Here is a 113,865-nt window from a genome sequence, read left to right as displayed (position 1 = left end):
CCGGCTGATGGCCAGCCAGAGCGCGAAGACGACGAAGCCGGTGGCGGTCAGCATGAAGAACCAACCGCCGTTGTGCATCAGACCGTTGAGCATGTCCGTGGAGACGTCCTCGAGCGAGTCCGTCGCCACCGCGCCCCAGACCACGAACGCCAGGGTGAGTACGGCGGTCACGCCGAACACCACCCGGTCCGTCTGCGGGGACCGGCCGGCGGGGGCGGGCGCCGCGATGTCGTGCGCCCCTCCCCCGTCGTCCGCCTTTTGCTGATCCTGCGTCACAGGTGACACCTTTCAAGGGGTCGATTACGTCGAGACTTTGTTCTCCGTTACCCCCTACCACATGTGACGCACATCTCACCCGCTCAACAGCTCATGTCGGGCCGACCTGTGACGATGTGATAGGTGGCACGCTCATCCAGGAGCAGCGGCACGAGGGCCCGTGCGGACTGCCGCAGCGGGACGTACGCGCCGTTCTTCTGGCGCTTCACCGTGACACCGTGCAGGGCCAGTTCGTCCTTGACGTCGCGGTACTGGGCGGCGTCGAGCCGGTAGCCGCAGGGCGGGTCCTGGATGATCTCGGACGGCTCGGCGGGGTCGTTGTCGGCGCCGCCGACGTAGACCGGGCCGCGGTCGCGGAAGCCCTCGACGCGGGCCGCGTCGGTGGCCCTCTCCAGCTGCCTGCGGCGCTCGTCGGTGAAGTCGAACAGACCGCCGAGTGCCGAGCGTTGGGAGGCGACGCGGCGCCGGTTGTTCAGCGCCTCGTCCTTCTTCTCGGCATCGGTGAGGGGATCGACCCGGCTCTCGATGAGCAGTCCCGCGGCGTGCTTGATGCCGGAGACGTTGCGGAGGATGCGCTCCTGGCCGTCGCCCGCCACCTGTTTGATCGGCTCGCCGGTGACGGGGTCGGTCCAGATGCCGTAGGTGCCCGTCGTGTAGCCGTCGGCCTCGGCGGCCGGGCGCACGTACGCCTTCGAGAGGGTCTGCGCCTCCTCGTGCACGGCCTCGTCGGTGTTGAGGTTGCGCGGCCAGAGGTCGAAGAGGTCCTTGTCGTAGTACTTGGGGGTCGCGCCGTACTCGTGCAGGTCGTAGATGACGTCGGGCCTGCGGTCGCGGATCACGGCGGCCATGGCGCGGCCCTCCGCGGTCTGCAGGGCGATGTGGTCGCGGTTGATGTCGACGCCGTCGGAGTTGCCGCGGGTGTCGGCGGCGCGGCCGTCCGGGTTGGCGGTGGGGACGACGAGGAGTGTGGTGCGCGAGAGGAAGCGCTTGGTCTTCTTGTCCTTCGCGTACGCCAGGTCGCGGATCGTCGACAGGCAGGCCTCGCGGCCCGAGGGCTCGTCGCCGTGCTGGCTGCAGATCAGCAACACCGTGTTCTTCGTGCGGTGTTGCCCGATGCGGACCAGTTGGAGCGGCCGGTCCTGCTTGGTCGCGCCGATGCGGGACACGGAGACCCTGTCGCTCGCCTTGTCGACGGCGGCCAGGAGGTCCTGCTCCTCGGGCTGCGAGGTCCAGCGGGCGCCGTTGGTCTCCTCGAAGCCGGTGCGGGGCGGTGTCGACGTCGCCTGCGCGGGCGCCGTCAGGAGGGGCGCGGTGAGCGCGACGGCGGCGCAGGAAAGCGCCAGGGTGCGGATGCGCGGTGTCATGAAGTGCTGCCTCCCGGGCGGGGGTTGAGCGGACGCGGAGGGGCCACGCCGTCGAGACGGGGTTCGCGGGGGGTGACGGCCTTGGAGGTGGTGAACGCGCCCTTGCCGCCGACCAGCGGCAGCTTCGCGAAGGTGCGGGCCAGGTCGATGGCGAGCGTCGGAGTGTCGGCGGGCGGCACGATGAGGTTCTTGTCGGTGCCCGCGATGATCAGCGCGAGGCGGTGGCCCTTGGGCACGACGTGGTCGCTCGCGGCGAGGTCGAGCGTGATGGTGTGGGCCTTGCCCGGGGTGAGCGGGCGGCCCTTGTGCGGGTCGGCCCAGTTGCCGAGGTCGGCCCAGCCGCGGCTGAAGATCGTGTACTCCACGTCCGCGGTCTTCGCGCGCGTCTCCTTGAAGCAGGAGCTGTCACCCTTCGTGCTCGCGCCCCAGCAGGTGCGTTCGGGAAGGGTGACGATGCCCTCGTCGTCGTCCGCGTAGTCCCGGATGGTGGCGGGGCCGAGGTCGACGAGGACCGCGGAGAGGTGGGCGGTGCGCGTCGTCGGGGTCGCGGTGACCGTCACGGTCGAGGAGCCCGACAGGCGCAGGTCACGGGCGAGGGGCTTGCTGATGAAGCCGGCCTTGTCGGGCGTCGGGGTGTCGATGCGCTCGGCCCAGTCCGTCTCGCTCAGCCGCCGGTCGTCGGTGAAGGTCTCGCTGCCCTTGCCGCGGCGCGGGCCGAGGGTGCCGACGCCGGGTGAACTGCCCTTGGACGGGCGCAGCGTGACGGTGTCCGTGCCGCGCGGCGGCCAGACGCGGTCGGTGGTCCAGCGGTCGGGGGCGCGCTCGATGTCGGCCATCGGCTCGCGGTCGATGCCGTTGTCGTAGCCGAGGAGTTCGTGGTCGAACCAGCGGTGCAGGGTGCGCACCCATGCCTCGCGGCGGAAGTCGAAGGGGTCGACGTGGCCCGCCTGGCTGAGCCAGAGCTTGCGCTCGACGCCGTTCTCGGCGAGGGCGTCCCACCACTGACCGAAGTGCTTGGTACGGACGTTGAGGTCCTGCATGCCGTGTACGGCGAAGACGCTGGCCCGCACCTTGTCGGCGTCCGGCACGTGGTCGCGCTCGCTCCACAGGGGGGTCCAGTCGCCGGTGCGGGGCGCCCCGTCGATCAGGCGCTGCTGGACGGCGCCGCAGCGGTCGCGGGCCTCGGGGCTCTGCACGCCGCGGGCCAGGCCGTCGGGTCCGCTGTTGAAGAGCGGGGCGCCCTTGGCGAAGTAGTAGTCGTACCAGGAGGAGATGGCGCCGATCGGCACGATGGTCTTGAGACCCGGTGCTCCAGTGGCGGCCACGCCCTGCGCGATGGTCCCGTCGTAGCTCTTGCCGATCATTCCGGTGTCGCCGTTGGTCCACGACGCCTTCGTACGCTCGTTCCCCGTGCGGGTGGTGTAGGCGCGGGCGCCGCCGTTCAGCCAGTCGACGACGGCCTTGGCGGACTGGACGTCGGAGCGGCCGCCGATGTCGACGCAGCCCTCGGAACGGTTCGTGCCCGTGAGGTCCACCGCGACGTAGCCGTAGCCGCGGGGCACGAAGTAGTTGTCGTAGTAGAGGGGGAAGAGAACGGGGTTGCCGTCCGCGTCGTAGGTCTTCTTCTGGCTCTCGTTGCCCCGGCCGCAGCAGGAGTAGTACGGGCTCGCGTCCATGATCACGGGTATTCGGCGGCCCGTGCGGTCGAGTTCGCGGGGCCTGACGATGTCGACGGCGACGCGGTCGGTCCTGCCGTCCGCGTCGCCGTCGATCCTGGTGTCGACCCATACGGATTCGCGTATCGCGTCCTCGTACGAGTACACGGGTCTGCTCTCGTCGGGCGTCCGTGAGGCCTGGCCCTGCGCGCTCGGGGCCTGTGCGGCTCCCGCGGCGCCCGGGGACAAGAGGGTGGCGAGCAGGGCGGCCAGGGCCGCTGCTAGCAGCGATCTCCACAGGAGGCGGGTGCGTCGCACACGTATCGGCATGGCGCGGAAGGTACACCGGTGAACTCCCGTGCGACAGAGGGCCGCACGCTGCGGTGTCAGGCGTGTGGGACATCAAGGCACATGTCGGCCGAATGGCGATCGTGTGACGTCCGGGGCCATGGACATGACGCGTGAGGGAGGGCTGAATAGGGTCGACGATCAGGACGAACAGATGATGTGCCCCTACGACTTGGAGTTTTCGTGCACCGCAGACTCATCGCCCCGGGCGCGCTCGCGGCCTCCCTCCTGCTGGCGATCCCGGCATCGGCGGCGGACTTCTCCCCCGGGGCCCCGGGCATCGGCGACCCCTACTACCCGGCGAGCGGCAACGGCGGATACGACGTCTCGCACTACGACCTGCGGCTGAAGTACCAGCCCGCCACCGACCTCATCGAGGGCACGGCGACGCTCAACGCCAAGACCACGCAGAACCTTTCGCGCTTCAACCTCGACCTCGGCCTCAAGGTCTCCGAGGTGCGGGTCAACGGCAAGAAGGCGAAGTTCGAGAAGACCGGCGAGCAGGAGCTCGAGATCACCCCCGCCGCGGGTCTGCCCAAGGGCACGCCGATCACCGTGGTCGTGCGCTACTCGGGCAAGCCGTCCGAGGTCAAGATCAACGGCTACACGGCCTGGCACCGCACGCCGGACGGCGGTGTCGCGGCGCAGGAGCCGGAGTCCGCGGCCTGGTGGTTCCCGTCCAACGACCACCCGCTGGACAAGGCGACGTACGACGTGTCGGTGTCGGTGCCCGACGGCACCCAGGCGATCTCCAACGGTGTGCTGCAGTCGCAGAGTTCGAAGCTGGGCTGGACCCGCTACAGCTGGCGCTCGAACAAGCCGCAGGCCAGCTATCTCGCCACGCTCGCGGTCGGCAAGTTCGACATCACGACCGACAAGACCGAGAGCGGCCTGCCCGTCCTCAACGCCTACAGCAAGGACCTCGGCGACAACGCGGGCTCCGCGCGGGCCAGCATCGAGCGGACCACCGAGGTCGCCGAGTGGCTGGAGACGGTCTACGGGAAGTACCCCTTCAACGCGCTCGGCGGCTACGTCCCGAACGTGAAGAGCAGCTACGCCCTGGAGACCCAGACGCGGCCCTTCTACAGCCCGGCGGCGTTCTCCAACGGCTCCAACCCGTCGCTCGTCGTCCACGAGATCGCCCACCAGTGGTACGGCGACAGCGTGTCCGTGGACGGCTGGAAGGACATCTGGGTCAACGAGGGCTTCGCCCGCTACAGCCAGTGGCTGTGGTCGGAGAAAGAGGGCGAGGGCACGGCCCAGGAGCTCGCGGACTACGTGTACGCGCAACACCCCGCGGACGACCCGTGGTGGCAGGTCAAGCCGGGCGACCCGGGCCCGGACAACCAGTTCCACGGCGCGGTCTACGACCGGGGCGCGCTCGCTCTGCAGGCCCTGCGCAACGAGATCGGCGACGATGCGTTCTTCGCGATCCTCAAGGGCTGGCCGCAGAAGAACGCGTACGGCAACGCGAAGGTGGGCGACTTCGTGAAGTACGCCGAGAAGGTCTCGGGCAAGCCGCTCGCGGAGCTGTTCGACACCTGGCTCTACCAGCCGTCGCGTCCGGAGGCCCCCGCGGTGCGGGACGCCGGCATCGCGCGGTCGGCCGCCGCCCCGGCCAAGCCGAAGTCGTGGAAGCAGATCGCCGCGACGAACAGCGTGCACGAGCACGGCCCCGAGGCCGCGGACAAGCACGGGAACAAGCACGGTCACTGACGACACGGTCACTGACGACCGGACGCACCGCGCCGTACGGGCCTACCGCCCTGCGGCGCGGTGCCGTGTCCTGGCCCGGTGAGCGATCGGCAGATAGCGCAGCCGCTCCGGCAGCAGCGGCACCACCGTGCGGACCGCCCTGCCGAAGCGGCGCAGTCTGCGCTCCTGCGCGGCCGTCCAGGGAAGGCCGATCGCCTCGCGGGCCTCGGGCGGCATCAGACCGATCGTGACGAAGCGGCGGAAGCGGGCCAGCGGGGGCAGCAGCAGCGGCCACAGGGCGCGGAACAACAGGCGCAGGGCGCGCGGGCCGCGGTCCGGGGGCGGCACCGGGCGGTCGGTGGCGGTCAGTTCCTCGGCGACGGCGGTGAGCTCGATCTCGTCGGCGAGGACCTTGCGGTAGTACGGCCAGAACTCCTCCGGCGTCTGCGGCATGTCGCGGTCGTGGATGCCGAGGATCCGCCCGACCTGGAGCCACTCCGCGTACAACTGCCGTTCCTGCGCCTCGGTGAAGGGGCGGCCCAGGTACTTCTGGGCGTGCCGGTAGACGGGGAAGCCGGTGGCGTGGACCCAGCCGTAGTGGGCGGGCATCAGCGCGTGGTAGCGGCGGCCGCGGGTGTCCGTGCCCTGGATGGTGCGGTGCAGGGCGCGCAGCCTGCGGCCCTCCGCGGCGGCCGCCTCGCCGCCGTACACCCACAGCAGGACGGAGCGGACGGAGCGCTCGCCGCGGCCCCACGGGTCGGTGCGGAACACCGAGTGGTCGTCGACGCCCGCGCCGACCGCGGGGTGCGCCACCTGGAGGGTGAGCGCGGGCGGCAGCATCAGGAGCATGCGGATGTCGCCCGCGATGCTCCAGAGGATGCCGCCGGGCGGGGGCGGGGCGGGGTCGCGTTCGTCCTCGTGGTTCATGCGACGTGCTCCTCGGTGGTGCGCGGGGACGGGACCGGACCCGGGGCGCCGAGAGGGCGCCTGACCTGCGGGTCCGTCCCCGGTTTGTGCGTGTTCCAGTATGCGACCGCGAGGGTGCCCGCGATCCGCGGGGGCGTTGACACCAGCGCCATCAGGACGCGGACCAGGCGCGTGAAGCGGCGCAGGGCGCGCTCCTGGCGCGGGGGCCGGGTGAGGCCGAGCCGCTCCCGCAGGAGCGGCGGCAGCGTGCCGACGTTGACCAGCAGCGCGTAGTGGGCGGTGACCGCGGCGAACGGCGGCCCACGTCCCGCATCTCCCGGCAGTACGCCTCGGTCTCGGCGTCCGTCATGCCCTTGCCGAAGATCCGCAGCCCGTCGTGGGCACCGCGCACGAGCGTGGCGTGCACCCAGTGGTACGCCTCCGGATTCAGCGCGTGATAGCGGCACCCCTGGGCGTCGACCCCCTTGAGGGGGCGGTGCATCGCGCGGATCCGGTCCGCCTCGGCCACGGCCGCGTCCTGCCCGCCGTAGATCACGGTGCTGAGCGAGGAGACGGTGCGCCACAGCCGCTGCCAGGGCCCGCCCACCCGAACGCCCCCTTCCGAGTCCCATCCGCCCGGCCGGGCGGCCTACCCGGTCGGGCCGTACCACCCGACGGTCGGTGCCGCGCGGCTCGCCGCCACCGACGCGGTCATCCACGGCTCGACGTATCTGCCGATGACTATCACTTCGAGGTCAAGGGCCCGGACGGCTCGACGCACGTCCTGGACGTGCGGTCGAGGCCGGCGGCGCCTGTGCGCCAACGAACGGGAGACACTTGCGCTGGTGGGCCGCACGATGGCGCGGATGACGGAGATCGACGGCGCCCCCTCGACGTACGAGGGATTCGAGAGGCTCCTCGACGACTACGAAGCAAAGATGTTCGCCTACGCCCCGGACAACCGCCGCTTGGCGTCGGCGACGTTCCGTGTGACGGCCGCCCGGTATCCGCGGCTCGTGCGCCCCTTGGTGTCCCGCTCGGTGTCCCGCGTCACCCTCGCGCTGCTGGACGAACCGCTGCTTCGCGCACTGGGGTTCCGGCCGCAGCCCCGATGGGTGCAGGCTGCTGCCGTGCGTGCAGTCAGGGGCCGTTCGGCGTTCGTGCGGCTGCTGCCCGCGCGGCCCCGCCGGTGGCCCGCACTGCCCAAGCCCCGGTCGTATCCCTTCGGCTACACCCTCGACGACCTGGGTCCGCACTGGGCGCACAGCCGTCCGGTGCGGCCGCTGCCCGACGAAGTACCCCTGGAGCGCTGACTGATGGCCACTTTCTCTGTACGTTCCCCCGCCACCGGAGACGTCCTCGGCGAGCACCCGGTGGGCGGCCCCGAGGAGGTCGCGGACGCCGTCGTGCGCGGGCGGGGTGCGGCCGCCGACTGGGCGGCGCTCGACTGGGCGGGCCGGCGGACCCGGCTGCTCGCGTGGAAGCGGTCCCTGGCCCGGCGTATGGACGAGCTCGCGGACGTCGTGTCGGCCGAGACGGGCAAGCCCGCGCACGACGCGCGGGCCGAAGTCCTGCTCGCCCTGGTCCACTTGGACTGGGCCGCCCGCAACGCGCGGAGCGTGCTGCGGGTGCGACGGGTGCCGTCCGGGCTGCTCTCCGCCCATCAGCGGTCCTTCCTCGGCTACCGCCCGCTGGGCGTCGTGGGTGTCATCGGGCCGTGGAACTACCCCGTGTACACGCCCATGGGGTCGATCGGCTACGCGCTCGCCGCCGGGAACGCCGTCGTCCACAAGCCGTCCGAACTCACCGCGGGTACGGGGGTGTTCCTGGCGTCGAGCTTCGCCGACGCCGTGCCGGACTGCGCGGGGCTGCTGCGGACGGTGACGGGGCCCGGGTCGACGGGGCGTGCGCTCGCCGAGGGCGGCGTCGACAAGCTGGCGTTCACCGGGTCGCCCGGTACCGCGCGGCAGGTCGCCGAGGTGTGCGCGCGCTCGCTCACGCCGCTGCTCGCGGAGTGCGGCGGCAAGGACGCGGTCCTCGTGGGCGCGGACGCCGATCTGGAGGAGGCGGCCGAGGCGATCGCGTGGGGCGCGATGGCGAACGCGGGGCAGACCTGCGCGGGCGTGGAGCGCGTCTACGCGGTGGAGTCCGTGCACAAGCGGCTGTGCGAGCTCGTCGTCGAGCGGACGCGGTCCCTGGCCGCCGGGCAGCACTACGGGCCCATGACACTGCCGACCCAACTCGGTGTCGTGGAGCGCCATATGAAGGAGGCTCTGTCGAGCGGAGCGCGGGCGCCGCTCGGCGGTCCGGAGTCCGTCGCGGCGCCGTTCGTGCATCCCGTGGTCCTCGTCGACGTCCCCGAGGACTCCCCCGCGATGACGGAGGAGACGTTCGGGCCTGTCGTCGCGATCAACCGGGTCCGGGACCTGGACGAGGCCGTGGAGCGGGCCAACGCCTCTCCGTACGCGCTGGGCTCGGCGGTCTTCACCGGGTCGCGCGCCGCCGGTCTCGCGGTGGCGCAGCGACTGAACTCCGGTGCGGTGTCGGTCGGTTCGGTGCTCGGCTTCGCCGCGGTGCCGTCGCTGCCGTTCGGCGGCACGGGCGAGTCGGGGTTCGGGCGGATCCACGGCGCGGAGGGGCTGCGGGCGTTCGCGGTGCCACGCTCGGTGACGGTCAAGCGCTTCGCGCCGTACGCGGATCTGACGTCGTTCGCGACCGCGCCGGACAGGGCGGCGCGGGCGGTGGAGCTGGGGCGCAGGCTGCATGCGCGCTTCTGAGGGGCCCGCGACGGGGCCGACGGCCGAGCAGCGGAACCGAGTAAACGCCGCGCGAAGTCCCGTACATGGTCAATGGTCGTCCTCGTCGAGCGCGAAGCAGCTGACCGGGTCGAGCAGGAAGGAGACCGTGATCCGCACCATCAGCTCGGCGACCGGCGTCGGATCGCTCTCCTGCCTGCCCTCCGCGCGCCGGGCGCGGCGCAGCCGGTCGGTGAGGTATCCGCGCATGGCGAGGAAGGCGGGGCCGCTCCCCAGCGTCAGGAACGGCAGCATCGTCTTCGGTTCGAGGCGCATCAGGCCGCCGATGAGCGGGTGTTCGCGGATGTGGCGGAGCACCACGACGAAGCCCTCGACGATGCGGTCCTCCATGGCCGGCAGTTGCGCGACGACGGCCTCGTCGACCTCGCCCACGAAGCGGCGGTACTCGCGCAGCAGGCAGGCGGAGACGAGCGCTTCCTTGTTGCCGATGCGGCGGTAGACCATGACGCGGGAGACGCGGGCGCGCTTGGCAACGTCGTCGACCGTGGAGCGGCGCGGGCCGAACGTCATGAACTGCTCGCGTGCGGCGTCGAGTATCCGCTCGGTCAGGGCGTCGGCCGACGGCGCCGCGTCCAGCGCGCGCTCCGTCATCGAGTCCATGCGCCCTCCCCGATGTCCCCGCTCGCTCAACCACAGCCCTCGCAATGTGCCACGGCTGCACAGACACCAACTCAACGACTCTGTAACTACGCCCAGTCCAGGAGGGTTTCATGACGGAGCGCGGGAGGCACGCATGACGAACGGACTCACTCCGGAACAGCGGGACTTCGCCGTGGCGATCCGGGATTCCGCGCGGCGCGAGTGCGGTACGCGCGAGCAGCGGGACGCCCTCACCGCGGAACATGCTGGGCCTCTCGGAACGGATCCTGGACGACACGGTCACGTATGTGCGGGGGCGTGAGCAGTTCGGGCGGCCGGTGCGGGCTCCTTCCAGGCGCTGCGGCACCGGATCGCGGATCCGGCCACCGGGAGCGTCGCGGGGCAGGAGGGGGCGCCCCGCGGCGCTCCCGGATCAGTCAGCGCGCCGTGGCGTACGCGTCCAGGACCAGGTTCACGATCGCGTCCGGTTCGCGGACCGTCGGGAAGTGGTCGCTGTGTGCGAGCCGCACCACGCGGCAGCCCGGGATGCGCTCCGCGACCGTCTCGTTCACGCGGACCACACCCGGCTGGTCGTGCTCGGCCAGGGCCAGGACGCAGGGCACGTCGAGTTCGCCGAGCCGGTCGTAGACGGGCGGGTCCGGCACGTGATGCGGGATGACGGCGAGCCACGCGGGGACCACCGCCTTGAGGTGCGCCGTCACCTCGGGGTCGTCGCCGGCGCCCAGGACGGCTGAGGTGCGCCTCATCACCGCCACGATGCCGTCCACGTCACCCGCCTCGGCGAGTCGGCCGACCTCGGCCATGACCTCCGGCGGCAGCGGGTCCTCCGCGCCGGTGACGGCAGGGGTGATCAGGGCGAGGCTCGCCACCCGTGCCGGGTCGCGGAGCGCGAGGCTGAGGGCCGTACCGCCGCCCATGCTGTACCCGATGAACACCGCGCGGGCCACGCCGAAGTGGTCGAGGACCGCGATCAGGTCCTCGACCAGCGAGAACGGGGCGGTCGGGGCGGGCGACCTGCCGTACGCCCGCGCGTCGTAGCGGATCACGCGGTGCCGCTCCGTAAGGCGGGGCAGGATGCCGTCCCAGACGCGGGAGTCGGCGACTCCCGGGTGCAGCAGGATCATGGGGAGGCCCTGGCCGCTCGCGCCGCTCGGTTCGCCCGAGTCCTGCGCCCACACTTCGCCGTCCTTGACCGAGACCATGACATCCATGCCCCGAGTCTCGGGGGGCGACGGCCCGGCCGCCAGTGGTCGCGGTGGACGAGGGCGCGAATGCGTAGGCCTAGCGACCGGAACCCGGCGGCTCGCCCCCGGGCTCGGTGAGAGCCGCGCCGGTCACGGACGCGCTCCCCCCTCGCCTCCGCGCAGGGGTCGGCTCACCGTTCGGCGGCGCGGGGATCTGTCCGCTGTCCGGCGGCGCGGGAATCGGCTCGCCCACGATGCGGCTCGCCAGCGCGGAGGCCAACTCGGATACCCGGCCGCGCAGTTCGGCCTCGGCCGCGGCGCGCTCCGCCTCCACCCTGGCCTGGCCGGTGACCACGACCTCCGCGCGCTCCCGCAGGCCGTCCGCGCGGGCCGAGGCGATCAACGCGGCCCCCTCCTCGCGCGCCTCCTGACGGATGCGGGCGGCGTCGCGCCGGGCCTCGGAGAGCAGCGCCCCCGTCACCTCGCGCATGCGCTCCGCCTCGACCCTGAGCAGGTGGGCCGATCCTCCCGTGACCTCGTCGAAGATCGCCTCCCGCGCCAGGAGTACGCGATTGACACGGGGCAGGCAGCGGACGACGAAGAGATGGACGGCGCCGAACAGGACGAGCCCGAACGTCAGGTGTTCGACTTCCGGGTTCAGCGGGCCGAGGTCCGCGGGGATGAGCTGCATGCCAGAGCCTTACCCGCTCATCCGTGCACAACACCGCACATCTGCAAGGGAGTTGAGTGACACGGCGCACGTCGCCGCCTCCGCCGCCCACCCGGAAGGCTCACCCCGCTCAGCCCTCGAAGTCGTACACCGTCACCGCGATCTCCCGCGCCACCAGGCGCTCGGTTATCAGCGGCTCGATCCGGGACCACTTGCCGCCCGCGAGCCCGCAGCCGATGCGCGGCATGTGCACGGAGGCGCCGAGTTCGACGGCCTTGTCGGCGAGGGTCGTCAGGGCGGTGTCGATCGCCTCGTACCGCACAGGGACCCCCTTGCTGCCCGTGCGCATCCCCCGCTGCCCCACCATGTTGGCGACCCACAGGCCGCGCCCGACGTCGACGAACTGGACGGCGCCCAGGCCGAAGTCGTTCTTGGCGCGCTCCCTGTGCCAGGTGCGGTACGCCTTCTCCGGCTCGGGCCAGCGGCGCGACACCGCGAGCACGAAGCCCTTCCCCCAGCCCCCGAGGTCGTTGCAGACGTGGGCGATCAGCTTGACGCCCTTGCCGAACGGCGCGGTGGCGTCACCTCGGACATACGTGATCTCCGACATGACGCCACCGTAAGGGCTGCCACTGACAACGGCCGTCGAGCGGCCGCCCCTGCTGTTGCCGCTCCGCTGTTACTGGTCCTTCGACTCCTGCGGCACCGTGAGGCCCTGGGCCTCGCGCTCCACTCGGCGGCGGACGCCGAACCAGCCGATGACCAGGGCCGCGCCCACGATCGGGATCAGGAACAGGGTCTTGCGACCGACCTCGGCGTCCTTCCACATGAGGCAGAGGACGGCCAGCAGGAACGCGATCGTCACGTACTCCGTGACACCGCTGCCGGGGAGGCGGAACTTCGGCCGGGTGATCTCGCCCCGCTTCGCGCTGCGCACGAAGGCCAGGTGACAGACCATGATCGTGATCCACGTGCCGATGATGCCGAGCGAGGCCACGTTCAGGACGATCTCGAAGGCCTGGTCCGGCACGATGCGGTTCAGGCCGACGCCGAGGACACCGATCGAGGCGGTGAGCAGGATGCCGCCGTAGGGCACCTGGCTGCGGTTCATCTTCGCGGTGAACTTCGGGGCCGAGCCCGACATCGCCATGGAGCGCAGAATGCGGCCGGTGGAGTACAGGCCGGAGTTCAGCGAGGACATGGCCGCGGTGAGGACCACGAAGTTCATCACGTCACCGGCGGCCGGGACGCCGATCTTGGACAGGACCGTCACGAACGGGCTCTGGTCGGCCGAGTACAGCGAGCCGGGCAGCAGCAGCGCGAGCAGCACCACGGAGCCGACGTAGAAGAGGCCCACGCGCCACATGATGGAGTTCACCGCGCGCGGGACGACCTTCTGCGGGTCCTTCGTCTCGCCCGCCGCGACACCGACCAGCTCGAGGGAGGCGTACGCGAAGACGACACCCTGCATGACGATCACGACCGGCATCATGCCGTTCGGCAGGAAGCCGCCGTGGTCGGTGATCATGTTCAGACCCGGCGTCTCGCCGCCCACCTTGTGCTGGCTGGCCAGCAGGTAGATGCCGATGATCATGAAGGCCGTCAGCGCGGCGACCTTGATGATCGCGAACCAGAACTCCATCTCACCGAAGTACTTCACCGAGATGAGGTTCACGGAGAGGACCACCGCGAGGGCGATCAGCGCGAGCACCCACTGGGGTATGTCGGTGAAGAAGCTCCAGTAATGGGTGTACAGGGCGATCGCCGTGATGTCGGCGATGCACGTGGTCGACCAGTTGAGGAAGTACATCCAACCGGCGAAGAACGCGCCCTTCTCGCCGAGGAACTCACGCGCGTACGAAACGAACGAACCCGACGAGGGCCGGTACAGGACCATCTCGCCGAGCGCCCTGACGACGAAGAACGCGAAGATGCCGCACACGAGGTACGCGAGGGCGAGCGCGGGGCCCGCCGAGTTGAGGCGGCCGCCCGCCCCCAGGAAGAGGCCGGTGCCGATCGCGCCACCAATCGCGATCATGTTGACGTGGCGGGCCTTGAGGTCCTTGCTGTAACCGGCGTCGCCGGCGTCCGCGGGGGCCTGGGCTGCGTCGTTGCGGGACGCATCCACGGCGGCCGTGTCTACGGCTTCCTTGCTCACGTGGTCGATCTACTCTCTGGTGCCCGGAAAAGCTCCGGGGTCCGGATGTGCTTCGGCCCGCGACACCCCTGACGCGCGCGGACCGACGGGACACCTTCCCCCACACCCAACGCCCCACGCGGTGGCGCACGTCACATAGCGGGACTTCTCACATGGTGATCAGGGGGTGTACAGGTCCTCGATGACCTGCTCATACCTCTCGCGGATCACCCGGCGGCGCAGTTTCAGGGACGGGGTCAGCTCACCGGTCTCCGGGCTCCACTCCTCGGCGAGTACGCGGTAGCGCTTGATCTGCTCGGTGCGGTTCAGGCGCGCGTTGGCGGCCTCGACGGCGCGGGCGACCTCTTCCCGCACGGCCTCGCTCGCGACCGGGTCCCCCTCGATCCCGCGCGCCGCGGCCCACGCGGGCGCCATCTCCGGGTCGAGGACGAGGAGCGCCACCAGATAGGAGCGGCCGTCCCCGTGCACGAGGGCCTGGCCGATCAGCGGATGCTCCTTGAGCGTGTTCTCGACGAGGGCGGGCGAGACGTTCTTGCCCGTCGACGTCACGATCATTTCCTTCTTGCGGTCGGTGAGCCAGAGGAACCCGTCCTCGTCGATCCGCCCGATGTCGCCGGTGGCGAACCAGCCGTCCACGTCGCAGGCGCTGTCGACCCCGCCGTCGGGCCGCAGATAGCCGTCGAAGACCGTCGCGCCCCGCACGAGGATCTCGCCGTCGTCGGCGGCTCGGATCTCCAGGCCTTCGAGGGGGCGGCCCACCGAGCCGAGGCGGAACGCGTCGGGTCCGTTCGTCGTGACGACTCCGGTGGTCTCGGTGAGGCCCCACGCATCCATGATCACCAGGCCGAAGCCCGCCCAGAAGCGCGCGACGTCCAGCGGCATCGGCGCCGATGCGGTCGCGGTCCACACCAGGCGGTCGAACCCGGCGAGCGCGAGCAGCGGGTCGAGCACCTTCTCCTTGGCCTCCTGGTACGCGGCCAGGAGCTCGGCGGAGGGCTCCTCGCCGCGCTCCCGGCAGGCCACACGCGCGCGTGCCGTCTCGTTCGCGGCCTCGACGGCGCGGCGCCGCTCCTCGGGCAGTCCGGTGAGCGCGGCCTTGACCGACGCGGCGAGCTTCTCCCACACACGCGGGACACCGAAGAACTGGAAGGGATGCAGCTCGCGCGCGGTGGCGGCCACCTGCACCGGGTCGGCGCACAGATAGACGTGCGCGGCGCGCAGCACCGGCAGGTAGATGCCGAGCATGCGCTCCGCGATGTGCGCAAAGGGCAGGTAGCAGATGTGGCCGACGTGCGCGGGGAACTCGACGACGCCGTCCAGGGCGATGCCGTTGAGGACGACGTTGCGGTGCGTGAGGCGCACGCCCTTGGGGTCGCCCGTGGTGCCCGAGGTGTAGACGACGGTGAGCGCGTCGGTCGAGCGGTTCTCGCGCCAGGCCTTCTCGAAGGCGTCGGGGTTGAACAGCCGGCCGCCGGAGGCGTGCAGGGAGCCGTACGTGCGGTGCGGCCCGGCCTCGGCCGCCTCCACGACGACGAGGCGCTCCAGCGGGGCCGTGTCGTCGTCCAGGAGGGGCTCCCAGCGCGGCAGTTCACGGGCGCCCTCGACGATCGCGAAGCGGGCCCCGCTGTGCCGGACGATGTGCGCGACCTGTTCGGGCGCGGAGGTGCTGTACACGGTGACGGGGACGGCACCGAGGTGCATCAGGGCGAGGTCGCTCAGCCAGTGCTCGGGGCGGTTGCCCATCATCATCAGGACGTGCTCGCCGCGCCGCACGCCGAGCGCGCTGTAGCCGGCGGCGAGGACGGCGACCTTGCGGCGCGCCTCGCGCCAGGTGAGCGTCGACCACTCGTCGCCCGTGCGCCAGGAGAGCGCGGGAAGGTCTCCGTGGTCCTCGGCGTTGCGGAGCATCAGGGCGGGGAGCGTGATGTCGGCGGGGTCCCCGGGGAGTCGCAGGATCGTGGTCATGACCGCCTCCTGGCGCCATCGGCTGTGCGTGAGCGGACGCGTGACTGGGTGCCTGGCTGGACGTGCGACGGAGCACGTGACTGGCCCGGAGGGTTTCACAACACTGGTGTGCCAGCAATACTGTTGCACCGCATTGATGCACAGGAGGGCGCTGCCATGACGACGGACACCGAGGAACCGACACTCACCGTCGACGAACTGGCCGCGCGCGCGGGTGTCACCGTCCGCACCATCCGCTTCTACAGCACCAAGGGTCTGCTGCCACCGCCGGTCATCGGCCCGCGCCGCGTCGGCCACTACGGCCAGGAGCATCTGTCCCGGCTCGCCCTCATCGAGGAGCTGCAGCACCAGGGCATGACGCTCGCCGCGATCGAGCGGTATCTGGAGCAGCTTCCCGCGGACCTGAGTGCGCACGACCTCGCCATCCACCGTGCCGTGGTGGCCTCTTGGGCACCCGACTCTGCGGAGGACGTCCCACTCGCCGAGCTGGAGCGCAGGGCGGGCCGGGCGCTGGCCGAGCAGGACCTGGACCGCCTCGCGGCGATGGGCGTCATCGCGCGGACGCAGGCTCCGGGGACGTACCGCGTGGACCTGGGGCTGCTGCGGCTCGGGGTGCAGCTCCTGGACGTACCCATCGAGCACGAGACGATCCTGGCGGCGCGCACGGTGTTGATGGAGCACACCCGCGAGGCCGCGCACGAGCTGTCGCGGCTGTTCCGCGACGAGGTGTGGGGGCCCTACCGCGAGCGGGAGTCGGACCCGGAGCACGTGGCCACGATGCGGTCGCTCTCGGCCCATATGCAGCCGATGGTGGTGCAGGCGCTGGTGACCGCGTTCCAGCGCTCCCTCAAGGAGGAGCTGCGGGAGTGGCTCAAGGAGAGCTGAGCCACTCCCGACACGCCTGCTACACCCTGACGTTGGCCGCGGTGGCGCTCGGCACCCTGTCCTGCGCGGCCTGCAGCATCCGCGTGGCGTAGACCTCGGAGAGGACCTGAAGGTCCTTGCGCGCGTACGCCTGACCGGAGTTGTCCCTGAGGTCCAGCGTGGCGATGTACCTGCCCTGGCGGATCACGATCGACTGCGAGGTCTTCTTCGCGGGCTTCGTGTATCCGTACGAGATGCTCGCGTCGCCCTGCGGCGACCCGTCGAAGACCTCGAGCTCGTGACGGTTGTTCTCCACGTAGCTCTTCCAGTCCGTGAAGGCGCGCTCGGCGGACCTCTCGTTCCGGTACACGATGAGTTCGTAACCGGCGCTCTCGGCCTTGTCGTTGCTGCGGTAGCCGACCTGGCCGTGGGCGACGGCGCCCTTGCACCTGCCGCCCGGGTCCTTGCACACGGAGGGCGCCTTGGCGCGGCTGTGCGGCTTGACGGAGACGGTGCGCAGGGCGGCGGGCATGGTGTCGCGGGGCGGCAGGATCGCCTCGGCGTCCTGGGCGCCGCTCAGCGAACCACCGCCGGTCCTGGCGCCGCCCGGTCCGCCCGTCGCGCCGCCGACGGTGCGGCTGTGCGAGGACGACGAGCCCCGCTTGTGCTTCTTCTTGTCCTTCTTGCCCCCGCAGCCCGTCAGGGCCAGCGAGAGGACCAGCACGCCGACGCCGACTGCCCGCGTCGTTCCCCCAGTCGTGAACCGCACAGCGGTCACCTTCCACTTGTCGTGATCATGCTCTACGGCAGGATACGACGCGGGACGAGGCCCTCCGGTTCCGCCCCTGACCAGGCAGAACCGGAGGCGCCCACAGGGTCAGGCGTCGCTGAACTTCTCGCCGTTCTCCGCCTTCTCGACCAGCAGCGCGGGCGGCGTGAACCGCTCTCCGTAGCGCTCGGTGAGCTCACGCGCGCGTGCCACGAATCCGGGCAGGCCGCCTTCGTAGCCGTTGATGTACTGCAGCACGCCACCCGTCCAGCCCGGGAAGCCGATGCCGAAGATGGAGCCGATGTTGGCGTCGGCGACCGACGTCAGGACGCCCTCCTCGATCAGACGCACGGTGTCGAGCGCCTCGGAGAAGAGCATGCGCTCCTGCATGTCCTCGAACGGGATCTCGTGCCCCGGCTTGGTGAAGTGCTCGCGCAGGCCCGGCCAGAGCTTCGCGCGCTTGCCGTCCACGTAGTCGTAGAAGCCCGCTCCACCGCTCCTGCCGGGGCGCTCGAACTCGTCGACCATGCGGTCGATGACGACGTCCGAGGGGTGGCCCGCCCAGGTGCCGCCCGCCTCCTCGACGGCCTTCTTCGTCTCGTTGCGGATCTTGCGGGGCAGGGTGAGCGTCAGCTCGTCCATCAGCGAGAGGACCTTGGCGGGGTAGCCCGCCTGTGCCGCGGCCTGCTCGACGGAGGCGGGCTCGATGCCCTCGCCGACCATCGCGACGCCTTCGTTGATGAAGTGCCCGATGACGCGCGAGGTGAAGAAGCCGCGGGAGTCGTTGACGACGATCGGCGTCTTGTTGATCTGGCGTACGAGGTCGAAGGCGCGCGCCAGCGCCTCGTCACCGGTCCGCTCGCCCTTGATGATCTCGACGAGCGGCATCTTGTCGACGGGCGAGAAGAAGTGCAGGCCGATGAAGTCGACGGGGCGGGAGACGCCCTCGGCGAGCGTGGTGATGGGCAGCGTGGAGGTGTTGGAGCACAGCAGCGCGTCCGGCTCGACGACGTCCTGGATCTCCTGGAACACCTTGTGCTTGAGCGAGGTGTCCTCGAAGACCGCCTCGATCACCGCGTCGCATCCCGCGAGCGCCTGCGGGTCGGCGGTGGGCGTGATGCGGGCCAGCAGCGCGTCCGCCTTCTCCTGGCTCGTACGGCCCCGCTGGACCGCCTTGGCGCAGAGCTTCTCGGAGTAGCCCTTGCCCTTGGCGGCGGCCTCGGCCGAGACGTCCTTGAGGACGACCTCGATGCCCGCGCGGGCGCACGAGTACGCGATGCCCGCGCCCATCATCCCGGCGCCGAGCACGGCGACCTTGCGGACCGTGCGGGACTCGACGTCCTTGGGGCGATTGGCGCCGGAGTTGACGGCCTGCAGGTCGAAGAAGAACGCCTGGATCATGTTCTTGGCGACCTGGCCGGTGACCAGCTCGGTGAAGTACCGGGCCTCGATGGTCAGCGCGGTCTCGAAGTCGACCTGCGAGCCCTCGACGGCCGCCGCGAGGATGTTGCGCGGGGCGGGGTAAGGGGCGCCCGCCGTCTGCTTCTTGAGGTTGGCGGGGAAGGCCGGGAGGTTCGCCGCGAACTTCGGGTTGGCCGGGGTGCCGCCCGGGATGCGGTAGCCGGGCTTGTCCCAGGGCTGCTGCGACTCGGGGTTGGCGTCGATGAAGGCACGGGCCTTCTCGATCATCTCCTCGGGCGTGGCGGCCAGTTCATGGACGAGGCCGTTTTCCAGGGCGCGCTTGGGGTTGTACTGGGTGCCCTGGAGGAGCACCTTCAGGAGCGCGTCCGTGATGCCCATGAGGCGTACGGTGCGAGTGACGCCGCCGCCCGCAGGGAGCAGGCCGAGGGTGACCTCGGGCAGGCCGATCTTGGAGCCGGACACGTCGAGGGCGACACGGTGGTGCGAGGCCAGGGCGATCTCGTAACCGCCGCCGAGGGCCGCGCCGTTGATGGCGGCGACGACGGGCTTGCCCAGGGTCTCGATGCGGCGCAGCGAGTTCTTGATGGCGGTGCCCGTCTCGAACGCCTGCTGCGCGTTCTCGGGGCCGACCTTGATCATGTCCTTCAGGTCGCCGCCCGCGAAGAAGGTCTTCTTCGCGGAGGTGTAGATGAAGCCGCGGATCGCGTCCTTGTCGGCCTGGACGGCGGCCTCGGCGCGGTCGGCGATCGCCGCGATGGAGTCCTTGAACGCCTGGTTCATGGTGTTCGCGGACTGATTGGGGTCGTCGAGGACGAGGGTGACGACGCCGGTGTCGTCCTGTTCCCAGCGGATGGTTGAGCTCTGCGTCATGGTGCGATCTCCGTGAAGTCTGTGGTGAGGGGGGTGCGGCTACTGGGGTGGGCGGTGCCGTTTCGTGGCCGACTGACGGTGGGTGGGGGCTGGTCGCGCAGTTCCCCGCGCCCCTGAGATGCGCACTGCGTGCGCCATCTCAGGGGCGCGTCTCGGGGAAGGCCATGGCGAAGCCGCAGGCCTTCAGGGGCGCGGGGAACTGCGCGACCAGCCACGACGGACCCGCAGTCGGCGACGGACAACGGCCCCACCGGCGCTTAGCCGGAGACCCGTTCCACGATCGTCGCGATGCCCATGCCGCCGCCCACGCACAACGTGGCCAACCCGTACCGGAGGTCACGCCGCTCCAGCTCGTCCACGAGTGTGCCGAGGATCATCGCCCCGGTGGCGCCCAAGGGATGGCCCAACGCGATCGCGCCGCCGTTGACGTTCACCTTGTCCAGGGAGAGCCCCATGTCCTTCACGAAGCGCAGCACGACCGCGGCGAACGCCTCGTTGATCTCGACGAGGTCGATGTCGTCGATGGTCAGGCCGGCCTTGGCGAGCGCCTTGCGGGTGGCGGGCGCGGGCCCGGTGAGCATGATCAGCGGCTCGGAGCCGGAGACGGCCACGGAGACGATTCGCGCGCGCGGGGTGAGGTCGTAGCGCTCGCCGACCTCCTTGGTTCCGATGGCGACCAGCGAGGCGCCGTCGACGATGCCGGAGGAGTTGCCCGCGTGGTGGACGTGGTCGATCTCCTCGATCCAGTGGTACTTCTGCAGCGCGACCGCGTCGAAGCCGCCCATGTCGCCGATGTCCTTGAAGGACGGCTTCAGCTTGGCGAGGGAGTCTGCGGTGGTGCCGGGGCGCATGTGCTCGTCGTGGTCGAGGACGACCAGGCCGTTGCGGTCCTTGACGGGCACGACGGACCGGTCGAAGCGGCCGTCCTTCCAGGCCGCGGCGGCGCGCTCCTGGGAGAGGGCCGCGTACTCGTCGACGTCGCGCCGCGAGAAGCCCTCGATGGTGGCGATCAGGTCGGCGCCGATGCCCTGCGGCGCGAAGTTGGTCTCGAAGTTGGTCATCGGGTCGGCGAACCAGGCACCGCCGTCCGAAGCCATCGGCACGCGCGACATCGACTCGACACCGCCCGCGAGGACCAGGTCCTCCCAGCCCGAACGGACCTTCATCGCGGCGAGGTTGACCGCCTCCAGGCCCGAGGCGCAGAAGCGGTTCTCCTGGACCCCCGCGACCGTGTCGGGCAGTCCCGCGGCGATGGCGGCGATCCGCGCGATGTCGGAGCCCTGGTCGCCGACCGGGCCCACCACACCGAGCACGATGTCGTCGATGGCCGCCGGGTCGAGGCCGGGGAAGCGGGCCTGGATCTCGTGGATCAGGCCGACGACGAGGTCGATCGGCTTGGTGCCGTGCAGGGCACCATTGGCCTTGCCGCGTCCGCGCGGGGTGCGGATCGCGTCGTATACGTACGCTTCGGTGGTCACGCGAGTGCCTTTCAGGGGTTCTTGAGGGTGAGGGGTCGGCCGCTGGGGGTCAGCCGAGGAGGGAACGCCCGATGATCTCCTTCATGATCTCGGTCGTGCCGCCGTAGATGGTCTGGATGCGTCCGTCGGTGAAGGCCTTGGCGACGCGGTACTCGGTCATGTAGCCGTAGCCCCCGTGCAGTTGCAGACAGCGGTCCGCGACCCGCTTCTGCAGTTCGGTGGCCCACCACTTCGCCATCGACGCGTGCACGGCGTCGAGTTCCCCGTTCGAGTGATCGACGATGCACCGGTCGAGGAACGTGCGGGTGACGGCGCACTCCGTGGCCATCTCCGCGATCTCGAAGCGGATGTGCTGGAGCTTGGCGAGCGGCCGCCCGAAGGCCTCGCGCTCCTTCACGTACGTCGTGGTGATGTCCAGGAGGTGCTCGGCGCCGGCGATCCCCGCGACGGCGATGCCCATGCGCTCCTGCGCGAGGTTCGTCATCAGGTGGACGAAGGCGCCGTCGAGCTCGCCGAGCAGGTTCTCCTTGGGAACGCGTACGTCGTTGAAGAACAGCTCGGCGGTGTCCTGGGACTTCTGGCCGATCTTGTCGAGGTTGCGGCCCCGCTCGAAGCCCTCCATGCCGCGCTCGACGACGAGCAGCGACAGGCCGTGCGCACCGCCCTCGGGGGACGTCTTGGCGACGACGATCACGAGGTCGGCGAGGATGCCGTTCGAGATGAACGTCTTGGAGCCGTTGAGCACCCAGTGGTCGCCGTGGTCCTCGGCGTTGGTGCGGATGCCCTGGAGGTCGGAGCCCGCGCCGGGCTCGGTCATCGCGATGGCCGTGATGATCTCGCCGCTGCAGAAGCCGGGCAGCCACCGCTGCTTCTGCTCATCGGTGGCGAGCGAGGTCAGATACGGGCCGATGATGTCGTTGTGCAGCCCGAGCGCGAGCCCGGCCGCGCCCGCGCGCGTGAACTCCTCGGCGAGCACGGCGGAGTAGCGGAAGTCGGCGTTCCCGCCGCCTCCGTACTCCTCGGGGACGGCGAGCCCGAGCAGGCCCTGCTTGCCGGCCGCGAGCCATGCCTCGCGCGAGACGATGCCGTCCTTCTCCCACTGCTCGTAGTGCGGAAGGACCTCCTTGGCGAGGAAAGTGCGGACGGTCTCGCGGAACGCGTCGTGCTCGGCGGAGAAGATCTGCCGTTTCATCTGTACGTGGCCTCCTGGAGCCCTTCCAGAACCAGCGGGCCCTGGTCAGAGCCAGCCCTTGACGGTTTCGATCAACCTGGCCGGCTCGGGGCCGACAGGGACGACGTTGAGCATGGTGACGCCGGCGGCCCGGAAGGCCTCGACGCGCTCGCGCACGTAGCCCTCGGGCCCGCACAGCGAGGTGAGTTCGCAGAGCTCGTCCGGGACGGCGGCCTCGGCCTCCTTCTTCTTCCCGGAGAGATAGAGCTCCTGGATGCGCGCGGCCTCCTTCTCGTAGCCGTACGCGACCGCGAGGTCGTTGTAGAAGTTCTTCCCCTTGGCGCCCATACCGCCTACGTAGAGGGCGATCTGCGGGCGCGCGAGGTCCCGTACGGCCGCCGCGTCGTCACCGATGGTGAGCAGCCCTCCGGCCACCGTCCGAAGCGGCCCGAGGGCCGGGTCGCGCTTCTGTGTGCCCTTGGCGAGCGCGGCACCCCACACCTGGTGGGCCTTCTCCGGGACGAAGAGGGTGGGCAGCCAGCCGTCGGCGACCTCGGCGGTCATCGTCACGTTGGCGGGGCCCAGGGAGGCGACGTACAGCGGGACTTGGGGGCGCACCGGCCTGGTGAGGATCTTCAGGGGCTTGCCGAGCCTGCCGCCCTTCTCCGGAGGCAGCGGCATGTCCGTGATGCCGTGATGGTCGATGACCTCGCGGCGCAGGATGCGGCGGGTCAGCTCGATGGTCTCGCGGGTGCGGCCGAGCGGTTTGTCGTACGCCTTGCCGTGCCAGCCCTCGACGACCTGCGGGCCCGATGCACCGAGGCCGATGATCGCGCGCCCTCCGGAGATCGCGTCCAGGCCCGCGGCGGTCTGGGCGATCAGGGCCGGGGTGCGGGAGTAGACGTTGAGGATCGCGGAGCCGATCTTCATGCGCTCCGTGCGCGCGGCCAGGTAGCCCATGATCGTGGGCGAGTCGAAGCCGTACGCCTCCGCGACCCACACGGCGTCCAGGCCCGCGGACTCCAGGGCGGCGACGCCGTCGGCGGCCTCGCGCGGGTCGCCCGCGTAGGCGAGCGTGGCGGAGATCTCCATCAGTGGTGTTCCTCCTCGTTCGGCGCCGATGCGCCGTTCGGCTCCGGTCCGTCGTTCGGCGCCGCATCGTCGTTCAGCGCCGGTACGTCCCAGTCGCGGGCCACGTCCGCGGTGTCGGCGCCGGGCTGCGCGGGCCCTGTGCGCACCCGCGTCGGGGTGGCGGAGAAGCGGGGCGCGGGGGCGGGTTGGGTGATGCCGCCGTGGTCGGTGAAGGTGCCGCGCGCGGCGAGGTGCGGATGGGCAGGAGCCTCGCGCAGCGAGAGGACGGGGGCCACGCACGCGTCGGAGCCCTCGAACACAGCCGTCCACTCGTCGCGCGTGCGCTCCTTGAAGCGGGCGGCGACGGCCTCGCGCAGCTCGCCCCAGCGGGCCAGGTCCTTGCGGGCGGGCGCCACGTCGGCAAGGCCGAGGAGCGCGATGAACTCGTCGTAGAACTGCTGCTCCAGGGAGCCGACGGCCATGTAACCGCCGTCCGCGGTCTCGTAGTTGCCGTAGAAGGGGCAACCGCCGTCCAGGAGGTTGGCGCCGCGGCGGTCCTGCCAGCCGCCGGCCGCGAGCATGCCGTGGATCATCGCGGAGAGATGGGCCGCGCCGTCGACGATCGCGGCGTCCACGACCTGCCCGGCGCCGTGCACGCGCGCGTGGTGCAGCGCCGCGAGGATGCCGACGACGAGGTAGAGCGAGCCGCCCGCGTAGTCGCCCACGAGGTTCGCGGGGATCGCGGGCGGCTCGTCGGGGTTGCCGATCATGCCGAGGGTGCCGGTGATGGCGATGTACGCGATGTCGTGCCCGGCACTCTGGGCCAGCGGCCCCTCCTGGCCCCAGCCGGTCATCCGGCCGTAGACGAGCCGGGGGTTGCGGGCGTGACAGGCCTCGGGGCCGACGCCGAGGCGCTCGGCCACACCGGGCCGGTAGCCCTCGATGAGGACGTCGGCGCGCTCGACGAGGTCGAGGACGCGGGCCGCGCCGTCGGCGGCCTTCAGGTCGACGACGACGGAGCGCTTGTTGCGGTTGGTGACGTCGTACGCGGGATCGATCGCGAGGCCGCCCCCGCCCGGCCGGTCGACGCGCACGACGTCGGCTCCGAGATCGGCCAGGAGCATGGCGGCGAACGGGCCGGGCCCGATGCCCGCGAGCTCCACCACCCGCACTCCGGCCAGCGGTCCGTGAACGCCCTTGCCCGGCACTGCCATTGAGCCCCCAGCGTTATGACACAACTGATGTAACACCAGTGATGCTAAGAACGTGTTCCACCGCGCACAAGCCCCTGGCGAGCAAGCGCTTAGACAATTGTGGCCCGGGGCGGCCGCGCGGTCGTGCGGCGCCTAGCCTGGGCGGCATGGATTCCGTACTGGTCAGCGCGTGTCTGCGGGGAGTTCCGTGCCGCTACGACGGCCGTGACAAGGCCTCGCCCGAACTCGACGCGGCGGTGGCGGGCCGCGAGGTCGTGTCGTTCTGCCCCGAGGCCGCGGGCGGCCTGCCGACACCGCGCCGCCCCGCCGAGCTCGTCGGCGGCGACGGGCACGACGTCCTGGACGGCACGGCGCGGGTCGTCGAGGACACGGGCCGCGACGTGACGGCCGCATTCGTGGACGGCGCACGGCGCGCCCTTGCGGCCGCACGGCACGGCGGCTGCACCGAGGCGCTGCTGATGCCCCGCAGCCCGTCCTGCGGACGCGGGGCGGTGTACGACGGGTCGTTCGGCGGCGAGCTGGTGGCCGGGGACGGGGTGACCGCGGCGCTCCTGGAGCGGAACGGGATCGCGGTGCGGACGGCGCCGGGGGTGTGATCCGGCCCGGTCGCGCGCGCTGCGCGGATCAGACCTGGCCGGCTTCCAGTTCCTCGGATCAGCCCTCGCGGGCGTCCAGTTCCGCGACCCACTTCTTCGTGGCGATCGCGCGGTAGCTCTCCTCGACCCAGTCGCAGAGCAGCTCGGCGGCGGGCGCGCCCTTCTCCTCCAGGGGGATGCGCACCCAGCCGGACCGGCCGAGGCCGTACCCGGCGGGCTCGGCGCCGGGCGCGGTCAGGGCGTGCGCGTGCGCCTCCTCGTCCGTGAGCTTGAGGGTGATCCCCAAGGGGTGACTGCCGTCGTCCACACCGAGGAAGACGAACACCTTCTTGTTGACCTTCGCGACCGACTCGCCCCACGGGAAGTCCTCCGTGGCACCCGGCATGCCGAGCGCGAAGGCGCGCACGCCCTCCCACTTCCTCAGGGCACTTTTCGGGACAGCCATGGGTACCTCCTGGTCACGGTCCACTCCCCTCACGCTAGCCTCGGCCACCGACAACTGCGCGGGGGCGTACGGCTGAGAGGTGCCATGACCGGTGACAACAGCAAGAACACGGACCGCGCGTACGACATCGTGCTCTTCGGAGCGACGGGATTCGTCGGCGTGCTCACCGCGGAGTACCTCGCCGCGCACGCGCCCGCCGGGCTGCGGTGGGCCGTAGCGGGGCGCGACACCGCGAAACTGGAGAGCCTGCGCGAGCGCCTGGCCGCCATCGACCCGGCCTGCGCCGAACTCCCGCTGGTGCGGGCCGATGCGGCGGATACCGCCTCGCTGCGGGACATGGCCGCCCGCGCGCGGGTGGTCGCCACCACCGTCGGGCCCTATCTGACGTACGGACAGGATCTGGTCGCGGCGTGCGCCGATGCGGGCACGGACTATCTGGACCTCACGGGTGAGCCGGAGTTCGTCGACCTCATGTACGTGAAGCACGACGCCCGCGCGCGGGAGACCGGGTCCCGCATCGTGCACGCCTGCGGCTTCGACTCGATCCCGCACGACCTGGGGGCGTACTTCACGGTGCAGCAGCTGCCGGAGGACGTGCCGCTGCGGGTCGACGGCTATGTACAGGCGGTCGCGCAGGTCTCCGGGGGTACCTTCGCCTCCGCGCTCAACCAGTTCGCCCGGGGGCCGCAGATGCTGGCCGCGGCGAAGGACCGGCGCCGCCACGAGCCCCGCGTGGTCGGCCGTAAGGCGTACGCACCGCCGAGCGCGCCCCGGTACGCGGGCGAGATCGGCGCGTGGGCGCTGCCGCTGCCGACCATCGACCCGCAGGTGGTGCAGCGTTCGGCACGGGCCCTGGAGCGGTACGGGCCCGACTTCCGCTACCGCCACTACGCGGCCGTGAAGTCACTGCCGTTCGCCCTGGGCGGCACGCTCGCCGTCGGCGGTCTGGCCTTGGCGGCGCAACTGCCCGCCGCGCGGCGGTGGTTGTCCTCGCGGCTCAAGCCCGGTGAAGGGCCGAGCGAGGCACAGCGGGCCAAGTCCACGTTCTCGGTGCGCTTCGTCGGCGAGGGCGGCGGGAAGCGGGTGTTCACCGAGGTCTCGGGCGGCGACCCCGGCTACGACGAGACAGCGAAGATGCTGGCCGAGGCGGCCATGTGCCTCGCGCTCGACCCGCTGCCGCCGATCGCTGGGCAGTTGACCACCGCCGTGGCGATGGGCGACGCGTTGATCGAGCGGCTGCGGGCCGCGGGGCTTTCCTTCCGGGTGGCGGCGGTGCGCTGAAACACCACGACGGGTGCCCTGCCCCGAGCGGGGCGGGACACCCGTCGGCCAGGTGGATCAGGCCACCGGCACGGGGTACGTCGGGTACTCCACCCCGGAGACGTGCTGGACGACCCGGATGACCTGGCACGAGTAGCCGAACTCGTTGTCGTACCAGAGGTAGAGGATCGCGTTGTCGCCGTCCACCTTGGTGGCGCCGGCGTCGACGATCGAGGCGTGGCGCGAGCCCACGAAGTCCATCGAGACGGCGTCGGGGGCGGTGGTGAAGTCGATCTGGCGCTTGAGCGGCGAGGTCAGCGAGACGTTGCGCAGGTAGTCGAGGACCTCGTCGCGGGTGGCCTCGCGGCCCAGCGTCAGGCTGAGGATCGCGATCGAGACGTCCGGCACCGGGACCCGGATGGAGCTGCCGGTGATCGGCGCCTTCAGGTCGGGCAGCGCCTTGGCGACGGCCGAGGCGGCGCCGGTCTCGGTGATGACCATGTTCAGCGGCGCGGAACGGCCGCGGCGGTCGGCCTTGTGGTAGTTGTCCAGCAGGTTCTGGTCGTTGGTGAACGAGTGGATGGTCTCCACGTGACCGCGCAGCACGCCGTACTCGTCCGCCATCGCCTTCAGCGGCGGGACGATCGCGTTGGTGGTGCAGGAGGCGCAGGACAGGATCTGCTCGTCCGGCTTGATCGTGTCGTGGTTGACGCCGTGCACGATGTTCGGGACGTCGCCCTTGCCCGGGGCGGTCAGGACGACCTTGTCGATGCCGGGGCGCAGGTGCTGGGAGAGCCCCTCGCGGTCGCGCCACTTGCCGGTGTTGTCGATGAGGATGGCGTCCTTGATGCCGTACGCCGTGTAGTCGACCTCGGAGGGGTCGTTGGCGTAGATCACCCTGATCGCGTTGCCGTTGGCGACGATCGTGCTCGTCGCCTCGTCCACGGTGATGGTGCCCTGGAACTGGCCGTGGATCGAGTCGCGCCGCAGCAGCGAGGCGCGCTTGACGAGGTCGGCCTCGCCGCCGCCGCGCACGACGATGGCGCGCAGCCGCAGGCCGTTGCCCGATCCTGCCTTCTCGATGAGCAGGCGGGCGACGAGACGGCCGATGCGGCCGAAGCCGTAGAGGACGACGTCGCGGCCCTCGCGGCACTCGATCTTGTTGGCGCCCGTGGCACCGGCGACGGCCTCGGCAGTGAAGGCCTCGACGCTCAGACCGCGGTCGTCGGTCTTGTACGTCGCGGCGAGCATGCCGATGTCGATCTGCGAGGGGCCGAGGTCGAGCGTGGTGAGGGCCTGCAGGAACGGCAGCGTCTCGCTGACCGAGAGCTCCTCACCGGCTATCTGCCGGGCGAATCGGTGGGTCTTCAGAATGCTGACCACCGACTTGTTCACCAAGGAGCGGCTGTGCAGCAGGACCGTGACGTCCCGCTCGCGGTGCAGCTTCCCGATGATCGGGATCATCGACTCCGCGGTCTCCTCGCGGTGCTTCCAATTGGTGAACGAGTCGTCATTGACAGTCACGTGCGTCTCTTTCGAGCTAGGCGGCGCTCATATGCTAACCCGCCCCACTTTTGAACGTTCAACCCGGTGCCGTCACCGGCCCTCTCGCGAAGGCTCCGCCGCCTCCGTCGCCTCCGTCGCCTCCCGCAGGGCAGCGCGGCACAGGGCGTCCGCGCGGCGTGTGGACTCCGGGAGGCGGTAGCGGGGCGTCAGACGCAGGGTGTGCTCGCAGGCGCGCGGCAGGTCGACGCGGTGGCCCGCCGAGACGAAGACCGGCTTCACGCCCTCGCGGGTGCGCAGCGCGCGCCCCACCTCCTCCGCGCCGTCGAGCAGGGGCGAGGAGCTCCCCCGCGGCGCGTTTGGAGCCTCGTACGAGAAGGTGAAGGGGTTCTTGGCGACGCCGATCGTCGCGAGCCCCGTCAGGACGCCGAGGTGGCTCGCCAGGCCGAAGCGGCGCGGATGGGCGATGCCGTAGCCGTCGCAGACGACCAGGCCGGGGTCGGCGTCGAGGCGGGAGAGTGCGGCGAGGACCGTCGGGATCTCGCGGAACGCCAGCAGGCCGGGGACGTAGGGGAAGGTGACCGTGCCGACCGCCGTCGACTCCTCGACCACGTCGAGCGTCGCGGCGTCGAGGACGACGACGGCCGCGGCGACGACGTCCCGCTCGTCGTCGTAGGCGACGTCCACACCGGTCACGTGGCCCGTGCCGGGGGCAGGGCCCGTGTCGTCGAGGACGACGCGGGTGCGCAGGTCGTCCTGGACGGCGCGCGCCGTCCGCTCGTCGGTGGGCCAGTCGGAGGGCAGTGAGTAGCTGATCATGGTGCGGGCCAGCTTAGTTGGGGTACGAGGGCCCGCTCCGGGCGTCGTGCGCGAGCGGCACCGCCGCGCCGACCGGCATTAAAGACGCGTAAAGACTGCCGGAAGCAGGCAATGTTCCGCACCGCCGCGAACTGCGACGATCGGCCCGTACCGGGGTGAACGGCAGGGTGAACGGCATGACGGGGGAAGTGGTCCGATGACGGTGTTTCTGGGTCTCGGCATCGCGGGAATCGTGCTGCTGGTGCTCTCGCTCCTGCTCGACGGGGTCCTCGAAGGACTCTTCGGAGGAGTGGGCGCGCTGGACGGGCTCTTCGACGGGCTCCTCTCGCTGCCGGTCATCGCCGGGTTCGTGTCCATGCTCGGCTTCGGCGGAGCGATCGTGCTCGGCACGACCGGGCTCGGCGCCGGTCCCGCCACCGTCGCGGGAGCCTGTGCCGGGACCGGAGCGGGGTGGGTCACCTGGCGGCTCACCCGCGCCCTGATGCGCGACCAGACCGCGACCACTCCGCGCGGCGACGACCTGGTGGGCACCGCGGGTTCCGTGGTCACCGCGATCCCGGCCGACGGCTACGGCGAGGTGCTCCTTCAACTCGCCGGACAGCCCGTGAAGTTCGCGGCCCGCAGCTCCGTCGCCGTGGCGCGGGGCGCCGAGATCTGGGTCGACGCGGCGCTGTCGCCGACCTCGGTGGCCGTGCGGCCCGTCGAGCGCTGACCGACCGCCCTCACACACCACGCAACGTAACTCAACCGATCTGCCGTCCCCGGGTGGCAGGGGGGAACGCACCATGAGTCCAGTCCTGACCGCCGTCGTCGGAGTCGTCGTACTCCTCGTCCTGTTGGCGCTCGTCGTCATCACCCGCTACAAGGTCGCCGGGCCCAGCGAGGCCTTCATCGTGACCGGGCGGCGCGGCAAGAAGTCCACCGACCCGAACACCGGCCGGGTCATGACCGACAACAGCGGCCAGAAGGTCGTGGTCGGCGGGGGCGTCTTCGTCGTGCCGTTCGTCCAGCAGAAGTTCACCCTCGACCTGTCCTCGCGGCACATCCCGATCGCGGTGCGCGGCGCCGTCACCCTGCGCGGCGTGAAGTCGAACCTCGAAGGCGTCGCCATCGTGAAGGTCGGCGGGACCGAGGACTCGATCCGGGCCGCGGCCCAGCGGTTCCTGGTGCAGCAGGACGGCATCGTCGGCTTCACCCAGGAGGTGCTCTCCGGCGCGCTGCGCTCCATCGTGGGGCGGATGTCGGTGGAGGACATCATCCGTGACCGTGCCGCGTTCGCCGGGCAGGTCGCCGAGGAGGCCGAGGCCAGCCTGTCCGGGCAGGGCCTCGTCCTCGACGCCTTCCAGATCCAGGACATCACCACCGAGGGCTCCTACCTGGAGGACCTCGGGCGCCCGGAGGCCGCCCGCGCCAAGCAGGAGGCGGACATCGCCGAGGCCGTGGCCCGCCGCGCCGCCGAGCAGGCGCGTCTGAAGGCCGAGGAGGAGATCGCGATCGCCCAGCGGACGTTCGCGCTCAAGCAGGCCGAGATCAAGGCCGAGACGGACGAGGCGTCGGCACGCGCGGGGGCCGCGGGACCGCTCGCCGAGGCCGCCCGCCAGCAGGAGGTCCTCACCGAGCAGGAGAAGGTCGCCAAGCGCCAGGCGGCGCTCACCGACAGCGAGTTGGACACCCAGGTCCGCAAGCCGGCCGACGCCGCGCGCTACCAGGCCGAGCAGGAGGCGGAGGCCCGCAGGATCGGCCTGGTCAAGCAGGCCGAGGCCGACGCCGAGCGGGCGCGTCTGACCGGTGAGGGCGAGAAGGCACAGCGTGCCGCGCTCGCCGACGCCGTGCGCCTGGAGGGTGAGGCCGAGGCCGCCGCGATCGGCGCGAAGGGCGCCGCCGAGGCGGAGGCGATGCGCAAGAAGGCCGACGCGTTCGCGCAGTACGGCGACGCGGCCGTCCTGCAGATGCTCGTCGAGGTCCTGCCGAGCGTGGTCGCCAAGGCGTCGGAGCCACTCGGCGCGGTGGACAAGATGACGGTGATCTCGACGGACGGCGCGAGCCAGCTCTCCCGCACCGTCGCCGACAACGTCGCCCAGGGCGTCGAACTCCTCAGCTCCACCACGGGAGTCGACCTCGCCGAGCTCCTCAAGGGCATCACCGGGGGCAAGGCGTCGGCCCCGTCGCCGGAGGCGTCCGCGGCTCCGGCCGCCGTCAACGGCCGGATCGACGTGACCGACTAGCGGCTGCCACGCTCGGGCGGGCCCGTCACGCGCCGGTGCGCCGCACCGCGATCGCCAGGGTGTCGTCCTGGTGGAGCACGTCACGGAGCAGGTCCTCGGCCACCAGGCCGGGGATCTGCTCCGTTTCTCGTACGCGGTGACGGCACACGGCGTCCTTGAGCCGCCGCTCGCCCTCCAAGGGGTCCCTGCGGCTCTCGGTGAGACCGTCGGTGTAGAGGAACAGCACGTCGTCGACCCCCAGGTGCGCGGTCAGCAGCCGTTCGCTGCCGGGCAGGGGGAAGCCGATGCCGCGTCCGCGCACCTCCAGGTAGCTCGCCTCGCCGTCGCCACGGGCCACCAGCGCCGGCGGATGACTGCCGTTGGCCAGGGTCAGCTTCCCGTCGGCGGGGTCGAGGCGGGCGAGCAGCAGGGTGGCCATGACGCTCTGGTCGAAGGGCGCCAGGATGCCGTCGGTCCGCGCCACGATGCTCTCCAGCGGGTGGCCTTCGAGGGCGAGGGTGCGGACCGCGTGCGTGACGGTCAGCGCGGTGCGGGTGCTGGTTATGCCGTGCCCGAGCGCGTCGACGACCGTGATGTGAACGGTGCCGTCCGGGAGCGTGAACCAGTCGTACAGGTCGCCGCCGGTGGGCGCCTCGTCGCTGGCCGGGGCGTAGTGCACGGCGAGTTCCAGGCCGTCCACGTGCAGGGGCCTGGGGCGCAGCGCGTCCTCCAGGGCGCGCAGGGTGCGGCCGTGCGCGGTGCGCAACTGCTCGTCGCGCTCTTCGAGTTGTACGTAGAGGGCGAGGACGCCGCTGTTCGTCTCGGCCAGTTCGTGCTTGAGCCTGCGGTGCTCGTCGGCCAGGGCGTCCGCACGGGCCAGCGACGCGCGGAGCTCCTCCTCCAGCAGGGCGGTGTCGGCCTCGCCGCGCTGTGCCGCCGCGGGGCGGGCGGCGTGGCCGGGCGAACCGGTGGACGGCAGCGGCAGGTTCCACACCACGGTGCCGTCCGGCTGGGTCCGCGCACGCAGCGGCAGTCTGTCGGTCGCCACCGCGTGCCCCGGGCTCTGGTTCGGCAGGCGCAGCGCGAGGGTCAGCCGGTGGGCGCCGTCCTCGTCGGTCTCGCGGCGGCTGAGCAGGGTGACGGGGCGGCCGCCGCCGAGGGCCGCCCCGGCCACCTCGCTCAGCGACAGGACGAGCCGTGCGCGGTCGTCGGCGGGCAGCCGGTGCCCGAGGGCGATGCTTCGTACGGTGTGCCGCAGGGCCTTGAGCGTACGGAAGGTTTCGCGGGTCATCTCATTCCCAGGTGGGGGCCGAGGGTCAGGACGGTGGCGTCGTCACGTCTGCGGCGGTGGCTGTGGGCCAGCGAGGCCGCGAGCAGCACCGGAGGCAGCGTGAGGCGCGCGGCGGTGGGGGCGTGCGTCCAACGGTGGTCGATGCCGTCGGTGTACAGGGCCACGGTGGTGTGCTCGGAAAGGTCCACGAACCGGCTCCTGGGCGCGGGAAGGGTGTACCCGACGATGCCGGCCTGCCCGGTGAACTGGTGGTGGATGCCTTCGGGGGACAGCGCCGCGGCACGGACGTTGCCGACCCCGCAGTACTCGGCCCGTCCCGCGGTGATGCGCAGGGCCGCGACGGCTGCCCCGCGGGTGTGCCGCAGCGCCTTGTGCAGGGCGGTGAGCACGTCCGCCAGCGGGGCCGCGGGGTTCGCGAGGAAGGTGCGTTCGGCGCGCTGTGCGGCGGTGGCGGCCTCGGGGCCGTGGCCGAGGCCGTCGATCACCAACGCGGTCCGGGCTCCGCCGTGTTCGGCGATCGCGTAGCCGTCGCCGGTCGCGTCCTGGCCGTCGGCGGGCAGACACAGCGCTCCCGGGGCGGCGGCGGTGCGTGGTGCGTCCGGGGCGGCGAGACGGGCGTGGGCCAGCGTGCCGAGCGCCGCGTCCGAGCGGATGGTGAACTCCGTGGCGATACGGCGCGCGGCGCCCAGGCCGGCGCCCATCGTCCTGGTGGTGCTGTATCCGTCCGTCAGGCTCAGATCGATGTCGGGCATGCCGGGGCCGCTGTCGACGGCGACGATGTCCAGGCCTTCGCCGAGCGGCGAACGCTGGACGAACAGGGCGCCGTTGCGGGCGTGCTTGACGATGTTGCTGGCCAACTCGCTCGCGAGGACGGCCGCTTGGTGGGGCAGCGCACCGGGCATCTCGCGGGCGAACGCCCTGGCGTGGTCCGCGGCGCTCTGCACGGCGCTGGGGTGGTCGATGGCGATGTGCGTGGTGCGGGCCGCCGCGGCGGAGTTCACCGCGGCCCGATCCAGCGCAGGGCGGTGATGGTCGTGCCCCGCCCCGGGGTGGACCGCACCTGGAACTCGTCCATGAGGCGACGCGCGCCGCCCAGGCCGTGCCCGAGCCCCGCGCCGGTGGTGTATCCGTCCGTGAGCGCCTGGTCGATGTCGGCGATGCCAGGGCCTTGGTCGCTCACCGCCAGCTTCAGCCCTCGGCGGCCGCCCCGCTGGACGATCTCCAGGGTGAGGACGCCTCCGCCGCCGTGCACATAGGCGTTGCGGGCCAGTTCGCTGGCGGCCGTGACGATGCGCGTCTGGTCCACGAGCCCGAAGCCGACCCTCAGGGTCGCTTCCCGTACCGCGTGCCGCACCGTGAGCAGGTCCTCCTCCGCACGGATGGCGTGCTCGGCACGGGCGCCGTCGCTCTCCGGGGAGCCCGCGACCGGGCTCGGGCGGGCGGACGCTTCTTCGAGGTCACCGTAGAGGGACAACGGGGCCCCCCTTTGGGGGTCGGGGCGCGGGCTGCCAGCCCAGCGCGATCATTCCCTGCTCCGCGTTGAGCGTGGTCTCCACACCGGACAGCTGCAGCCCCAGTTCCACCAGGGTGATCGCGACCGCCGGGCGCATGCCGGCCACTATGACCCGGGCGCCCAACAGTCGCGCCGTGGTGGTCAGTTCCATCAGCGTACGGGCCACGAACGAGTCGATGATCTCGAGCCGTGAGATGTCGATGAGGATCGCGCGCGCACGGTCGGCGACGATGCGCTCCGTCAGCTCCTCGGTGAACGCGACCGCCGCTTTGTCGTCGAGCTCGTTCAGCAGACCGGTGACCAGTACGTCACCGAGTCGCAGGATCGGTACGCCGCTCAAGCCGCCGCTCACCGCGCCTCCGCGAGGGAGGCCCGGTGGACCGGCTGGTCCGTGAGCAGCGGGATGGCGGCGGCGAGGGCGTCGGCCAGCGTCGCGCGCGTCAGGATGGCCGACAGGTCGATGCCGAGCTGCGCGATGATCTGGGCGATCGGCGGACGGATGCCGCTGATCACACAGTCGGCGCCCATCAGGCGTACGGCGTTGACCGTCTGCATCAGGTGGTGCGCCACCGCGGTGTCCACCGTGGGCACACCGGTGATGTCGATGATGGCGACCTGCGCCTCGTCCCGCTCGATGGCCTCCAGGAGGCTCTCCATCACCACCTGCGTCCGGGTGGTGTCGAGGGTTCCGATCAGCGGGACGGCGAGCACCTGGTCCCACAGGCGCACCACCGGCGTGGAGACTTCCAGGAGTTGGCGGCTCTGCCGCCGGATGATCTCCTCGCGGCCCTCGACGTAGATCTCGAAGGACATGGCGCCCGCGGTGTCGAGGAGGCGGTTGATGAACAGCGCGGCGTGGTAGAGCGCGGTGACGTCGCGCGTGTCCTGCTGCACCGCCTCCAACAGGGCTTCCTTCAGCGCCAGTACGGCCAGCGAGGTGGCCGTGGGCGTCGCGCCGCCTCGCGCGCGGCGCAGCGAGAGGTCGGTGACGGCCTGGCGCAGTCCGGGGTGCGCGGCCACGACGTCCCGCACGGGGTGGTCGGTCTCGAGGCCGGCCAGCAGGGCCTCGACCAACGAGTCGGCCTCCTCGTTCAGTTCGGCCTCGGTGATGCCGGTCTCCAGGACCGCCTGCTCCGACTGGAGCTCGACCCACCGGTCGGCCACCTTCTCCCCTCGCTCGCGCAGAGCGGAGCTGACGCGCGACCGGGCCTCGGACTCACTGGTGTTCATTCCATCCACCTTAGCAATTGTTGCCGCACGGCAAATGTTATCCGAGGGTGGCGATCGACCTTCGGTCGCCTTGAGCTCACGGGGTGTCAACTGCGCCATACGTCAGTGCGGTTGTCGCGGATCGGTCGCCTCGGCCGTCCTGGCCGTCCTGGCCGTCCTGGCCGTCCTGGCCGTCCTGGCCGTCGATACGTTTTCGACCGTCTGCATGTACCTGGATGCGCCGGGAGTAAACCCGCGCGATCAGGCTGACTCCACCGCACGGGCGTTCGCAGGGCCCCGGCCGGGCTCGGTCCCCTCCACCGCGCGGCGGAAGCCGCTCAACCCCTTGACCAGGGCAGCACGTTCGGCGGGGCGCATCGTCGACATGGCTTCGAGCAGCGCGCTCTCGCGGCGGGCCCGCAGGTCGCCGAGGTACTTTTCTCCACGGCTCGACAGGCGCAGTTCGAGCTCACGACGGCTGGCCGGGCTGAGGGACCGCTCGATGAAGCCCAGGGCATGAAGGCGGTCGCACATACGACTCACCGAAGACGGCGCCGAGCCCAAGTGCTCGCCGAGCGTGCGGAGGTTGATCCCCTCGGCGCCGTCCAGGGCGAACAGCACGCGCAGCTGCGACGACGACACCGGTGCCGTCGTCGCGATGTCCCTGCCTCTCCCCCACAGCACTTCGAGCAGTTCGATGACTTCCCGGGCAGCATGCGCGGCCGCACCCTGGTCGCCCCCGCCGGAAGTTTCGGAATCCATGCCCTCAACTGTGACACTTCGCAATGGCCCTGTCAGTCGCTGAGGCATGGCAGGCCCTCGGCTCCTTCTCGCACACTCATCCCGATCCGAACCCGCACACTCATCCCGATCCGAACCCGCACGCTCATCCCGATCCCAACCCGCACTCTCGTCGCGACCGAACAGGAACAGGTGGTACCGGACAGTTGGACAGATTCACGGCTGTGGAACGCGCCTTGCGCCACTCCGCACCGCACGCTCTCCTCGAAGCGGTTCAGGACGCGCTCGCCGTCCACTACGCGGCCCGCTCCGTCGACCTGCTCATGGCCGACTACGCGACGACCATACTCCAGCCGGTCAACGCGCTTCCGCACACCGCACTCCCCGTGCCGGTCCACGCCAGCGTTCCGGGACGCGCCTTCGCACGCCAGGAACCGCACGTCGAGACCGACGACCACGAGGAGGTCGGCTCCGTCCATCTCCCGATCAGCGTGCGCGGCGACCGCATCGGCATCCTGACCGTGCGCCTGCCCTCCCCGGTCTGCGACGCCGCCACCGTGCGCGAACTGGCCGACGTGGCGGAGGTCCTCGGCCACGAGATCGTCGTGGCCGAACGCGACACCGACCTCTACCTCCAGGCCCGGCGCGCCGACCGGCTCACCCTCGCCGCCGAGATGCAGTGGCAGTTGCTGCCCGGACGCTCCTGCTCCCGCCCGGAGTACGACATCGGGGCGCAGCTGGAGCCGGCCTACGCCATCTACGGCGACAACTTCGACTGGTCGGCCTCCGCCGACCATCTGACCCTCACCGTCACCAACGGCATGGGAGAGGGCATCCAGGCCGCCCTGCTCACCAATCTCGCCGTCAACGCGCTGCGCAACGCGCGCCGTGCCGGACTGTCGCTCACCGATCAGGCGTGCCTCGCCGACCAGGCCGTCTACGGCCACCACCAGGGCGAGGTCCATCTCTCCACGCTGCTCCTGCGCTTCGACCTCGCCACAGGGGACGCGGAGGTCATCGACGCGGGCTCGCCGAAGATGTGGCGGCTGCGCGACGGCAGGGCCGAGCCCGTCGAGCTGGACGCGCAGCTCCCGCTCGGCATGTCGGAGGACACGCCCTACACCGCGGAGCACTTCCACGTCCGGCCCGGGGACCGGCTCCTGTTCGTCAGCGACGGCGTCTACGACGTGGCGTCCCCCACGGGCGAGCGCTACAGCGAGCGCGCGCTCACGCGGGCGATGACCGGCACCCGGCTGCTGCCGCCCTCGCAGGTCCCGCGCGCGGTGCTGCAGGAACTGTCCGGGTACCGCGGCCCGATCGACGCGGACGACGACGCCATGATCGTGTGTCTCGACTGGCGGGGGCGCCCCTGAGGCCCGCGCGCCCGCCGGTCAGCCCGCGGGTGTGAGCATGCCCGCGGGTCAGCCCGCCGGAGTGAGCATGCCCGCGCGCAGGCGCTTGAGCGTGCGGGCCAGCAGCCGCGAGACGTGCATCTGCGAGACGCCCAGGTGCTCGCCGATCTGTGCCTGCGTCAGTTCGTCGACGAAGCGCAGGTGCAGAATCTGCCGGTCGCGCTCGCCGAGTTCGGCGAGCAGCGGCGCGAGGGCGTGGAAGTCCTCCACGAGTTCCAGGGCGGGGTCCTCCTCGCCGATGAACTCCGCGAGCGCCGCCTCGCCGTCCTCGGGGTCGCCGTGGACGGGGGCGTCCAGGGAGGTGGAGCTGTAGCCGTTGGCGGCCACCTGGGCCTCGACGACCTCGTCCTCGGTCAGGTTCATCAGGGCGGCCAGCTCCGCGACCCGCGGGGCACGGCCGAGCCGGGTGGCGAGCTCCTCCTTGGCCTTGGCCAACTCCACCCTGGCCTCCTGCAGGCGCCGCGGCACATGGACGGCCCAGGAGGTGTCGCGGAAGAAGCGCTTGATCTCCCCCACGATGTAGGGCACCGCGAACGTGGCGAACTGGGTGTCCCTGGACAGCTCGAACCGGTCGATGGCCTTGATCAGACCGATCATGCCGACCTGGACGATGTCCTCCATCTCGTCGGCACGGTGCCGAAAGCGCCCCGCCGCGTAGCGGACCAGGGACATGTTCATCTCGATCAGGGTGTTGCGCGCGAGCTGGTGCTCGGCCGTGCCCTCCTCCAGCGTGGCGAGCCGACTGAAGAACAGCTTCGACATGTCCCGGGCGTCCTGCGGTGCCATGGCCTGTGGGGAGGCGATCTCCGGAAGCCGCTCGGTCCCGGTCCTGACCTCTGTTCCCGTCGTCATCGTCACGTCGCCCTCCATCGTCGGCCGGCTCTGCATGTCCTCTTGTCCTCGTAACGCCGGTGAACCGCGCGTACCCCGTAGTGATCACTTCATGTCGACGGATCACACAACTGGGCCGCATGGCCGCGATGTTCGGACGTTCTGCGGGGTCCCCCGCCCCAAGGGGGCATTGAACCCGCCAATTCGGGGCAAGAGATCCACTCGTACAACCATCACCTGGTAAGGCCACCGCGAAGAAGGAGGAGGCTGATGCGGACGCAGCACACACCGCTGGACACCGCACCGCTGGAGACGGCCACCTTCGCCAAGAGACCCGAATCCGTCACCGACGCACGGGATCTCACCCGTGCGTTCGTCGCCGGGCTCACCCCGGCCGTCGGGGCCCAGGCCGCCGCGACCATCGAACTCGTCGTCTCCGAGCTCATCACCAATGTCGTACGCCACGCGCGCGGAGCCCTGTGCTCCCTGCACCTGCAGGCACAGCACGACGGCATCACGATCACCGTCTCCGACGCCGACCCACGACCGCCCCGGGAGCGCGATCCCGACCTGGAGGGCGGCACGGGCGGGTTCGGCTGGCCCATGGTCCAGCAGCTGGCCAGGACCGTGAGCGTCACCCGGTACGCGACCAGCAAGACCATCCGGGCGGAACTGGCGAGGTAGCCCGGCACGGAACCGGCACGCAACCGGCGAGGCAGCCCCGGCGCCGGGCGGTTCGACCCGCACCGTGTGCGCCAGCGGCTGCGTGGAGTCCGAGGACCCGGTCGACGTCTTCATGGTGCGGGCGCCGGCAGCCTCCTGACCCGCGGCGGTTTCCGGCCGCCGGGTAGCCTCCCGATCATGTTCATTCTCGAATTGACCTACACCGCGCCGGTCTCCGCCGTCGACGAGCACCTCGAAGCCCATGTCGCCTGGCTCGACGAGCAGTACGAGACCGGGGTCTTCATCGCGTCCGGCCGCAAGAACCCGCGCGACGGCGGCGTGATCATCGCCGTCGCGGACGACCGCGCGCGGATCGAGGAGGTCACCGCGGCGGACCCCTTCGCGGTCGCCGGCGTCTGCGCGTACCGCATCACCGAGTTCTACGCGACGAAGACGGCCCCGGAGCTCGCCCCGTACCGCGAGCGGCTGCCCGGCTGAGGACCGCCCCGCTCCGCCGCCCGCGCCCGCTACCCCCGCTCCAGGCGGGCGATGCGCCCTTTCTCGCCGGAGGCCCAGCAGCTCCGGTCCGCGGCGCAGTCCACGGTGTCGTACGAACCCGTGTCGACCGTGCGCCAGGTCCGCCCGCCGTCCCTCGTGACGTCCGTACCCGTCGGGCCGACCGCGAGGGCCGTGGTGTGGCTGTACGGGAACCAGGCCACGCCCGAGCGGTAGGCGGGCGGCGGCCGGTCCGCCGGGTCCCAGGTGCGGCCGCCGTCACGGGTGACCGCCCCGGCCTTCGGCGACTCCTGGCCCGCGCGGTAGTCGCCGCCGACCGCGATGCCGTGCGTACGGTCGCGGAAGGCGAGCCCGAAGACGCCGCGGGCCGGATCGCCCGCGGGGATCGGCGCGTCGGTGGCCGTCCAGGTCAGGCCCCGGTCCGCGGAGTGCAGGACACGCGCGCGTGCCGCACCGCCGGTGGCGAGCCACACGTCGCGCGGCCCCGAGCTCACCAGGCACTGGCCGCTCGCCGCGAAGGCGGATTCGCCCTCCTGCGCGGCGGGCATGCCGGCGTTCGGCAGGACCTTCCAGGAGCGGCCGCCGTCGGCGGTGGACAGGATGCGGTACCTGCCGTCGACCGGGTCGCTCATCGCCAGGCCGTGGCGGCGGTCGAAGAAGGTCATGCAGTCGTAGAACGCCTTGGCGTCGGTGTTGCGGAAGGACTCGGTCCAGGTGGCGCCGCCGTCCTCGGTGCGCAGCACCCGCGACGCCTCGCCCTCGCCGATGGCGAGCACCACCGCGCGACGCCCGTCGAAGGCCTCCACGTCCCGGAGCTCGAGATCGGCCGCGCCCGGTGGGGAGACATCGCGCCAGGTCTTACCGCCGTCGGAGGTGCGCAGCACGGTTCCGCCGGAACCGGCCGCCCAGGCCGTGCGGCGGCTCACCGCGGCAAGTCCCCGGAAGCGGGCCTCGGTGCCCGTGTCCTTGAGCTGCCAGCGCGGACCTCGGTCCGGGGTGTGCCCGGACCCGTCCGCCAGAGCGGTTCCCGGCGCCGCGAGAACGGTCCCCGCGAGCGCCGCTCCGCACAGTCCCGCACGTATCGTGCGCCTCATCGACTTCGACTTCCCCATGCCCCTCATGGCGGGCGAAGCTAGCCGACCCGCCGGGCCTCGTCCAGATGGCCGGAAGGCGTCCCCCATGAGGCGGTGGCCGGGAACCGCGGGGACCTCCACGGTGTCGCGGTGACAGAGGTCACTCGGTCTCACCCGCTCTCCGTGTGCACGGATCTCGTCATTCCGTCGTCTAGTCAGGTGCCGACCCCAGTCGTCCAGCAGTCAGTGAGGGAGCAGGCGTTGTCCACCGTCATCGAGCAAGCCGTAGAGGCCCGCCTCGTCGCCACCGCGCCGCGGATGGCGACCATTCCCGCGACGCTCCACTACGACCGGCGGGATCCCTTCGCCGTCCGCATGAGCTTCCCCGCGCCCGCGACCCTCGAGGGCATCGAGGTGTACTGGACGTTCGCCCGCGAGCTGCTCACGCACGGCGTCGAGCGCGCGGTGGGCGACGGCGACGTACGCGTGCGGCCGTACGGTTTCGACCGCACCGTCCTGGAGTTCCACGCGCCCGAGGGGACCGCGATCGTCCATATCCGTACCGGGGAGCTGCGCCACTTCCTGCACCGCACGACGACGCTGGTGCCGGTCGGCCAGGAGTTCCGCCATGTCGACCTGGACGAGGACCTGGCCGAGCTGATGCGGGACGCCTGCTGAGGCTGCGCGACATGTGCTGAGACCGCAGGACGCGTGCTGAGACAGGGCTCCTCCCTCGCCCTGCTTCGCACCCCTCCCTCTTCTCCCCCTCCTCCCCCATCCCTCCAGCTCTCTAGCCCCCTCCGCTGCCGGACCGCGCCATCTCCGCCGACGCGACCGCCGAGGCCAGTGCCTTGCGGAGGTTACGCATCAGCGCCCGCAGCTCCGGCGAGGCACCCGCGCTGCGGTCGGTCAGCTCGGCGAGCCGGTCCTTGTACCGCCTGCGGTCCTTGCCGGTGACGACGGGGCTCAGCTTGCCGGTGGCCGCGCACACGACGAGCGCCGCGTCACGCTCGGTGACCTCATCGACCGGCTGCGGGCCACGCAGCACGGTGAGCGCCTCCGCGTGCAGAGCCTCCGCGTACCCCGTGCGCTCCAGTTCCCAGCAGCGGGAGGGAAAGAGCCCGAAGACCCGCCTGTGCACCTCCCGCAGATAGCCGTGGGCGGCCAGCTGGGCCCGCACCGCCTTCAGGGTGGAGCCCGAGCGGTGGGTCATCCAGGCGCGCCACTTGCGCGGCCGTGACTGCTCGACGAGTTCGACGAGGGCGTCGAGCACCGTGTCCCCGGTGCGCGCGCCGACGATCGGGGTGACGATGCCGTCCGACTCGACGAGCAGGCCGCGCTGGGCGAGATCGACCAGGGCACCGGCCCGGACCGCGAGATGCAGGTCGGGTCCGCCGGTGAACCTGCCCTTGTCCGGGTGCCACGCGAGGAGGAAGAGCTTCGCGGGCAGGGACAGCGTTCCGAAGTGCACGACGCCTCCTCTTCCGGTGCCTGTTCTTCCTGGGCGTGTTCATCCGGGGCCTGTCGATAAAACGTTGACACACTCCAGGGACCTTCCTACGGTGTACAACGGTTCTGTTGCCGTCGATAGGAGAAGGACGTTGCTCGTCTGAGGTCATGAGACACCGCGTCACGCAGCCCCGCGCTGCCGTGTACGTCGCGTGTGACCTCGGCACATGAGCCGTCCCGTCCCCGGCACAGGCCTTTTCTCTCTCCGGCCTCACCACCGCCGCGGTGTCTCGAACGCGTTGCCCCCGACCACGCTTCACACCACGCAACCGCGAGGCCTGTATGTCTACTTTCCCCACCTCGATCACCTGCACGTCGCTCTCCTACGCCTGGGCCGACGGCACCGACGTCCTCGACGGCCTGCAGGTGGCCTTCGGGCCCGGCAGGACCGGGCTCATCGGCGTCAACGGCTCGGGGAAGTCAACCCTGTTGAAGCTGATCGCCGGTGAACTGACCCCGACCGAAGGCACCGTCAAGGTCGCCGGCGAGGTCGGCTGTCTGCCGCAGAACGTCACCCTCGACACCGGTCTGCGCGTCGACGACGTACTCGGTATCGCCACGACACGCGCCGCCCTGCACGCCATCGAGGCGGGCGACGTGAGCGAGGAGCACTTCACCGCGGTCGGCGACGACTGGGACGTCGAGGAGCGGGCTCGCGCCACCCTCGACCAGCTCGGGCTCGGCCACATCGGCCTCGACCGCACCACGGGCGAGGTGTCGGGCGGCGAGTCGGTGCTGCTGCGCCTCGCCGCGCTGCTGCTGCGCCGCCCCGACGTCCTGCTGCTCGACGAGCCGACCAACAACCTCGACCTGTACGCCCGCCGACGCCTGTACGAGGCCGTCGAGGCGTGGTCCGGGGTCCTGGTCGTGGTCAGCCACGACCGTGAACTCCTCGACCTGGTCGACCAGATCGCCGAGCTGCGCGACGGCGAGGTCCGCTGGTACGGCGGCAACTTCAGCGCGTACGAGGAGATCCTCGCCACCGAGCAGGAGGCAGCGGAGCGCATGGTGCGCGTCGCCGAGTCCGATCTGCGCAAGCAGAAGCGCGATCTGGCCGACGCCCAGGTCAAGTTGGCCCGTCGCAAGCGCTACGGCCAGAAGATCCAGGACAGCGGAAGTCTGCCGAAGATCCTCGCGGGCGCGCGCAAGCGGGCCGCACAGGAGTCGGCGGGCAAGCACCGCATCATGCACCAGGAGAAGCTGGCCGAGGCCAAGGAGCGCCTGGACGACGCCGTCGAGGCGGTGAGGGACGACGACGAGATCCGCGTCGACCTGCCGCACACCCTGGTGCACCCCGGGCGCACGGTGCTCACCCTCAGCGGCCTCGAACTGTGCTACGGAGCCCGCGTGGAGGGCGAGTTCGAGCTGCGCGGCCCCGAGCGGATCGCGCTGATCGGGCGGAACGGCGCGGGCAAGACCACCCTTCTGCGCACCATCGCCGGTGACCTTGAAGCGGTCGCGGGCGAGGCACGGACGCATGTCCCGATGCGTTTCCTGCCGCAGCGGCTCGACGTTCTCGACGACGAGCTGACCGTCGCCGAGAACGTGGCGGCGTACGCTCCCGAGGCCACCAGGAACCGCGTCAGGGCGCGCCTGGCCCGCTTCCTGTTCAAGGGGGCCAAGGCCGACCAGAAGGCCGGGACCCTGTCGGGCGGCGAGCGGTTCCGCGCGGCGCTCGCGGCGCTGCTCCTCGCGGAGCCCGCGCCGCAGCTGCTCATGCTCGACGAGCCGACCAACAACCTCGACATGGCGAGCGTGAAGCAGCTCTCGACGGCCCTGGAGTCGTACGAGGGGGCGCTGATCGTGGCCAGTCACGACCTGCCGTTCCTGGAGTCCATCGGCATCACGCGATGGCTGCTCCTGGACGGAGAACTGCAGGAGATCACCCAGGAAAAGAAGACAGAAGCTGTCGGGTATTCCGACTAACTTCGCGTGTATGCACCATGACACGCACTCCCACATCACCATCGCCGGAGCCCGCGAGAACAACCTCAAGGAAGTGGACCTGCGCATCCCGAAGGGCCGTCTCACGGTCTTCACCGGGGTGTCCGGGTCCGGGAAGTCGTCGGTCGTCTTCGACACGATCGCGGTCGAGTCGCAGCGCCAGCTGAACGAGACGTTCACGTGGTTCGTCCGCAACCGGCTGCCGAAGTACGAGCGGCCGCACGCGGACGCCATCGAGGACCTCGCGCCCGCGATCGTCGTCGACCAGAAGCCGATCGGTGGCCACTCCCGCTCCACCGTGGGCACGATGACGGACATCTACTCCGTGATCAGGGTGTTGTTCTCGCGGCACGGGACGCCGAGCGCGGGCCCTGCGACGGCGTACTCGTTCAACGACCCGTCGGGCATGTGCCCCGAGTGCCACGGCCTCGGGCGCACCGTCCGGCCCGACTACGACCGCATCATCGACCCCGCCAAGTCCCTGGCGGACGGCGCGATCCTCTTCCCGCCGTTCGCCGTGGGGACCTGGCAGGGCCAGACGTACACCAACACCACCGACCTCGACACGCACAAGCCGGTGGGTGAATTCACGGCCGCCGAGCGGGAGTTCCTGCTGCGCGGCAGCCGTGACCGCGCCGCACGGAAGGTCAAGGTCGACAACACCGGCGGCGCCCGCGACATCGACTACGAAGGCCTCGCCGACCGCTTCGAGCGGCTCTACCTCCACCGCGACCTGTCGGCGCTCTCCCAGAAGACCCGCGACCTGGTGCAGGGCTTCCTGAACGAAGGCACCTGCCTCTCCTGTCGCGGGGCCCGCCTCAACCCGGCGGCGCTCGCCACCCGCATCAACAGCCTGGGCATCGCCGACTGCACCCGGATGGAAGTCACCGACCTCATCAAGGAGTTGGAGCGGATCGACGGCGCGGTGGCGGGCCCCGTCGCGCGCGCCGCCGTGACGGCCCTTGAGCGGATCGAGGCGATCGGCCTCGGCTATCTCAGCCTGGACCGTGACACGTCCACGCTCTCCGGCGGCGAGGGACAGCGCCTGAAGATGGTGCGCCACCTCGGCTCCAGCCTCACCGGCATGACGTACATCTTCGACGAACCGAGCGTCGGCCTGCACCCGCGCGACGTGGGCCGCCTCAACGACCTCCTCCTGCGGCTGCGCGACAAGGGCAACACCGTCCTGGTCGTCGAGCACGACCCCGACGTGATCGCGGTCGCCGACCACGTCGTCGACATGGGCCCGGCGGCCGGCACCGACGGCGGCCTGGTCGTCTTCGAGGGCACACCGGACGAGCTGCGACGGGCGGACACCCTCACCGGCCGCCATCTGCGCCGCACCACCGGCATCAAGGAACACCCGCGCGAGCCGGTCGGCGGCCACTGGGTCAAGGGCGCCGCTCTGCACAACCTCAAGAACGTGAGCGTACGGGTGCCGACCGGGGTGCTCACGGCGGTCACGGGCGTCGCGGGCTCCGGCAAGAGCACGCTGGTCTCGAAGGCGTTCACCGAGGCGCACCCGGACGCCGTGGTCGTCGACCAGTCGTCCATCGGCATCTCGGGCCGATCGACCCCGGCGACATACCTCGGGATCATGGACACGGTGCGCAAGCTGTTCGCGCGCGAGACGGGCGCGAAGGCGAGCCTGTTCAGCTTCAACTCACATGGCGCGTGCGAGAGTTGCCAGGGACGCGGGATCATCTACAGCGACCTCGCGTTCATGGACCCGGTGACCACGACGTGCGAGGCGTGCGAGGGGCGCCGCTTCAAGGAGGAGGTGCTGCGGCTCACGGTCGACGGCAAGTCCGTGGTGGACGTCCTGCAGATGACGGCCGATGACGCCCTCGCCTTCACCGAACGCTTCGATGACACCTCGATCCGGCGTCGGCTGCACGCGCTGCGGGACGTGGGGCTGACCTACCTCACGCTCGGGCAGCCGCTGAGCACCCTCTCCGGAGGCGAGCGCCAACGCATCAAGCTGGCCACGCAGTTGCACCGCACCGGCACGACGTACGTCCTGGACGAGCCGACCACCGGACTGCACATGGCGGACGTCGACGGGCTGCTCGCGATGCTCGACCGGCTTGTTGACGCGGGGAACACGGTGCTGGTCGTCGAGCACAACCTCGACGTCGTCAAGCACGCGGACTGGGTGATCGACCTCGGCCCCGACGGCGGCAAGCACGGCGGGCGGATCGTGTTCGAGGGGACGCCCGCACAACTCGCGCGGACACAGGGGTCGTTCACGGCGGAGCATCTGCGGGGCGCTCTGGGCGGGGAGCGGGCGCGCGCTGCATGATGTCCGGCACCGCCCCGCCCGGCTCGGGCGGCGGCGCCCCGCCCACGTGAGGAGAGCCGACCGTGCCCAGCAAGAAGGCCCTGATACGCCGCCCGAGCCCGCGCGTCGCCGAAGGCCTGGTCACCCACCTGGAACGCACACCGGTCGATACGGGGCTCGCGGTGCGGCAGTGGGAGACGTACGTCGCGGCGCTGAGCGCGCACGGCTGGGAGACCCACGAGGTGGAGCCCGCCGACAACTACCCGGACTCGGTCTTCGTGGAGGACGCGGTGGTCGTCTTCCGCAACGTCGCGCTGATCGCCCGCTCGGGCGCCGCCTCCCGGCGGGGCGAGGCGCCCGGCGTCGAGGAGGCCGTCGTCCGGCTCGGCTGCTCGGTCAACCGGGTGCGGGAGCCCGGCACGCTCGACGGGGGCGATGTCCTCAAGGTCGGCGACACGATCTACGTGGGGCGGGGCGGCAGGACGAACGCGGACGGGGTGCGACAGCTGCGGGCCGCCTTCGAGCCGCTGGGGGCGCAGGTCGTCGCCGTCCCCGTGGCCAAGGTCCTGCATCTGAAGTCCGCGGTGACGGCGCTGCCCGACGGCACGGTGATCGGGTACGAGCCGCTGGTCGACGGCCCCTCGCTCTTCCCCCGCTTCCTCCCCGTACCCGAGGAGGCGGGTGCGCACGTGGTGCTGCTCGGCGGCGCGAAGCTGCTGATCGCGGCGAGCGCGCCGAAGAGCGCGGAGCTCTTCGGCGATCTCGGATTCGAACCGGTTCCGGTGGATATCGGGGAGTTCGAGAAACTCGAAGGTTGTGTGACGTGCCTCTCAGTCCGACTCCGGGGACTGTACGCCTGACCAGCAATGAGGCCTTAGTCGCCCTGGAAGGGGGTACCCCCCGGATTCCCGGCCTCTTTACGGAGGGCTTAACCTACGGCAACGTAACCTACGACACCGTAGGTAGGTGGTGCACCGCTCGCATCGCCCGTAAGAACTCCCGTCCCCCCTGGAGCCCTCGTGACGATCACCTCTCCCCATCTCGGCAGCGCGGACAGCTGGACCGACGCCCGGCTGCTGTACGCGCTGGAGGAAGTGGTCGAGCGCGAGCTGAACCGCCACCTCAAGGTCGCCAAGGACTGGATGCCGCACGAGTACGTGCCGTTCTCCGACGCCCGCAACTTCCCCGGCCAGTTCGAGGACGGCGAGGCCTGGGAGAAGGGCCAGTCGCCGGTCACCGACATCGGGCGCATCGCCCTGGTCGTCAACCTGCTGACCGAGGACAACCTCCCCAGCTACCACCACGAGATCGCCAGCCTCTTCGGCCGTGACGGCGCCTGGGGCACCTGGGTGCACCGCTGGACGGCGGAGGAGGGCCGGCACGGCATCGTGATGCGCGACTACCTCCTCGCCTCTCGCGCCGTCGACCCGGACGAGCTGGAGCGGTTCCGGATGGCGCACATGAGCGAGGGCTTCGAGTCGGACAACCGCCACTCGATGCTGCACTCGGTCGCGTACGTCGCCTTCCAGGAGCTCGCGACCCGCATCTCGCACCGCAACACCGGCCATCAGTCGGGCGACCCGGTCTGCGACCGCATGCTGGCGCGCATCGCGACCGACGAGAACCTCCACATGGTCTTCTACCGCAACCTCCTCAAGGCCGCCTTCGAGCTCGCCCCAGACCTGACGATGCAGTCCGTGCGGGACGTGGTCGTCAACTTCCGCATGCCGGGACACGGCATGCCGGGCTTCGAGCGGGCCGCCGCGCAGATGGCCATCGGCGAGGTCTACAACCTGCGGATCCACCACGACGACGTGCTGCAGCCCGTGCTGCGCTTCCTGAAGATCATGGAGATCGACGGGCTCGGCCCCGAAGGGCGGAAGGCGCAGGAGGAGCTCGGCTTCTTCATGGGCGGGCTCGACTCGGAGGCGTCGAAGTTCGACGAGCGGCTCGCGGCGCGCAAGGAGCGGATGGCGGCGCGGCGCGCCTGATCCGCTCCGCCCGAAGCAGGGCGGTTGCCCCAAGGGGGGGGCGGGGCGGCTGGGATCGAACCAGCGTGTTCCGGTTTTGGAGACCGGCGCGACTGCCTCTGCGCTACGACCCCGCCCCTTGGGAGAGATCGTACGTGCCCTTCGGGGCGGCGGTCTCAGCGGTGGACGCTCCGCACCGCCGCCACATCACGCGGGACCTCCGGCTCGGGCACGGCCGCACTGAACGCCGCGAGGCGGCGCTTGACGCTCGCCGCGATGCCCTGTCCGAGCACGAACCGCGTGGGCGTGCGCGCCAGTTGAGCCGTGTCGAGGAGCCGGTGGGCCTCACGGCTGCGCATCCCGGTGTGCGTGAGCACCAGGTGGGCCAGGCGGTGTTCGCCCGCGGCGAGCGATGCCGCGACGGCGGTGGCGGCCTCGTCGTCGACGCGGTTGTCCGCGGCTCCGAGGACTCCGGCGGCGCGCACCCGGCCGAGGTCGAGCAGCTCCACTCCCGCGGCCACCGCGGCGGCGACGAGCCGGGCCGCCGCGCGCGGCCCGATGCCGTTGCTGGCCACGGACAGCCGGACCAGCGCGCCGTGCGGCGCCCGTTCCAGGGCGTCGGCAAGGAGCAGCGCACCCGCGTCACCCAACTGCGCGGCCGATACGTACAGTTCATTCACCGCGCCCCCGGCGACCAGCTCAGCGAGCGGCGCCGCTCCGGCCGCGCCCAGCGGATTGCCGCCCAGGAACACGCGCTCGACGCGCCGCCCCGTGTCGGCCGCCGCCAGGAGAGCGTCGGTGAGGACCGCGGCCCCGGCCGTGTCCAGGCCGGTCTGGACGAGATCGAGGGTGCGCAACGTCGTTACGGAGTAGAGCAGTTCGGCCGCCGCGCGGCCACCCGCCGAGCCCAGCGGGTTGCGCTTGAGCCAGACGCCCGTCACGACCTGCGGCGAGGCGCGCAGCTGGTCCGCGATGCGGCAGGCGCCGCCCGCGGTGATGCCGTTGCAGCCGAGGTAGAGCGTCTCGATGCGGGCCGCGCCCGCCGTGCCGGTCACGTCCGCCGCGCCCGCGTCACCGAGGCCGTCCGTGCCGAGCAGCAAGTGACGTACGGGAGGGGCTCCTTGGGCATCGCGGAGCGCATCGGCCACCAGGGCGGCGCCCCGCGCGCCCAGCGCCTGCTTGCACAGGTCGAGCCGTCCGTCGGGGAGCGCCGTGCCCGCCGTGAAGTCAAGGCGTTCCCCCGCGGGGCGGCCGCCCCTCAACCAGTTGAGCAGTGGGGCCAGTTCAGCCACGGGGCGGGGCACGACATGCGGCACTCCGGCGGAGAGGCTCTCGCCGGCGGAGACGTCCTCGCTCACCACTGCGCCTCCCGGTAGTCCTTGAGGAAGACCCCCGAGACGGGCGCGCCGGCCTCGCCGCGCACGATGGGGTCGTAGATCCGGGCGGCGCCGTCCACGACGTCGAGCGGCGTGCGGAAGCCACCGTCCGCGATGCGGCCCTTCTTGGGCGCGGGGTTCTCGTCCGTGATCCAGCCGGTGTCGACGGCGCACATGTGCACGCCCTGCTCGGCGAGTTCGGCGGCGCTGGTGCGGGTGAGCATGTTGAGGGCGGCCTTCGCCATGTTCGTGTGGGGGTGCCCGGCCGTCTTGTTGCGCACGGCGAAGCGGCCCTCCACCGCCGTCACGTTCACGATGTACGTGCGGGGGCGCGGCGAAGCGAGCAGCAGGGGCAGCAGGCGGTCGCAGAGCAGGGCCGGGGCGAGCGCGTTGACCAGCTGGGTCTCCAGGATCTCGGCGGGGTCGAGGCCACCGAGCCGGGCCGACCAGGAGTTCTCCGGCGAGGGGTCGGGGAGCAGCCCCGCCTCGTCGGCGTCGCGCAGGACCAGGGCGAGCGCGCCCTGCCCCGCGGAGCCCTCGGCGGTGCGCATCGGGCGGAACCCGGGGGCGCTGCGGGCGAGCGCGGGCAGTTGCGCCGCCTCCCCCGCCGCGAGGGCCGCGTACGACTCGGGCGGCCGCCTGACCGTCTGCGCCGCGTTGTTGACCAGGATGTCGAGCGGCCTGCCGTCCTGGCGCAACTCCTCGCACAGGCCGAGGACTTGGCGCGGGTCGCGCAGATCGACGGCGAGCACCGTGAGACGGTCGAGCCACTGCTTGCTGCCCTCCACCGCGCGGAAGCGCCGCTCGGTGTCGTGCGGGAAGCGGCTGCTGACCAGGAGCTCCGCGCCGTCGCGCAGCATCATCAGGGCCAGCTGGAAGCCGATCTTCACACGGCCGCCGGTGAGCAGCGCACGGCGCCCGCGCAGATCGGTGGCGAGCGCACGCCGGGAGCGGTTGTCGCCCGCGCAGTCGGGACAGAGCCGGTGGTAGAAGGAGTCGACCTGTCGATACGACGCCTTGCAGACATAGCAGGGGCGGGGGCGCAGGAAGACGCCGCCTTCGCCCTCGGCGGCCAGGGGCGCGTCCTCGCGGCGGTCGCCCGCGCCGGTCGCGGTGGCGGCCATGACGGCCGCGTCGGCGGCGGACAGTTCGGCCCCGCGCGCCTTGCGCCTGCGCAGCCGTCCGTCGCGGGCGAAGGAGGCGGCGACCTGCTCGGCCCGCAGCCGCACCGGGTCGTCGACGGGGAGCTCCCGCAGCCTGCCGACCACGTCGTGGAAGACCGCGAGGTCCGTCTCGCTGATCCCGCCGCTCTCGCCCATGTTCTCGCCCCGCATGTTCCGTGCCCGTGGTCCCGGCCGGATTCGAACCGGCGTATCCGCCATGCCATAGCGGTGAGTCTGCCTCTGCTCTACAGGACCTCGCGCCGCATGCCCCGCGTGCGCCCCCGGAGCGTATCCAGAGCCTCGCCCCCGTGTCGCATCGAATTTCCCGGGCGGCGCCCTCCGCCTCAGTGGGCGAAGACGGCGCTGGCCAGGACCACGTGGACGGCGGTGCCGCCGAGAATGCTCAACAGCGCGTTGCGGCGCCAGAGATGGAGGCCGACGGTGACGGCGAGGGCCGTCACCGGGGCCAGGGCGGACACCCCCGCGAAGGGGAGGTCGCGCAGGCAGTAGACGACGAGGATCACCATGACGCCGGCGGGCATGCGGGCGGCGAGGTACTGGACGGTGCCGCTCTCGCGCAGCGGGGCGAGGGCGGCGAAGGGCAGGGCGCGCAGCGCCCAGGTGACGGCGGCGGTGACGAGGACCGCGGCGATGGCGTACCTGGCGTCAGGCATGGCTCGGCGTCCTCCGGGTGGCCAGGTGGCGGGCCAGGAGCCCGAGGGTGAACAGGGCGAAGGCGGCCAGAAGCAGCTCGCCGGGAAAGACAAGGCGGGCGAACAGGGCGCTGAACAGGGCGAGTACGGGTGTGGGCAGATCACCGCGCAGATCCCGTACGGCGTCGACGGCGAGCACGGTGAACAGGGCGGTCAACGCGAAGTCCAGGCCCGTGACGCTGTCGGGGATCAGCGAGCCGAGCAGCGCGCCGGCGATCGAGCCGACCACCCAGTACAGATGCAGGAGGAGCTGCAGCCCGAGGATGCGCCGACCCGGCCAGGAGCGGGCCTGCTCCCCCGAGGTCAGGGCGAACGCCTCGTCGCTGAGCGCGAAGGTGCCGTACGCCTTGCCGACCCGCCCCCGGACGCGGTGCAGCGGGTAGGACAGCGCGTAGAACACGTGCCGGACGTTCACCATGAAGGCGGTCGCGGCGATCGAGGCCAGCGGGGCGACGGCGGCGACCATGCCGATGAGCAGGAACTCGAACGAGCCCGCGTAGACGAGCGCGGCGGACAGGCCCGCCCACCACCAGTCGAGCCCGGACTGGGTGACAAGGGCCCCGAAGGCGAGACCGAGCGGCAGGAACGCGAGCCCCACCGATGCGGTGTCCCCTAGCGCGGTCCGCACCCCTGAAAGGGGACGTGCAGGTGGGGCAGGGGTGGACACAGGGGGATCGCCGACAACGGGTGGTGCTATGTGCATGCCGACATTTTATGAAGATCCACGCCTAATTTGATTGCTGATAGTGGCTCTATGATGACCCCGTGAGCAATGCAATTCGCCTAGATGCGCTGGACCACGAAATTTTGTTTCATCTGCGCCAGGACGGCCGTCTCACCAACGTCGAGCTGGCCAAACGCGTCGGCCTGACCGCGCCTCCCTGTCTGCGCCGGGTCAAACGCCTGGAGGAGGCGGGCGTCATCGCCGGCTATCACGCCGTCATCGACACCGCGGCACTCGGGCGCGGTCTCGAAGTCCTCATCGACGTCGAGGTCAGCGCCAACGACCGCGACACGTACCTGGAGTTCGAGGAGGTCGTGGCCTCCTACGAGGAAGTGATAGAGGTTCGGCGCATGTTCGGCCGCCCCGACTACTTCATCCGCGTCGCGGTCGCCGACCACGCCGCCTACGAGGCCTTTCTCACCGGCAAGCTCACCGGCCTCCCCTGTGTCCTGCGCGTCGACTCGCACCTGACGATGAAAACGGTCAAGCCGGGACCCTGACCGAGTTACCCGATTTACGAACGCCTCTCTCGGTGCAACTGTGGGCACCAGGGGTGGAACCCATGGCACAGACCCATGAGTGGATGTTCTACGAGGTCATGTGGCGCGGCTGGGCGGGGCGGGCGCAGGTGCCCTACCCCGTGCCGTGGTGGGCGCAGCAGGCCTTCCGGCGCTGGAGCGACGACTTCGACACCGGGACGTACGAATCGAAGGAGGCCGCCCTGGCCTCCAACGCCCTGTACCGCTACTGGCACATGGTGGGCGTGAAGGACCACCGCCAGGAGTCCCTGATCGGCCAGGCCGGCGAGATCGAGCCGGTCTACGACAAGTACTGCCTGTCCTTCTTCCTCCACGACCCGGCGACGGGCGCCCTCCACATGCCGCAGCTCACCGAGGGCGGCACCGTCGGACAGCGCATGGAGGCCCCGCATCTGCCGGTGGTCCTCACCGACTTCCGCACGCCGGACGGCGTCGAGTTCGTCCAGCGCACCTTCGCCACGACGATCGGCGCGCGGCAGCGGGACCTCGTGGTGACCCGCGTGACGGTGGGCACCGCGACCGGGCGGCCGCGCGAGGGCTGGCTCTGCGCGGCGGTGATGCCCGCGGGGCCGAGCGGCTTCCAGCGGCACGACCGCAACGGCCGTCAGATCACCGACCGGAGGCTGACGTTCCTGCGGCATCTGCCGGAGGAGAACCGGGTGGAGACGAACAGCGGCTGGGGCCCGGTGTTCGACACCGAAACGCCGCCCGAGCACTACGGCGTCTACGGCAACCCCGACTTCAGCCACGATCCGAACACCTATCTGACGCACAACCCGTTCCACGACCTGGTCGTGGGCGGCAAGCTGAACGGCGCGCGGCAGGCGCAGGACCAGGTGGCGGGGTTGTGCAGCGCGGTGTTCGCGTGGCCCTTCACGGTCGTCGACGACAACGTGTTCGAGGTGGACGTGCGGCTGCCCGTCGATCTGTACAGCGGGGCCGCCGACCTGGCCGAGATCAGGGCGACCCCGGCGGACGAACTGGAGGCCGCCAACCGGCGGTTCTGGACGGGCAAGCTGGTCGACCAGGGCCTGCAGCCCCACCTTCCGCGACCCGTCGCGCACTTGACGGACCTGTTCCGCGAGTCCCGCTCGCAGCTGCTCGTCCTCTCCGACCACGGCGAGATCCATCCGGGCCCGACGGTGTACGACTCGTTCTGGATCCGCGACTCCTCGGTGGAGTCCACGGCCTGCTCGCTGGTCGGCGACCAGGCGCTCGCCGAGCGCCAGTTGGGCACGCACTACCCGCTGAAGTTCAACCGCGGAACCGGCAGGATCGGCCCGTGCGCCGAGTACGGCTTCTACGGCGGCCCGCACGAGCGGGACGACCGGGAGTGGGACAGCAACGGCCAGGCCCTGTGGGCGATCGGCCGCTTCGACCGGACGAAGGGACGCGCCGCCGCGTTCGGCGCGAAGCTCTACACGCCGTACGTGATCGACGGCGCCCGGTGGCTGCGCGACAACCGCGACCAGTACGGCCTGCTGCACAGCGGCTGGAGCGCCGAGCATCTGGGCGAGCGCGACAAGCCGCACTACTGGGACGACCTGTGGGCGCTCGCCGGTCTGTACGAGTCGGCGCGGCTCGCGGAGCGCATCGGCTCGCCGGACGTGCCCGAACTGTGGGCCGCCTTCGACGACGTCAAGCGCGCCACCGCGGCCTCGATCCGCTGGGTCCTTGAGGAGCAGCGCAGGCGCGGCGCCTGGGAGACGTACATCCCGACCGGGCCCGCCGACGTCGGGCGCCTCGACTCGACGATGATCGGCGCGGCGGCGTTCTTCCATCCGCTGCGGCTGCACATGGGCAGCAAACTGGGCACGGACATCGACCGGGCGGCACGGTTCACGCTCGACACCATGTACGCCCACTTCGTGTCCGGCGGCTATCGGCACGAGGCCGCCTGGAACGCCTACGGGCCGTATCTGACCACGCAGTTGGCGCACGCGTATCTGCTCGCGGGCGATCCGGTACGGATGGACGCACTCCTCGGCTGGATCGTCGGGGCGTCCTTCCCGCGTACGCAGGAGCGGGCGGTGGCGCTCGGCGCGTGGAACGAGCAGCACGCCTTCAGCATCGCTTCGGACTTCCGCGAAGTGCCGTCACGGCACTGGTACATGGGCGACATCCCGCACGGCTGGGCCGCCGCCGAGTATCTGCTCCTGCTCCGCGACATCCTGCTCTTCGAGGCGGACGAGGACCGCGACCCGCATGTGTACATCGCGCCGGGCGTGCGTCCGCACTGGGTGCCTGACGGGGACACGGTGGCCGTGGAGTCCGCGCCGACGCTGTTCGGTGCCCCCTTCGGCTACCGGCTCACGCATGGCGCGGGGAACCGGACCGTGACGGTGGAGGTCACCGAGGCCCCGGAGCGGGTGCGGTACGTCTACCCCTGCCGGTTCGGTCAGGTGCGGTCCGCGTCGGCGGACGGGCGCGAGCTGCCGGTCTCCGGCGACGACGTCCATGTCCCGGCGGGGACGAGGCGGTTCACGGTGACGTACGGCTGAGGGCCGACGCGCCAGGATGCCGTGAAGGCCCGTGAGCCCGGACTCCCCCGCAGGGTCCGGGCTCACGGGCTCGCTCGTGGCAGGCGCTCGAAGACTCAGTGAATCGGAGCGCCTGCAGCTCACTGGCTCAGAGGCCCGCCGGCTCAACGGTTCAGGCACGCGGTTCGCGTCTGAGGGCGTACCGCTCCTTTTCGGAGAGGCCGCCCCAGACGCCGAACCGCTCGTCGTTGGCGAGTGCGTACTCCAGGCAGGCCGGGCGCATCTCGCACATCTGACAGATGCTCTTCGCCTCGCGCACCGAGCTTCCGGGCTCCGGGAAGAAGAAATCAGCTCCGGTCTGGGCGCACAGGGCCTGCTCCTGCCAGGCGAGTTCGGGCTCGGCTGTCATCTCGATCTGCATGCCGCCGATGCTGCACCACCGCACGAAACAAGCGATCAACGAACGATCAACAACCGTCCGGTCGGCGTTTCGCGACCGGTCCGCCCGCGGCGAGGCCCCGCTGAGACTGCCCCACGGGCGACGCCCCCAAACCGTCCGGCCATCATCCGTGCGGCCATCAACCGTCCGACGGCGATCCGCCCGACCGGCCCGAAGCCTACGCCTCCATCGGCTCGCCGGGAGGCGACGGCTGCAGCACCGCGAAGCGCGCGCCCGCGGGGTCCGCGAGCTTGGCGAAGCGGCCCACACCCGCCATCGAGATGGGCTCCATCCGCACGGTGCCTCCACTGCGGCGCGCCTTGGCGACCGCCTCGTCGCAGTCCTCCACCTGGAAGTACGGGAGCCAGTACGCCCCCGCGCCCGCCTCTGAGGGGTCGCTGGCGAGCGGCACGACGCCGCCGAACATGTCGTCCTCGGTGCCGTCCGCCGGATGCACCATGGTGTAGCTGCCGCCGGGGAAGGACGACTCGGAGGTGCCCCAGCCGAACACGGAGCCGTAGAACGCGACGGCCTGGGGGACGTCCGGGGTGTAGAGCTCGGTCCAGACCAGCGAGCCCGGTTCGTTCACCACATCAAGACCCTTGAGCTGCCCTTGCTGCCAGACGGAGAAAGGAACCCCGGCGGAGTCGGTGATACCCGCCATGCGGCCGAGGTCGCCGACGTCCACCGCCTCGTACAGCGTGCCGCCGCCGGCCTGTTCGGCCGCCTTCACCGTGCCGTCCACGTCCGGGGTGCGGAAGTAGACCGTCCAGCTCGGTGGGGCGTCTTCCGCGGGGATGGCCATCGCGCCCGCCGCGGTCCGGCCGCCGAGCCGATACTGGCTGTAGCCGCCGAACTCCTCGCCGCCCTGCTGGAGCTCCCAGCCGAACAGCTCTTGGTAGAAGCCGCGGACGTCCCCGAGGTCGGGTGCACACATGTCCACCCAGACCGGAGTGCCCGTGACGAAACGGGTATTGAGCATGATCGACTCCTTTGTCGCATCTCTCTTCCGTCCTCCCGAGTCTGGCACCCGCCACTGACAATCCGCCCGCCGTGCCCAGAACTCCCCTCCCACGTCGCCATTTCATGAACGGACAACATTTCTGAGAGCGCTCTCAGCCATAAGTCTTGACGCCACATTCACCCGCCGCAACAGTGGTGCACCACCCCCGCACCCCCACCCCACCCCCCACACTCCACCGCGCAGGAGACCTTCCGTGATATCGCGACGAACGTTCCTGACCACCGCCGCCGGCGCCGCGGGCGCCCTCACCTATCCCGTCTGGGGGAGCGCTCTCAGCCCCGGCGCCCGTGCGGGCGGCAGGGCCGCGCCCGCCACCTGCGAGCTGGCCCTCGCGAACAAGTCGCTCCCCGGCCAGGTGCACGCCTACGTCACCGGGCACGAGCAGGGCACCGACCGCTGGGTGCTGCTCAAGCCCGACGGCGGGGTCTACCGCCCCGACTCCCCCTCGGCGCCGCAGACCCCGCTGCCCGTCGACTGCGCCATCCCGCTCGGCGCCGCCGGTTCGGCGCCCAAGGTGCTGACGCTGCCTCAGATGTACGGCGCCCGCGTCTACTTCGTACGCGACGACAAGCTCGACTTCTTCCTCAACCCGGGCCCCGCCCTGGTCGAGCCCGCCTTCGCGACCCGCGAGGACCCCAACTACGGCCGCACCTGGTCGTTCTGCGAGTTCACCTTCAACCCTCAGCAGCTCTACGCCAACATCAGTTACGTCGACCTCGTCACCGCCCTGCCCATCGGGCTGACCCTGGAGGGCGACGGCACGCACACCGTCGCCCCGTTGCCCGACGGCGCCGTCGACAAGATCGCCTCGGACCTCGCCGCGCAGGCGGCCAAGGACGGGCAGCCGTGGGACGACCTGGTCATCCGGGGCGACGGCGGCGTCCTGCGGGTCATCTCGCCGCAGAACCTCATGGCGCCGTACTTCGACAGGCCCGACCAGATGCCGTTCCGCGACGTGTGGAACGGCTACATCGACCAGGTGTGGGACAAGTACCGCTCGACGGACCTCAAGATCGATCTCCAGGGCGGCCGCGGCGTGTTCACCGGGCGCGTCAGCGGCGACGTCCTCACGTTCAACGGCGGACACTCCTTCACCAAGCCGACCTCGAAGGACATCTTCACCTGCAACCACGGCCCCTTCGCCAACAACCCGAACGACCCCGACGACAAGAAGGGCCTCCTCGCCAGGCTCGCCGCCGGCTTCAACCGCAGCATCATGCTCACCCACCCCGAGCAGCCGAACGGCGCGACCTCGGCGGACTACTACCGGGACGCGGTGACCAACCACTGGTCACGCGTGGTGCACGCCAACTCCCCCATCGGGTACGCGTTTCCGTACGACGACGTGCGCCCCGACGGGCAGCCGGACGTGTCGGGAGCCGCGCACGACGGGAATCCGCGGCGGTTCACGGTGAGTGTGGGTTCCTAGCCGACGGTCGGCCGAAGCCGTGCCCCCCCGGTCGCGGAGCCGGGGGGGGCGGAGCCGCTGGACCAGACCCGTTATGCCGACACCCTGCGCACCAGAGCCGTCGGCAGGACCACCTGCGCGGGACCGGAACCGGCGCCCTCCTCGCCTCTGCCGCGCAGGATCATGCGGGCCATCAACCGGCCCATCTCCTCGATGTCCTGACGGACCGTCGTCAGCGGCGGCTCGGCCCCCTCCGCCACCGGCAGCATGTCGTCGAAGCCCACCACCGCCACGTCGTCCGGCACCCGCCTGCCCCGCTCACGCAGCACGCGGAGGGCGCCGGACGCGGACAGGTCGTTGGCGGCGAAGACGGCATCCACCTCCGGTACACGGTCCAGGAGTTCCCGCATCGCGCGCTCCCCGCCCGCCGGGGTGAAGTCCCCCTCGGCGATCAGCCGCGGATCCACGTCGCCCAGCACGTCACGGAAGCCGTCGAGGCGGTCGACCGCGGACGTCTGGTCGAGGGGTCCCGTGATGTGCGCGACGCGCTCACGGCCGAGGCCGACCAAGTGGCGCACCGCCTCGCGGGCCCCGCCGCGGTTGTCGCAGTCGACGTACGGCGCACCCGGCCCGCCGGACTCCTCCTCCGGCCAGCCCGGCCTCCCGCCGAACACGGTGGGCAGCCCCGCGCGCCGGATGATGCCGGGCAGCGGGTCGTCGAGGTGCAGCGAGAAGACGAGCGCGCCGTCGACGTGACCGCCCGCGAGATAGCGTCCGACCCGCTCGTGGTCGTCCCGCCCCTCGGTGAGCAGCAGTACGAGCTGCACGTCCTGCGCCGTCAACTCCTTGCTTATGCCCCGCAGTTGCAGTGCGAAGAACGGGTCGGCGAAGACCCTCGTCTCCGGTTCCGCGATCACCACGGCGACCGCGTCGTGGCGCCGGGTCACCAGGCTGCGCGCGGCGCGGTTGGGGACGTAGCCGAGCTCGTCGACCGCGTGTCTCACCTTCTCCGCGAGCGCCTCCCGCACGCCGGGATCGCCGTTGACGACACGGGAGACGGTGGCCCTGGAGACCCCGGCACGTGCGGCCACGGCCTCCAGGGTGGGACGCGGTTCCTCGGTCACCTTCGCTCACTCCTCCCTGACGGTGTCTGGGGGCATCCTTCCGTACCGGCCGCGCAGGGGGTCCGGCGAGGGCGGTTCGGTCCTGCGCCTACGCTGCCTCCCATGTTCAAGAAGCGGAGAGAGCGCAAGCAGGCCGAACTCCACGAGCAGCTGGCCGGGGCCCTGCGGGACCCGGACACGGCGGTCCGCGCCAAGGCGGCGACCACCGCCGCGGAGTCGGCCCGGTTGGAGTGGGCGCTGCGCGAGCTGGCGCAGGCCGTGGCGCGCGAGCCGTGGACGGACGACTTCGACGAGACCGTGGTGGACGGCTTCGCCGTGACCCTGCGACGCGACCCCGCCGTCCGCGAGCGCGCGGAGCGGATCATCACGGAGCACCTCACCGACCCGGAAGGCTTCCTGCGGGCGTGGACCGGCTTCGTGGCGGAGATCGGCGGGCCCCCGGCCCTCGGGGACATCGGCGAGGACCTCCGCGACGACATGCGGGAGCGTCTCACGTATCTGCGCGGGGAGGGCTGGACCCCCGAGGGCCCCGACGGGTTCGGGCGTCCCGGCACCTTCGCGCGCGACCTGGCGTTCGACCTCGCGGTGATGCTGGCCTCGCTCGTGCTGCGCCGCAACGAGCCGCTGTCCGCGGCCGAGACCGAGCAGGTGCGGACCGGGATGCGCGCCGCCCTCGCCGAGGCGCTGCCCCTGGCCCCGGGCGGCACGGAGCGCGCCAAGGCCCTGGGCGCCCTCACCAAGCCGCCCCAGGACGGCTCCTGGACCGAGCACGCGCGCGTGGGCGTCATGGTCGACGAGGCTCTGGAGATGTGCGCCGACGCCGATCAGGACCGGATGGCCCTCGGCATCGAGACGCTCTCCCTGATCCTGCTGCTCGACGGCGTGTTCCGGTACGGCCCCGTGAAAAAGACCCTGGACCGCTTGGCCGGAGGAGAGCCCGACGCCCTCGTCCTGCGCGAGGTGCTGTCCTGCTACGACTACCTCCACACGCACAAGCCCCTGGACGAACCGCCGCTCGCACTGTTCCTGGAGGGGCTGCGGCACGCGGACGTGGGAGTGCGCAAGGCCGCCGTCGAAGGGCTCAACCCGATGGCCGAGGGGTCCCCCGCGGAGAAGGAGGCCGTGGACGGGCTCGTCGACCGGCTGGAACACGACGAGGACACCGCGGTGCGCGAGAGCGCCGCCAGGACGCTCGTCGGCCTCGACTGCGCCGAGGAGGGCAACGCCCTGGCCGCCTCCGACGCCCTGGAGCGCTCCGCCGACTCACCGGTCCCCGCGCTCCGCGCGCTCTCCCTGCGGGACGCCCTCCGCCGCGGCATTCCCGACGCGTACGACCGCATCCTCCACGAGCTCGAATCCCCCGACCCGCACTGGGAGTTCGTGTGGGGCTTGGCCGACTTCCTCGACGGCGAGATCCCTCTGCCCGACGACATCCGCCCCCGCCTGATCGAACGACTGGAGCGCCTGAGCACATCCGGCTGGACAGGACGCTGCGACGACCCGGACGGCTACCCCGACGCGGAGGACCGGGCCGAGAAGCTGCCCGAGCTGCTGAAGCGGCTGCGCGCCGAAGGCTAGGGGCTAAGGGCTAGGGGCTAAGGGCTAAGGGCTAAGGGCTAAGGGCTAAGGGCTAGTGATGGTCGTGACCCGACGTCCCCGACTTCTCGGAGCCTTTGGTGCTGCCCTTCGCCTCCCCCGCGTGGTGCGGCTCATAGTCCGGAATCGTCCCGTCCGGCTTCTTGACCAGGAAGAGTCCCGCCATCCCCATGTCCGAGTGGCTCTGGACATGGCAGTGGTACATCCAGGCCCCGGCGCCCACCCCCTCGCCCGCGATCACCTGGAAGCCGAAGGAGTCCCCCGGGCCCGTGATCTTGTCGTCGAGGATCTGGCTCGGGTCGTCGGGGCCCGCCAGCATGCCCGTGCGGTTGTCCGCCCAGCGATGACCGTGCACATGGAACGTGTGGTAATACTCGCCGTGCGTGATCGACACGAATTCGACCCGATCCCCCACCGTGGCCTCGAAGTTGGGGGTGTCGTGGCCCGCCTTGTTGTTGATCGTCATGTCGTTGAAGACGATGGTGAAGGTCTTGTCCGGCAGCAGGTCGCCCTTGCGCCGCACGATCAGTGCGCCGTAGAGGCCCTTGCGCACGCCTCCGGTGCCGTGGTCGGTGCCGACCACGTGGTCGTGGTAGTGCCAGTAGCCCGCGGTGCCGGGCCGCCACGTGCCGTCCTTGCGGCGCCCCGGGGCGTGCGTGCGCCAGGTGTAGGTGCGCTTGCCGCCCGGCTCGACATGGCTCTTCGTGTGCCGGGTGCCGTCGCTGGAGATCTCGTAGTCCATGCCGTGGACGTGCAGGCTGGCGTCCACGTCCATCGTGTTCTCGAACTCGATATGCAGGGTGTCGCCCTCGTTCAACTCGATGAGCGGGCCCGGTATGGAGGCCTTGCCCTTCTCCAGGCCGTAGCCCATCCGCCCGTCCGGGAGCTTCTCCGCGTACATCTTGATGCGCTTCACCTCGCCGCCCGCGGGGGCCGTCTTCGGCGGCGCCTCGGCCGTGCGCGCGTCGGGCGCGTTCGCGAGCGACAACGATGTCACACCGGCTGCCGCCGCCGCGCCGCCCGCGAGCATCCTCCGGTTGAAGCTCCGTCTGTCCATGCCGGTCCTGTCCGTACCGGCCCTGCCCGTACCGGCCCTGTCCATGCCGCGTCCATCCATGCCGAACTCCCCACTGCGGTACGGAGACTGACGGGGCACGAGAGGCCCCGGGGACGGCCACACGGTATCGACGGGATCTTCGTTTATCCACACGCAGGACAAAGTTTGCGCTATCGCGGTGATACCTATTGGCGAGTTGCGGAAAGAGGTCTAGCTTCGTCGGCGCTGTTGCTGTGACCGACGAGGGGTGGGTGTACTCATGCGGCTCACACCGCATCAAGAACCCTTGGGCGTACGAGGGTTGAGCAGAGCGCGACGCAGACCGAACCGCTCGCGCAGGACCTGGACGGCCGTCCTGGTGTCCGGCGCCCTGGTCACCGGGGCGCTGTCGGCCCAGGCCGCCTCGGCACGGCCCTACCCGGAACCGCCGTTGACAACGATGTCCCTGCCGTCGCCGCCCGGCGGCGCGAACGTGAAGGTGCTCGTCTTCCACGGCTCGGCGGCGGGCGGCGACGAGTCCCCCGTCGTCGACGCCGCCATCGAGGCGATCGAGAAGATCGGCCAGTCGGGCCCGGCCGCCCAGCGGTTCAGGATCGAGGCGACCGACGACCCGGCCGTCTTCACGAACGAGGCCAAGCTCGGCAAGTTCAACGCCGTGACCTTCGTGACCGGCGGCGGCGACGTCCTCGACGCCGAGCAGGAGGCGGGCCTGGAGGCCTACATGGAGGCCGGCGGCGGCTTCCTCGGCATCCACGACGCGGCCCGCGCCGAGCCGTACTCGAGCTGGTTCACCGGCCTGATCGGCGCCCGGCCCGCGGATGCCGGCCCGACGAACGTCCAGCGGGCCACCGTCGAGGTCGGCGACCGCGAGAACCCGGCGACCAAGGACCTGCCCCTCCAGTGGAAGCGCCCCGACCGGTGGCTGAACTGGACGAAGAACCCCTCCGGTGCAGTGCATACGGTCGCCCGTGTACGGGAGACGACATACCAGCCGGGCAACGGCAAGAACGGGTGGGACCACCCGGTTTCGTGGTGCCGCGACTACGACGGCGGACGCTCCTTCTACACCGGCATGGGCGGCACGGCGGCGTCGTACGACGAAGTGGACTTCCGCGGCCACCTGCGCGGCGCCCTGCTGTGGACCACCCGCATCGCGCGCGCCGACTGCAAGGCGACGATCGACGCCAACTACAAGGCGGAGCGCCTCACCCGGCCCAACCAGCCCGGCCAGAACGACCAGATCGGCGAGCCGCACGGCCTGGTCACCGCGCCCGACGGGCGGGTCCTCTACATCGGCCGCGGCGGCGCCGACTCCTCGCAGCCGGTGGTCACCGACTGGAACAACCCGGACATCGGCAAGGGCAGGGGCGAGATCCACGTCTACGACCCCAAGACCAAGAAGGTGACGCTCGCGGGCGCCCTGTCGGTCTTCGGCAACAAGGGCGGCGGCGATGAGCTGATCAAGGTCGAGGAGGGCCTGCTCGGCATCGAGCTCGACCCGAAGTTCACGCAGAACGGCTGGGTGTACCTGCACTACACGCCCCATTCGAAGATCAACCGCGAGACGCACATGGCCGAGCGGTACGTCTCCCGCTTCACCCTGGACCAGGCCACCAACAGGCTGGACATGGCCAGCGAGAAGGTGCTCCTCAAGTGGCCGGTGCAGATCCACAGTTGCTGCCACGCGGGCGGCGGAATGGCCTGGGACTCCAAGGACAACCTCTACATCGCGACCGGCGACAACAACTCCTCCGGGTTCACCGACGGTTACTCCGGCAACAACCCACAGCCCAACTTCAAGGGCGTCTCCTTCGCCGACGCCCGCCGCACCGCGGGCAACACCAACAACCTCAACGGCAAGATCCTGCGCATCCACCCGGAGCCCGACGGGACGTACACGCTCCCCGAAGGGAACCTCTTCACCGGCAAGGAGCAGGACGAGGGCGGCGGCAAGACGCGCGGCGAGATCTATGTGATGGGCGTCAGGAACCCCGCCCGCATCTCCGTCGACAAGAAGACCGACACGCTGTACGCCGGATGGGTCGGCCCCGACGCCCCCGCGCCGTCGACGACGTGGGGCCCCGCGAAGTACGACACGTTCGCCGCGATCACCCACGCCTCCAACCGCGGCTGGCCGTACTGCATGGGCAACAACCAGCCCTACCGCGACCGCAATCTGCCGGACCCGACGAAGCCGCTCGGCTGGTACGACTGCAAGAACCTCAAGAACGAGTCGCCCAACAACGACGGCCTGGTGAAGATCCCGCCTGCCGAGCCCAACACCATCTGGTACTCCCCGCAGGGCGGCGGCGTCGACTACCCCCGGGACGCGAACGGCGTGCCGAGCTACAGGACGGAGGAGCAGAAGCAGCTCCTGCCGTGGCTCAAGGGCGGTGGCCAGGCGACGATGAACGGCCCCGTCTACCGCTACGACGCGGCCGACGCAAGCGCCGACAAGTGGCCCTCCTACTGGGACGGCAAGTGGTTCGTCGGTGACTTCTACGACGGCGACCAGCCGCGGCACGCGGTGCTCACCGACCCGAAGACGGTGGGCAGCGGCGGGCTCCCGGTGCACGCCGAATCCCTGAAGAAGATCATTCCGATCGGCAACGACGGCATCAAGAACCTCATGGACTGGAAGTTCGCGCCGGACGGCTCGCTGTACGTCCTCGACTACGGCAGGGGCTTCTTCACCTCGGACGCCAAGTCGGCGCTGTGGCGCGTGACGTACAAGGGCGGCGCGGCGACCCCGGCCGCCGACGACCTGGCGAGGAAGGCGGGATGATGCCGGCGTCCTGGAATGCGATCGGCAGTGCATCGCGTACATCGCGTACTGCATCTCGAATATCGCGTACTGCATCCAGAAGGCGAAGACTGTATACAGCGTTGTTCGCCGCGCTCCTGATGGTGCTCGGTCTGACCTCCACCACCGCGACGGCACGCCCCGACAACACCGGGCTCGCCGCGGCGCAGACACTGACCTGGACCGCCGACAACGACATCACCAAGTACAAGTCGGCGCCCACCACGGCGGTGGCGGGACAGACGACGATCGTCTTCGAGAACAGCGAGGCGACCGGCAACACGACGGGCATGCCGCACACGCTGACGTTCGACGTCTCCGACCCGGAGTACAACAACGACGTCCCGCTGAACATCCTGGCCAACCCCAACGACGAGCAGGGCGGCAAGCACACCGCCGAGGTGACGCTCACCCCGGGACGCTACCGCTACCACTGCACCATCCCGGGCCACGGGTCGATGCAGGGCATTCTCGTCGTCACCGAGGGCGGCGGCGAGGACACCACGGCTCCGGAGGCCTCGGCCAAGGTCGAGGGGACGACCAACGCCGATGGCGCGTACGTCGGTTCGGCCTCGGTGGCGGTGACCGCGACGGACGAGGGTTCGGGCGTCGACAAGGTCGAGTACGCGGTCGGGGCGGACGGGGCGTGGCAGCCGTACACCGCGCCCGTGGTCGTCGACCAGGTCGGCACGCACAAGATCCGCTACCGCGCCACCGACAAGGCGGGCAACGTCGCGGCGGAGAAGGCCGTCGACTTCACGGTCGTTCCGCCGCCGACGGACGACAAGACGCCTCCGGAGACGTCGGCCACGGTGACCGGCGAGAAGAACGACCAGGGGCAGTACATCGCGATGGCCACGGTCACCGTCACGGCGTCCGACACCGGCTCCGGCGTCAACAAGATCGAGTACGCGATCGGGGACGGCGCCTGGACCACGTACTCCGCCCCTGTGATGGTCCACGAGGTGGGCACCCACAAGGTCCGCTACCGCGCCACCGACAAGGCCGGCAACCAAGCCGCGGAGAAGGCCGAGGAGTTCACGGTCGTCGCGCCGCCGGTCGAGGACAAGACGCCTCCGGAGACGTCGGCGAAGGTCGAGGGCGACAAGGACTCGGACGGCGCCTACCTCGGCAGGGCGAAGGTGACGGTCACCGCGACGGACGCCGGCTCGGGCGTCGCCAAGGTCGAGTACTCCCTGGACGGCGGCCCCTACCTCGCCTACGAGGCGCCGGTCGTCGTGGACCGCGTGGGACGCCACTCCGTGGCCTACCGGGCGAGCGACAAGGCCGGCAACACGGCCGAGGCGAAGAGCGTGTCGTTCACCGTCTCGGAGGGCGGCGGGGTCCCCGCCCCCAACTGCCCCGAGTTCGACGAGCGGTCGACGGTGATCGTGGGCACGGTCGACACGGGCATCCCGAACCGCGTCACGAACAACCGCTGCCGCATCAACGAACTGATCGAGGACGAGAAGGAGTGGACCTCGCACGCGCTCTTCCTGAAGCACGTCAAGGGAGTGACGGACAAGCTCCTGAGGGCGGGTGAGATCGACCAGCGCGAGTACAACAAGATCAACCGTGCCGCCAAGCAGTCCGGCATCGGCAAGCCCGGCCAGACCGAGGGCTACCGCAAGCTCTTCGACGGCACCAAGGAGACCTTCGAGAAGTGGGAGCAGGTGGGCGGCGGCAAGTTCGGTCTCAACGCCGACGGCACCCTCACCAGTTCCACCACGGTCCAGGGCATGGGCATGCTGTGGTTCCCGCAGCGCAAGTACAGCGACTTCTCTCTGAAGCTCCAGTGGCGGGACGACGCGCCGGGCAACGGCAACACCAACTCCGGTGTCTTCGTGCGCTTCCCTCAGGTCCACGACCACCCGGAGGAGTCACGTCCGGAGTGGGTCGCCATCAAGTACGGGCACGAGGTGCAGGTGCTCGACCGTCCTGACGGCGACATGTACAAGACGGGGTCGGTCTACGGCTTCGACCGGGTGGGCCTCGCCGGTGCCGGCGTCACCCCGAAGGGCACGTGGAACGACTACGAGATCCGCGTGGTGGACCAGCACTACTCGATCTACCGCAACGGCGTCCTGATCAACGAGTTCGACAACGTCGGCGGCCAGGAGTTCGTGCCGCCGCGCGGCGACGACCCGGGCACGGACGGCCGCCGGTACGCCTCCGGCTATCTCGGGCTCCAGGTCCACGGCGTGACGGACGTGGTGTCGTACCGGGACATCAGGATCAAGGAGTTGTAGCGGCGGCAGCATCGCGCCCGGTGCCCCCGTCCCCCCAGGGGCGGAGGCACCCTCGCGGCTCGGGCTACTCCTCGTGCTTAGCCCGGCTCGGCTGCACCCGCTTCGGTTCCCCCGGCATCTTCGGGTACTCCGGCGGGTAGGGCAGGTCGCCGAGCCCGCGGTCCCGCTCGTCGCGGTCGGCCAGTTCGAGCAGGGCGTCGAGCGAGTGCGCCTCGTCGTCCATGTCCGCGTGGACGTCGCCGAGGCGCGCGAAGCGGTCCGGCATCGTGGCGATGTCGAAGTCCTCGGGCACGGCGTCGTCGACCTCGTCCCAGCGCAGCGGTGCCGAGACCGGTGCGTGGGGGCGGGCCCGTACCGAGTAGGCGGAGGCGATGGTGCGGTCGCGGGCCGTCTGGTTGTAGTCCACGAAGATCCGTGCCCCGCGCTCCTCCTTCCACCACGCCGTCGTCACCGCGTCCGGCATCCGCCGCTCCAGCTCGCGCCCGCAGGCGATGGCGGCCCTGCGGACCTCGGTGAAGGTCCAGCGCGGCTCGATCGGCACGAAGACGTGCAGGCCACGGCCTCCGGAGGTCTTGGGCCGACCCTCCAGGCCGCCGAACTCCGCGAGGACCGCGCGGAGTTCGTGGGCGGCGCGCACGGCGTCGGCGTAGTCCGTGCCGGGCTGCGGGTCGAGGTCGATGCGGAGTTCGTCGGGGTGGTCGGTGTCGTCGCGCCGCACGGGCCAGGGGTGGAAGGTGAGGGTGCCGTACTGGGCGGCCCAGATGACGGCGGCCACCTCGGTGGGGCAGATCTCGTCGGCGGTGCGGCCGCTGGGGAAGGCGATGGTGCCCGTCGGGATCCAGTCGGGCAGGTTCTTCGGGGCGCGCTTCTGGTAGAAGGACTCGCCGGTCACGCCCTCCGGGTAGCGCTCCAGGGTCGTGGGCCGGTTCCTGAGCGCGCGCAGGATGCCGGGGCCGACGGCCACGAAGTACCGGGCGAGGTCCAGCTTGGTGAATCCTCGCTCGGGGAAGACCACCCGGTCGGGGCTGGACAGACGCACCGTCCGCTCCCCCGTCTCGATCTCCACGGCCGCGCTCTTGCCCTTCGCTGCACCCATGCGAGCCACGCTAAGCGTGCCGGACATACATCGCACACCGGGCGATACACGGCAAAGCACCGCAGAATCGAGGCATGGATCTGCCGGTGATGCCTCCCGTGAAGCCCATGCTCGCCAAGCCCGTGGCGAAGATCCCGCCGGGCATGCAGTACGAGGCCAAGTGGGACGGCTTCCGCGCGATCGTCTTCCGCGACGGCGACGAGATCGAGATCGGCAGCCGCACGGGAAAGCCCCTGACCCGCTACTTCCCCGAGCTGGTGGCGGCCCTGCGCGAGCGCCTTCCGGCACGCTGTGTGATGGACGGCGAGATCGTCATCGCCAGGGACGGGCGCCTCGACTTCGACGCGCTCACGGAACGCATCCATCCCGCGGCCTCGCGGGTCACGCTGCTCGCCGAGCGCACCCCCGCCTCGTTCGTGGCGTTCGACCTCCTCGCCCTCATGGACGAGTCGCTGCTCGACGTGCGGATGGCCGACCGGCGCGCCCTCCTGGCGAAGGCCCTGTCCGGCGTCACGGCCCCCGTCCACGTGGCACCGGCGACCACGGACCCCGGCGTGGCGCGTGAGTGGTTCGAGCAGTTCGAGGGCGCGGGCCTGGACGGCGTCATCGCCAAGCCGCCGGACCTGCTCTACCGCCAGAACGAACGCCTCATGTTCAAGATCAAGCACGAGCGCACGGCGGACTGCGTGGTCGCGGGCTACCGCTTCCACAAGAGCGGGCCCGTCGTCGGCTCGCTCCTTCTCGGCCTCTACGACGACGAGGGCGCCCTGCAGCACGTGGGGGTCGCCGCGGCCTTCTCCATGAAGCGCCGTGCCGAGCTCGTCGAGGAGCTGGAGTCGCTGCGGATGGAGTCCGCGGACGGGCACCCGTGGGCGGCGTGGACGGACGAGGCCGCGCACGAGACGGCCCGTATGCCCGGCGCACCGAGCCGCTGGTCCGGCAAGAAGGACCTCTCCTGGGTGCCGCTGCGCCCTGAGCGGGTCTGCGAGGTGGCGTACGACCACATGGAGGGCGGCCGCCGCTTCCGCCACACGGCCCGCTTCCGCACCTGGCGCCCCGACCGCGCCCCGGAGAGCTGCACTTACGCCCAGCTGGAGGAGCCAGTGAGCTACTCCCTGGCGGATGTCCTGGGCGACCCTCGGGCCTGAAGGGCCCACCGAGCACCCCGAGTACCCCGAGTACCCCGAGCCCCTCCCGAGCACCACATTCACGCCAATGTGCGATGCGGCTCCCCCGCACCTTCCACCCCAGTGATCGCAACCGTATGCTCCTGCGCCTGACACGTCAGTTACCGACGGTAAGGGGGACGGGGCATGGGGCACAGTCGTGCCGAGGGAAGCACGCGGCGGGGGTTCGTCGCGGGAGCCGCGGCGGTCGGCGGTGCGGCCGCGCTCGGCGTGGGCGCGGGGGCGCTGCCCGCGGCGGCAGCCACGCCAAACGCCCCGCGCGCGAAGCAGACCGTGGCCGTGCTCGGCGGCGGTGTCGCCGGACTCACGGCCGCCCATGAGCTGGCGGAGCGCGGCTTCGCCGTCACGGTCTACGAGCGCAGGGAGCTCGGCGGCAAGGCCCGCAGCATGGACGTACCGAACAGCGCGAAGGGCAACCGCAAGCCGCTGCCCGGCGAGCACGGCTTCCGCTTCATCCCGGGGATCTACCACAACCTCCCGGACACGATGCGCCGCATCCCCTTCGCGGGGAACGCGAACGGCGTGTGGGACAACCTCGTCGCACCCCACGAGATGTCGTTCGCGCGCACCGGCCGCGAGGACATCCGCATGCCGATCCCCTGGCCGGGCAGCGAGCCGGAGAAGCTCACACTCGACGACATCCGGCGGGCCCTGACGGCGCTGCTCGACACCGCGTTCAACCTGCCGGCCCACGAGGTCGCGTACTTCGTGAACCGCGCCCTGGTCTTCCTCACCAGCTGCGACGAACGCCGCGACGACGACTGGGAGTCGACGCCCTGGTGGGAGTTCGTGCGCGCCGAGCGGATGTCGAAGGACTACCAGCGCATCCTCGCGATCGGCGTCACCCGCAACATCGTCGCGACGAAGGCCGAGGAGGCGAGCACCCGCACCGTCGGCACGCTCGGCGAGGCCTTCGTCTTCAACGCGCTCGGCCAGGGCGCCGACGGCCCGCCGGACCGGATCCTGAACGCGCCGACCAACGAGGCGTGGATCGACCCGTGGGTGACCCATCTGAAGTCGCTCGGCGTGGAGTTCAAGATCGGCTGGACCGTGCGCGAGCTGGCGTTCGGCGACGGCCGCATCACCAAGACCGTGATCGAGGACCCGGACGGCGCGCGGCGCGACATCACCGCCGACCACTATGTCCAGGCGATGCCGGTGGAGCACGCGCGCAGGACGTGGAGCGCAGAACTCAAGGCGGCCGACCCCCAGTTGGCACGCTGCGACAAGCTGGAGACGGACTGGATGACGGGCATCCAGTTCTATCTGACCGAGCGTCCCGCCACCGTGAAGGGGCACTTCAACCTCATCGACTCCCCCTGGTCACTGACCGGCATCGCCCAGGCGGCCCACTGGCCCGAGCGCGACTTCCCCGCCGACTACGGCGACGGCGCGGCGGTCGACTGCCTGTCGGTGGACATCTCCGAGTGGGACAAGCCGGGGATCCTGTACGGCAAGACGGCCAAGCAGTGCACCCGCGAGGAGGTCGCCAAGGAGGTGTGGGCGCAGCTCAAGGCCGCCCTGAACGACACCGGCAAGACGGTCCTCAGCGACAGCAAGCTGCACTCGTGGTTCCTCGACCCGGGCGTCGACGGCCTCGGCACGCCGAACCCCACCAACGAGGACCAACTCCTGATCCACCCCGTGGGCACGCTGCACAACCGCCCGTCGGCCGCCACGAAGATCCCGAACCTGTTCTTGTCGGGTGACTATGTCGCCGTGGACATCGACCTGGCGACGATGGAAGGCGCCAACGCCTCGGCGCGTCAGGCCGTCAACGCCCTGCTCGAACAGGTGGGTTCGGACCAGAAGCCGTGCATGGTGACGCCGATGCACCGGGTCCCCGCGATCGAACTCCTCAAGCGACACGACCGCACCCGCCACCGGCTCGGCCTGCCCAACGCCCTCGATCTGGGCTGAGGGCTGCGAGAAGGCGCGTACGGGGTAGGACCTCCCCATGAGACGGCTCTCCGCGAGACGGCGGACACGCACGCGCGTACGGACAGGGGCGGCGGTGGCGATCGCACTCGCCGCCCTGGCGTCCGGCTGCACGATCGACCCCTCGGGGGCGGACGGCAAGCCTCCGTCGGGGGCGGGCGGGGGCGGCACCGTCCTCGCCGTGAAGATCGACAACGTACGTCCGGCGCGTCCGCACACCGGTCTGGACGCCGCGGACCTCGTGTACGTCGAGCAGGTGGAGGCGGGGCTCAGCCGGCTGATGGCGGTGTACGCGTCCCGGCTGCCGCCCGCCATCGGCCCCGTACGCAGCGCGCGTGAGACGGACATCGAACTGCTGCGACAGTTCGACCGCCCCGTACTCGCCTTCTCCGGAGCACAGTCCAAGCTGCTGCCGCTGATCGACGACGCTCCCGTGCGGGCCGTGCCGCCGGGGAAGGCACCCCGTGACGCCTACTACCGGGGCGGCGGAAAGCCCGCGCCGCACAACCTCTTCCTGCGTCCGGACGCCTTGAAGGTCTCCCCGCGCGCGGGTGCCCTCGAAAGCGCGGGGATCCGGTTCGGGCCGAAGCCCGCGGGCGGTACGCCCGAGACACGGCGGACGGTGCGCTTCCCGGCGGCACGCTTCACCTTCGACTGGGTGGAGTACGAGGGCCGTTGGCGCATCACGATGGACGGCGAGCGGGCGCGCACGTCCGGCGGCAAGGAACTGAGCGCGTCCACGGTCGTCGTGCAGTACGCAAAGGTGCGGCCCTCCCGCTTCCACGACCGCTCCGGCAATGTCTCGCCGTTCACCGAGACGGTGGGCGAGGGAAAGGCGCGCGTCCTGCGCGAGGGCCGTGCCTACGACGCGCGCTGGAAGCGCACCACGGCCGAGGACGGGACGGAGTTCACGACCGCCGACGGCAAGCCCCTGCCGTTCGCGAAGGGGCAGGTGTGGGTGGTGTACGCGAAGGCGTGAGCGCGATCGGGCCCGGCGCGGTCAGGCTCTGGGGGCCGCGAGCGGCTCCGCGGGGTTGCGCAGCCCTTCGGCGGCGTCCGCCACGCGCTGGAGCAGATCGAAGAAGACGGCCTGCTCGTCCCCGGAGAGCGGGGCGAGGAAGACCTGGTTCATCCGGGCCGTCCGCACCGTCAGCTTCCGGTGCGTGCGCCTGCCCTCGTCGGTCAGGCGCAGCAGACAGCGGCGCCCGTCCTGCGGATCGCGCACCTTGTCGAGCAGTTCGCGGCGGATCAGCCGGCTGATGACCTCGGCGATGGTGGACCGGTCGAGCCCGACCCGCTCGCCCACCGTGCGCTGATCGAGGCCGGGCTCGGCGACGAGGGCGTTGAGGACCGCGAACTGCGGCGAGGTGATCTCCTCGGACACCATCGTGTTCCACAGGAGGTAGTGCGCCTGCTGGAGCCGCCGGGCCAGGTGCCCGGGGTGGGTGGCAAGGTCCACCGCGGCCATGAGGTCCTCCGGTTCGTCGGCGTCTTTCGTCGGTGCACTGAACAATACCCGCTTGCCTCTCGGCGTACTTCCCACTCTTGTCAGGCGGTTCCGCTCCTCCTACCCTCGCCGAAATAGTCAGTGCCCTGAGTAATTGGCCCGAGCAGTTGGGCCCCGAGCAGTTGGGCCGACGAAGAGACGAGGGAGAGGGGACCGCACGCATGGACAAGGTGGTGGCCACGGCCGCCGACGCGGTGGCCGACGTCCGGGACGGGGCGTCGCTCGCGGTCGGCGGCTTCGGCCTGAGCGGCGTGCCGAACGAGCTGATACGGGCGCTGCACGAGTCCGGGGTCTCGGGCCTGCGGGTGGTGTCCAACAACTGCGGAGCGCTGGACTCGGGCCTCGCGGTACTCCTCGCGGCGGGCCGCATCGCCCGCGTGACCGGCTCCTACATCGGCGCCAACAAGGAGTTCGCCCGGCAGTACCTGGGTGGCGAGCTGGAGGTCGAGATGATCCCGCAGGGCACGCTCGCCGAGCGGCTGCGCGCGGGCGGCGCGGGCATCCCCGCGTTCTACACCCCGGCCGGGGTGGGCACACAGGTCGCCGACGGCGGGCTGCCGTGGCGGTACGACGGTCAGGGCGGGGTCGCGCTCGCCTCGCCGCCCAAGGAGGTGCGGGAGTTCGACGGCACGCCCTACGTCCTGGAGCGCGGGATCCGCACGGATGTCGCGCTGGTGCGGGCGGCGAAGGGCGACCGGCACGGGAACCTCGTCTTCAGCAGGTCGTCGCGGAACTTCAACCCCCTTGCCGCGATGGCGGGTCGCGTCACCGTCGCCGAGGTGGAGGAGCTGGTGGAGCCGGGCGCGATCGATCCCGATGAGGTGCATCTGCCGGGGATCTTCGTCCAGCGCGTGCTCGCCCTCACGCCGGAGCAGGCGGCGGACAAGCGGATCGAACGGCGCACGCTGTCCGCCCCTTCGGCAGAGTCCGTCCCTTCAACACAGTCCGACCCTGCGGCACAGGCCGCCCCTGCGGCACAGTCCGCCCCTGCGGCACACGGCACGGTGAACAGCTGATGGCCTGGACCCGCGAAGAGATGGCCGCCCGCGCCGCACACGAGCTCCAGGACGGCCAGTACGTGAACCTGGGCATCGGACTGCCCACGCTGATCCCCAACCACCTGCCGCCGGGCGTGGAGGTGGTCCTGGAGTCCGAGAACGGCATCCTCGGAGTGGGCCCCTACCCCACCGAGGCCGAGGTCGACCCGGATCTCATCAACGCGGGCAAGGAGACCGTGACGGTCCTGCCCGGCGCCTCCTTCTTCGACTCGGCGCTCTCCTTCGGGATGATCCGCGGCGGCCACATCGACGTCGCCGTGCTTGGGGCGATGCAGGTCTCCGCGCGCGGGGACCTCGCCAACTGGGCGATCCCCGGCAAGATGATCACCGGGATCGGCGGCGCCATGGACCTCGTGCACGGCGCCCGCGCCGTCATCGTCGTCATGACCCACACCGCCAAGGACGGCTCACCGAAGATCCTCCAGGAGTGCGCGCTGCCGCTGACGGGGCGGGCCTGCGTCGACCGGATCATCACCGACCTCGGCGTCCTCGAAGTGACCCGACGCGGCCTGGAGTTGGCCGAGCTCGCGCCCTCCGTGACCGTCGAGGAGATCGCCTCGAAGACCGCAGCCGAGATCCATGTCCCCGCTGCCCCACCCCCGTCACGCCCCCGCTGACCCGAACGCCGTCACACCACCACGGAGACGCACCGGATGACCACCACCGCACCCCTGCCCGACGGCCTGAGCCAGGACGCGATCGACACCGAGGTCGCCGAGGCACAGGCCACGTCGGCCGCCGAGCACCACCCGCCGCGCGACTACCCGCCCTACCGCAGCAGCCACTTCCGCCACCCCAAGCAGCCGCTGATCCCGCTGCACGACCCCGAGGCGGTGGAGCTGAGCGGCCCCGCGTTCGGCGTCACCGACGTCACCGCCCTGGACCGCGATCTGACACGGCAGCACGCGGGCGAGCCGCTGGGCGAGCGGATCACCGTGAGCGGGCGGGTCCTGGACCGCCGAGGGCGGCCCGTGCGCGGCCAGTTGGTGGAGCTGTGGCAGGCCAACGCCTCCGGCAGGTACGCGCACCAGCTGGACCAGCACCCGGCGCCCCTCGACCCCAACTTCACGGGGTTCGGCCGCTGTCTGACCGACGACGACGGCACGTACTCCTTCACGACGATCAAGCCGGGCGCCTACCCGTGGCGCAACCACGTCAACGCCTGGCGCCCGGCGCACATCCACTTCTCCCTGTTCGGCACGGCGTTCACCCAACGCCTGGTCACGCAGATGTACTTCCCCGGGGACCCGCTCTTCCCGTACGACCCGGTACTGCGCTCGGTGACCGACGAGGCCGCGCGCCAGCGCCTCGTGTGCGCCTACGACCACTCCCTGTCCGTGCCCGAGTGGTCACTCGGCCACCGCTGGGACATCGTCCTGGACGGCCCGTCCGCGACCCTCTTCGAGGAAGGCGAGCAGCACTGATGGCCACGCACCCTCCCACTCCTTCCCAGACCGTCGGGCCCTTCTACGGCTACGCGCTGCCCTTCCCGCGCGGCGGCGAGGTGGCGCCCTGCGGGCACCCGGACACGATCACGCTCCACGGGTACGTGTACGACGGCGCCGGACAGCCCGTCCCCGACGCCCTGATAGAGACCTGGCAGCCCGCCCCCGACGGCTCGCGCGCGGGTGCGGCCGGGTCACTGCGGCGCGACCCCGTCACAGGACAGGTGGTGGGGCGCGACGGCGTCGCGTTCACCGGGTTCGGCCGGGTGCCGACCGACACGGACGGCCACTGGGCGGTACGGACCCTGCCTCCCGGCGGTGTCTCGTACATCTCGCTCGCCGTCTTCGCGCGCGGGCTGCTGCACCACCTCTACACGCGCGCGTACGTGGTGGACGAACCCGGCGACGCGCTGCTCGCCTCTTTGGACCCGGAGCGGCGCGGCACGCTCATCGCGCGGAGCGAGTCGCCTCGTACGTACCGATTCGACATCCGTCTCCAGGGGGCGGGCGAGACGGTGTTCCTGGACTTCGCGGGCTGCGCGGACTCCGCGCCGGAGCCCTCGTGAGCGGCCTGTTCTCGCCCGGCTCGGCCGGCTCCCCCGCCGAGGAGACGACCGGTGACCGCGCCTTCCTCCAGGCCCTGCTGGACGCAGAGGCAGCGCTGTGCCGCGCGCAGGCGGGGGTGGGCACGGTCCCGCGGGAGGCGGCCGCGGTGATCGGCGAAGCGGCCGCCGACGCGAGCCGCTTCGACGTGCGCGACCTCGCCCTCCGCGCGCGGGAGGGCGGAAATCCGGTGATCCCGCTGGTGGCGGCGCTGACGGCGGCGGTGCCCGACGAGGCGGCGCCGTATGTCCACCGGGGCGCGACGAGCCAGGATGTCCTGGACACGGCGCTGATGCTCCTTGCCGCGCGCACGCTGGACCTGGTCCTCCACGATCTGGCGCGCACGGAGCGGGCGTTGGCGCGGCTCGCCCGCGCGCACCGGGACACGGTGATGCCGGGCCGCACGCTCACGCAGCACGCGGTGCCGACGACGTTCGGCCTGAAGGCGGCGGGCTGGCGGTCGCTGGTCCTCGACGCGCGGGACCGGATCACGGGGGTACGGGAGAGCCTGCCGGTGCAACTGGGCGGCGCCGCGGGCACCTTGGCGGCCTTCCAGGCGTACGGGGGCGGGCGCGGCGCCGCGGAGGAGCTCCTGTCCGCCTTCGCCCGTGAACTCTCGCTGGGCGTGCCGGTGCTGCCCTGGCACACCCTGCGCACGCCCGTCGCCGACCTCGCCTCCGCGCTCGCCTTCACCGCGGGCGCCCTCGGCAAGGCGGCGGTCGACGTGCTCACGCTCTCGCGCACCGAGATCGCCGAGCTCTCCGAAGGCGCCGGCGGCGGCTCGTCCGCGATGCCGCACAAGGCGAACCCCGTCCGCGCCACGCTCATCGCCGCCGCCGCGCGCCGGGCGCCCGCCCTCGCCGCCGTCCTGTACGGCTCGCTGGCCGCCGAGGACGAGCGGCCCGCGGGCGCCTGGCACGCCGAGTGGGAGCCGCTGCGCGACCTGCTGCGCCTTGCGGGCGGCGCGGCCCGTGACGCGGCGGAGCTCGCCGAGGGCCTGCGCGTGCACCCCGCGGCGATGCGTGAACACCTGGACCTCACCGGCGGGTTGATCGTCTCGGAGCGCCTTGCCGCCGAGCTCGCGCCACTCGTCGGGCGGGCCCGCGCGAAGGAGCTGCTGACCGACGCGGCACGGCGCACCCGTGCCGAGGGGCGTGCGCTCGCGGAGGTCCTCGCGGAGGCCCTTGTCGACGAACCCGCCCTGAAGGACGTCGACGTCGACCTGGCCGAACTCACCGACCCCGCCCGCTACACCGGCTCCGCCGGCCCCCTCACCGACCGCGCGCTGGAGCGACGTTGACCGACGAACCGAGGGGTGGCCTGCCGCACCCCACCACCGAGGGGCACGCACTCACAAAAGCCCTCGCCGACGCACCCACCCTCAAGGACCTCCACATCGACCCGACCGAACTCACCACCCCCACCCACCACACCGACGCCAGCGTCACCCCCACCGACCACGCACCGGAGCGACGATGACCAACGGAACGAGCGGTGGCCTGCCGCACCACACCGTCGAGGGAGCACGCACCGCTCCCCCGCTTCTCCTCGGCCCCTCCCTGGGCACCTCCACGGCCCTGTGGGACGCCGTCGCGCCCGAACTCTCCACCACCCACCGGGTCGTGCGCTGGGACCTGCCGGGGCACGGCGGCTCCCCCGCCGAGCTCATCGGGCCCGGCGCGACGGTCGCCGAACTCGCCGCCCTCGTCCTCGCGCTCGCCGATTCCCTGGACATCGACCGCTTCGCGTACGCGGGGGTGTCGATCGGCGGCGCGGTCGGACTGCATCTCGCGGCCCACCACCCCGCGCGCGTGACGAGCCTCGCCGTGATCTGTTCGTCGGCGCACTTCGGCGGCGCCGAACCGTGGCGGGAGCGGGCCGAGCTGGTACGCCGCGAAGGCCTGGCCGGGCTCTCGGAAACGGCGCCGCGGCGCTGGTTCACGCCCGGGTTCACGGTACCCGCCCTGGTCGCGGACCACCGGGCGGCCGACCCCGACGCGTACGCCGCGTGCTGCGACGCGCTGGCTTCGTACGACCTGCGGGAGGCGCTGCCGACGATCTCCGCGCCCACGCTGGTCCTTGCCGGGCGCGAGGACCCGGCGACACCGCCCGCCCACGCCCGGGAGATCGCCGACGCGGTGCCCGGCGCCGGTCTCGTGGAACTCGCGGGCGCCTCGCACCTGGCGCCCGTGGAGCGCCCCGACGCGGTGGTGGCCGCGCTGCGCGCCCACTTCACGGGGGTGCCGGGCGGCGGCGTCGCCGAGCGGCGCGCGGTGCTCGGCGACGCGCACGTGGACCGGGCACAGGCGAACACCACGGCCCTCACCGAGCGCTTCCAGGACTTCACCTCCCGCTACGCCTGGGGCGAGATCTGGACCGACCCCACGCTGACGCGCCGCGAGCGCAGCATGATCACCCTGACCGCGCTGGTCGCCCACGGCCACCTCAACGAACTGGCCCTGCACGTGCGCGCGGCCCGCGGGAACGGCCTCACGTCCGAGGAGATCGGCGCGGTCCTGTTGCAGACGGCGGTCTACTGCGGGGTGCCCGCAGCCAACGCGGCGTTCGCGGTGGCGCGGCGGGTCCTTGCGGAGGAGGACGCGGAGAAGGCCTAGAGCCCGGCGCGCGCCACGAACAGGGAGCGCAGGTGGGCAAGGCTCCGCTCGGCCAGGGGACGCAGGGTCGGGGCGACGGCGCGGGCGTCGGCGCGCAGCCGGTCCGTGGCGTCGGGGCCGAGCGCCTCGGTGGCCTCGGTGGCGAAGGACGGCTCGGCCAGCCAGTCGTCCTGGAGGCCGGGCGTGACCTCCAGGTGGAACTGGAGCCCCCAGGCCACGGGTCCCGCACGGAAGGCCTGGCACTCGGTGGTGACGGTGCGGGCGAGGACGCGGGTGCCTGCGTCGGGCACGATGCGGTCGCCGTGCCAGTGGAGCACGGCGGGGGCGTCGGCCAGCGGGCCCACCACCGGGTCGTCGTGGTCCACGTCGTGCAGCGGAGCCCAGCCGATCTCGCTGTCACGGCCGAGCTCGGCGCCCGTGCGGACGGCCAGGCCCTGGGCGCGGGCGAGCAGTTGGGCCCCCAGGCACACGCCGAGCGTCGGAACACCGGCCCGCAGCGCGTCCGCCAGGAGGTCCCGCTCCAGCTTCAGCGCGGGGTGACCCGCCAGGTCGTCGGCGTTCATGGGCCCGCCCATCACGACGAGCCCGGCGAGCTCGGACACCGGCGGGAGGTCGCTCGCCGAGGCGTCGGTGGCCTCGGGGTTGTCGGTGGCGTCGAGCAGATTGCGGACGTCGACGTCGAGTCCACTCCCGTCCAGCGCGTCCAGGATCAGGCCGGGCCTCTCGACCTCGACGTGCTGGAGGATCAGGACGGTGCGCGGGGGCATGGGGCGAGCTCCAAAGGCATGCGGGGCAGGGGGTACTCACCCTAACGTGGCAGGTCAGGAGGGGGTCCGGAGCCCCGGCCCCGCCCTCTCCCCTCAACCTCCGGACCCGCCGCACGCCCACCCACCCCACCCGCACACACGCGTGCGTCACCGCGCCCCGTACACCGCCTGCGGCACCTCCGCGGCGGCCAGCAGCTTCAGTGCCGTCTCGCCCGCTTCCGCCGGGGCCCAGCGCGCGCCCTTGTCCGCGGTCGGGCCCGGGCGCCAGCCCTCCATGACCGTGATGCGGCCCCCCTCGGCCTCGAAGACGCGGCCGGTGACACCGGCGGAGGCCGTGGAGCCGAGCCAGACGACGAGCGGCGACACGTTCTCCGGGGCCATCGCGTCGAAGCCGCCGTCCTCGGGGGCGGCCATGGTCTCGGCGAAGGTCCGCTCGGTCATGCGCGTGCGGGCGGCGGGTGCGATGGCGTTCACCCGTACTCCGTAGGAGGCCAGTTCGGCGGAGGCGACCATGGTGAGGCCCAGGATCCCGGCCTTGGCCGCGCTGTAGTTGCCCTGGCCGACGCTGCCCAACAGCCCCGCCCCCGAGCTGGTGTTGACCACGCACGCGTGCGGCGCGCGACCGGCCTTCGCCTCGGCCCGCCAGTACGCGCCCGCGTGCTTCAGGGGAAGGAAGTGCCCCTTGAGGTGGACCCGCATCACGGCGTCCCAGTCGTCCTCGTCGAGGTTGACCAGCATCCGGTCGCGCAGGAACCCCGCGTTGTTGACGAGGGTGTCGAGACGGCCGTACGTGTCCAGGGCAGCGGCCACCAGGGAGGCCGAGCCCTCGGACGTCGCGATGTCACCGCCGTGCGCCACGGCGTCGCCGCCCGCGGCGCGGATCTCCGCCACGACGTCGTGCGCGGGCCCGCCCGACTCCCCCGATCCGTCGGGGCCCACGCCGAGGTCGTTGACGACGACCTTGGCGCCTTCGGCGGCGTACGCGCGCGCGTGCGCACGGCCGAGGCCACGGCCCGCGCCCGTGACGATCACGACGCGGCCCGCGCAGATTCCGGACGTGGCGGCTGAAGACATGCGGCAACTCCCTCGGCGAGGATCAGTGGTTGACGGACGCGGCGTCCAGGAACGCGGGGCGTTCGCCGCCGCCGTGCAGTTGGAGCGCCGCGCCGCTGATGTACCGGGCGCGGTCGGAGGCGAGGAACACGCAGGCGTCGCCGACGTCGGACGGGTCGGCGAGGCGGCCGAGCGGGACGGTGCGGGCGACCTGGGCGATGCCCTCCTCGTCGCCGTAGTGGAGGTGGGCGCTCTCGGTGCGGGCGAGGCCGAGGACGACCGTGTTGACGCGCACGGCAGGGGCCCACTCGACGGCCATGGTGCGGGCGAGGTTCTCCAGGCCGGCCTTCGCCGCGCCGTAGGCCCCGCTGCCGGGCGAGGGCCTGGCGCCGCTGACGCTGCCGATCATCGTGATGCTGCCGCCCGCCTCCTGACCGCGCATCACCTCGTACGCGGCGAGCGAGGCGTAGAGCGGGGCGAGCAGGTTCAGTTCGACGATCTTGGCCTGGCGGGCCGGGGCGGAGTCGGCGAGCAGGCCGAAGGGGGTGCCGCCCGCGTTGTTCACGAGGACGTCCACCGTGCCGTGGTCCGCGGCCACTTGGCGGAAGAAGTCCTGGGCCGCCTCCGCGTCGCGCAGGTCGAGCGGGCGGAACTCGGCGGTGGCGCCCGCCGCTTCGACCGGTTTCTCGGGCGGCCTGCGGGCGCAGACCACGACGGACGCCCCGGCGGCGAGGAAGCTGCGGGCGATTCCGGCGCCGACGCCGCGGGTGCCGCCGGTGACGACGACCACCTGTCGCGTGTCAGTCATCGCTGCTACCTTTCCAACTAACAAATGTTTGGTTGAAGGCGTGTGATTGAAAGGTAGCGGATCCTCTGATGCCTGTCTCCACCTCCGTCCCGGACAAGGGCGTGGCCGTCGTCACCGTCGACCACCCACCCGTCAACGCCCTTCCTGTACAGGGTTGGCACGACCTGGCGGACGCCGTGCGCGCCGCCGGGTGCGACCCCGAGACGCGCTGCGTCGTCCTGGCAGCCGAGGGGCGTGGGTTCAACGCGGGCGTGGACATCAAGGAGATGCAGCGCGACAGCGGCCACACCGCCCTGATCGGCGCCAACCACGGCTGCGCCGCCGCATTCACCGCGGTCTACGAGTGCGAGGTCCCGGTGGTCGCCGCCGTGCACGGCTTCTGCCTGGGCGGCGGAATAGGCCTCGTGGGGAACGCGGACGCGATCGTGGCGAGCGAGGACGCCACGTTCGGCCTGCCCGAGCTGGACCGCGGCGCGCTCGGCGCCGCCACGCATCTGGCCCGCCTCGTCCCCCAGCACCTGATGCGCACCCTGTACTACACCTCGCGGACGGCGACGGCCGCCGAGCTGCACGCGCACGGCTCCGTGTGGCGGGTCGTCCCGCGTGCGGAACTGCACGAGGCAGCCCTGGAGTTGGCGCGCGAGATCGCCCGCAAGGACGGCACCCTGCTGCGCCTCGCCAAGTCCGCGATCAACGGCATCGACCCGGTCGACGTGCGCCGCAGCTACCGCTTCGAGCAGGGCTTCACCTTCGAGGCGAACCTCAGCGGCCTGGCCGACCGCATCCGCGGGGACTTCGGAACGCAAGGGGAGGGCAGGGCATGACCGACAAGAGGATGACACCCGACGAGATCGTGGGGCGGCTGGCGAGCGGGATGACGCTCGGCATCGGCGGCTGGGGCTCGCGCCGCAAGCCGATGGCCCTGGTGCGCGCCCTGCTGCGGTCCGACATCACGGACCTGACCGTCGTCTCGTACGGCGGCCCGGACATCGGCCTGCTCGCCGCGGCGGGCCGGATCCGCAAGCTGATCACGGCCTTCACGACCCTCGACTCCATCCCCCTGGAGCCGCACTTCCGGGCGGCACGCGAGCGTGGCGCCCTCGAACTCGTCGAGCTGGACGAGGCGATGTTCATGCAGGGCCTCACCGCGGGCGCCCAGCGGCTGCCGTTCCTGCCGATCCGCGCGGGCCTCGGCTCCGACGTCCTGCGGGTCAACCCCCGGCTGCGTACGGTCACTTCGCCGTACGAGGACGAGGAGGAGCTCGTGGCCGTGCCCGCCCTGCGGATGGACGCCGCCCTGGTGCACATGAACCGCGCCGACCGCTTCGGCAACGGCCAGTATCTGGGCCCCGACCCCTACTTCGACGACCTGTTCTGCGAGGCCGCCGACACCGCGTACGTCTCCTGCGAGCGCGTCGTGGAGCCCGCCGCGCTCACGGAGCACGCGGCGCCGCAGACCATGCTGATCTCCCGGCACTCCGTGACGGGCGTGGCCGAGACCCCCAAGGGCGCCCACTTCACGTCCTGCGCGCCCGACTACGGCCGCGACGAACCCTTCCAGAAGGCATACGTCGCCGCGGCGGCGGACCCGGAGGCCTGGGACGCCTTCCGCGCCCGCTTCCTCGCCGGTACGGAGCGGGACTATCAACTGGCCGTCCAGACCTGGCACAAGGAGCAGCGATGACGTCGACCACCGAGCGGACGGTCACCCGCGCCGAGTACTGCGTCATCGCCTGCGCCGAGGCCTGGCGGGACAACGGCGAGATCCTCGCCTCGCCCATGGGCACCGTCCCGTCGATCGCGGCCCGCCTCGCGAAGCTGACCTTCTCCCCCGACCTGCTGCTCACGGACGGCGAGGCCCTGCTCATCGGCGACGTCCCTGCTGTGGGGGCCGCGTCCTCGGTGACGGAGGGCTGGCTGCCGTACCGCAGGCATCTGACGATGGTGATGGGCGGCAGGCGGCACGTGATGATGGGCGCCAGCCAGATAGACCGGTTCGGCAACCAGAACATCTCGTGCATCGGCGACTGGGCGCGCCCCCAGCGGCAGTTGCTCGGGGTGCGCGGGGCCCCGGTCAACACGCTCAACAACCCGGTGAGTTACTGGATCCCCCGGCATTCGACGCGGGTCTTCGTCCAGAAGGTCGACATGATCAGCGGCGTCGGGTACGACAGCGCGGCCGCCGCGGGGCCCTCCGCGACCCGCTTCCACGACCTGCGCCGCGTCGTCTCCGACCTCGGCGTCCTCGACTTCGCGACGCCCGATCACGCGATGCGCCTGGTCTCCCTGCACCCCGGCGTCACGCTCGACCAGGTGCGCGAAGCCACCGGGTTCGCGCTGTCCGTGCCGGACGACGTCCCGTACACCCGGGAGCCGACCGACGAGGAACTGCGGCTGATACGGGACGTGGTGGACCCGCGGGGGCTGCGGGAGCGCGAGGTGCGCTCATGACGCACGAGCCGCCGAAGCCGGTGGTCCCGGAGCTGGCGGTCCCGGAGCCCGCGGCCTCGGAGCATGCGGCCTCGGAGCCCGCGGTCCCGCGGTGCGGGGTGCCCTCCATGGAGACCCCGCTGACCAAGCTCGTCGGGGTCCGGCACCCGATCGTGCAGACGGGCATGGGATGGGTGGCGGGGCCGCGCCTCGTCTCCGCGACCGCCGAGGCCGGGGCGCTCGGCATCCTGGCCTCCGCGACCATGACGGTGGAGCAGCTGCGTTCGGCCGTGCGCGAGGTCAAGTCCCGTACGGAAGCGCCCTTCGGGGTCAATCTGCGAGCCGACGCGACAGACGCGCGCGACCGCGTCCGGATCATCGTCGACGAGGGGGTGCGGGTCGCGTCCTTCGCGCTCGCGCCGTCCAAGGAGCTGATCGCCGAGCTCAAGGACGCGGGCGTGGTGGTCATCCCGTCGATCGGCGCGCGCCGGCACGCCGAGAAGGTCGCCGCGTGGGGCGCGGACGCGGTGGTCGTGCAGGGCGGCGAGGGCGGCGGCCACACCGGCGAGGTCGCCACGACCGTCCTGCTTCCCCAGGTCGTCGACGCGGTGGACATCCCGGTGATCGCCGCCGGTGGTTTCCGGGACGGCCGCGGTCTGGTCGCCGCGCTCGCCTTCGGCGCCGCGGGCGTGGCCATGGGCACCCGCTTCCTGCTCACCTCGGACTCGACGGTGCCGGACACGGTCAAGGCCCGCTATCTGGCCGCCACCGTCAAGGACGTCACGGTCACCACGCGCGTGGACGGCCTGCCCCACCGGATGCTGCGCACGGACCTCGTGGCGGCCCTGGAGAAGTCGGGCCGCATCACCTCCCTGGCGCGGGCGGTGCGGCACGCGGCGGCGTTCCGGAAGGTATCCGGCATGGGGTGGGGCCGGATGGCCCGCGACGGACTCGCGATGAAGCACGGCAAGGACCTCACCTGGAGCCAGGTCCTGCTCGCGGCGAACACCCCGATGATGCTCAAGTCGGCGATGGTGGACGGGCGTCCGGACGCGGGGGTGATGGCCTCGGGCCAGGTAGCGGGCCTGATCGAGGACCTGCCGTCGTGCGCGGAGCTGGTGGAGCGGGTGATGGTGGAGGCGGCGGAGGTCACGGGACGGCTGGGAGCGGCGGTGCCCGTCGGGCAAGGCTGACGAGCGGTGAGGCCGCCGACCGCCCGGCATACGGCACGCGGCACTCGGCACTCGGCACTCGGCACTGAGAGCATCCGGCGCGTTGTCCGGTGTCCGAGGCCGGAATACGGGGCGGAGTTCGGGGCCGAGCCCCTGCCGTACGTCGCCGACCTCCGGCGGCCCGGCCGCGCCAGGCGGTGTCCTGCCCCTCGGGCACGACCGACGAACGCCGAGCCCGCCGGACGGCACAGGGCTGAGCCCCGAACCCCGGGGCTCAGCCCTGCGCCGTCACGAGACCCACGGACCACGCTGAAGCACCTCGCCCCCGCCCCGACCCGCAAGGCCCAAGGCGGCCCCGCTCAGCGCCTGACCAGTGTCAAGTGGTCCAGAGCCTGGTCCACCAGGCCGTCCGCGCCGCAGGTTCGGGCCAGGGCCAAGCCCCGTTCCAGTTCCGGCACCGAGTCCGCCGCGATGCCGTACTCGACGCGGGCGACCGCGTGTTCGTACGCGCACGGCGACGCCTCCAGATACGTGGCGGCGCGGCGGTACAGCTCGACCGAGCGCTGCCCGGTCTCCAGGGCCGCCGCGCACCGCAGGGCCTCGCCGATCGCCGTGTCCGTGCCGAACCGCTCGGCCTGCATCCGGGCGTCCGAGACGAGGTGCGCCGCCCGCTTGGGGTCCTCGTGGACCAGGGCACGGGCGAGGTCGTACGCCCATGGGGCGAGGACGGTGTTGTACTGCCCGCGCGCGGTCAACGCCTTTGCGGTGGCCTCCAGTTCGTTGAGTCCTTCCTCCGTGCGCCCGAGCGCGAGCAGGAGCCGGCCGCGGACGGACGGCGCGTCGGGTACGTAGATCGTGGAGGTGGAGGGCGGCGCGAAGCCGTACTGGTCGGCGACGGCGCCCGCCTCGTCGACGTGTCCGCGTGCCAGGAGCGTGTCGATGAGCATGCTGGCCGCCTCCCAGTGCATGGGCAGGCCCTCGCCGACGCGGTCGGCGAGCCGCAGGCTCTCGCGCAGCGAGCGCTCGGCGTCGATGAGGCGTCCGCGCCTGCGGTACACATAGCCGAGGAAGGCGTGCGAGAGCGAGAGGTGCCCGCCGCTCCAGCCCGCGGTCTCATAGGCGCGGACGGCCTCGGTGAACAGGCTCTCCGCGCGGTCGAGCCGGTCCGAGAAGGCGTACGACCCGCCGAGCATCAGCCGGAGTTCGAAGCTCCACTCCGGGTCGGTCCAGCCGAGTCCGGGCGCGAGGCGACCGTTGACGAGCGCGCGGTCGCAGAGCTCGACGACCAGTTCCGCGCTCTCGCCGCGGGTCATGGCGTCGAAGGCGCGCAGGATCAGCAGGGCGCGCTCGGAGTTGTCCCGGCCGGAGAGCGGTCCCGCGAGCGCGGCGAGCCGCCGCGACCGTCCCGGCGAGTCCTCCTCGCCCGCGTGGATGCCCTCCCACATGTAGTGCACGGCCTGCAGGCGCAGCCGCGCGGGCCCCTGTGCGAGCCGTCCCGCTTCCTCAGCGATGGCCCGCAGGCCTTCCTCCAGTTGGTCGTTGTGGACGAGGGCCTGCGAGAGGCGGCAGACGGCGTCGACGCGCAGGTCCTGGTCGAGGCCGCGCATGGAGAGCGCGTCGCGCAGGTGCCCGATGGTGGTGACGGGTGAGGTGAGCAGGGTGGCGCAGCCCAGTTCGTAGAGCACGCGCGCGTGGATGTCGGGCAGGGGCGGCTCGCGCAGGGCCCGCTCCAGACAGCGGCGGGAGGCGTCGGGCGCCCCGACCGCGAGATGTTCGGCGGCGGCCTGGCGCAGCTGCTCGACGAGTTCGGGGTCGTCGTCCGGGTGGACTTCCAGGAGGTGGCGGGAGGCGGCCGCGGCGCCACGCCCCGATTCGGTGACGACGGAGGCGGCCTGACCGTGCATCGCGGTGCGGGTGGCCGAGGGGATGGAGTGGTAGACCGTGGTGGCGATCAGGGGGTGGACGAACTCCAGGCCCTCGTCGCCGTCGGCCAGGATGCGCGCGGCGCAGAGCTTCTCCGCGCACCGCTCGGCGTTGTCGTGCGGCATGCCGGCGAGCTTGGCGGCCAGGTCGAGGTCGATGGCGCTGCCGAGGATGGCGGCGGCCCAGGCGAAGCGGGTGGCGTCGGTGCCGAGCCCTTCGAGGCGGGCGACCAGGCCGCGGCCGCGCGCCGTGCGGTTGAGGGCGCGCAGTTCGTCGGCGGAGCTCTCCACCGGTTCGAGCTCGCTGTCCTGCACCTTGGCGAGGAGTTCGACGGACTCGTACGGATTGCCGCCGGTGACCGCCCACACCTCGCGGCAGAACGGGGCGTCGGCGTGCTCGCCGAGCGTGGCACGGGTCAGGCCCGCCGCGGCGTCCGGGGTGAGGGCGCGCAGCGTGGTGAACGAGCGTGCCGTGGCGGCGACCGACGCGAGGTGCCGCGCGCTCTCGCCGTTCGCCTCGCCGGGCCGGTGGGCGACCACGACGAGCACGGGGAGTTCGTCCAGGCGCTGGGCGAACGCGGCCAGCCAGTGGAGGGTCTCCTGGTCGGCCCAGTACGCGTCGTCGATGACGAGGACGAGCGGCCAGTTCAGGCGCGCGAGACGGGAGACGGCCTCGACGAGACCGTCGCACACGCCTTGCGGATCGGCCTGGCGCCCGCCGGGCTCGGCTATGCCGAGGGCGGGGCCCGCGATATCGTACCAGTCGCCGAGGTACTCGCGGGCCTCTTCGGGGGTCAGCTGGACGAGTGCCGGTTGCAGCAACTGGCGTACGACATTGAAGGGGACGGAAGTGACCGTCTCTCCGCCGCGCGCGGTCCAGACCGTGGCACGGCCCTCCGCGATGCGGCGCACCTCGGTGAGGAGCGCCGTCTTGCCGATGCCGGCCTCGCCGCTGAAGGCGAGCAGGCCGCCCGTGGTCGTCGAGTCCGCGCAGAGCTCCTCGACGGCCCGGGCCGCCGCGGCGAGTTCGACGTCGCGCTCCCACAGCGGGGCCCAGGCGACCCCTCCGGGCCGTCCCTGCGTCATCGCGCTACCTCCCGGGGTCGCTCAATCGACGTACAGAAGTCGAGACTAGCCGGGTCGGGGCCGCCTTGGAGACCGGTCCGGGCAGGTACTCCCGCAAGGGGTGAGGAAGAGTCCATTTCGCGGACGAACGGCACGCTTTTGCGGGACCGTCCCCGCACACGGCCTCGGGCACCTCCCCGCGCGCGACTGATCGGCTGCGCCCTCGCACGACCGGGGTACGGGCACGCGGTGCCGTCAGAGGCGCTCGATGATCGTCACGTTCGCCTGGCCGCCGCCCTCGCACATCGTCTGGAGGCCGAACCGGCCTCCGGTGCGCTCCAGTTCGTGCAGGAGGGTCGTCATGAGCTTGGTGCCGGTCGCGCCCAAGGGGTGGCCGAGCGCGATCGCGCCGCCGTTCACGTTGACCTTCTCGGGGTCGGCACCGGTCTCCTTGAGCCAGGCGAGGACCACGGGCGCGAACGCTTCGTTGATCTCGACGAGGTCGATGTCGGTGATGCTCATGCCGGTCTTCTTGAGGGCGTACGCCGTCGCGGGGATCGGCGCGGAGAGCATCCGGATGGGGTCCTCGGCGCGCACGGAGAGGTGGTGGATGCGGGCACGGGGCGTCAATCCGTGCTCCCGCACGGCTCGTTCGCTCGCGATCAGCATCGCCGCCGCGCCGTCGGAGACCTGCGAGGAGCAGGCGGCGGTGATCGTGCCGTCGTCGAGGACGGGCTTGAGTCCTGCCATCTTCTCCAGCGTCGTGTCGCGGCGGGGGCCCTCGTCCTGCATCACGTCTCCGTAGCCGACGAGTTCGCGGTCGAAGCGGCCCTCGTCGATGGCGCGGACGGCCCGCCGGTGGGAGCGGAGCGCGAACTCCTCCATGTCACGGCGGGATATGCCCCACTTCTCGGCGATCAACTGGGCGCCGTGGAACTGGTTGACGGGCTGGTCGCCGTAGCGGGCGCGCCAGCCTTCGCTGCCCGCGTAGGGACCTTGGGTGAGGCCGAGGGGTTCGGCGGCCTGCCGGGACGCGAAGGCGATGGGGATCATCGACATGTTCTGCGTGCCGCCCGCGACGACGAGGTCCTGGGTGCCGGACAGGACGCCCTGCGCCGCGAAGTGCACGGCCTGCTGGGACGATCCGCACTGCCGGTCGACCGTCACGCCGGGCACTTCCTCGGGGAGCCCGGCCGCCAGCCAGCAGGTGCGGGCGATGTCCCCGGCCTGCGGTCCGACGGTGTCGAGGCAGCCGAAGACGACGTCCTCGACAGCTGCGGGGTCGACGCCGGTGCGCTCGACGAGCGCTTTGAGGACATGGGCGCCCAGGTCGGCGGGGTGGACCTGGCAGAGCCCTCCCTTGCGCCTGCCGACGGGTGTGCGGACCGCTTCGACGATGTAGGCCTCGGCCATGGCTGTGTACTCCTCGGTCTCCTCGGTCGTGCGGCGCCGCGCTGCTACGGGCCGCTCACGTACGTACGGAGATGCCGTCCAGGACCATCGACAGGTACTGACGGGCGATCTCCTCGGGGCTGTGGCCTCCGCCGGGGCGGTACCAGGACGCGGCGACCCAGACGGTGTCGCGCACGAAGCGGTAGGCGAGCCGGATGTCCAGGTCGTCGCGGAAGACGCCTTCCGCGACGCCCCGTTCCAGCGTCGTGAGCCAGGCCTTCTCGAAGCGCTGCTGCGAGTCGGACAGGTACTGGAAGCGCTGCTGCGCGACCAGGTGCTTGGCCTCCTTCTGGTAGATCGCGACGGCGGCGCGGTGCCGGTCGATCTCCCGGAAGGACTCGGTGACGAGGGCCTCGAGCGTCGCGCGGGGGTCGAGCTGGGCCTGGAGCACGGTGTCGTACCCGTCCCAGAGCTCGGTGAGGAAGGTGCGGAGGATCTCTTCGAGCATCGACTCCTTGGAGTCGAAGTGGTAGTACAGGCTGCCGGCGAGCATGCCCGCGGCGTCGGCGATCTTGCGGACCGTGGTGGCGTTGTACCCCTGCTCGGCGAAGACGTCGGCGGCGATGCCGAGCAGCTCGCGGCGGCGCTCGGGTGAGGGGCTCACCGGGGGCTTCTTCTTGGCGGTGGGCTTACCACTGGCGCTCTGTTTCGGTTTCGACACACGGTCATTCTCCGCCCATGCGCTTCGCTGGATTCACCGTGGGAATCTGCGGGTCGTTCGTGGCTGGTCGCGCCTCCTCGACGGAGCCGCATGTGTCACGGCCCCGCGCCCCTTTCGGGGCGCTTCTCCTAGGCGTGCTGACTGCTGACCGAGACCGTCTCCCCCGTCATGTACGAGGAGTAGCCACTGGCCAGGAAAACGATGACGTTGGCTATCTCCCACGGCTCGGCATGCCGCCCGAACGCCTCGCGCGCGGTGAGCTCTTCGAGGAGCTCGGGCGAGGTGACCTTCGCGAGGTGGGGGTGCAGGGCGAGGCTCGGCGAGACCGCGTTGACCCGGATGCCGTGGGGGGCCGCCTCGATCGCGGCGCAGCGGGTGAGGGCCATGACGCCCGCCTTCGCGGCGGCGTAGTGCGCCTGGCCCGCCTGGGCCCGCCAGCCGAGCACCGAGGCGTTGTTCACGATCACGCCGCCCCGGGCGGCGGCTCGCATGCGGCGCAGGGCTGCGCGAGTGGATCGGAATGTGCCGTTCAGTGTGACGTCGATGACCTTGCCCCACTGCTCGTCGGTCATCTCGGTGAGCTCTGCCGTGCCGCCGAGGCCGGCGTTGTTCACCACGACGTCCAGGTGGCCGTGGCGGTGCTCGGCCAGGTCGAAGAGCGCCTGCACCTGTGCCTCGTCGGTGACGTCGCACGGGATGCCGTCCACGCGGTCGGCGCCGAACTCCTCGGTGAGCGCGGCCACCGACTCCTTGGTGCGGCGCGGATGGGCGTCGCCGATGACGATGCGCGCGCCCTCCTCCAGGAAACGGCGCGCGGTGGCGCCGCCGATGCCCGCTCCGGCGGCCGCCGTGATCACGGCGGTGCGCCCCGCGAGCAGGTCGTGCCCTTGCACATAAGCGGGTGCGTCCATGCGCGGCCCCCCGGCTCTCGATCGGTTCCGGTCGCGGTTCCGGTTCTTCACCCTCGACTCGTCGACTCCCCTCAGGGTAATCTACCAAACACTTGTTAGGGAAGACACATCGTGAGCCGAACCGAGATGTTGAACCGAGAAGTGGAGAGGTGAGCCGCCGATGGACCTCGACTTCACCGCCGACGAGGAGGAGTTCGGGCTGCGGGCGCGCGCGTGGCTCGCGGCGCACGTGCCGGCCGAGCCGCTGCCCTCGCTGGAGACCGAGGAGGGCTTCGCGGCCCACCGGGAGTGGGAGCGCGAACTCGCGGCCGACCGCTGGTCGGTGGTGTCCTGGCCGAAGGAGTACGGCGGCCGGGGCGTCGACATCGTCAAGTGGCTGCTCTTCGAGGAGGAGTACTACGCGGCGGGCGCGCCGGGCCGCGTCTCGCAGAACGGCATCAACCTGCTCGCGCCGACCCTCTTCGACTACGGGACCGAGGAACAGCGCGCCCGCGTGCTGCCCTCCATGGCGAGAGGCGAGGTGGTCTGGGCGCAGGCATGGTCGGAGCCGGAGTCGGGCTCCGACCTGGCGTCCCTGCGCTCCACCGCCCGCCGCACGGACGGTGGTTGGCTGCTCAGGGGGCAGAAGACCTGGTCGTCACGGGCGGCGTTCGCCGACCGCGCGTTCGGCCTGTTCCGCAGCGAGCCGGGCGAGACCCACGAGGACAAGCCGCACCGGGGCCTGACGTATCTGATGTTCCCGCTCGACGCGGACGGGGTGACGGTCCGCCCCGTCGGGCGTCTGGACGGCAAGCCCGCCTTCGCCGAACTCTTCCTGGACGACGTCTTCGTGCCGGACGAGGACGTGATCGGCGAGCCGGGCCAGGGGTGGCGGATCGCCATGTCCACCACGGGCAACGAACGCGGTCTGACGCTGCGTTCCCCCGGCCGTTTCCTCGCCGCCGCGGACCGTCTGGCGCGGCAGTGGCGGCACGGCGCGGACCCGGCGGACTCGGCCCTGCGCGACCGCGTCGCCGACGCCGTCATCGGGGCGCGCGCTTATGAGTTGTTCACCTGGGCGAACGCCTCACGCTTCGCGGCCGGCGAGAGCATCGGCGCCGAGTCCAGCCTCAACAAGGTGTTCTGGTCGGAGTACGACATCGCGCTCCACGAGACGGCGCTGGATCTGCTGGGCCCGGAGGGCGAGTTGACGGACTCCTCCGCGGCGGACGGCCACGACTGGTCCGAGGGGTATGTCTTCTCCCTCGCCGGTCCCATCTACGCCGGCACCAACGAGATCCAGCGCGACATCATCGCCGAACGGCTGCTCGGCCTGCCGAAGGGACGCCGCTGATGAGGTTCCTCCTCGACGACGAGCAGCGCGAGTTCGCGCGCTCGCTCGACGCGATGCTGACGGCGACCGGCACGGTGGCGGCCACGCGCGCGTGGGGCGCGGGCGACCGGACGCCGGGCCGTGCGGTGTGGGCCCGGCTCGCGGACGCGGGGGTCTTCGCGCTGCCGGTCCCCCAGGAGTACGAGGGCGTGGGGCCGCTCCCCGTCGAAACGGCCGTCGCGTTCGTGGAGTTGGGGCGGCACGCCGTGCCGGGCCCGGTGGTCGAGACGGTGGCGGCTGCCGCGCTCCTGACGCGCCTCGCCGAGCGCGGCGAGGCAGGGCCCGCCAAGCGGTTTCTGCCCGCGCTGGCATCCGGCGCGGCGAGCGCGACGCTGACGCCGCCCGCGTCCCTGCCCGGCGCGAGCCCCTTCGCCCTGGACGCGGACACGGCGGACCTGGTCCTTGCCGCGACCGACGGCGAGCTGCGCCTCGCCCCCGGGCACGCGCGCGTGCGCCGCTCCCTGGATCCCGCCCGGCACCTCGCGGCGCCGCTGCCCGGCGGGGAGTTGCTCGCCTCGGGCCCCGCCGTGGCCGACGCGGCGCGGCACGCGGTCCGGTGGGCGGCACTGGGCACGGCCGCGCAGGCACTCGGCGTCGGGTTCGCGCTGCTCGACAGGACCGTGGCGTATGTGAAGCAGCGCACCCAGTTCGGGGTGCCCATCGGGTCGTTCCAGGCGGTCAAGCACCGCCTCGCGGACGCCCTGGTGCGCCTGGAGTTCGCCCGTCCGCTGGTGCTCGGCGCCGCGACGACCATGGCTCCGGGTGACATCGCGGCGGCCAAGGTGACGGCGGGAGAAGCGGCGTACGGGGCGGCCCGTGCCGCGCTCCAACTGCACGGCGCGATCGGGTACACGGCGGAGTTCGACCTGTCCCTGTGGCTCACCAAGGCACGGGCGCTGCGCGGGGCCTGGGGGGATCCGGGGGTGTGGCGGGGCCAGGTCCTCGCCGCGCGGGAATGACGGGTCCGCGACACCCCCGGGCCGGAATCCAGCACTCACGAGAGGCGGCGCCGCTGCGCGCGCGAGTGCACCCCGTGCCGCTTTCCGGGAAGACGCGTCGCCCGCCGCCCACGAGGTGCGATGATCAAGCGCATTGGTGAGCCGACCGAGAAGGAGGCCCCACGTGCGCGTGATCGGGCTCATGTCAGGTACCTCGTACGACGCGATCGACGCGGCCGCCGCCGACCTGATCCTCGACGGGGACCGGCTGACGCTCACCCCCCTCGGGCTGATCAGCCGTGGCTATGACGACGGGCTCCGCGCCGCCCTGGCCGCCGCGCTGCCGCCCGCCGCCACCACCCTCGCCGAGGTCTGCCGCCTCGACACCCGCATCGGGCGCGCCTTCGCCGCCGCCGCGGTCGAGGCGGACCGCGAGCTGTGCGACGGGCAGGCCGAGTTGGTCGCCTCGCACGGCCAGACCGTCTACCACTGGGTGGAGGACGGACAGGTGCACGGCACCCTGCAGATCGGCCAGCCCGCGTGGATCGCCGAGGCGACGGGCCTGCCGGTGGTCGCCGACTTCCGCCCCCGTGACATCGCGGCGGGCGGCCAGGGCGCGCCCCTGGTCAGCCTGGTGGACCGGATGTGGCTGCGCGGCAGGCCCGGCGCCCCCGCCGCGCTGAACCTCGGCGGCATCGCCAACATCACCGCCCCGGACGGCACCGCCTTCGACACGGGCCCCGCCAACGCCCTCGTCGACGCCGCGGTGAGCGAGGCGACGGACGGCCGCCTCACCTACGACCTGGACGGCGAGCTGGCCGCGCGCGGCACGGTCCACGAGGGCCTGCTCGACCGCCTGCTGGCCGAGCCCTACTACGCGGCCCCCACGCCGAAGACGACGGGCAAGGAGCTCTTCCATCTGCCGTATCTGCGTACGGCGTTGCAGGGGTACGAGAAGCTGCCCACCGAGGACGTCGTCGCCACGCTCACCTGCCTCACGGCCCGCACGGTCGCCGACGCCGTCCGGTCGGTGAAGGCGTCCGAGGTCGTCGCCTCCGGTGGCGGGACGCGCAATCCGGCGCTGATGGCGGCGCTGCGGGCGGAGTTGGGCGGGGTGCCGTTGCGCACCTCCGACGAACTGGGTCTGCCGTCCGCGGCGAAGGAGGCGTACGCCTTCGCCGTCCTCGGTTTCCTGACCCTGCACGGACTGCCGGGGACCGTGCCGCAGAGCACGGGGGCGCGGCACGCGAGCGTGCTGGGTTCGATCACGCCGGGGCGGCGCGGAGCGCCCTGGCCCGAGGGGGTGGCGGGGGCACAGGGGCCGCTGCGTCTCGTGGTCAACGGCCATGGGCACGGGGGCCGGTAGAGAGGGCCGAATTGGCGGCCCCCTCTCATCCGGCTTTCACGCGGGGCTCATACTCTGGCGGCCATGACCCAGATGACTCCCCCAGGCTGGTACCCCGACCCCGGCCAGATCGCCGGCGGTCCTCCCACCGAGCGCTGGTGGGACGGGAACGTGTGGACGGATCAGGTGCGCGCCGCCCAGGGCACCGCGGCGTACCCGACCCAGCCGGCCTTTCCGGCCCACCCCGGACAGGCCCCCGCTCCTCGGCGCCGGCTGCGCGTCGCGATCGCCGCGGGCGTGGTCCTCGTCGTCCTCGCAGGGATAGGCGGGGGCGTGTACGCCCTGACCGCCGACGACGACGGGGACGACGGCGGCTCCGCCCGCGATCAGCCGTCGGCCGGGGCCCCGCAGGACCCCGGGGGCCCCGAGTCCCGTGAGCCCCAGGCGCCGCAGCAGTCGCCGGGCGTTCCCGACAACCCGCAGGCCCCGGAGCAGGACCCGGGCTTCGCCACCGACACGGAAAGCGGCATCAAGATCCCCGTGCCGGACGGCTGGTCGGGCGGAACCACCGTGAAGGGCGCCGGGGTGCAGACGCCCCCGATCCCCTGCCCCGGCAACACCAACGAACAGTGCACCCGCGGCAGCGCGTACTCCATGACGGCCTACAGCCTCAAGCTCGACGCCAAGACGCCCGAGGCGGCCGCCAAGGAGGACATCAAGGAGAACGCCGAGCAGGGGTACGGCGGCAAGACCTACGGAAAGATCACCTCGCACAAGGTGCTGAAGTCCGAGTCGATCACCGTGGCGGGCCAGAAGGGCTATCACGTCCGCTGGAAGGCCGTCACGCAGAAGAGCGACGACGGCTACGTCGAGTCGCTCGCCTTCCCGTCCCCCGCCGACAAGTCGAAGATCGTCATCGTCCGCATGGGCATCGACGTCAACCCCAAGGCTCCGTCGCCCTCCGTCATGGACCAGATCGCCAAGGGGATCAAGGCCGGTCCGGCCGGCGGTGGCGGCACCGGGCAGGACGTCTAGAACCGGAGCCGGGCGGGGTTCCTCTGGAACCAGAGCCGGGCGGGGTTCCTCGCCGCTCAGGAGGAACACCGCCCGGCCCGGGGGTGCGCGCCGCCCCCGTCCCCACGGTGCGGCGCGGGCAGGCCCGGGTCGCGTCATCCAACAGACCCGGGCCCACGATCAGGTGAGGCCGAGCGCGGGCAGCACGCAGGCCTCGACGAAGCGGGTCAGATACTCCCCGTCGGCGTACTCGCCCTCCAGGACCGGCCTGGCCCGCAGCACGCCGAACAGCTGCACCGTGACGAACTCCACCGCCGGGTGCCCCTCGGCGATCTCGCCGCGCTCCACGCCGCGCCGCATGATCGCGGCCATGGCCCGCAGCTCCGGCTCGACGAGCGTCTCGCGCAGCACCCGCTGCAGGTCCTCGTCCTGCAGGACCGCGTGGCTGAGCGCCTGGACCAGCATCGTGTCCCGCCCGGACTGCTCGCCCGCGGCCCGCGCCGCCTCGCGCAGGTCCCCGGCGAGGCTGCCGGTGTCGATGCCTTCGAAGCGCACACAGCGGTTGGCGCGTAGCGCGGCGGCCACGAACTGGGGCTTGGTCTTCCACTGGCGGTAGAGCGTGGACTTGCTGCACCGGGTGCGGGCGGCGACGCCCTCCATGGTCAGGGCCTCGTAGCCGCACTCGCGGAGCTGGTCGAGGACGGCGTCGTAGAACTCCTGCTCGCGCTCCGGCGTGATCTTCGAGCGGCTCGACGTCGACGTCATGGCTCTTCTCCTCGGTACGGCGGCCGATCGGGCTCTCTCGACCCCTAGCGATACGCCAGTGTACCGGTACGCCCGCGTATCGGTACACTGGCGTATCGATGAGTGGGGCGATCCCTCGCTCAGCACCGCACTACCCAGTCATCACGTAAAGGGGCCGGGGGATGGAATCCCGAACCGAGCCTGCCGAACGGGAGCCGGACATATCGGTCCGGGAGCCGGACGCGACCACCGTCCGGAAGCCGGACACATCTGCTGCCCGACCGCCCCTCGTCCGCGAGCTCCTCCTCGTCGCAGGACTTTTCCTCGTCTACAAATTCGGCAGGCAACTGGCCAACGGCCACACCGGCGAGGCCTTCCACAACGCGCACCGCGTGTGGGACGCCGAGCGGGCACTGCGCCTGCCCGGCGAGGGCGCCGTGCAGGACGCCCTGCTCAGCAGCGAGACGCTGATCCACGCCGCGAACACCTACTACGCGACCGTGCACTTCCCGGCGACGCTGCTGTTCCTGGTCTGGCTGTATCTGCGCCGCCCGCGACACTACGTCTGGACCCGCCGGGTGCTCGCCGCGCTGACCGCGGCCGCGCTCGTGCTGCACCTCGGCTTCCCGCTCGCGCCGCCGCGGATGCTGGACGCCGCGCACCTCGTGGACACCGCGCAGGTGTACGGGCCCTCGGTGTACGCCTCCGAGCCCGCGACCGACACCATGGCCAACCAGTTCGCGGCCATGCCGTCCCTGCACTTCGGCTGGGCGCTGATGCTCGCCGTCGGGATGATCGTCGCCACCTCGTCGCGCTGGCGCTGGCTGTGGCTGCTGCACCCCCTGCTGACCCTGCTCGTGGTGGTCGGCACCGCCAACCACTACTGGCTCGACGCGATCGTGGCGACCGCGCTGCTCGGCATCGCGCTCGCGGTGATCCGGCTGCCGCGCCCCGGCGCCTCGCTGACCGTGCGCCGCTCTGCGCCCGCGCGCGAGCTGGTCACTTCGGGGGCCGGCCGGTGAGCGCCACACTCCTCGCCGTCGCCCTCTCCCTCGTCTCCGCGGCCGCGTACGCCGCCGCGGCCGTCGCCCAGGAGCGGCTCGCCTCGCGCGTCGCCGAGGGCGAGAGCGGGGTCCTGCGGATGCTCGGCAGCGGGGCGTGGTGGTCCTCGGTCGGGCTCAACGCGTCCGCGGCGCTGCTGCACGTGGCGGCCCTGAAGTACGGGCCGCTCACGCTGGTCCAGCCGCTGGGGGCGCTCACCCTGGTCGCCGCCGTGCCGCTCGGCGCGCGGCTCGCGGGGCGCCGGGTCACGCGCCTGGAGTGGCGCGGCACCGGACTCACGCTCATCGGCCTCGGCGCGCTGCTCCTGACCGCGTCGGGCCCCGCGCCCGACGACACCCTGACGGTGCCGGAGGCGCTGGTCGTCGCCGCCGCGACCATGGCGGTCATCGGGCTGCTCTCGCGGCCCGGCACCCGACCCGGGCTACGCCACGCGACCGCGTCCGGCTTCGCCTCCGGGGTCGCCTCCGCGCTCACCCAGACCGTGACGGTCGCCGTGACGGACCGCTCGGGTCCGCTGCTCAGTCCGCAGGTGGTGGTCGTGGCGCTGCTCGTGGCGGCGTTCGCCGCCGGTGGTCTGCTGCTCTCGCAGACCGCCTACCGCGGCGGCCTCGGCGCACCGCTCGCCGTGGTGACGCTCTCCAACCCGGTCGCGGCCTCGGTCATCGGCGTGACGCTCCTCGGCGAGCGCCTCCAGGGCGGCATCGTCGGCATCCTCCTCGCGGTGGCGGGCGCGGCGGTGGCGGCGTACGGAGTGGTCGTCCTCACCCGGTCGCCGCGAAGCCTCGCCGGCGAGCCGGAGCCGGGCCTCCTGCCGTCGATTCCGCCCCAGGCCGTCGCCCCCGAAGGGACGCGGGGAACTGCGCGACCGGCCACATCCGGCCTGCAGAGCGTCTGAGGCGTACACACGAAACGGCGCCGGCCGCCCCCATGGAAGGGGCAACCGGCGCCGCTGTCGTACCGAGCGTCACCCGAAACCGCGCGCATCCTGCTTCAGCGCCGTGTCAACCGTGAGCGCCGTGGCCACGACAAGGCTGAGCAGCGGCTCGGGCAGCTGGTAGTGAATCTGCAGGACGTAGTTGTCCGCGGTGGTGAACATCGTCTTGGCGAGGCCTTCCCAGGTCTTCGTGATCCGGGCGACCTCGTTGTCCGCGTGGTCGACGATCGAGAAGTTCCAGGCACGCCAGTTCTCCGCCTTGATCGCGCCGACCTGCTGGCCGTTCACCATCATGCCGAAGTTGATCTTGCCGATCACGTTCTGCTGGACGATCTCGCCGACCGGCTGGCCGTCCGCGCGCTCGACGATCACACGCGACTTCATGAACTTGCGGGGGCGGGTCAGCATCAGCTGCGGCTGGCCGTACCCGTCGCGGATCTCCAGCTTGTGCGTCATGAACTGGTCGACGCTGGAGACGAAGCGGGCGACCTTCTTCAGCGTGCTCTGGCCGACCTGGACGACCGAGCCGAGCGTGTTGCCCGACTGGTCCATGACGCTGTACTCGTTCGTCAGCTCGATCAGCTTGGCCTTCTGGTTCACGACCAGGACCGGCTCGGAGAACAGCGTCCCGCCGCCCTGCGCGGCCGGCGCGACACCGGCCTGCTGCTGCACCTGGCGCTGCACCTTGGCCTGGTCGACCATCGGCGCGGCCTGCTGCGGCTGCGCCTGGGGCTGGCCGAACTGGCCCTGCAGCGCGTGGCCCTGCGGCTGCGCCTGCTGCGGGACCTGTCCCTGCGGGGCCGGGTTGGTGTGGTCCGTCCACTGGGAGCCGTCCCACCAGCGGAGCAGCTGGGCCGCGCCGTGAGGGTCCGGGTACCAGCCTGCAGGAGTGTTCGAATGCGTTGTCACCCGGGCGACCCTACCGTCCCGGTACGGGACGTTCGCCACCCCTTTCCCAGGGGTGTGACCTCTGACTCACGTGACGGAACCGACGCATACATCTGCGGGTGCTTCGTGGCTGGTCGCGCAATTCCCCGCGCCCCTTACGGGGCGCGGCCCACCGCTCAGAGCACGACCTCCACCCGCAGATCTCCCTCCGCCTCCCGCAGCTCCACCGCCGCGATCCGGCCCGCCGCCCGGACGTCGTTCTCCGCAGACGCGAAGAGGTCCAGGGTCGACCGCGGTGCCGTGACCGTCGCCTTCGCCGCCTGGGCCCGCATCGACAGCTTCGCCTGGGACTTGGCCTTGCGGACCGCCGCGATGGCCTCCGACGCCGTGGCGAGGACCGCCGCGTCGCCCCCGTGCTCCCGCAGTGCGGACGCGCTCGGCCAGGCCGCGCGGTGCACCGAGCCCTCGCGCCACCACGACCAGACCTCCTCCGTGACGAACGGCAGGACCGGCGCGAAGAGCCGCAGCAGCACGTCGAGTGCCGTGCGCAGCGCCGCCCGTGCCGAGCGGGTCGCCGCCGCGTCGCCGTGGTCGCCGTACGCACGGGCCTTGACCAGCTCGACGTAGTCGTCGCAGAAGCGCCAGAAGAGCTGTTCCGTGCGCTCCAGAGCGCGTGCGTAGTCGAAGGCGTCGAAGGCCGCGGTGGCCTCGTCGACCGTCGACGCGAGCGCGGCAAGCAGGGCCCGGTCGAGCGGCGCGGTCACCGCCGTGTCGTCACCGGCCTCACCCAGGCTCAGCACGAACTTGCCGACGTTCAGCACCTTCGTGGCGAGACGGCGGCCGATCTTCATCTGCCCGGTCTCGAACGCCGTGTCCGTGCCGGGGCGTCCGCTCGCCGCCCAGTAGCGGACCGCGTCCGAGCCGTGCTGGACGAGGAGGTGGTCCGGCGTGACGACGTTCCCCTTGGACTTCGCCATCTTCTTGCGGTCGGGGTCGAGGATCCAGCCCGAGATCGCCGCGTGCCGCCAGGGCAGCGCGTCGTGCCCGGTGTGGGCGCGCACGACCGTGGAGAACAGCCAGGTGCGGATGATCTCGTGGGACTGGGGGCGCAGGTCCATGGGGAAGACCCGCGCGAACAGATCGGGGTCGGAGAGCCACTTCCCGGCGATCTGCGGCGTGAGCGAGGACGTCGCCCAGGTGTCCATGACGTCCGGGTCGCCGATGAAGCCGTGCGGCTCGCCGCGCTGTGCCGCGTCGTAGCCCGGCGGGGTCTCCGCGCTCGGGTCGACGGGGAGCGCCGCGCGGTCGGGGGTGATCGGGTGGTCGTAGTCGGGCTTTCCGGTGCCGTCCAGCGGGTACCAGACGGGGATCGGGACGCCGAAGAACCGCTGGCGGCTGATCAGCCAGTCGCCGTTGAGGCCGCCGACCCAGTTCTCGTAGCGGATCCGCATGTGCGGCGGGTGCCACGCCAACTCGGAGCCGCGGGCGAGGAGTTCATCGCGCAGGGCGGCGTCCCTGCCGCCGTTGCGGACGTACCACTGGCGGGTGGTGACGATCTCCAGGGGCTTGTCGCCCTTCTCGAAGAACTTCACCGCGTGCGTGACGGCGCGCGGTTCGCCCCTGAGGTCGCCGCTCGCGCGCAGCATCTCGACGACGCGTTCCCGCGCGGTGTGCGCGGTGGCGCCCGCCAGTTTCGCGTACGCCGCTGCGGCCGCCGGCGCCTCGACGCCGCTCGGCGGCTGCGCGAGGAAGCGGCCGTCCCAGCCGATCACCGGCCGTGTGGCGAGCCGCAGTTCGCGCCACCACGTGACGTCGGTGGTGTCGCCGAAGGTGCAGATCATCGCGATGCCCGTGCCCTTGTCCGGCGCGGCGAGGCGGTGGGCGACGACGGGGACCTCGACGCCGAAGAGCGGCGTGCGGACCGTCGTGCCGAACAGGTCCTGGTAGCGCTCGTCGTCCGGGTGGGCGACCAACGCGACGCAGGCGGGCAGGAGTTCGGGGCGGGTCGTCTCGATCAGGACGGTGCCGCCCTCTCCGCCGTGGAAGGCCAGGCGGTGGTACGCGGCAGGGCGCTCCCTGTCCTCCAGCTCGGCCTGGGCGACCGCCGTGCGGAACGTGACGTCCCACAGCGTGGGCGCCTCGGCGACGTACGCCTCGCCGCGCGCGAGGTTGTCCAGGAAGGCCAGCTGCGAGGTGGCGCGGGCGTCCGTGTCGATGGTCTGGTAGGTGCGCGACCAGTCGACGGAGAGACCGAGCCCCCGCCACAGCTCCTCGAAGGCCTTCTCGTCCTCGACGGTGAGCCGCTCGCACAGCTCGATGAAGTTCCGCCGGGAGACGGGCAGTTGGTGTTTGCCGGGCTTCTCGGGCGGGGTGAAGTCGGGGTCGTACGGAAGGGCGGGATCGCAGCGGACGCCGAAGTGGTTCTGGACGCGCCGCTCGGTCGGCAGTCCGTTGTCGTCCCACCCCATGGGGTAGAAGACTTCCTTGCCGCGCATGCGCTGGTAGCGGGCGATGGTGTCGGTGTGCGTGTACGAGAAGACGTGGCCGACGTGCAGCGATCCGCTGACCGTGGGCGGCGGGGTGTCGATGGAGAAGATCTCGTCCCGCGGCTTCGAGCGGTCGAAGACGAATACGCCCGACTCGTCCCAGCGCCTCGACCATTTCGCTTCGAGCCCGTCGAGGACGGGCTTGTCGGGGGCCCCGGGAGGGGGCGGGGAGGTATTCGTCATGCCTCCGGATGCTATCCGTGGCGGCGGGACGAACACCTCCCCATTTCCGCTGCGCGCCGCGGCGGAGATGCCTCAGGGGCGGCTCAGCGGGTGGCGATCGCCGGGTCGCTGACGCCCTTCTCGCCGGTCTCGACGTGGCCCGCGAGACGCCGCAGGAAGCCCGCGTCCAGGTCGGACTTCACGGTCAGGTCGTACCAGCGCTTGGTCCCGCGCAGGTCGACGGTGTGCTCGACGGAGCCGCCCGCCTTGACCTTGAAGGTCTGCCCCGCGCCGCCGTAGGCGTTGGTGACCGTGAGGTTCACATCCGCACTGCCCGCGTTCTTCAGGGTCAGCTCGATGTTGCCGGTCGTCGCGTCGTGGCGGGCGACGACCTCGGGGCCCGCCTTCCTGCCGGGGCCCTTGAAGGTGCGCAGGAAGCCGTTGGGGCCGAATACCGACAGGTCGTAGACGTCCTTGGAGTACGCCGAGTTCCAGGTGTCGGAGAGCGTCTTGCCGGCCTCCGTGGTGTACGTCCAGGGGCCGTCGGTGCGGTTGGCGGAGCGGACGTGGAAGCAGACGCCCGCCTTGTCGCCGCCGCTGAAGGTGAGCGTGAACTTCCCTGCGGCGGCGTCCGCCGCGCCGTCCACCAGCGGCGCGTACGGCAGCGCGCGGGTGGGCCGGGAGCCTGCCTCCTGCTTGGGCAGCGCCGGGTTGGCGGGAGCCTTGGGGAAGTAGTCGGGGTGGCGCTCGTGGTCCGGCGGCTCGTAGGCGGCCGTGTCGGGGAGCTCGGCCGGGTCGGTGTCCTTGCCGCCGAAGTCGAAGGCGGAGGTGAGGTCACCGCAGATCGCGCGGCGCCACGGCGAGATGCCCGGCTCCTCGACGCCGAAGCGCTTCTCCATGAACCGGATGATCGACGTGTGGTCGAAGACCTCGGAGTTCACGAAGCCGCCGGTGCTCCACGGCGAGACGACGATCATCGGGACGCGCTGCCCGAGGCCGTAGTGCCCGGCGGCGTAGGAGGTGTTGCCGGGGAAGTAGTCGAGCGTCGTGTCGACAGTGGACTTGCCCTGGCCCGCGTCCTTTGGGGTGTACGGCGGGACGACGTGGTCGAAGTAGCCGTCGTTCTCGTCGTACGTGATGAACAGCGCCGTCTTGGCCCACACGTCGGGGTTGGACGTGAGGGCGTCCAGGACCTGCGCGATGTACCAGGCGCCGTAGTTCACGGGCCAGTTGGGGTGCTCGCAGAACGCCTCGGGGGCGGCGATGTAGGAGACCTGAGGAAGCTTGTCCGCCTTGACGTCGGCCTTGAGGATGTCGAAGTAGCCGTCGCCCGCCTTGGCGTTGGTGCCGGTGCGGGCCTTGTCGTAGAGCGGGTCGCCCGGCTTGGCACCCCGGTACTTGTTGAAGTAGAGCAGCGAGTTGTCGCCGTAGTTGCCGCGGTAGGCGTCGTCGATCCAGCCCCACTTGCCCGCGGCGTCCAGGCCGTCGCCGATGTCCTGGTACACCTTCCAGGAGATGCCCGCCTGCTCCAGGCGCTCGGCGTACGTCGTCCAGTCGTAGCCCGCCTCCTGGTTGCCGAGGACCGGACCGCCGCCCTTGCCGTCGTTGCCGACGTGGCCCGTGAGCATGTAGTAGCGGTTGGGGTCGGTGGCCCCGATGAACGAGCAGTGGTAGTCGTCGCAGACCGTGAAGGCGTCGGCGAGGGCGTAGTGGAAGGGGATGTCGTTCCGCTCCAGGTAGGCCATCGTGCGCTCGGACTTCGCGGGGATCCACTGGTCGTACGCGCCGTTGTTGAACGCCTTGTGGCCGCCGGCCCAGTCGTGGTCCAGGCCCGCGATGAACTGCATGCCGAGGTTCTCGGCGTCGGGGTGGAAGGGCAGGATCTCCTTGCCGCCACCCTGCTGGTGCCAGACCGGCTTGCCGCTGGGCAGGGTCACCGGGCGCGGGTCGCCGAAGCCGCGTACGCCCTTCATGGTGCCGAAGTAGTGGTCGAAGGACCGGTTCTCCTGCATCAGCACCACGACGTGCTCGACGTCCTTGATGGTGCCGGTGGCGCGCCTGGCGGGCAGGGACGCGGCGCGGGCGATGCTCTGGTTGAGCATGGCGAACGTCGCGGTGCCTCCGGCCAGCTGCATGAAGCGGCGCCGATTGAGTTCAGGCATGAGTATTCCGACCTCGTGTTTTGTGGGGGACGCGAGCGGGGTGAAGTGTGCCAAGGGGAGCAAGGGCTACGGAAGGGCCTGTGACGGGCGTGTGAAGAGAAGTCCAACCTCTGATGGGCAGGACACAAGTCCCGGACTTTTCGGGACCAAAGTCCCACATTTGACATAGGGGAAGAGGCGTGACTCACTTGGCCGTGCACCGATCCGTGGTGCGTTCTTCTCCGTCCCGCGAGCGCAAGGAGGTGTTCGGGATGAGTCCCGAAGGAAGTCCTTGCGCCAGCGGTGACCTTTTCTGAAAGCCGCGTTCCGCCGCTTCCGAGGCCGCCTCGCGCCGCCCCTTCCCTCACTCCGCCGTACTGATGCCGCGGAGCTGACCCCTGGCCTGCCGACGGCCCTGCGCCCTCGGCACACCCAGGTTTCTTTCACACCACATTCACACCGTCACGTCCTCGTGCCCGGGCCTGCCTCGTCATGCCCCGCACGGAGGGAGGTCTGCCATGAACAAGCTGATTCCCCAGGTGCGCCTGGCCCCGCCAGGCGCAAACCCCCGTCCCACCCCTCGCACCCGCAAGGCCGCGGAGCTGGACGCCCGCACCCGTGAAGTCGGCGCCAGGCTCGCCAGGTTGAGCTCGCTGCCCGCCCGCGACGTGCTGCGCGAGGTCAACTCCACCACGCGCGGCCTGCGTCAGGACCAGGTCCTCGAGCGCATCGAGCGGTTCGGCGAGAACACCGTCGCCCACGAGCGCGTCCCGCACTGGAGCACGCAGCTCGCCAAGTCCTTCTGGAACCCCTTCATCGGGGTGCTCGTCGTCCTCGCCGCCGTCATGTACTGGCAGGACCCCGCCGACCCCGGCGTCTACATCCTCACCTCGATGGTGCTGATCAGCGCGCTCCTGCGGTTCTGGCAGGAGTACCGCTCCACCCGCTCCGCCGAGGCCCTCAAGGCCCTGGTCACCACCTCCTGCGCGGTGCGGCGGCGCTGGAGCGAGACCGCCGAGACCGAAGAGATCCCCATGGAGCAGGTCGTTCCCGGGGACCTGGTCGGGCTCGCGGCCGGCGACATGGTCCCCGCCGATCTGCGGCTGCTCACCGCCAAGGACCTGATGGTCGGTCAGGCCACGCTGTCCGGCGAGTCGCTGCCGGTCGCCAAGGCCGACACGCGCGCCCACGACCTGGGCCAGCAGGAGACCGCGGACCCCGTCGAGGCGGACAACCTCTGTCTGATGGGTACGTCGGTGACCTCCGGCACGGCGACCGGCGTGGTCGTCGCGACGGGCTCGCACACCTACTTCGGCTCGATGGCGAGCGCGCTGTCGGGTGAGCGCCCGCAGACCGCCTTCGACCTCGGCGTGCGCCGGGTCAGCTTCCTGCTGATCCGCTTCATGTTGGTGATGGTCCCCGTCGTCTTCGCCATCAACGGCTTCACCAAGGGCGACTGGGACCAGGCGCTGCTGTTCTCCATCTCCGTGGCGGTCGGGCTCACCCCCGAGATGCTGCCGATGGTGGTCTCGGCGAACCTGGCGCGCGGCGCCGTCGCGATGTCCAAGCACAAGGTCGTCGTCAAGCAGCTCAACGCGATCCAGAACCTCGGCGCGATGGACGTGCTGTGCACCGACAAGACGGGCACGCTCACCGAGGACCGCATCGTCCTCGACCGCTACCTCGACGGGCGCGGCGAGGAGGACCGCGAGGTCCTCGAGTACGCCTACCTCAACGCGCACTTCCAGACGGGACTGCGCAACCTCATGGACCAGGCGGTCATCGACCGCGTGGACGAGGCCGAGGAGGTTGTCGTCGACCACCTCTTCACGAAGGTCGACGAGATCCCCTTCGACTTCGCCCGCCGCAGGATGTCCGTGGTCCTGCGCCGCAACGGACTGACGGGCCCTGCAGCCGAGCACACGCTCGTCACCAAGGGCGCGGTCGAGGAAGTGCTCGACCGGTGCGGCCACATGATGGACCGCGGCGAGCGCGTCGAGCTCACCGGCAAACTGCGCGCGCACGTCAGGCACCTGAGCGAGCGTCACAACCGCGAGGGGCTGCGGGTCCTCGCGGTCGCCACCCGTACCTTCCCCGTCGACCCCGACGCGGCGGAGCGCGAGACCTACTCGGTGGCGGACGAGACGGAGCTGACGCTCATCGGCTTCCTCGCCTTCCTCGACCCGCCGAAGCAGGACGCGTCGGACGCGCTGCGCGCGCTCGCCGACAACGGCGTGGCGGTCAAGGTCGTCACGGGGGACAACGAACTGGTCGCGGCGCGCGTCTGCGCCGACGTCGGTCTGGACGCGAGCGAGCTGGTCACCGGCGCCACGATCGACCTGGTCGACGACGTCGAGCTGATCGAACTGGCCCGTACGACCACGGTGTTCGCGAAGGTCAACCCGGTCCAGAAGGCGCGGATCGTGCGCGCCCTGAAGGCCGACGGGCGCACGGTCGGCTTCCTCGGTGACGGCATCAACGACGCGGCGGCGCTGCGCGAGGCCGACGTGGGCGTCTCCGTCGACACGGCCGTGGACATCGCGAAGGAGTCCGCGGACATCATCCTGCTGGAGAAGGACCTGATGGTCCTGGAGCAGGGCGTGCTGATGGGGCGTCAGACCTTCGGCAACACCATCAAGTACATCAAGATGACGGCGTCGTCGAACTTCGGCAATGTCTTCTCGGTCCTGGTGGCATCGGCGTTCATCCCCTTCCAGCCGATGCTCGCCATCCACCTGCTCGTGCAGAACCTCTGCTACGACATCAGCCAGCTGGCGATCCCCTGGGACCGCATGGACAAGGAGTACCTGAAGAAGCCGCGGACCTGGGACGCGAAGGGCATCGGCCGGTTCATGATCCGGGTCGGTCCGATCAGCTCGGTCTTCGACATCTCGACGTTCCTGGTGATGTGGTACGTCTTCCAGGCCAACTCTCCCGCGGAGCAGACCCTGTTCCAGACGGGCTGGTTCGTGGAGGGGCTGCTCTCCCAGACCCTCATCGTGCACATGATCCGTACGCGGAAGATCCCGTTCATCCAGTCCCGCGCGTCCCTGCCGGTCCTGGTGATGACGGGCGCGGTGATGGTGTTCGGCCTGTGGCTGCCGTTCTCGCCGCTCGCGTCGGCACTCTCGATGGAGCCGCTGCCGATGAGCTACTTCCCGTGGCTGATCGGGACGCTGCTCGCGTACTGCGCGCTCACCCAGGTGGTGAAGGGCTGGTACGTCCGGCGTTACCACAGCTGGCTGTGACGGGCGTCCCGCACGGCCGGGGGTGACGGCCGTCTTGCAAAGGTAGGTGCCGTGGGCAACCATGCGCGTCATGACACTACGCGTCCACGGCACCTGCGCCCCCGGATTCGAGGGTGTGCGCGAGGAGTTCGAGCGGAACTTCACCGAACGCGGCGACCTCGGGGCGGCCGTCGCCGTCAGCCTCGGCGGCGAGCTCGTCGTCGACCTGTGGGGCGGCGACGCCGACCGGACGGGCACCCGTCCCTGGGAGCGGGACACCCTGGCGCACGTCTACTCCACCACCAAGGGGATGACCGCGCTCTGCGCCCATCTCCTCGTGGACCGGGGCGAGTTGGACCTGGACGCGCCGGTCGCGCGGTACTGGCCCGAGTTCGCGCGGGCGGGCAAGGCCGACATCCCGGTGCGCTGGCTGCTCAGCCACCGCTCCGGTCTCATCGCGCCGGGCGAGCCCATGGAGGCGGGCGCGGTGTACGACTGGGAGAAGGTGACCGAGGCCCTCGCGGCGACGCGGCCCTGGTGGAAACCGGGCACCGCGCAGGGCTATCACGCGGTGACCTTCGGCTTCCTGGTCGGCGAGCTGGTGCGGCGCGTCAGCGGTGTCTCGCCCGGCTCCTTCCTGCGCACCGAGGTGACGGGCCCCCTCGGCGCCGACGTCTTCGTGGGCACGCCAGCGAGCGAGCACGGGCGGTGCGCGGACATGGCGCCACCCGTGCCCGCGACCGGCGGGACGTCGTCGTCGCGCCGTGCGTTCGGCGACTCCCCCGAGCCGCCGGTCGGCGGGATCACCGAGCACCCGCTGGCGCCGGTCACGCTCGCCATGCGGTATCTGCCGCTCGGCGACGTGAACGGCGCGCCCTACCGCAGCGCGGAGATCCCCGCGACCAACGGCCACGCCACCGCGCGCGGACTTGCCGCCGTGTACGCGGAGTTGGCGGGCGGCGGGCTGCTGTCCGCCGACGCCCTCGAACGCCTGCGCACGCCGCAGAGCACGGCCGACGAACCGGACCTGGTGCTGCGGGCGGGCACCCCGCTCGCCGAGACCTGGTCGTGGGGCCTCGGCTACATGCTCAACCAGTTCGGGCAGGCGGGCCCCAACCCCCGGGCGTTCGGACACGGCGGCCTCGGCGGCTCCTACGCCTTCGCCGACCCGGAGAACGGCATCGGATACGCGTACACGATGAACCGCATGGGCGCCGGGACCTCGGGTGAGGACCTGCGCAGCATCCATCTGGTCGGCGCGCTCTACAAGGGGCTGCGCGACCGGGGGTGAGCGACCGGGGGGTGAGCAACCAGGGGTGAGCGACCGGCGCCGAGCTCGGGGGCCGATGATGGGGGCATGAGTTCACGCAGAAGAGCCACCTTCTTCACCGGCGAGGAGCCCGACCCCCGGTACGGCACGCCCACCACCGGGGACGAACGCGCCATGCTCGTCACCTTCCTGCGGGCCCAGCGCGCGACCCTGGAGCTCAAGTGCGCAGGACTGGAAGGAGAGTTGGACCGGCAGTCCGTGGCGCCCTCCACCCTTTCCCTGCTCGGCCTGGTGCGGCACCTCACCGACGTGGAGCGCCGCTGGTTCCGGCGGGACCTGGCCGGGCAGGACGCGCAGCCGCTGTACGCCACGCCCGACAACCCCGACCAGGACTTCGACGGCGCGGTCGCCGGGCCAGGAGCCGTCGCCGCGGCGTGGCAGGCGTGGCGCGCCGAGGTGGAGTTCGCCGAGAAGTTCGTCGAGGCGGCGGCCGACCTGGACGTCGAGGGGCAGGACTCCTGGCTCGGCGCGGTGTCGCTGCGCTGGGTGCTCATGCACATGGTCGAGGAGTACGCGCGCCACAACGGCCACGCCGATCTCATCAGGGAGCGCATCGACGGCGCGGTGGGCCTGTGACACAACCGGCGGGACGGCGGTACACGGCCGCCGACCCGCGCAGGGCCGCCATCGTGGCGGCGGCCCTGGCCCGCTTCGCGCAGGCGGGCTATCTGAACGCCTCGCTCGCGCGGATCGCCGCGGACGCGGGCACGTCCGCGCCGGTGGTCGTGCACCACTTCGGCTCCAAGGAGGGCCTGTTGACGGCCGCCCTCAAGGCCCGCGAGGACCGCACAGCCGCGACGTTCGGGCCGCTCCAGGACGCGACGCGCGGCGACGACGTGCGCGAGCTGTTCCGCGCGATCCTCGCGCTCGCCGCCTACAACCTCACCCAGCCGGGCCTCATCCAGCTCTACACGCGCCTGTCCGCCGAGGCCGGGGACCCTGGCCATCCCGCGCACGGTTACTTCGTCGAGCGGTACGATCGCATCGCGGGCCTGATCTCCGGGGCGCTGCAACGCTCCCTGGACGCAGGTCAGTTGCGGCCCGGCACCGATCCGGACAGCGTGGCCCGCGAGATCCTCGCCGTCTCGGACGGGCTCCAGGTGCAGTGGGCGTTCGCCGAAGGGCCCCTGGACTTCGTGGAGTTGTACCGGGCACACCTGGACCGGCTAGCGCGGGCCCTCACCGTGGACGGCGCGGGCCTGGACGAAGTGCCGGGAGACCTCGGCTAGTCGGCGGCGCCGGTCAGCCGGATGTCGCGGGACGACGACCCGACGTACACCGCGCGCCGCCCCTTCGGGCGCACCCAGCGGGCACGGCCCGTGTCCCAGTACGACAGCTGCCGCTCGGCCACCTTCACGGTGATCCGCCGCGAGCGGCCCGGCCGCAGCTCCACGCGGTCGAAGGCGGCGAGGGTGCGCACGGGCATCTCCACGTCGGCGTGGCGGGGCGGTCCGACGTAGATCTGCGGCACCTCGGTGCCGGTGCGGCGCCCCTGGTTGGTCACCGTGAAGCTCACCTCGTACCCCTGGCCCGCGCGCCGCACGGTGAGCCCCGAGTAGCCGAACTCGGTGTACGACAGGCCGTGCCCGAAGGGGAAGAGGGGAACGGTGCCCGCCTTGTCGAAGCCTCGGTATCCGGTGAAGACGCCCTCGCTGTACGTGACGGTCTTGTCGACGCCGTAGTAGCGCTCGGGGTGTGCGGGGTCGAGCGTCGGGTGGTCGGCCTCCTTCTTCGGCCAGGTGACCACGGACTTGCCGCTCGGGTTGGCCCGGCCGAGGAGCAGGTCGGCGGTGGACCAGCCGCCCTCCTGGCCGACGTAGCCGGCGTGCAGGACCGTGCCGACGGAGCGGCGCCACGGCATCGTGACGGGGCCTTTGGTGTTGAGGACGACGACGGTGCGCGGATTGGCGGCGGCGACCGCGGCGATCAGCTCGTCCTGGTGGGCGGGGAGCGCGAGCGTGGTGAGGTCGCCGCTGCCGCCGAGCGCGCCGCCCTCGCCGTTGCAGGCGAAGACGACGGGGGTGTGGACGCGGCGGGCGAGGCGCGCCGCGGCGTCGATGCGCGCGGCCCTCTGCCGCGGTGTGACCCAGGCGAACCGCACCTGGACGGGGAGGCGTCCGACGACGGACGTGTCCCAGCCCGTGGCCTTGACCGTGATCCGGTGGGCGCGGCCCTCGGTGAGCTTGCGCGGCGCCGCGCGGCCGTTGTCGAGGCCGTCCGTCGTCGGGACGATCGAGGACCACTTGCGGGTGAAGCTGTCGCGCACGCCGGACGCGGTCGCGAGTTCCTCGCCGTCCAGGCTCAGCGAGACGGCGGCACCCCGGCCCTGGATGTTCAGGGCGTACTCCCCCGTCGCGGGCGGCACGAAGGTCCCGGTCCACTCGACGGCCGTCCCGATGGGCAGCGCCTTGTCGCCGGTGAAGTCGACCTTCCCGTCGGTGCCGCCGCCCTTGCGCGCGAGGCCGTCGGGGAACGCGGAGGCGGGCACGGCCGTGCCGGTGAGGTCGACCCCTACCTCGTACGCGATCTTCCGTCCCGTCGTGCGCCGCAGCGCGTCGAGGGGGCCGACCATGCGGTCCTCGAAGCCGTACGCGCGCTCGCCGGAGACCGAGACGGCGACCTGGGCCGCGGTGGGGCCGATGAGCGCGAGGCCGCGCAGGGCGGCCGGGGAGAGCGGGAGGCCGCCGTCGTTGGTGAGCAACACGGCGCCCTGGACGGCGACTTCGCGGGCGACGCGGGCACCCTCCTCGACGTCGATCCTCCCACGGGCGGGGACGCGGGTGCCGTCCAGCATGCCGAAGGCGTCGTACTGGCCGAGGATGCGGGAGACGGCGGTGTCGACGGCACAGAGCGGGACGGCGCCGTCCTCGATCGCCCGCTTCAAGGGCTCGCCGAAGTGCGAGCCGTCCCACATCTGCATGTCCAGGCCCGCTTCGAGTGCGGCCGTGGTGTGGGTGGCACCCCAGTCGGATGTCACCAAGCCCTCGAAGCCGAGCTCACCGCGCAGGATGTCGGTGAGGGCGGTGTGGTTCTCGCTGTTCCAGGGGCCGTTGAGGTGGTTGTACGCGGACATCACCGAGGCGCAGCCCGCGCGGACGACGGCTTCGAAGGCAGGCAGGTACAGCTCGTGCAGGGTGCGGTCGTCGACCACGAAGTCGTAGGAGTTATCGGGCCGTTCGCGGTCGAACTCGTGCAGGCGCTGGTTGTTGGCGAGGAAGTGCTTGGCCTGGGCGAGCATGCCCCGCGCCTGGACGCCCTCGACCTGGGCGGCGCCGATGAGCGCGTTGAGGTAGGGGTCCTCGCCCGACTGGTCCTTGTTGCGGCTGAAGAACGGGGTACGGGACAGCTCGATCTGCGGGGCGAGCAGCACGTCCTGGCCGAGGGTGCGGCCCTCGCGGCCCATCACCGCACCGTACGCGCGGGCGAGTTCGGGGTTGAAGGCGGCGCCCAGCGTGGAGACCGGCGGGAGTCCGGTGGCGGACGTGGCGACGTTCACGCCCGCGGGGCCGTCGGACAGGCGCAGTTCGGGGATGCCGAGGCGGGCGACACCGGGCAGGTAACCGGCCTGGCCCAGTCTCCTGGGGTCGGTGGCGCCGTGCACCAGGCCGATCTTCTCGTCGAGCGTGAGGCGGGCGAGGAGCTTACGGACGCGGGGCGTGGCTTTGGTGGGGGTGGCTGTCGTGGGCGTGGCCTTGGTGGGGGGCTGCCGCCGCGGGGGCCTCGGTGGCGAGCGGGCCTGCGGCGGCCACGAAGGCGAAGGCGGCTGCGGCGCCGCCCAGTTGCTTCAGAAGTTCACGTCGAGTGCTGGCGGGCATGGCGAAATGACCTCCGGAACGCGGCTCTTGGGCATGCCTGACTGGTCGGCGACGCCAAGACCCGAACGCGTCATCCGCTCCAGTGCGGGGATACGGGGCCTGAGTGTTGATTGGTTGAACGGCGAAGGTCAAGGGGTCGTCGGCGCAAAGTTTTCGACTCGTTCGATTTCTGTGGATTGCGGACCCATGAACGTGCCCTGAGCGCGTCGTCACCCGCGTTGCGACCTCGTGAACGCTGCGCCGGGCCGGGAATAGCCGAGCGATCTTGCTCGTCATCCTTGGAGGAAATCGACCGAAGAAGTCGGCCGAGGAAGTCGACCGATCCGAACGTGAGGGAGCACCATGCCCAAGGCCTACGCATTCACCGAACACGGCGGTCCCGAGGTGGAAACCTTCCTCGACCTCCCCGAACCGGAGCCGGGCCCGGGACAGCTGCTCGTCGCGGTGCGCGCGGCGGGCGTCAACCCGGTCGACTGGAAGCTCCGGGCGGGCAAGCGGCGCCCCGGGCAGGGACCGCTGGTCGGCCCTGAGGCCCTGGGCAGCGAGGTCGCGGGTGTCGTGAAGGCGGTCGGGCCCGGCGTCGAGGGGTTCGCGGTCGGCGACCCGGTGTTCGGCAACCCGGTCACGGGCGGATACACGGAGGTCACGCTGGTCCCCGCCGACATCGCCGCGCACAAGCCGGACGCGCTCTCCTTCACGGACGCGGCCGCGCTGCCGGTCGCGGCGGCTACCGCGTACGACGGGGTGCGTCAGCTGGATCTGCCCACCGGTTCGACGCTCCTGATCACCGGGGCCGGTGGCGGTGTCGGGGTGGCCGCGACGCAGATCGCCGTGCACTTCGGGCTGCGCGTGGTGGGCACGGCGAGCGAGGGCAAGAAGGAGTTCGTCGAGTCGCTCGGCGCGATCCATGTGGCGCGCGGGCCGCGCCTTGCCGAGCGCATACGCGAGGCGGTGCCGGGAGGACGTATCGACGCGGTCTTCGACCTGGTCGGCGGCGCGGGCCTGGCGGAGGTCGCGGAGCTCCTGACCGACCGAAAGAAGCTGATCACTGCGGCCGCCAAGGAGACCGTGGCCGAACTGGGCGGCGCCCCGGTCGCCCGCGCCCGCACGGCCGCGGTCCTGGACGAGGTGGCACTGCTCGCCGTGGCGGGCGTGCTGCGCCCGCACGTGACGGCGACGTACCCCCTGGACCGCGCGGACGAGGCGCTGCGCGCGGTGGAGACCGGCCACGCACGCGGCAAGATCGTGATCGAGGTGACCCCGTGAGCGAGGGCACGGCGCCCGGAAGCCGGCGGTGCACGGCAGGGGGCACGGTCGCGGTGGACGCCCTGGGATCCGGGGCAACGGTGGACACGGCGACCACGCCCCGACCGGCCCCGACCGCGGCAGGACCCAGGAGCGGCGGCGCAGGCCCCGGGACGGGGCTCAGCGCGGCGGAGGTCGGGGGCACGGCGCAGATCGCGGACACGGAACACGTCGCAGACACGGCCCAGGTCGCACACACGGAACACGTCGCAAACACAGCCCAGGTCGCACACACGGAACACGTCGCAAACACAGCCCAGGTCGCACACACGGAACACGTCGCAAACACAGCCCAGGTCGCAGACGCGGCAGATGTCGCAGACGTGGCGGATGTCGCGCGGGATACGGCGGACGCGAAAGGATCCGTCGGCGGCAGCGTGG

General features: G+C 71.5%; 98 protein-coding genes, 2 tRNA genes and 3 pseudogenes (2 of these 103 only partly in view). 49 read left to right on the top strand and 54 right to left on the bottom strand.

Annotated elements, in window-relative coordinates; all coding sequences use genetic code 11:
* The 3 genes from AB0B50_RS06460 to AB0B50_RS06450 form a co-directional block, all read right to left on the bottom strand.
* Window positions 1-228, bottom strand: the beginning of a protein-coding gene (locus AB0B50_RS06460) for a BCCT family transporter (protein WP_362326883.1). Its footprint begins 1,455 nt before the window's first position; the window shows 228 of its 1,683 coding nt (coding positions 1-228); it begins with the start codon at window positions 226-228; its stop codon lies off the left edge, out of view.
* Window positions 229-359: 131 nt separating this feature from the next.
* A complete protein-coding gene (locus AB0B50_RS06455; protein ID WP_362326481.1) occupies window positions 360-1,640 on the bottom strand; it encodes a M14 family metallocarboxypeptidase in 1,281 nt (426 codons plus the stop codon).
* On the bottom strand, window positions 1,637-3,625 hold the full coding sequence (locus AB0B50_RS06450) for a Xaa-Pro dipeptidyl-peptidase (protein ID WP_362326478.1): 1,989 nt from the start codon (window positions 3,623-3,625) through the stop codon (window positions 1,637-1,639). Before AB0B50_RS06450 ends, AB0B50_RS06455 begins: the two co-directional genes overlap by 4 nt.
* Before the next feature lie 201 nt (window positions 3,626-3,826).
* Between AB0B50_RS06450 and AB0B50_RS06445 the strand changes: the two genes are divergently transcribed.
* Window positions 3,827-5,359 (top strand): M1 family metallopeptidase, encoded by a 1,533-nt coding sequence (locus AB0B50_RS06445; RefSeq protein WP_362326475.1) that lies wholly within the window; start codon window positions 3,827-3,829, stop codon window positions 5,357-5,359.
* Between the two features lie 42 nt (window positions 5,360-5,401).
* On the opposite strand, the gene AB0B50_RS06440 is transcribed toward AB0B50_RS06445, so the two are convergent.
* Entirely contained in the window at window positions 5,402-6,265 is an 864-nt protein-coding gene (locus AB0B50_RS06440) for an oxygenase MpaB family protein (protein WP_362326472.1), read from the bottom strand.
* A pseudogene (locus AB0B50_RS06435) lies at window positions 6,262-6,800 on the bottom strand (oxygenase MpaB family protein). Before AB0B50_RS06435 ends, AB0B50_RS06440 begins: the two are co-directional and overlap by 4 nt.
* Window positions 6,801-7,044: 244 nt before the next feature.
* On the opposite strand from AB0B50_RS06435, the pseudogene AB0B50_RS06430 reads away from it, so the two are divergent.
* Together AB0B50_RS06430 and AB0B50_RS06425 are read left to right on the top strand one after the other, a co-directional pair.
* Window positions 7,045-7,557, top strand: a pseudogene (locus tag AB0B50_RS06430) (oxygenase MpaB family protein); the annotation flags it as partial.
* A gap of 3 nt (window positions 7,558-7,560) precedes the next feature.
* A complete protein-coding gene (locus AB0B50_RS06425) occupies window positions 7,561-9,021 on the top strand; it encodes an aldehyde dehydrogenase family protein (protein ID WP_362326470.1) in 1,461 nt (486 codons plus the stop codon).
* A gap of 69 nt (window positions 9,022-9,090) precedes the next feature.
* Here AB0B50_RS06425 and AB0B50_RS06420 read toward each other — a convergent pair whose 3' ends face one another.
* Window positions 9,091-9,651, bottom strand: a complete 561-nt coding sequence (locus AB0B50_RS06420) for a TetR/AcrR family transcriptional regulator (RefSeq protein ID WP_362326880.1) — start codon at window positions 9,649-9,651, stop codon at window positions 9,091-9,093.
* A gap of 248 nt (window positions 9,652-9,899) precedes the next feature.
* Between AB0B50_RS06420 and AB0B50_RS06415 the strand changes: the two are divergent.
* Window positions 9,900-10,027 (top strand): annotated as a pseudogene (locus AB0B50_RS06415) (acyl-CoA dehydrogenase family protein); the annotation flags it as partial.
* A gap of 49 nt (window positions 10,028-10,076) precedes the next feature.
* On the opposite strand, the gene AB0B50_RS06410 reads toward AB0B50_RS06415, so the two are convergent.
* The 5 genes from AB0B50_RS06410 to AB0B50_RS06390 all read right to left on the bottom strand — a co-directional run bounded on the left by AB0B50_RS06410 (window position 10,077) and on the right by AB0B50_RS06390 (window position 15,637).
* On the bottom strand, window positions 10,077-10,871 hold the full coding sequence (locus tag AB0B50_RS06410; RefSeq protein WP_362326467.1) for an alpha/beta hydrolase: 795 nt from the start codon (window positions 10,869-10,871) through the stop codon (window positions 10,077-10,079).
* A gap of 70 nt (window positions 10,872-10,941) precedes the next feature.
* Window positions 10,942-11,535, bottom strand: coding sequence for a hypothetical protein (locus tag AB0B50_RS06405; RefSeq protein WP_362326464.1), 594 nt, complete (start codon window positions 11,533-11,535; stop codon window positions 10,942-10,944).
* Between the two features lie 109 nt (window positions 11,536-11,644).
* A complete protein-coding gene (locus AB0B50_RS06400) occupies window positions 11,645-12,124 on the bottom strand; it encodes a macro domain-containing protein (protein WP_362326461.1) in 480 nt (159 codons plus the stop codon).
* Window positions 12,125-12,193: 69 nt separating this feature from the next.
* Window positions 12,194-13,672, bottom strand: a complete 1,479-nt coding sequence (locus AB0B50_RS06395) for an amino acid permease (RefSeq protein ID WP_362326458.1) — start codon at window positions 13,670-13,672, stop codon at window positions 12,194-12,196.
* A 159-nt stretch (window positions 13,673-13,831) separates the two neighbouring features.
* On the bottom strand, window positions 13,832-15,637 hold the full coding sequence (locus AB0B50_RS06390; RefSeq protein WP_362326455.1) for an AMP-dependent synthetase/ligase: 1,806 nt from the start codon (window positions 15,635-15,637) through the stop codon (window positions 13,832-13,834).
* A 156-nt stretch (window positions 15,638-15,793) separates the two neighbouring features.
* Between AB0B50_RS06390 and AB0B50_RS06385 the strand changes: the two genes are divergently transcribed.
* The gene (locus AB0B50_RS06385) at window positions 15,794-16,522 is read left to right on the top strand and encodes a MerR family transcriptional regulator (RefSeq protein WP_362326452.1); all 729 of its coding nucleotides are present in this window, start codon (window positions 15,794-15,796) and stop codon (window positions 16,520-16,522) included.
* Window positions 16,523-16,541: 19 nt separating this feature from the next.
* Here the strand turns inward: AB0B50_RS06385 and AB0B50_RS06380 are convergent, their stop codons facing one another.
* The 6 genes from AB0B50_RS06380 to AB0B50_RS06355 all read right to left on the bottom strand — a co-directional run bounded on the left by AB0B50_RS06380 (window position 16,542) and on the right by AB0B50_RS06355 (window position 24,496).
* Window positions 16,542-17,270 (bottom strand): hypothetical protein, encoded by a 729-nt coding sequence (locus AB0B50_RS06380; protein ID WP_362326449.1) that lies wholly within the window; start codon window positions 17,268-17,270, stop codon window positions 16,542-16,544.
* Window positions 17,271-17,378: 108 nt separating this feature from the next.
* Window positions 17,379-19,562, bottom strand: a complete 2,184-nt coding sequence (locus tag AB0B50_RS06375) for a 3-hydroxyacyl-CoA dehydrogenase NAD-binding domain-containing protein (RefSeq protein WP_362326446.1) — start codon at window positions 19,560-19,562, stop codon at window positions 17,379-17,381.
* 257 nt (window positions 19,563-19,819) lie between these two features.
* The gene (locus AB0B50_RS06370) at window positions 19,820-21,040 is read right to left on the bottom strand and encodes an acetyl-CoA C-acetyltransferase (RefSeq protein ID WP_362326443.1); all 1,221 of its coding nucleotides are present in this window, start codon (window positions 21,038-21,040) and stop codon (window positions 19,820-19,822) included.
* A 49-nt stretch (window positions 21,041-21,089) separates the two neighbouring features.
* On the bottom strand, window positions 21,090-22,232 hold the full coding sequence (locus AB0B50_RS06365; protein ID WP_362326440.1) for an acyl-CoA dehydrogenase family protein: 1,143 nt from the start codon (window positions 22,230-22,232) through the stop codon (window positions 21,090-21,092).
* A gap of 45 nt (window positions 22,233-22,277) precedes the next feature.
* A complete protein-coding gene (locus AB0B50_RS06360; RefSeq protein ID WP_362326437.1) occupies window positions 22,278-23,303 on the bottom strand; it encodes an LLM class F420-dependent oxidoreductase in 1,026 nt (341 codons plus the stop codon).
* The gene (locus AB0B50_RS06355) at window positions 23,303-24,496 is read right to left on the bottom strand and encodes a CaiB/BaiF CoA-transferase family protein (RefSeq protein ID WP_362326433.1); all 1,194 of its coding nucleotides are present in this window, start codon (window positions 24,494-24,496) and stop codon (window positions 23,303-23,305) included. The genes AB0B50_RS06360 and AB0B50_RS06355 overlap by 1 nt, the downstream gene beginning before the upstream one ends.
* Window positions 24,497-24,642: 146 nt before the next feature.
* Between AB0B50_RS06355 and AB0B50_RS06350 the strand changes: the two genes are divergently transcribed.
* On the top strand, window positions 24,643-25,092 hold the full coding sequence (locus AB0B50_RS06350; protein WP_362326430.1) for a DUF523 domain-containing protein: 450 nt from the start codon (window positions 24,643-24,645) through the stop codon (window positions 25,090-25,092).
* Between the two features lie 58 nt (window positions 25,093-25,150).
* Here the strand turns inward: AB0B50_RS06350 and AB0B50_RS06345 are convergent, their stop codons facing one another.
* Window positions 25,151-25,537, bottom strand: a complete 387-nt coding sequence (locus AB0B50_RS06345; protein WP_362326427.1) for an MmcQ/YjbR family DNA-binding protein — start codon at window positions 25,535-25,537, stop codon at window positions 25,151-25,153.
* 84 nt (window positions 25,538-25,621) lie between these two features.
* On the opposite strand from AB0B50_RS06345, the gene AB0B50_RS06340 reads away from it, so the two are divergent.
* Complete coding sequence (locus AB0B50_RS06340) at window positions 25,622-26,818, top strand: saccharopine dehydrogenase NADP-binding domain-containing protein (RefSeq protein ID WP_362326423.1); 1,197 nt, start codon at window positions 25,622-25,624, stop codon at window positions 26,816-26,818.
* A gap of 57 nt (window positions 26,819-26,875) precedes the next feature.
* Here AB0B50_RS06340 and AB0B50_RS06335 read toward each other — a convergent pair whose 3' ends face one another.
* Window positions 26,876-28,321 (bottom strand): glyceraldehyde-3-phosphate dehydrogenase, encoded by a 1,446-nt coding sequence (locus tag AB0B50_RS06335; protein ID WP_362326420.1) that lies wholly within the window; start codon window positions 28,319-28,321, stop codon window positions 26,876-26,878.
* A gap of 72 nt (window positions 28,322-28,393) precedes the next feature.
* Complete coding sequence (locus tag AB0B50_RS06330; protein WP_362326417.1) at window positions 28,394-29,119, bottom strand: endonuclease V; 726 nt, start codon at window positions 29,117-29,119, stop codon at window positions 28,394-28,396.
* A gap of 196 nt (window positions 29,120-29,315) precedes the next feature.
* Between AB0B50_RS06330 and AB0B50_RS06325 the strand changes: the two genes are divergently transcribed.
* Window positions 29,316-29,831 (top strand): hypothetical protein, encoded by a 516-nt coding sequence (locus tag AB0B50_RS06325; protein WP_362326414.1) that lies wholly within the window; start codon window positions 29,316-29,318, stop codon window positions 29,829-29,831.
* Between the two features lie 73 nt (window positions 29,832-29,904).
* Window positions 29,905-31,344, top strand: a complete 1,440-nt coding sequence (locus AB0B50_RS06320; protein ID WP_362326411.1) for an SPFH domain-containing protein — start codon at window positions 29,905-29,907, stop codon at window positions 31,342-31,344.
* A 25-nt stretch (window positions 31,345-31,369) separates the two neighbouring features.
* On the opposite strand, the gene AB0B50_RS06315 is transcribed toward AB0B50_RS06320, so the two are convergent.
* The 6 genes from AB0B50_RS06315 to AB0B50_RS06290 all read right to left on the bottom strand — a co-directional run bounded on the left by AB0B50_RS06315 (window position 31,370) and on the right by AB0B50_RS06290 (window position 36,098).
* Window positions 31,370-32,614 (bottom strand): PP2C family protein-serine/threonine phosphatase, encoded by a 1,245-nt coding sequence (locus AB0B50_RS06315; RefSeq protein WP_362326408.1) that lies wholly within the window; start codon window positions 32,612-32,614, stop codon window positions 31,370-31,372.
* Window positions 32,611-33,615, bottom strand: coding sequence for a SpoIIE family protein phosphatase (locus AB0B50_RS06310; RefSeq protein WP_362326406.1), 1,005 nt, complete (start codon window positions 33,613-33,615; stop codon window positions 32,611-32,613). The genes AB0B50_RS06315 and AB0B50_RS06310 overlap by 4 nt, the downstream gene beginning before the upstream one ends.
* On the bottom strand, window positions 33,612-33,995 hold the full coding sequence (locus AB0B50_RS06305; protein WP_362326877.1) for an anti-sigma regulatory factor: 384 nt from the start codon (window positions 33,993-33,995) through the stop codon (window positions 33,612-33,614). Before AB0B50_RS06305 ends, AB0B50_RS06310 begins: the two co-directional genes overlap by 4 nt.
* Before the next feature lie 76 nt (window positions 33,996-34,071).
* Window positions 34,072-34,479: an STAS domain-containing protein gene (locus AB0B50_RS06300; RefSeq protein WP_362326403.1), complete on the bottom strand. Its 408-nt coding sequence runs from the start codon at window positions 34,477-34,479 to the stop codon at window positions 34,072-34,074.
* Window positions 34,476-35,357 carry an STAS domain-containing protein gene (locus AB0B50_RS06295; RefSeq protein WP_362326401.1) on the bottom strand — a complete coding sequence of 294 codons (882 nt, stop codon included), beginning with the start codon at window positions 35,355-35,357 and terminating at the stop codon, window positions 34,476-34,478. Before AB0B50_RS06295 ends, AB0B50_RS06300 begins: the two co-directional genes overlap by 4 nt.
* 240 nt (window positions 35,358-35,597) lie before the next feature.
* Complete coding sequence (locus tag AB0B50_RS06290) at window positions 35,598-36,098, bottom strand: MarR family transcriptional regulator (protein ID WP_362326398.1); 501 nt, start codon at window positions 36,096-36,098, stop codon at window positions 35,598-35,600.
* 185 nt (window positions 36,099-36,283) lie between these two features.
* Between AB0B50_RS06290 and AB0B50_RS06285 the strand changes: the two genes are divergently transcribed.
* Window positions 36,284-37,450, top strand: a complete 1,167-nt coding sequence (locus AB0B50_RS06285; RefSeq protein WP_362326395.1) for a PP2C family protein-serine/threonine phosphatase — start codon at window positions 36,284-36,286, stop codon at window positions 37,448-37,450.
* A gap of 48 nt (window positions 37,451-37,498) precedes the next feature.
* On the opposite strand, the gene AB0B50_RS06280 is transcribed toward AB0B50_RS06285, so the two are convergent.
* Window positions 37,499-38,359 (bottom strand): RNA polymerase sigma factor SigF, encoded by an 861-nt coding sequence (locus tag AB0B50_RS06280; protein WP_362326874.1) that lies wholly within the window; start codon window positions 38,357-38,359, stop codon window positions 37,499-37,501.
* Window positions 38,360-38,590: 231 nt separating this feature from the next.
* Here AB0B50_RS06280 and AB0B50_RS06275 point away from each other — a divergent pair, with 231 nt between their 5' ends.
* A complete protein-coding gene (locus AB0B50_RS06275) occupies window positions 38,591-39,004 on the top strand; it encodes an ATP-binding protein (protein ID WP_362326392.1) in 414 nt (137 codons plus the stop codon).
* 177 nt (window positions 39,005-39,181) lie between these two features.
* Entirely contained in the window at window positions 39,182-39,481 is a 300-nt protein-coding gene (locus tag AB0B50_RS06270) for a YciI family protein (RefSeq protein ID WP_362326389.1), read from the top strand.
* Window positions 39,482-39,510: 29 nt separating this feature from the next.
* Here AB0B50_RS06270 and AB0B50_RS06265 read toward each other — a convergent pair whose 3' ends face one another.
* A complete protein-coding gene (locus AB0B50_RS06265) occupies window positions 39,511-40,620 on the bottom strand; it encodes an oxidoreductase (RefSeq protein ID WP_362326386.1) in 1,110 nt (369 codons plus the stop codon).
* A 213-nt stretch (window positions 40,621-40,833) separates the two neighbouring features.
* Here AB0B50_RS06265 and AB0B50_RS06260 point away from each other — a divergent pair, with 213 nt between their 5' ends.
* Window positions 40,834-41,250 (top strand): SsgA family sporulation/cell division regulator, encoded by a 417-nt coding sequence (locus AB0B50_RS06260; RefSeq protein WP_362326383.1) that lies wholly within the window; start codon window positions 40,834-40,836, stop codon window positions 41,248-41,250.
* A gap of 112 nt (window positions 41,251-41,362) precedes the next feature.
* Here the strand turns inward: AB0B50_RS06260 and AB0B50_RS06255 are convergent, their stop codons facing one another.
* Window positions 41,363-42,043, bottom strand: a complete 681-nt coding sequence (locus tag AB0B50_RS06255) for a GPP34 family phosphoprotein (RefSeq protein ID WP_362326380.1) — start codon at window positions 42,041-42,043, stop codon at window positions 41,363-41,365.
* Window positions 42,044-42,363: 320 nt separating this feature from the next.
* On the opposite strand from AB0B50_RS06255, the gene AB0B50_RS06250 reads away from it, so the two are divergent.
* From AB0B50_RS06250 to AB0B50_RS06235, 4 genes are all read left to right on the top strand, one after another.
* The gene (locus tag AB0B50_RS06250; RefSeq protein ID WP_362326377.1) at window positions 42,364-44,007 is read left to right on the top strand and encodes an ABC-F family ATP-binding cassette domain-containing protein; all 1,644 of its coding nucleotides are present in this window, start codon (window positions 42,364-42,366) and stop codon (window positions 44,005-44,007) included.
* Between the two features lie 10 nt (window positions 44,008-44,017).
* Window positions 44,018-46,327: an excinuclease ABC subunit UvrA gene (locus AB0B50_RS06245; protein WP_362326374.1), complete on the top strand. Its 2,310-nt coding sequence runs from the start codon at window positions 44,018-44,020 to the stop codon at window positions 46,325-46,327.
* Between the two features lie 62 nt (window positions 46,328-46,389).
* Window positions 46,390-47,166, top strand: coding sequence for a dimethylargininase (ddaH, locus tag AB0B50_RS06240; RefSeq protein WP_362326371.1), 777 nt, complete (start codon window positions 46,390-46,392; stop codon window positions 47,164-47,166).
* 159 nt (window positions 47,167-47,325) lie between these two features.
* Window positions 47,326-48,297, top strand: a complete 972-nt coding sequence (locus tag AB0B50_RS06235) for an acyl-ACP desaturase (protein WP_362326368.1) — start codon at window positions 47,326-47,328, stop codon at window positions 48,295-48,297.
* 39 nt (window positions 48,298-48,336) lie between these two features.
* On the opposite strand, the gene AB0B50_RS06230 is transcribed toward AB0B50_RS06235, so the two are convergent.
* The 6 genes from AB0B50_RS06230 to AB0B50_RS06205 all read right to left on the bottom strand — a co-directional run bounded on the left by AB0B50_RS06230 (window position 48,337) and on the right by AB0B50_RS06205 (window position 52,126).
* A tRNA-Trp gene (locus AB0B50_RS06230) sits at window positions 48,337-48,412 on the bottom strand.
* A 40-nt stretch (window positions 48,413-48,452) separates the two neighbouring features.
* Complete coding sequence (locus AB0B50_RS06225; protein ID WP_362326365.1) at window positions 48,453-49,634, bottom strand: ribonuclease inhibitor; 1,182 nt, start codon at window positions 49,632-49,634, stop codon at window positions 48,453-48,455.
* Window positions 49,631-50,971, bottom strand: a complete 1,341-nt coding sequence (locus AB0B50_RS06220) for an SDR family oxidoreductase (protein ID WP_362326871.1) — start codon at window positions 50,969-50,971, stop codon at window positions 49,631-49,633. The genes AB0B50_RS06225 and AB0B50_RS06220 overlap by 4 nt, the downstream gene beginning before the upstream one ends.
* 27 nt (window positions 50,972-50,998) lie before the next feature.
* Window positions 50,999-51,070 (bottom strand) — tRNA-Ala (locus AB0B50_RS06215).
* 89 nt (window positions 51,071-51,159) lie between these two features.
* Window positions 51,160-51,489 (bottom strand): AzlD domain-containing protein, encoded by a 330-nt coding sequence (locus tag AB0B50_RS06210; RefSeq protein ID WP_362326362.1) that lies wholly within the window; start codon window positions 51,487-51,489, stop codon window positions 51,160-51,162.
* Window positions 51,482-52,126, bottom strand: a complete 645-nt coding sequence (locus AB0B50_RS06205) for an AzlC family ABC transporter permease (RefSeq protein ID WP_362326868.1) — start codon at window positions 52,124-52,126, stop codon at window positions 51,482-51,484. The genes AB0B50_RS06210 and AB0B50_RS06205 overlap by 8 nt, the downstream gene beginning before the upstream one ends.
* Window positions 52,127-52,293: 167 nt before the next feature.
* Here AB0B50_RS06205 and AB0B50_RS06200 point away from each other — a divergent pair, with 167 nt between their 5' ends.
* The gene (locus AB0B50_RS06200; RefSeq protein ID WP_362326359.1) at window positions 52,294-52,752 is read left to right on the top strand and encodes an Lrp/AsnC family transcriptional regulator; all 459 of its coding nucleotides are present in this window, start codon (window positions 52,294-52,296) and stop codon (window positions 52,750-52,752) included.
* A gap of 62 nt (window positions 52,753-52,814) precedes the next feature.
* Entirely contained in the window at window positions 52,815-55,292 is a 2,478-nt protein-coding gene (locus tag AB0B50_RS06195; RefSeq protein WP_362326356.1) for a hypothetical protein, read from the top strand.
* Window positions 55,293-55,443: 151 nt separating this feature from the next.
* On the opposite strand, the gene AB0B50_RS06190 is transcribed toward AB0B50_RS06195, so the two are convergent.
* Together AB0B50_RS06190 and AB0B50_RS06185 are read right to left on the bottom strand one after the other, a co-directional pair.
* The gene (locus AB0B50_RS06190) at window positions 55,444-55,692 is read right to left on the bottom strand and encodes a WhiB family transcriptional regulator (RefSeq protein WP_362326353.1); all 249 of its coding nucleotides are present in this window, start codon (window positions 55,690-55,692) and stop codon (window positions 55,444-55,446) included.
* Between the two features lie 196 nt (window positions 55,693-55,888).
* Window positions 55,889-56,692: a VOC family protein gene (locus AB0B50_RS06185; RefSeq protein WP_362326350.1), complete on the bottom strand. Its 804-nt coding sequence runs from the start codon at window positions 56,690-56,692 to the stop codon at window positions 55,889-55,891.
* A gap of 235 nt (window positions 56,693-56,927) precedes the next feature.
* On the opposite strand from AB0B50_RS06185, the gene AB0B50_RS06180 reads away from it, so the two are divergent.
* A complete protein-coding gene (locus AB0B50_RS06180) occupies window positions 56,928-58,163 on the top strand; it encodes a glycoside hydrolase family 64 protein (RefSeq protein ID WP_362326348.1) in 1,236 nt (411 codons plus the stop codon).
* Window positions 58,164-58,234: 71 nt separating this feature from the next.
* Here the strand turns inward: AB0B50_RS06180 and AB0B50_RS06175 are convergent, their stop codons facing one another.
* A complete protein-coding gene (locus AB0B50_RS06175; protein ID WP_362326345.1) occupies window positions 58,235-59,266 on the bottom strand; it encodes a LacI family DNA-binding transcriptional regulator in 1,032 nt (343 codons plus the stop codon).
* Window positions 59,267-59,368: 102 nt separating this feature from the next.
* Between AB0B50_RS06175 and AB0B50_RS06170 the strand changes: the two genes are divergently transcribed.
* On the top strand, window positions 59,369-60,844 hold the full coding sequence (locus AB0B50_RS06170) for a hypothetical protein (RefSeq protein ID WP_362326343.1): 1,476 nt from the start codon (window positions 59,369-59,371) through the stop codon (window positions 60,842-60,844).
* Between the two features lie 52 nt (window positions 60,845-60,896).
* Here AB0B50_RS06170 and AB0B50_RS06165 read toward each other — a convergent pair whose 3' ends face one another.
* Window positions 60,897-61,919, bottom strand: coding sequence for a multicopper oxidase domain-containing protein (locus AB0B50_RS06165; protein ID WP_362326865.1), 1,023 nt, complete (start codon window positions 61,917-61,919; stop codon window positions 60,897-60,899).
* Between the two features lie 259 nt (window positions 61,920-62,178).
* On the opposite strand from AB0B50_RS06165, the gene AB0B50_RS06160 reads away from it, so the two are divergent.
* Window positions 62,179-64,704, top strand: coding sequence for a ThuA domain-containing protein (locus AB0B50_RS06160; RefSeq protein ID WP_362326340.1), 2,526 nt, complete (start codon window positions 62,179-62,181; stop codon window positions 64,702-64,704).
* 119 nt (window positions 64,705-64,823) lie between these two features.
* Window positions 64,824-66,971: a family 16 glycoside hydrolase gene (locus AB0B50_RS06155; protein WP_362326862.1), complete on the top strand. Its 2,148-nt coding sequence runs from the start codon at window positions 64,824-64,826 to the stop codon at window positions 66,969-66,971.
* Between the two features lie 64 nt (window positions 66,972-67,035).
* On the opposite strand, the gene ligD is transcribed toward AB0B50_RS06155, so the two are convergent.
* Window positions 67,036-68,067, bottom strand: coding sequence for a non-homologous end-joining DNA ligase (gene ligD, locus AB0B50_RS06150; RefSeq protein ID WP_362326337.1), 1,032 nt, complete (start codon window positions 68,065-68,067; stop codon window positions 67,036-67,038).
* A gap of 74 nt (window positions 68,068-68,141) precedes the next feature.
* On the opposite strand from ligD, the gene AB0B50_RS06145 reads away from it, so the two are divergent.
* From AB0B50_RS06145 to AB0B50_RS06135, 3 genes are all read left to right on the top strand, one after another.
* Window positions 68,142-69,215 carry an ATP-dependent DNA ligase gene (locus AB0B50_RS06145; RefSeq protein ID WP_362326334.1) on the top strand — a complete coding sequence of 358 codons (1,074 nt, stop codon included), beginning with the start codon at window positions 68,142-68,144 and terminating at the stop codon, window positions 69,213-69,215.
* A 165-nt stretch (window positions 69,216-69,380) separates the two neighbouring features.
* On the top strand, window positions 69,381-71,174 hold the full coding sequence (locus AB0B50_RS06140; RefSeq protein ID WP_362326331.1) for an FAD-dependent oxidoreductase: 1,794 nt from the start codon (window positions 69,381-69,383) through the stop codon (window positions 71,172-71,174).
* Window positions 71,175-71,211: 37 nt separating this feature from the next.
* A complete protein-coding gene (locus AB0B50_RS06135) occupies window positions 71,212-72,171 on the top strand; it encodes a DUF3048 domain-containing protein (protein ID WP_362326328.1) in 960 nt (319 codons plus the stop codon).
* Between the two features lie 21 nt (window positions 72,172-72,192).
* Here the strand turns inward: AB0B50_RS06135 and AB0B50_RS06130 are convergent, their stop codons facing one another.
* Entirely contained in the window at window positions 72,193-72,660 is a 468-nt protein-coding gene (locus AB0B50_RS06130; RefSeq protein WP_362326325.1) for a MarR family transcriptional regulator, read from the bottom strand.
* 200 nt (window positions 72,661-72,860) lie between these two features.
* Between AB0B50_RS06130 and AB0B50_RS06125 the strand changes: the two genes are divergently transcribed.
* From AB0B50_RS06125 to pcaD, 7 genes are read left to right on the top strand one after another with little or no spacing between them, the layout of a single operon-like run.
* The gene (locus AB0B50_RS06125; RefSeq protein ID WP_362326323.1) at window positions 72,861-73,715 is read left to right on the top strand and encodes a CoA transferase subunit A; all 855 of its coding nucleotides are present in this window, start codon (window positions 72,861-72,863) and stop codon (window positions 73,713-73,715) included.
* A complete protein-coding gene (locus AB0B50_RS06120; protein ID WP_362326320.1) occupies window positions 73,715-74,374 on the top strand; it encodes a CoA transferase subunit B in 660 nt (219 codons plus the stop codon). The genes AB0B50_RS06125 and AB0B50_RS06120 overlap by 1 nt, the downstream gene beginning before the upstream one ends.
* Window positions 74,375-74,410: 36 nt before the next feature.
* A complete protein-coding gene (gene pcaH, locus AB0B50_RS06115; protein ID WP_362326317.1) occupies window positions 74,411-75,181 on the top strand; it encodes a protocatechuate 3,4-dioxygenase subunit beta in 771 nt (256 codons plus the stop codon).
* Window positions 75,181-75,768: a protocatechuate 3,4-dioxygenase subunit alpha gene (gene pcaG / locus AB0B50_RS06110; RefSeq protein ID WP_362326314.1), complete on the top strand. Its 588-nt coding sequence runs from the start codon at window positions 75,181-75,183 to the stop codon at window positions 75,766-75,768. Before pcaH ends, pcaG begins: the two co-directional genes overlap by 1 nt.
* Window positions 75,765-77,105 carry a 3-carboxy-cis,cis-muconate cycloisomerase gene (gene pcaB, locus AB0B50_RS06105; RefSeq protein WP_362326311.1) on the top strand — a complete coding sequence of 447 codons (1,341 nt, stop codon included), beginning with the start codon at window positions 75,765-75,767 and terminating at the stop codon, window positions 77,103-77,105. The genes pcaG and pcaB overlap by 4 nt, the downstream gene beginning before the upstream one ends.
* Entirely contained in the window at window positions 77,102-77,284 is a 183-nt protein-coding gene (locus AB0B50_RS06100) for a hypothetical protein (RefSeq protein WP_362326309.1), read from the top strand. Before pcaB ends, AB0B50_RS06100 begins: the two co-directional genes overlap by 4 nt.
* Window positions 77,281-78,420 (top strand): 3-oxoadipate enol-lactonase, encoded by a 1,140-nt coding sequence (pcaD, locus tag AB0B50_RS06095; protein ID WP_362326306.1) that lies wholly within the window; start codon window positions 77,281-77,283, stop codon window positions 78,418-78,420. Before AB0B50_RS06100 ends, pcaD begins: the two co-directional genes overlap by 4 nt.
* On the opposite strand, the gene AB0B50_RS06090 is transcribed toward pcaD, so the two are convergent.
* From AB0B50_RS06090 to AB0B50_RS06080, 3 genes are all read right to left on the bottom strand, one after another.
* Entirely contained in the window at window positions 78,417-79,187 is a 771-nt protein-coding gene (locus tag AB0B50_RS06090) for a type 1 glutamine amidotransferase (RefSeq protein ID WP_362326303.1), read from the bottom strand. The two genes, pcaD and AB0B50_RS06090, sit on opposite strands and share 4 nt — an antisense overlap.
* Window positions 79,188-79,334: 147 nt before the next feature.
* Complete coding sequence (locus AB0B50_RS06085) at window positions 79,335-80,261, bottom strand: SDR family oxidoreductase (RefSeq protein ID WP_362326300.1); 927 nt, start codon at window positions 80,259-80,261, stop codon at window positions 79,335-79,337.
* A 22-nt stretch (window positions 80,262-80,283) separates the two neighbouring features.
* Window positions 80,284-81,048, bottom strand: coding sequence for an SDR family oxidoreductase (locus AB0B50_RS06080; RefSeq protein WP_362326297.1), 765 nt, complete (start codon window positions 81,046-81,048; stop codon window positions 80,284-80,286).
* A 68-nt stretch (window positions 81,049-81,116) separates the two neighbouring features.
* Here AB0B50_RS06080 and AB0B50_RS06075 point away from each other — a divergent pair, with 68 nt between their 5' ends.
* The 4 genes from AB0B50_RS06075 (at window position 81,117) to AB0B50_RS06060 (ending at window position 84,671) form a co-directional block, all read left to right on the top strand.
* Entirely contained in the window at window positions 81,117-81,872 is a 756-nt protein-coding gene (locus AB0B50_RS06075; RefSeq protein ID WP_362326294.1) for an enoyl-CoA hydratase family protein, read from the top strand.
* A complete protein-coding gene (locus tag AB0B50_RS06070) occupies window positions 81,869-82,732 on the top strand; it encodes a CoA-transferase (protein ID WP_362326291.1) in 864 nt (287 codons plus the stop codon). The genes AB0B50_RS06075 and AB0B50_RS06070 overlap by 4 nt, the downstream gene beginning before the upstream one ends.
* On the top strand, window positions 82,729-83,499 hold the full coding sequence (locus AB0B50_RS06065) for a CoA-transferase (RefSeq protein ID WP_362326288.1): 771 nt from the start codon (window positions 82,729-82,731) through the stop codon (window positions 83,497-83,499). Before AB0B50_RS06070 ends, AB0B50_RS06065 begins: the two co-directional genes overlap by 4 nt.
* Before the next feature lie 107 nt (window positions 83,500-83,606).
* On the top strand, window positions 83,607-84,671 hold the full coding sequence (locus tag AB0B50_RS06060; protein ID WP_362326859.1) for a nitronate monooxygenase: 1,065 nt from the start codon (window positions 83,607-83,609) through the stop codon (window positions 84,669-84,671).
* A 338-nt stretch (window positions 84,672-85,009) separates the two neighbouring features.
* On the opposite strand, the gene AB0B50_RS06055 is transcribed toward AB0B50_RS06060, so the two are convergent.
* From AB0B50_RS06055 to AB0B50_RS06040, 4 genes are all read right to left on the bottom strand, one after another.
* The gene (locus AB0B50_RS06055; RefSeq protein ID WP_362326285.1) at window positions 85,010-87,658 is read right to left on the bottom strand and encodes an AAA family ATPase; all 2,649 of its coding nucleotides are present in this window, start codon (window positions 87,656-87,658) and stop codon (window positions 85,010-85,012) included.
* 234 nt (window positions 87,659-87,892) lie between these two features.
* Window positions 87,893-89,050: an acetyl-CoA C-acetyltransferase gene (locus AB0B50_RS06050; RefSeq protein ID WP_362326282.1), complete on the bottom strand. Its 1,158-nt coding sequence runs from the start codon at window positions 89,048-89,050 to the stop codon at window positions 87,893-87,895.
* A 55-nt stretch (window positions 89,051-89,105) separates the two neighbouring features.
* The gene (locus AB0B50_RS06045; RefSeq protein WP_362326279.1) at window positions 89,106-89,750 is read right to left on the bottom strand and encodes a TetR/AcrR family transcriptional regulator; all 645 of its coding nucleotides are present in this window, start codon (window positions 89,748-89,750) and stop codon (window positions 89,106-89,108) included.
* 128 nt (window positions 89,751-89,878) lie between these two features.
* Window positions 89,879-90,661 (bottom strand): SDR family oxidoreductase, encoded by a 783-nt coding sequence (locus AB0B50_RS06040; RefSeq protein WP_362326276.1) that lies wholly within the window; start codon window positions 90,659-90,661, stop codon window positions 89,879-89,881.
* Between the two features lie 160 nt (window positions 90,662-90,821).
* Here AB0B50_RS06040 and AB0B50_RS06035 point away from each other — a divergent pair, with 160 nt between their 5' ends.
* The 4 genes from AB0B50_RS06035 to AB0B50_RS06020 all read left to right on the top strand — a co-directional run bounded on the left by AB0B50_RS06035 (window position 90,822) and on the right by AB0B50_RS06020 (window position 95,351).
* Entirely contained in the window at window positions 90,822-91,994 is a 1,173-nt protein-coding gene (locus AB0B50_RS06035; RefSeq protein WP_362326273.1) for an acyl-CoA dehydrogenase family protein, read from the top strand.
* Complete coding sequence (locus AB0B50_RS06030) at window positions 91,994-92,992, top strand: acyl-CoA dehydrogenase family protein (protein WP_362326270.1); 999 nt, start codon at window positions 91,994-91,996, stop codon at window positions 92,990-92,992. Before AB0B50_RS06035 ends, AB0B50_RS06030 begins: the two co-directional genes overlap by 1 nt.
* A gap of 163 nt (window positions 92,993-93,155) precedes the next feature.
* Window positions 93,156-94,337: an anhydro-N-acetylmuramic acid kinase gene (locus tag AB0B50_RS06025; protein ID WP_362326268.1), complete on the top strand. Its 1,182-nt coding sequence runs from the start codon at window positions 93,156-93,158 to the stop codon at window positions 94,335-94,337.
* Window positions 94,338-94,400: 63 nt separating this feature from the next.
* Window positions 94,401-95,351 carry a DUF2510 domain-containing protein gene (locus AB0B50_RS06020; protein ID WP_362326265.1) on the top strand — a complete coding sequence of 317 codons (951 nt, stop codon included), beginning with the start codon at window positions 94,401-94,403 and terminating at the stop codon, window positions 95,349-95,351.
* A gap of 159 nt (window positions 95,352-95,510) precedes the next feature.
* On the opposite strand, the gene AB0B50_RS06015 is transcribed toward AB0B50_RS06020, so the two are convergent.
* Window positions 95,511-96,095, bottom strand: a complete 585-nt coding sequence (locus tag AB0B50_RS06015) for a TetR/AcrR family transcriptional regulator (RefSeq protein WP_362326262.1) — start codon at window positions 96,093-96,095, stop codon at window positions 95,511-95,513.
* A gap of 161 nt (window positions 96,096-96,256) precedes the next feature.
* Between AB0B50_RS06015 and AB0B50_RS06010 the strand changes: the two genes are divergently transcribed.
* Together AB0B50_RS06010 and AB0B50_RS06005 are read left to right on the top strand one after the other, a co-directional pair.
* A complete protein-coding gene (locus AB0B50_RS06010) occupies window positions 96,257-97,096 on the top strand; it encodes a phosphatase PAP2 family protein (protein ID WP_362326259.1) in 840 nt (279 codons plus the stop codon).
* The gene (locus AB0B50_RS06005) at window positions 97,093-98,031 is read left to right on the top strand and encodes a DMT family transporter (protein WP_362326256.1); all 939 of its coding nucleotides are present in this window, start codon (window positions 97,093-97,095) and stop codon (window positions 98,029-98,031) included. The genes AB0B50_RS06010 and AB0B50_RS06005 overlap by 4 nt, the downstream gene beginning before the upstream one ends.
* 69 nt (window positions 98,032-98,100) lie before the next feature.
* Here AB0B50_RS06005 and AB0B50_RS06000 read toward each other — a convergent pair whose 3' ends face one another.
* The 3 genes from AB0B50_RS06000 to AB0B50_RS05990 form a co-directional block, all read right to left on the bottom strand.
* On the bottom strand, window positions 98,101-98,979 hold the full coding sequence (locus AB0B50_RS06000) for a phospholipid scramblase-related protein (RefSeq protein WP_362326254.1): 879 nt from the start codon (window positions 98,977-98,979) through the stop codon (window positions 98,101-98,103).
* 155 nt (window positions 98,980-99,134) lie between these two features.
* Window positions 99,135-101,687, bottom strand: a complete 2,553-nt coding sequence (valS, locus tag AB0B50_RS05995; protein ID WP_362326251.1) for a valine--tRNA ligase — start codon at window positions 101,685-101,687, stop codon at window positions 99,135-99,137.
* A gap of 83 nt (window positions 101,688-101,770) precedes the next feature.
* Window positions 101,771-103,828 carry a phosphocholine-specific phospholipase C gene (locus AB0B50_RS05990; RefSeq protein WP_362326248.1) on the bottom strand — a complete coding sequence of 686 codons (2,058 nt, stop codon included), beginning with the start codon at window positions 103,826-103,828 and terminating at the stop codon, window positions 101,771-101,773.
* A 497-nt stretch (window positions 103,829-104,325) separates the two neighbouring features.
* Here AB0B50_RS05990 and mgtA point away from each other — a divergent pair, with 497 nt between their 5' ends.
* The 4 genes from mgtA to AB0B50_RS05970 all read left to right on the top strand — a co-directional run bounded on the left by mgtA (window position 104,326) and on the right by AB0B50_RS05970 (window position 109,593).
* Complete coding sequence (mgtA, locus tag AB0B50_RS05985; protein WP_362326245.1) at window positions 104,326-107,055, top strand: magnesium-translocating P-type ATPase; 2,730 nt, start codon at window positions 104,326-104,328, stop codon at window positions 107,053-107,055.
* Window positions 107,056-107,125: 70 nt separating this feature from the next.
* Window positions 107,126-108,325, top strand: a complete 1,200-nt coding sequence (locus AB0B50_RS05980) for a serine hydrolase domain-containing protein (RefSeq protein WP_362326242.1) — start codon at window positions 107,126-107,128, stop codon at window positions 108,323-108,325.
* A 66-nt stretch (window positions 108,326-108,391) separates the two neighbouring features.
* Window positions 108,392-108,940 carry a DinB family protein gene (locus tag AB0B50_RS05975; RefSeq protein WP_362326239.1) on the top strand — a complete coding sequence of 183 codons (549 nt, stop codon included), beginning with the start codon at window positions 108,392-108,394 and terminating at the stop codon, window positions 108,938-108,940.
* Window positions 108,937-109,593, top strand: coding sequence for a TetR/AcrR family transcriptional regulator (locus AB0B50_RS05970; RefSeq protein ID WP_362326236.1), 657 nt, complete (start codon window positions 108,937-108,939; stop codon window positions 109,591-109,593). The genes AB0B50_RS05975 and AB0B50_RS05970 overlap by 4 nt, the downstream gene beginning before the upstream one ends.
* On the opposite strand, the gene AB0B50_RS05965 is transcribed toward AB0B50_RS05970, so the two are convergent.
* Window positions 109,590-111,965, bottom strand: a complete 2,376-nt coding sequence (locus tag AB0B50_RS05965; RefSeq protein ID WP_362326233.1) for a glycoside hydrolase family 3 C-terminal domain-containing protein — start codon at window positions 111,963-111,965, stop codon at window positions 109,590-109,592. The two genes, AB0B50_RS05970 and AB0B50_RS05965, sit on opposite strands and share 4 nt — an antisense overlap.
* Window positions 111,966-112,005: 40 nt before the next feature.
* Window positions 112,006-112,179: a hypothetical protein gene (locus tag AB0B50_RS05960; RefSeq protein ID WP_362326230.1), complete on the bottom strand. Its 174-nt coding sequence runs from the start codon at window positions 112,177-112,179 to the stop codon at window positions 112,006-112,008.
* Between the two features lie 342 nt (window positions 112,180-112,521).
* On the opposite strand from AB0B50_RS05960, the gene AB0B50_RS05955 reads away from it, so the two are divergent.
* Complete coding sequence (locus tag AB0B50_RS05955) at window positions 112,522-113,445, top strand: NADP-dependent oxidoreductase (RefSeq protein ID WP_362326227.1); 924 nt, start codon at window positions 112,522-112,524, stop codon at window positions 113,443-113,445.
* 416 nt (window positions 113,446-113,861) lie between these two features.
* Window positions 113,862-113,865, top strand: the start of a protein-coding gene (locus AB0B50_RS05950) for a GNAT family N-acetyltransferase (RefSeq protein WP_362326224.1). It continues 743 nt past the right edge of the window; only the first 4 of its 747 coding nucleotides appear in the window; it begins with the start codon at window positions 113,862-113,864; its stop codon lies beyond the right edge, outside the window.

Origin of the sequence: Streptomyces sp. NPDC041068, assembly GCF_040647455.1 — a bacterium.
In the GTDB taxonomy this organism is placed as follows: Bacteria; Actinomycetota; Actinomycetes; order Streptomycetales; family Streptomycetaceae; genus Streptomyces.
This window is presented reverse-complemented; position numbering and strand designations above follow the sequence as displayed.

Bases quoted from the DNA above. Each gene is read 5' to 3' on its own strand.
- AB0B50_RS06270 (WP_362326389.1), top strand. From the start codon at position 39,182: ATGTTCATTCTCGAATTGACCTACACCGCGCCGGTCTCCGCCGTCGAC.
- AB0B50_RS06315 (WP_362326408.1), bottom strand. From the start codon at position 32,614: ATGACCCGCGAAACCTTCCGTACGCTCAAGGCCCTGCGGCACACCGTA.
- AB0B50_RS06425 (WP_362326470.1), top strand. From the start codon at position 7,561: ATGGCCACTTTCTCTGTACGTTCCCCCGCCACCGGAGACGTCCTCGGC.
- AB0B50_RS06440 (WP_362326472.1), bottom strand. From the start codon at position 6,265: ATGAACCACGAGGACGAACGCGACCCCGCCCCGCCCCCGCCCGGCGGC.
- AB0B50_RS06020 (WP_362326265.1), top strand. From the start codon at position 94,401: ATGACCCAGATGACTCCCCCAGGCTGGTACCCCGACCCCGGCCAGATC.
- AB0B50_RS06290 (WP_362326398.1), bottom strand. From the start codon at position 36,098: ATGGATTCCGAAACTTCCGGCGGGGGCGACCAGGGTGCGGCCGCGCAT.
- AB0B50_RS06245 (WP_362326374.1), top strand. From the start codon at position 44,018: ATGCACCATGACACGCACTCCCACATCACCATCGCCGGAGCCCGCGAG.
- AB0B50_RS06385 (WP_362326452.1), top strand. From the start codon at position 15,794: ATGACGACGGACACCGAGGAACCGACACTCACCGTCGACGAACTGGCC.
- AB0B50_RS05990 (WP_362326248.1), bottom strand. From the start codon at position 103,828: ATGCCTGAACTCAATCGGCGCCGCTTCATGCAGCTGGCCGGAGGCACC.
- AB0B50_RS06220 (WP_362326871.1), bottom strand. From the start codon at position 50,971: ATGGGCGAGAGCGGCGGGATCAGCGAGACGGACCTCGCGGTCTTCCAC.
- AB0B50_RS06400 (WP_362326461.1), bottom strand. From the start codon at position 12,124: ATGTCGGAGATCACGTATGTCCGAGGTGACGCCACCGCGCCGTTCGGC.
- AB0B50_RS06195 (WP_362326356.1), top strand. From the start codon at position 52,815: ATGGCACAGACCCATGAGTGGATGTTCTACGAGGTCATGTGGCGCGGC.
- AB0B50_RS05980 (WP_362326242.1), top strand. From the start codon at position 107,126: ATGACACTACGCGTCCACGGCACCTGCGCCCCCGGATTCGAGGGTGTG.
- AB0B50_RS06060 (WP_362326859.1), top strand. From the start codon at position 83,607: ATGGAGACCCCGCTGACCAAGCTCGTCGGGGTCCGGCACCCGATCGTG.
- mgtA (WP_362326245.1), top strand. From the start codon at position 104,326: ATGAACAAGCTGATTCCCCAGGTGCGCCTGGCCCCGCCAGGCGCAAAC.
- AB0B50_RS06030 (WP_362326270.1), top strand. From the start codon at position 91,994: ATGAGGTTCCTCCTCGACGACGAGCAGCGCGAGTTCGCGCGCTCGCTC.
- AB0B50_RS06140 (WP_362326331.1), top strand. From the start codon at position 69,381: ATGGGGCACAGTCGTGCCGAGGGAAGCACGCGGCGGGGGTTCGTCGCG.
- AB0B50_RS06210 (WP_362326362.1), bottom strand. From the start codon at position 51,489: ATGCCTGACGCCAGGTACGCCATCGCCGCGGTCCTCGTCACCGCCGCC.
- AB0B50_RS06250 (WP_362326377.1), top strand. From the start codon at position 42,364: ATGTCTACTTTCCCCACCTCGATCACCTGCACGTCGCTCTCCTACGCC.
- AB0B50_RS06410 (WP_362326467.1), bottom strand. From the start codon at position 10,871: ATGGATGTCATGGTCTCGGTCAAGGACGGCGAAGTGTGGGCGCAGGAC.
- valS (WP_362326251.1), bottom strand. From the start codon at position 101,687: ATGACGAATACCTCCCCGCCCCCTCCCGGGGCCCCCGACAAGCCCGTC.
- AB0B50_RS05975 (WP_362326239.1), top strand. From the start codon at position 108,392: ATGAGTTCACGCAGAAGAGCCACCTTCTTCACCGGCGAGGAGCCCGAC.
- AB0B50_RS06340 (WP_362326423.1), top strand. From the start codon at position 25,622: ATGACCGGTGACAACAGCAAGAACACGGACCGCGCGTACGACATCGTG.
- AB0B50_RS05960 (WP_362326230.1), bottom strand. From the start codon at position 112,179: ATGCCCGCCAGCACTCGACGTGAACTTCTGAAGCAACTGGGCGGCGCC.
- AB0B50_RS06355 (WP_362326433.1), bottom strand. From the start codon at position 24,496: ATGGCAGTGCCGGGCAAGGGCGTTCACGGACCGCTGGCCGGAGTGCGG.
- pcaH (WP_362326317.1), top strand. From the start codon at position 74,411: ATGACCACCACCGCACCCCTGCCCGACGGCCTGAGCCAGGACGCGATC.
- AB0B50_RS06360 (WP_362326437.1), bottom strand. From the start codon at position 23,303: ATGGAGATCTCCGCCACGCTCGCCTACGCGGGCGACCCGCGCGAGGCC.
- AB0B50_RS06165 (WP_362326865.1), bottom strand. From the start codon at position 61,919: ATGGACAGACGGAGCTTCAACCGGAGGATGCTCGCGGGCGGCGCGGCG.
- AB0B50_RS06390 (WP_362326455.1), bottom strand. From the start codon at position 15,637: ATGACCACGATCCTGCGACTCCCCGGGGACCCCGCCGACATCACGCTC.
- AB0B50_RS06450 (WP_362326478.1), bottom strand. From the start codon at position 3,625: ATGCCGATACGTGTGCGACGCACCCGCCTCCTGTGGAGATCGCTGCTA.
- AB0B50_RS06330 (WP_362326417.1), bottom strand. From the start codon at position 29,119: ATGATCAGCTACTCACTGCCCTCCGACTGGCCCACCGACGAGCGGACG.
- AB0B50_RS06280 (WP_362326874.1), bottom strand. From the start codon at position 38,359: ATGGAGGGCGACGTGACGATGACGACGGGAACAGAGGTCAGGACCGGG.
- AB0B50_RS06420 (WP_362326880.1), bottom strand. From the start codon at position 9,651: ATGACGGAGCGCGCGCTGGACGCGGCGCCGTCGGCCGACGCCCTGACC.
- AB0B50_RS06155 (WP_362326862.1), top strand. From the start codon at position 64,824: ATGGTGCTCGGTCTGACCTCCACCACCGCGACGGCACGCCCCGACAAC.
- AB0B50_RS06075 (WP_362326294.1), top strand. From the start codon at position 81,117: ATGCCTGTCTCCACCTCCGTCCCGGACAAGGGCGTGGCCGTCGTCACC.
- AB0B50_RS06455 (WP_362326481.1), bottom strand. From the start codon at position 1,640: ATGACACCGCGCATCCGCACCCTGGCGCTTTCCTGCGCCGCCGTCGCG.
- AB0B50_RS06350 (WP_362326430.1), top strand. From the start codon at position 24,643: ATGGATTCCGTACTGGTCAGCGCGTGTCTGCGGGGAGTTCCGTGCCGC.
- AB0B50_RS06130 (WP_362326325.1), bottom strand. From the start codon at position 72,660: ATGGCCGCGGTGGACCTTGCCACCCACCCCGGGCACCTGGCCCGGCGG.
- AB0B50_RS06080 (WP_362326297.1), bottom strand. From the start codon at position 81,048: ATGACTGACACGCGACAGGTGGTCGTCGTCACCGGCGGCACCCGCGGC.
- AB0B50_RS06065 (WP_362326288.1), top strand. From the start codon at position 82,729: ATGACGTCGACCACCGAGCGGACGGTCACCCGCGCCGAGTACTGCGTC.
- pcaG (WP_362326314.1), top strand. From the start codon at position 75,181: ATGGCCACGCACCCTCCCACTCCTTCCCAGACCGTCGGGCCCTTCTAC.
- AB0B50_RS06135 (WP_362326328.1), top strand. From the start codon at position 71,212: ATGAGACGGCTCTCCGCGAGACGGCGGACACGCACGCGCGTACGGACA.
- AB0B50_RS06325 (WP_362326414.1), top strand. From the start codon at position 29,316: ATGACGGTGTTTCTGGGTCTCGGCATCGCGGGAATCGTGCTGCTGGTG.
- AB0B50_RS06125 (WP_362326323.1), top strand. From the start codon at position 72,861: ATGGACAAGGTGGTGGCCACGGCCGCCGACGCGGTGGCCGACGTCCGG.
- AB0B50_RS06070 (WP_362326291.1), top strand. From the start codon at position 81,869: ATGACCGACAAGAGGATGACACCCGACGAGATCGTGGGGCGGCTGGCG.
- AB0B50_RS06405 (WP_362326464.1), bottom strand. From the start codon at position 11,535: ATGCAGCTCATCCCCGCGGACCTCGGCCCGCTGAACCCGGAAGTCGAA.
- AB0B50_RS06320 (WP_362326411.1), top strand. From the start codon at position 29,905: ATGAGTCCAGTCCTGACCGCCGTCGTCGGAGTCGTCGTACTCCTCGTC.
- AB0B50_RS06010 (WP_362326259.1), top strand. From the start codon at position 96,257: ATGGAATCCCGAACCGAGCCTGCCGAACGGGAGCCGGACATATCGGTC.
- AB0B50_RS06040 (WP_362326276.1), bottom strand. From the start codon at position 90,661: ATGGACGCACCCGCTTATGTGCAAGGGCACGACCTGCTCGCGGGGCGC.
- AB0B50_RS06295 (WP_362326401.1), bottom strand. From the start codon at position 35,357: ATGAACACCAGTGAGTCCGAGGCCCGGTCGCGCGTCAGCTCCGCTCTG.
- AB0B50_RS06375 (WP_362326446.1), bottom strand. From the start codon at position 19,562: ATGACGCAGAGCTCAACCATCCGCTGGGAACAGGACGACACCGGCGTC.
- AB0B50_RS06090 (WP_362326303.1), bottom strand. From the start codon at position 79,187: ATGCCCCCGCGCACCGTCCTGATCCTCCAGCACGTCGAGGTCGAGAGG.
- AB0B50_RS06170 (WP_362326343.1), top strand. From the start codon at position 59,369: ATGTTCAAGAAGCGGAGAGAGCGCAAGCAGGCCGAACTCCACGAGCAG.
- AB0B50_RS06190 (WP_362326353.1), bottom strand. From the start codon at position 55,692: ATGCAGATCGAGATGACAGCCGAGCCCGAACTCGCCTGGCAGGAGCAG.
- AB0B50_RS06015 (WP_362326262.1), bottom strand. From the start codon at position 96,095: ATGACGTCGACGTCGAGCCGCTCGAAGATCACGCCGGAGCGCGAGCAG.
- AB0B50_RS06265 (WP_362326386.1), bottom strand. From the start codon at position 40,620: ATGAGGGGCATGGGGAAGTCGAAGTCGATGAGGCGCACGATACGTGCG.
- AB0B50_RS06160 (WP_362326340.1), top strand. From the start codon at position 62,179: ATGCGGCTCACACCGCATCAAGAACCCTTGGGCGTACGAGGGTTGAGC.
- pcaD (WP_362326306.1), top strand. From the start codon at position 77,281: ATGACCAACGGAACGAGCGGTGGCCTGCCGCACCACACCGTCGAGGGA.
- ligD (WP_362326337.1), bottom strand. From the start codon at position 68,067: ATGGGTGCAGCGAAGGGCAAGAGCGCGGCCGTGGAGATCGAGACGGGG.
- AB0B50_RS06275 (WP_362326392.1), top strand. From the start codon at position 38,591: ATGCGGACGCAGCACACACCGCTGGACACCGCACCGCTGGAGACGGCC.
- AB0B50_RS06050 (WP_362326282.1), bottom strand. From the start codon at position 89,050: ATGGCCGAGGCCTACATCGTCGAAGCGGTCCGCACACCCGTCGGCAGG.
- AB0B50_RS06055 (WP_362326285.1), bottom strand. From the start codon at position 87,658: ATGACGCAGGGACGGCCCGGAGGGGTCGCCTGGGCCCCGCTGTGGGAG.
- AB0B50_RS06345 (WP_362326427.1), bottom strand. From the start codon at position 25,537: ATGGCTGTCCCGAAAAGTGCCCTGAGGAAGTGGGAGGGCGTGCGCGCC.
- AB0B50_RS05955 (WP_362326227.1), top strand. From the start codon at position 112,522: ATGCCCAAGGCCTACGCATTCACCGAACACGGCGGTCCCGAGGTGGAA.
- AB0B50_RS06120 (WP_362326320.1), top strand. From the start codon at position 73,715: ATGGCCTGGACCCGCGAAGAGATGGCCGCCCGCGCCGCACACGAGCTC.
- AB0B50_RS06365 (WP_362326440.1), bottom strand. From the start codon at position 22,232: ATGAAACGGCAGATCTTCTCCGCCGAGCACGACGCGTTCCGCGAGACC.
- AB0B50_RS06185 (WP_362326350.1), bottom strand. From the start codon at position 56,692: ATGCTCAATACCCGTTTCGTCACGGGCACTCCGGTCTGGGTGGACATG.
- AB0B50_RS06085 (WP_362326300.1), bottom strand. From the start codon at position 80,261: ATGTCTTCAGCCGCCACGTCCGGAATCTGCGCGGGCCGCGTCGTGATC.
- AB0B50_RS06145 (WP_362326334.1), top strand. From the start codon at position 68,142: ATGGATCTGCCGGTGATGCCTCCCGTGAAGCCCATGCTCGCCAAGCCC.
- AB0B50_RS06035 (WP_362326273.1), top strand. From the start codon at position 90,822: ATGGACCTCGACTTCACCGCCGACGAGGAGGAGTTCGGGCTGCGGGCG.